We start from the raw sequence: 115,343 nt of genomic DNA, 5'->3' as shown, positions 1-115,343 counted from the left end.
CCTACTCCCTGGGTAGACTCAGCCTCGACGTATATGTCTTCATTGGATTTGGCATAGGCTTTTACGCGGAGTTTTCCGGTGCGGTTAAGTTTTACATCTACCTGGAAGTCGCCTGCTATATTAGATGTATTTTGGGTTTCATCTGTGGCATTGACTTGCTGCCCACCCAAACCTACATTTGATTGGACTGTTACCCGGTTATTGAGCAATTGGGTAGATACAGCCACCTCATATTCCTGTGACTCTACTTCATCGCCTGGTGTATAGTTGAATCCTATATCAACAGAACTTGATATTTGCGATAGCCAGTTGCTTACCTGGTTGGAGAGTAATTCGCTTGCATTGCTTTCCATACCGAAGTCGTCGGTTTTGGCAGCGGTTTGGGCTCCGGGTAGTGGCAAGAAACGGTTCATTACCAGCAGTGAAAGCACTTGTTTGTTGAGGTCTTCTTGTGGTAGGTTGTTGAGCTGTTCCTGTGTTTCTTTTGCTGAAGGCGGGAGGTCCAGGCTAAAACCTATCTGTGGAGATTCCAGGCCTCCGGTCATTAAAAGATGTGTTTCTACCGGCACTACCAGATCCTGATGGTCGGGGTTAAATGTAAGGTCGTATACCGAAGCACGGCGAACTCTGTAAATGGCATCAATGTCGACTATAGCATCTTCCGGATCGCCTGCCCATGTGAGACTACTGCCTTTGGCTATGGTCAGGTGTTTTTGGAATACATCCTGCAGCGTAAACAAATAGTCCCCTTTTTCGATGCTGTATTCACCATAAATGCTTAAGTCGCCTGATTTATTCATTGTAACATTCATGTCAGCAGAACCACGGCTTTTAATGATGTCGCCTATTTTACTGTCGAAAATTATTTGCACCTCTGCTGCAGGAGTGATGCTGAGATTCATGTTGATGCTTATGGCATCATTTGTAGTTTCTTCTTTTGGTTCTATGGAGCTTGCTTGCCCCAATGTGGTATCTTTGTAGGCGAATTTTATAAAATCGTACTCCGAAACTTCTTCACTGCTTTCAAGCGGGATGAAAAATTTGGTGTTTTCTTCTGTTTTCATTGAAATATCTATTTCGAGATCTTCCAGTGAACCGTCCAGATTTGACTCGCCTGAAGCGAAAACAGTTCCAAAAAACGTTTCGTTATCTTCACGCCGGGTATTTAAAAACATCAGGTTGCGTGAATTAAAACTGAGATCGACAGCTATATCTTTGAAATTATTGTGGGTGATTTTTCCATCCAGGTGGCCGTAATTATCATATTGATCTGTAATGCGGAGTTCGTTGAAATATATTGCATCAGGCGCTATATCGAACCAGTCTGTAATTTCGTACCGTGTTTGCGTATAGTCGAGCGTAAAGGCAGTGCGATCAAAAATCACCACACCTTGAATATCAGGTTTGTCTATTGTTCCTTTCAATATTATTTCAGCCGTTGTTAGTCCCTCCAGGTCATGCAGTAGACCCTCCAGATAAGGTTCCAGAATATTCAGGTTAAAGCGGTCTACAAACAGCCTGAAGTTCATTTTGGAAGTGGCCGGGTCAAAATCACCGATAACATTTAGCACCTCAGTTTGCATAATTGTAGATAGCCATTCAAGGTGAATCATTTCCAGGAATGGATCCCATTCTGTTGATATTTTCGTGTCTCCTATCAGCTGTTCATTTATGGTTAGTTTTTTTAAGTCGATTTTGGATCCGATAAATGGATTAGAATATATTTGCGAGACTTTTAAATCTGCATTGAGCACACCTTCGAGTTTCAGGTTCATGCTTTTGGTAAACATATTTAATGGTGATATATTAATGTTGTTGGCATTTACCTGCAGTGTGTCTGCATTTTTTTCAGATATGGTGCCCTGTAACTTCAGGTATTGGAAACCATTTTCAATGGTAAAGTTTTCAAAGCTGTACGATGTTGAGTCTACGTCAATCTGACTTTTACTGATGCTCCAAAGTGTATCGGCAATAATAATGTATGAGGGATCCAGGTTTATTGTGAAATCTTCAAATGCAATACTGTCACTGGACTCATAGTAAATACCTGTGTTGATATTGCCACTGTATATGGCCGAGTCTACTTGAGCATTGTTATCCCAGTTTACATTCAAATCAATAGAATCCGGTTTTAGAATCGTATTGAGTTTGAGATTGCTCAATGCATAATTGCCGGCATAATTAAACGCTTCAGTTGCAATGGTTGCATGAATTCTGTTCGGGGCATTGAATGATCTTACTTTAAATTTATTAAGTTTCATGCCTGCAACTTCCACACGTTCGCTTGCGCCCTCAACAAGTAAAAGATTTTCATTTTGATTAAACTTCCCTGTAAACCGGGTATTATTGCTGATGGATATATTAGGCACGAATAATTGTATCAACGGTTGTATGTTGATCATATCGACCTGTAAATTAAAGTTAGTGTTTGTGCTTATTACTTCTGTGGTATCCCAGGCAAAACGTGGTGCATATTCACTAACCAACTGACTGATTGCAGGAGAAAGTTCGGTTAAGTTATAGTGGCCGTCTAATCCAATATTTAAGAAATCGGACTTGATTTCAATGTTTTTCTCATAAGATTGTTGGTCGGCTTTAATAGCTAACTCGTTAAAATCTATGCTGTTGCGATTTCTTTCAAAATTTAACCCTAATATATTCACACTTCCGGATATGTTATTGGGGTCGTTGCCTGTAATATTGGCCATAACGTCACAGCTCAACCTTGAAACGCTGTCCTGATCGAGGTTCAGAGCTATGAAATCGATATTATGAATATTGAGCAGAAAACGGTGATTGGGCATTTGTGTGCTGTATTCAAAATGGCCTGTAAAATTCACATCCAGCGCTTTGTCGTCTACAGTTATGTCGCCATCAAAAGCCTTTTCGGTGAGCTGCCCGTTTATGTTTATATTATTTATTCGATATTGGTTAAAATCAAAGTATTCTATATTGCCATTAACTTCAGCATCGAAGCCACCCCCGGCATAAAAGGTTCCGTTTATGCGGGAAGTAAGAGAAGTTTTTCCCAGGGTACTGTAATCTCCGGTGAGTTGGTCTATGGCAACTTGTTTGGCCGAAAAGGTTCCTTTGATTTTGGTGGTTTTATCTTCCAGCTGTTTGTAGGCCAGGTTGGCATATATGTTTCCTACGCTGGTCGATATGGTGCCGTCTGTAATCAGGTCTGTTGCAAAACCACTGATATTGCCCTTGAATCCGAATTTTGATATTTGTTCCGGTACAGGTACTTCTCCTTTATCGTCCACCAGCATGGGTAGTAAACTCAGGTCGTTTCGATATCCTTTGAGTTCATGTATGTTGACATATAAAAATGTGTTTTCAATATCTGGCAGCCCGTTTATGGAAAAGCTTGTGCGTAAAAATGTGGAATCTGTTAGTGCAATCTGTAAATTTTTACCCTTGAGGCGACTTACCGGACCTGATAATTTACCTTTGAGTTTCAGCTGAATGCCCATATCCCTGAATTCGGGCACAAACCAACCAATATCGCGACTTCTGATGTACGATTCGGTGATATTACTCTCTATACTTACCTCGTTAAGGAAATCACTCATTTGTTCAAATTCCTTAAAGGCAAGCTTTTGATATTTTGCTTTAATAAAGGTACTGTCGATTCTGAGTAAATAGTTTTTAAATCTGATGCCCAAAGTATCCATCTCGTAACGACCCGAGAGTGTATCAATCTCCAGTCCGCTTTGCTCCCTGAACGACAAGTAATTAATGTCCATTGAAATATCGGCATTTACCAGCTTGAAGTTTTCTGCATTGAGCCGTATATCCTGAAAAAGCATATCCTCGTAATTTACGCCATAGGGTTGCTCTGTGGGTTGATAAGTTTTAAAACGGAATCGTGTTTTGTTCAGGTTTAAATGAGCAATGTTTAGCTGAAATGAGCTCGATGAGGTGTCTTTTTCTGTGGTATCTGCTATAAGACCGGCCAGGAAATAATTGAGATTTAGCTCGCCTGTGCTGTCCTGTTTAAAATATATTTTGGCGGAGTCAATGGTGACTTCATCCAGCCATATATTAAGGTTTTTTATATTTATCCAGCTAATATTTGTTTTTAGGCGATGCACATAAAACAGGGTATCTTCATTCTGGTCACCAACAAAAACCTGGTGGAGTTCCAGATTGGTAAAAGGTTTGTAATATACTTTTGCGACTTCAACCTTTGAGTTGGTCATTTCAGACAACTGGTTGGCAGCCAGTTTTGAGACATAGGTTTGCAGGTCGCTGCTCAAAAGGGCCATATAAAGCCAAAAAGGGAGCGTGAGTACGATTAATAAAACCCAAAGACCTATGTATCTTCTTTTTTTAATAATTTTGTCGATTTAATTGGCAAATTTATAAATGAAACAGCAATTTGAGCTATTCGTTGTCAATATAAATAAAAAGAGGTGTGAAAAGGTGATTTTTTGATGGAAAATTTTGGAAACGTAACGCATTATATGAGCAAAATCAGAATTTTGGGTATAGAATCGTCATGTGACGATACGAGTGCCGCAGTTATAGAAGATGGGGTAATAAAATCTAATATTGTATCCTCCCAGGCTGTACATGAGAAATACGGTGGAGTAGTGCCGGAGTTGGCCAGCCGGGCTCACCAGCAGCATATTGTTCCGGTGGTTGATGCTGCCATAAAAGATGCAGGGATGCAACCGGAAGATATCTCGGCCATTGCATTTACCCGTGGCCCCGGACTTTTAGGTTCTTTGCTGGTAGGAACCTCCTTTGCCAAAGGCTTTGCCTTATCACTGAATATACCAATGATTGAGGTCAATCACCTGCAGGCACATGTGCTGGCTCATTTTATTAAAGATGGTGCGGATGATAACAATCAACCGCAGTTTCCCTTTCTTTGTTTGCTGGTATCGGGCGGCCACAGTCAGCTCGTACTTGTGCATGATTACCTGAACATGGAAATTATCGGTACAACCATAGACGATGCTGCCGGAGAAGCTTTTGATAAATGTGCCAAGATTATGGATTTGGGCTATCCCGGCGGACCTGTTATCGACAAGTTGGCAAAGCAGGGAAATGCCAATGCTTTCAAATTTAATAAACCTAAAATCGATAATCTGGATTACAGTTTCAGTGGGCTCAAAACTTCCTTTCTTTATTTTCTGCGAGACCGTATGAAAGAGAACCCTGAATTTATTAATCAAAACAAGGCAGACCTTGCTGCTTCTATACAGTGCACTATAATTGAAATATTAATGGAAAAGTTCCATAAAGCTGTAAAGCAAACCGGAGTAAAAGAGATTGCCGTTGCCGGGGGGGTGAGCGCCAATAGTGGTTTGCGTAGCGCACTTGAAGATTATGCGCAAAAAGAGCAACTTGGTTTGTTTGTCCCAAAATTCAGTTATACTACCGATAACGCTGCCATGATCGCAATAACAGGCTATTACAAATACCATAAAAAGCTGTTTGCAGCACATGATATTACGCCACAAGCCAGAATGAGCTTTTAAGCACAATGTTATTTAAAAGTTAAAAAACGGGGATTACCCTTAAATCTTGTTTTTTGTAAAAAAGTAATTATTAACTTGACCCCTGAAAAATAAAAGTACTAGTTCAAAAATTTATTTTAGGTGGCTGAAAACTTTATAGTAAAATATTATTGAGTAATCAATTTTAGGAATACTGGAGTTAGCAGCCATTTATTTTTTATGGGAGGCATCAGAAAATCCGGAAACAGAGTATGAGGTGAAAGCCGAAAAACCTAAGAGTAGGCAGAAAAACAAACTAATTCATTATGAAAAAATTATCATTACTTTTTGCAATCGTGTTGGCCTTTACAATGGCTTCACAAGCACAAATCAAACTTGGCCTTAAAGCAGGTTTAAACGGGAATAATATAGGACAGAATTATTCCGGAGACATGGAAGAAACTGAAACAAAATTTAGAGCAGGTTTCCATGTTGGTGCAACAATAGATTATAGTTTAATGGAAACATTCAGTATTCAAACTGGCCTGATGTACACCAGTAAGGGATTTAGCATTGATATTGAGGAAGAATATGGTGGAGATGGTGTAGATGCAGAAGGGTATGACCGTTATTCATTTAATTATCTTGAAATACCTATCCATGCAGCTTATAAGTTTGGTGGATTCCAGGTTTATGCCGGACCTTATGTTGCTTTTGGTATTGCAGGTAAAAACAAATGGGATGTGACAGTATCAGCAGCGGGTGTTGAGGAAACATATAGTGATGAAACTAGCTATAAGCCTTTCTACGGCGAAGTTGGAGAAGGTGATTTAGGCGAAGATGAAGATGCATTCAGAGGTTTGGACTATGGTTTGAATTTTGGAGTTGGTTATGAGGTGGGTCCGATTTTAATTAATGCTGGTTATTCTCTTGGTTTAGGCAACCTTAATCCTGATTTTGAGGGTTCTGCAGTTGATGCGAGCGATTATAAATGGTCAAATAGGGTGTTATCATTATCAGCGAGCTATTACTTTATGCAGTAAGCGTAATTTGAGATAAATATTGAGGCTGTCCATACTTAACGGACAGCCTCATTTTTTATTTACAGGGTATATTTAATACCCAATGCTACTGTTGAGAGGTTGATGTTGAGCCCAAATTCATTGTATTTTTCTACGGTTTCGGGGTCTCCGTTGTTATTAACACTCGAGAACATATAGCCCAGGTAACCGGCCCGCAGTTCGAGTTTTAATTTTTCAGAAATTGCATAACGCAACCCGGGAGTTACTCCTAAGCTAAAATCAGTATAAGTGTTGCCATCATTTGTAGTGTTCCCCACAGTTACCTTGTCGGTTCCCCTGGCAAATCCAACTCCGCCTTCTCCAAAAAACTCAATGTTTTCGCTCAATGGGAAATACATACGTGCATATGGTGCTATGCGAAACATAAATAGTGATGTTTCAGTATCATTGGCGTCATCTTTTGTTTTGTTGAAACTGAAGCCTATTTGGCCTCCAATTGAAAAATTTTCTGCCAGCATGTATTCAACATCTGGCATCAAACTGATATTGGTATTCGAAGGGCCCTCGACGGTTGTCCCATCTGTAGTGGATTTTGAGTTGCTAGATGAAAACCCAACTGACCCACCTACATGGATTTGGGCGTTGGCACCGAAATAGAATACAATTGCGAAAATTAATAAGATACTTTTTTTCATAGTTTGAAATTTTAGTTTATTAATACCCTGCAATATTACGAAATATTTGGTTAACCATAACAATCACGAAGTTTTTGTTACAGTAGGTGTTTCTAAATCAGGGGCTACTGTTTATCGAAATAGATAGATTTATTAAATGCCTGGAGCGTAAATACAGTTTTTATAAAAATAACCTGCAGCTGCAACGTTTTATTTAATTCTTCGTCATAGGGTTGAATATTAATCTTTAAAACCAATAAAAATGAAACGTATTGCTTTTATTCTTGCATTTGCCGCCATAGCCATAACAGCAGTGGCAGGTATCAAATCAACCATTAAAGGAAACCAGAAGGTCACCACAGAAGAACGTACGGTAGATAATTTTGATGCTGTCTACGTATCGGATGGTATCGATCTTTATCTTACACAGGGTAATTCCAATAGCCTGAAACTCGAGGCCGATGAGAACCTGATGAAACATATCAAAACGGAAGTGGAAAATGGTACTTTGAAAATTTATTCAGAAGAAACCATTCGTGATGCCAAATCGCTCAAGGCGCATCTTACTTTTAAGGCACTGAAAAAAATACGCGGATCTGCCGGAGCTGATATTTACACAGAAAACACATTAAAAACTGATGAGATGCATGTAAACATGTCGTCGGGTAGTGATTTAAAAATGACATTGGAATCACCCGCGGCAAACTTCGATATGAGTTCAGGGTCTGATGCAATCGTAAAATTTGCCGGTAAAGAATTGACCATCAATGCCTCAAGTGGCAGCGATTTTGAAATTGAAGCCGACGAACTCGATGAGTTGGTAGTTGATATGTCAAGTGGTTCAGATGTTAAATTACACGGCTCAGCAGCATCGCTTAAGGTGAATGCTTCGAGCGGTAGCGATCTTGATGCATTCGACTTTGTTGCTGTAAATGCCTTGATTAATACCAGTAGTGCCTGCAATGCGAATATTACGATGGCCGGAGGTGATCTTACCGTTAATGCTTCGAGCGCAAGTAGCGTAAGATACAAAGGCAAAGTAAAAAACAGCCGCGTTAATGCTTCCAGCCTGGCAACCGTAAAGGCGTATTAAAAGAGATATGTGTGAAGCAAGGCTTCGGCCTTGCTCTTTATAAAAATAAATATTTTCCCTTGCGCTTAAAATTTTCTTAAATTTGATTGTACTAAAAAACAGAGATTATGAGAAACTTATTCGTACTTCTTATGACAGTGGCCCTGCTTACGCAAGGTTGTGAATTCATGCCCAATGGTATTAAAGGCAATGGGAAAGTAACCAGCAAAGAAATAAAAACAGGTGATTTTAACCGCATAGATGTGCGCAAAGGATTTGATCTTTACCTTACAAAAGGAGCGACTACCGGGGTTAAAATCGAGGCTGATGAAAACATTATGCCCCATATCCAGGTAAAGGTTGAAGGTGAAACACTGATTATTACAAGCCGGAAAAATATTTGGAGGTCGAGAGCACTTAAAGCTTACGTTACTTATACAGCCCTTCAGGCTATTGAGGCATCGGGTGGATCAGATGTGTACAGTAAAAATAAAGTAAAATCGAAATCCTTCGAATTGAACTTGTCCGGAGGAAGCGATGCTGAAATCGATATTGAAAGCGAACGTTTTAACGCAGACCTGAGCGGCGGCTCTGACCTTGAACTTGAATACGTGGGACAGAATTTCAACCTTAACTCTTCCGGGGGAAGCGATGCTGAATTGACGCTTAGAAAAGTAATTAACAGCGTGGTTAATTCATCAGGAGGTGCTGATGTGAGCGTTATAGGTGAATCAGATAATTTAACGCTGAGCGCTTCGGGCGGAAGCGATTTTAACGCCAGGGGTTTTACAGTATCTTTTGCAAATATTACAGCCAGTGGTGCGGCAGATGTACGAATAAATGTCACTCGCGAAATTAGTGTTTCGGCCAGTGGAGCTTCGTCTGTAAATTTCGATGGAGGTGCTACAATTATTAAGAAAAATGTCGGAACAGCATCAAGTTTACGGGGTAATTAGTCGAACACATAATTTGAATAAGTTTTAAATAAAAAGTCCGGGTAGGAGTGAATCCTATCCGGACTTTTCATTTTAATCAAATGTACACTTTGTGCTGGGGTTGCTTCACAACTTTACCATTGAAAGAATTCCAGTAAATGGCTGGAAATGAGAAATGAGGGTTTCGCTCAAAGCGAAGCCCTCATTATACACTTTCATCAAATGCTATTCTGTTTTATCATCCTCTTCATATTCATCGACTTTAAAGAATGAAATGGCTTCTTTCATCACCTGGGCCTGGCTGCTCAATTCCTCTGCACTTGTTGCGAGTTCCTCAGATGAGCTGGCGTTCTGCTGGGTTACATCGTTGAGTTGTTGTACTGCCTTGTTGATTTGTTCTGCTCCACCGCTCTGTTCGGTGCTTGCCGCATTTATTTCAGTTACCAGATTTGTTGTCCGCTCAAGATTGGGAAGCATTTTTTTCATTCGTTCGCCGGTAGTTACCGCCAGCTCTCTTGAGTTTTGGGTCAGACCTACAATTTCATCGGCTGCTATTTGACTGCGTTCTGCAAGTTTACGTACTTCTGCTGCTACCACGGCAAAACCTTTACCGTGCTCTCCTGCACGCGCTGCCTCCACGGCTGCGTTAAGCGCCAGGATGTTGGTCTGTCGTGCAATTTCATTGATAATGTCTATTTTCTCCGATATCTCTTTTGAAGCGTTTGCAGCCTCTTGAGACTTTTTACTCACTTCCTCAATGCCAGATGAAGCTTCGTTTGAGATTTGCTCAGTTTGTTTTGCATTGTCGTTATTTTGCTGAATATTGGCAGACATTTCCTCCATAGATGAGCTTACCTCCTCTACAGAGCTGGCTTGCTCTGAGGCGCCCTGGGCTATTTGCTGGGAGTTGTTGCTTACTTCATTGCTCGCACTTGCTATATTGTCGGCTTCATGAATGATGGTTTGGGTTATTTCCCTGAGTTTTGTAACCATTTTATTTAATGCATCTGAAAGCTGGCCCACTTCGTCTTTTTGATGGATGTCCAGTTTCACGTTCAAATCTCCATCGGCTATCTTATTGGCAAACTTTACACCTTGACTCATTGCGCCTGATATGGACCGACTAAGCATATAATTGATTAGTACAAATATGAGTACGCCAAAAATAATTGCCACAATCAGGGCATTACGCGTTTTTGTGATTATATCCATCAACTCTTCTTCGTATATACTCACCGAAACGTAGGCGTTAATTTTATCCAGGTATTTGAAATACTGAAATTTTTGACGACCTTCCCACATATATTTAGTCTTACCTTGATCTGAATTGCTGTTTTTCAGTTGTTTGAAAAATACCGCATTGGAATGGTTTTCCCCTTCGCTGGTGGGGTGAATGATAAATGTACCTTCATCGTCTACCATGAAAGGGTATCCTGATTCAAAATAGGTTTTGTTGCTAAATATTTGTTTAATTTGCTCCAGGTCTTTCTCTTTTACCCCCACGTAGAGTATGCCTTGAATGTTGCCGTCAACGCGGATGGGTTCGTAGGCGGTGAGGTACCAATCGTTCACCACAAAAGCTCTTCCCCTGAAGGTTTGTCCCCGCTCAATGGTTTCGATTACAGGGGAACCATTGGGTATAAAAGTTCCGGTTGCTCTTTTGCCGTTTTCTTTTCTAACGTTTGTAGCTATGCGTAAATACCCGCCATCAATCTTTTGAAACAAAGTGGCTGTATGATCTGTTAGCTCCTGAATTTTGTCAACTATTTGCGTATTGCCCTGCATCTTTTGACCATTGATTTCCCACAGGGGTACAGTAACTTTTTTTGAGCTTTTTGTGTTTTGATTGATGGCATTGTAAGTGGTAGTCTCTTCCTTAACATCAAGTTCCCCCAGGCTATAAAAATACTGGTGAGCTACCTTGAGGTCTGAATTGACCTGTTTCTGGTTAAGTTCAATCTGTACAGTAATGAATTTTGATAAATCTTGAACCTGCTCGGTCATTCGTATGTCGGTATCATGAATAATTTTTTCCCGCATGGTTTGGGTCATATATATTCCAAGAATGACCATAATTACAATAATGGTTGTGCTTAAAATAATATTAAGCCGGGTACCAATTTTTAAGTTGTTGATTTTTAACATATCGATCTGTTTTTACTTGGTTTATGTCTCGCTTGGTTGATTCCTTATTATGGATGCGTCGTTGACTTGAAATTACATAATTATGAAATATAATACAAACAAAAAAGGGTGTTTAAACCCTATTTTGTTTGACAATGAGGATGTATGGCTTTTTCTTTGGGTTTAACTGTAGATTGGGATGTCTTCAAAAAAACAGACTTGTTGCTAACCAGGGTTTTTCAGACCCGTATTTAATTTATTCCATACTTCTCTTTTTACCTGGTTGTGTAATTTTTTGTCATGAGTTATCATGAAATCCTCTACAGCTTTTTTATCTCTGCGAATCAATACGCGCAATGCCCACGATAAGGCTTTTATAATCATTGGACGATGATCATTTACAACTTTCCGGTACACCTCAATTGTGCGTTTCGAATCGCCTTTTCCACCTCTTGAGGCCTGATTCAGGGGGACTGTGCTTACAACAGCGCATCTTTTTAGCCATACATCGTCACTTTGAAGTAGGTTTTGGATATATTGATCATCAATAGTCCCAATTCTCCATAGCACACCAAGAATAAATGTACTGTAGGTGTCTGTTAGTACCCAGTTGTCAAGGCAAGCTGCAAGCTGTTCGGCTTCCTTTATGGTTAAAATGTTAATTACTTTTGGTTCTTTCTCCAAAAAATAGTAGGCCAGATGATGGCATTCATGGTAATGGGTTTGTGTGAGCGTGATGGCAAGTGCTGTTTTTTGCTGCAAAGTCCAACTATTTGTTAATTTTCGAACCTTATTAACTACTTTTTTAATATTCGGAGAGCTTACTCCAATTATTTCAAGTTTGCGCGGGAAATTACCCATTGCCGATGCTTTTCTTGCATTATCCTGCAAAGATTTTAGCTCATAAAGTATTTGATCTACCAACTTTGGAGTGTCCATTTTATTGCTGTTTGTCCGGTTTCGTACGATTTTTGTGTGTTTTTTTGAACACAATTTTAACTGTTTAAATTTATCAAAAAAATGATACGCGCAGCCCTTTTTTTACTATCCGTTACTCTATTGGGCGCCTGTAGCCCTCAAAATGAAAATGATTTTAATTTTCAGCTGCCCTTTGAGATTTCAGAGGGCAGTAAGACGGCTACTTACGAACAAACCCTTGAGTTTTGCGAATCTATAGCAAAAGCATCTCCACAGGTATTTTACACCTCTTATGGAGAGAGTGCTCAAGGGTACGAGCTGCCATTACTTATTGTAGATAAAGACGGGCTAAATGAGGCGGAATCTATCCGGGAGGCCGGCCGTACAATTCTATTTGTAGAGTCGAATATTCACCCCGGTGAACCAGATGGAAATGATGCTATGATGGTGTTACTTCGCGATATTGTTTTCGGAGAAAAACAGGCATTACTCGATAGTGTTTCCATCATGTTTGCTCCGGTGGTCAACCCCGATGGATTAAAGCGTTTTGGTGCCTATAACCGCATCAATCAGAATGGCCCCGAAAAAATGGGCTGGCGCACCAATGCACAAAATTTGAACCTCAACCGCGATTTTGTAAAAGCCGATGCACCGGCCATGCAAGCCTGGCTTAACATGTTCGATCATTGGCAGCCCGACTTTTTTATCGATTGCCATACCACTGATGGAGCCGATTATCAATACGTAATAACCTATATGCTCGAAGTGTTCGGAAATATGGACCAGGGGCTCACCCAATGGCAAAAAGAGGTGTATCTGCCATTTGTGGAGGAAGGTATGTTTAAGTCCGGGTATCCTATTTTCCCTTATGTGTCTTTTCGCAGTTGGCACGATCCGAGAAGTGGGTTGGTCACAAGGCCTGGCAGACCCATGCTTTCCCAAGGATACACAGCACTTAGGAATCGTCCCGGTCTGTTGATTGAAACGCACATGTTGAAGCCATACAAAGAGCGTGTGCTGGCTACAAAAAAAATGATAACATTGACATTGGAAAGGCTGAATGCACGTGGCGCTGAGCTTCGTAAACTCATAGCATCAGCAGATGAGGCTGTTCAGAAGCCTGCTTTTAGGGAAAAAACCTTTGCTGTAGCCTATCGCAATACACAAAAACACGATACTGTTGATTTTCTGGGTGTGGAGTACGATGTGGTAAAAAGTGACCTGACTGGTGGAGATTGGTTTCAATATCACAAGGGTGAGAATAAAACATTTCATTTGCCCTGGTACCGGTACCCCGAAGCCGCCAGGGAGGTTATGTTGCCCGGGGCTTATGCAATACCGGTCCAATGGCACACCATTATTGAGCGTTTGCGCCTACACGGAATAGAGATGAAACAAATTGAAAGTGAAAAAACACTGACCACGGAAACCTATTACTTTACGAATGTGGATTTTCGCAATCAACCCTATGAAGGGCGTATGCGCCTCAGTGATTTTTCTGTACATAAAAGAAAAGATAGTACTACATTTCCGGCCGGGACGGTTATTGTTCCTATGGATCAGCCTGCTGCACGCCTTATTGCCTGGATGTTGGAGCCCGAAAGCCCTGATTCTTTCCTGCAATGGGGCTTTTTCAATGCCATTTTTGAGCAGAAAGAATATGCCGAAACCTATGTGATGGAAGTAAGAGCCAGAAGAATGCTGGAAGATAACCCAGACTTACAGGCAAAATTTGAAAACTTTCTGGAGCAGAATCCTGATGTACGTAAAAGCTCCTGGGCCCAACTTAATTGGTTCTATAAGCGCACTAAATGGTGGGATGAAAAGAAGAACGTGTATCCGGTGAGAAGGGTAACGAAAGAAATTTCAGAAATTAAATAACAAATTTTAAAGAGGTGGTTGGTTGGTGGCGATTGGCTTTTTGGATGAAGACTGATGGCTTTTGGCTTGAATAGACTTAAAAACGACTTTTGTTTAAACTCCAATGAAAAATGATGTTTTTCAACGAAATTTATTAACTTTGCAGCCCTGAATGGCTCCGTAGTTCAGCTGAATAGAACGTCAGATTCCGGTTCTGAAGGTCGTGGGTTTGAATCCCGCCGGAGTCACCGAAAAGGCTTTTACCAAGTGGTAGAAGCCTTTAATTTTTTACGGAAATTTTTTTGCCTGTCAGCACGATAGGCGGGATCACGAGCGGGTAGTGGGTTTTGCTAGAGGGAGACGAGCTAATCCCGCCGGAGTCACAAAATTAGTTAAGAGGTTGAGTGTGAGTATTGAGTAAAATCGGTACTCACCTTTTTTATTTTAATGAGGCGGGATCACGAGCAGGTAGTGGGTTTTGCTTGAGGGTGTCGAGCTAATCCCGCCGGATTGACCGTAAAGGCTTTTACTAACTGGTAGAGGCTTTTAATTTTTATATGAATTTTCATTAAAGTTAGCCTGTTAGGCGTGATCACGAGCGGCATGTGGGATGGATTGCGGGAGACGAGCTTAATCCCGCCGGAGTCACAAAATTAGTTAAGAGTCCCGAAAAACTCAAATTTTTAATTTGAATCGTTTTTCGTGGATGCTCGAAAAAATGCAAAACAAGAGATTTTTTATTTTTCGGCATTTGAGTGTGAGTATTGAGTAAAATCGGCACTCACTTTTTTATTTTATGGAGACGGGATCACGAGCGGGTTTCAATATACAGCGAAAATTAGTTTTAATTCCGAAATCATTCCGAAATTTTTCAAATACTTGCCTCGTTTCTTCCTCTAAACTTTCACCTACCTTTTCACCTGATTTTTCGCTGCTGTAGGGTTGTTGCATTATGAATGTTGTATTTAATTGCATTATTCCACAGTTTATTCCACAGTTTATTCCACAGTTTATTCCACAGTTTTTACTTTCCAGCTACCTGTTTTTTTCGAGCCAATGCGGGCAATTTTCCCTTTCTTTTTTAAGTTATCAATGTTCCACTCAACACCACGTCTTGACAAGCCTGTTTCTTCAATAATCTGTTCTATGGTTATTTCTGGATTTTTTTTCATCAACTGAATAATTATCTGTGAACTTTTCTGTGAACTTTTCCCCGACGCTTTTTCATTTTCACCTACCTCTTCTTTTTCATCTTGTTTATACGAAAAATCAGCAGCTCTCTTTTCTTGCTCAAACACCAAAGCAAAACCGGCGCCTATTTTTTTATAAAATGGTTCGGGAAGTCCGGCTCGGGTGCAGTAGCTCATCATGTCTCTGATGCCACGCCCCCAGTTTTCGATGTATCCGGCACGAAAAAACACCCGTGCAATGTCGGGATTTGCCGGCACAGAGCTGTGTTTTTTCTTGAGTGTTTCCAGCGTCCAGCCTTCGGGCAGACGGCCACTGTTGTATATCATTAGCCAGCGGTCGTACACGCTTATTTGCACGGGCACGTTGCTGCTGTAGTCTTTGTGAATAATGGCATTCAGCACGGCTTCGCGCAGGGCTTTTTCCGGATAATCGTAAGTTTCTGTGCGGGTAATGCCTTCGTAGCCGATATTGGCTTTCATGTATTTGGTGGTGAGCAAATCTATGGTTTTTTCAACCTGCTCAATCAGGCTTCCCTCAATCACATCCTGATACATCAAATCGGCATGGGTGCGAAAGAAGCCAATTTTTACAAATGCACCGGTTATCAATTTTTCGGCATCTTTGCCAAAACATAAAACAGCCGCTCTCAGCAGTTGTTTTTTTTCGGTAAGTTTGAGTACTTCAAGAAGCTCTTCATTGCTGCCATTTATATCTTCATCGGGAATGCGTTTGCTCTTCTGTGCTTTTTTGCGAAAAATGGTAAAGGCATTTTCGGATAAATCGTCCATCGAAAAGTTCTCAGCATTTACACCGTCCCATTTTTTACCGCGTTTTGCCAATAGGAAATGCTCAAGAGCACCACCGCTAAGGTCTTGTATGGTACTACCCGAACGGTAATAAAAATGACCGTGAAAAGATACCGGTGTTTTAGAAGCTGACACAATGATTTCCAAATAACCTTTATTGCTTTCCTGTTTATGATTGATTTGTGGAATTAATCCCAGAATATCGCGTATTTTGTTGGGCAGGTCTTCCAGAAGTTTGGCATAATTATGAATACCCGTAACCTCTCCGTTGTCATTTACTCCAACATACAGCGTGCCTCCCTGAGCATTAGCAAAAGCACAAATTGATTTCAGAAAGGTATCTTTCCATATTTGCTTGAATTCGGTATGTTGATTTTCAACTTTTGGTTTACTGTCAGGTTTTTCCTTTCTCTTGATCATTTCCTGTTTTTTTCAGTGCGGTGGCTAAAATTATAAGCTTTTACAATTCTCATCAAATATAATACTACCTTGTGGATAAACAATGTTTAATTTTTTTTGCCATTTGTTTACAAATTGGCATGCATCAATATTGTATTTGCTTGTTTTAAAGTTTTTTATGTGTTTTATTTCGATGTTCCGCCGGAGCGACAAAGCAGTTTAGAGTCCCGAAAAACTCAAATTTTTAATTTGAATCGTTTTTCGTGGATGCTCGAAAAATTGCAAAACAAGAGATTTTTTATTTTTCGGCATTTGAGTGTAAGTATTGAGTAAAATCGGCACTCACTTTTTTATTTTATGGAGACGGGATCACGAGCGGCAGCGCTAATCCCGCCGCAAAATCAAAACTTTCTGTCCCAATATTGGGAAAATGGGAACTAACCATCTTTAAATACAATGTAAATCTAAAGGATTCCCACAACCAAACGCACAAGCCACTCAATGGTCTTCGGACGTGCAGAACCCGACATACATTCTAATATTCTGATATCCCGGTAGTTCTCTGAGCGGCTCTTTATGAAAAGTGTAGAGATTGTGTAAGTAATCTGTTTTTTTTTCGGGAATCTTGTCTAAATACCTATTTTTGCTTTTTAAAGTCATAGAGGCTAAGTGAATAAACCATAAGATGCACTATTTATGAGAAGTAGAAGTTGTGTGTCCGGGTTTGGGCGAAAATGGATTTTGGGAGCATATACTCATAAAAACAAAAAAGAAAAGAATGAGGGTTAAAACTGATTTTTTAATTATTGGTAGCGGGCTGGCCGGTTTAACGATGGCACTCAAAGCTGCAAAATTTGGGAAAGTAATACTTTTGTCCAAGGGTGCGATTGATGAAAACAATACAGTATATGCTCAGGGTGGAATAGCAGCCGTTGTTGCGCCCGAAGATAACTTTGAAAAACATGTTAAAGATACCATGATTGCCGGAGCTGGCATGTGCGATGAACACGTTGTGAGAAAAGTTGTAGCTGCTGCTCCGCCTTACATTAAAGAATTGGTAGAGTGGGGGACCAGCTTTGATAAAAAAAATACCGGAGATTATGATTTGGCGAAGGAAGGCGGCCATTCAGAAAATCGAATTCTTCATCATAAAGACAACACCGGGTATGAAATCCATCGGGCCCTGTTGGACCAGGTTAAAAATAATCCTTCCATAACCATATATGAAAAACATTTTGCCATTGACTTAATCACACAGCACCATCTGGGGCAATTGGTAAAACGCCATCACGCCGACACTAAATGTTATGGAGCCTATGTGTTAGATATTGAAAGTGGTGTAGTAAAAACCATGCTGGCCAAAACTACCATGCTGGCCAGTGGCGGTGCCGGTAACTTGTACATGAATACAACCAATCCGCTGTCGGCTACGGGAGATGGTGTTGCCATGACTTATCGAGCGAAAGGCATTGTAGACAATATGGAGTTTGTGCAGTTTCATCCCACATCATTATACAATCCGGGAGAAAGACCTGCCTTCCTGATATCTGAGGCTGTGCGAGGTTTTGGAGGTATTTTACGCACGCTCGATGGCAAAGAGTTTATGCACAAATACGATGAACGGGGATGCCTTGCTCCGCGAGATATTGTCGCAAGAGCCATCGACAATGAAATAAAAGCCAGTGGGGACGACCATGTGTGGCTCGATTGCTCACATTTAGATTCAGAAAGCCTAATGGAGCACTTCCCAAATATTCACCAAAAATGTTTAAGCCTGAATATCGATATAACCAAAGACCCAATACCCGTGACACCGGCTGCTCATTATATTTGTGGGGGTGTAAAAGTTGACCTGAATGGAAGAACTTCCATCAATAATTTGTATGCCGCAGGTGAAACTTCCAATACCGGGCTTCATGGAGCCAATCGACTGGCATCTAATAGTTTGCTGGAGGGCCTGGTCTATGCCAACTGGGCTGTTGACGATGCGGCCAAAAATATCAGTAATATTGAAATTAATGATGCCATTCCGGACTGGAACGATGAAGGGACCTCTCATCCCGAAGAAATGGTGCTTATTACGCAAAGCCTTAAAGAAGTACAGCAAATTATGAGTGTGTATGTGGGCATTGTACGTAGCGAAGTTAGACTTCAGCGCGCTTATGATCGATTATGGACTATTTACAATGAAACCGAGTCGCTTTATAAAGAAACCACAATTACGAAACCCTTGTGCGAATTACGTAATATAATTAATGTGGCCTATCTCGTTATTAAACATGCTTATTCGCGTAAAAATAGTGTGGGGCTGCATTACATTAACTAACAATCGTTAAAGTTTTCTTCATTTAAGTTTCGTGCCTAACAAATCGTTGATTTTAAGCTGTATAATCAGCGAATCTATGTTTTTCCTTACACCATCGCCAATGAATACTTCACTAATCCTCTTTTAACCCTCCACTCGCGGCGAAAATTTCATTTCTGAAATTTTATTTGCCAGAATGCCAGGCTTAACAGCCTTTTTGTATTATTATATGTGAACATTATTTTTTTTGATGTAACGCTCTTAATGTTTCAGAAAAAGTCAGGAGAATTTATTTTTAGTTATAGCCTTTCTCGAATAACATCAAAGTAGCTGCACAAACTAAAATATTCTTGTTAAATTAGTTACTTAATTGTTTAATAATAGATAAAATCTTGTGTTATATGAGACCCCGAACTCAGAACTTTTATGAGTCGTTTTCGTTAATATGGTATAGATATACAGGCTTTATACATTGGAGGTTATATGGGTTTACCGTTCTTTAATAAATTGAAAAGCGAGAACAAGGATTTAAAAATCAGAATTTATGAATTAGAGCGCAGTTTAGCGCAATACAAAGCACAAGATGGTCCAAATGAAAAGGAAGAACTTGAAGCTATAAAAAACTCTTTGCCCTTTAAAAGAACTACAAAACAAAATACCCCAACCTATGATGTCTTCACCGGTTTAAATAAAGAGGGCTTGATTATAAAAACAGTTGGCCCGGATCAGTTAAAAGATATTTGTGCTGATTTTATTGATCTACTTGAAACTTCTGCTGCAGTTTTTGAACTAAACGGAGATTATGCCTTACGCCTGATTTCTTCAGGATGGTATGGATTGATGAATGAGGCTTCCAGGAAACTACATAATGACGACAATAAACAGGAACCCAATGAAAATGCAGCATGGTTATGTCATGAATCATATTGGAAAGATGTAGCCCTTCAATGTATTAAAAAGCGGGAACCTGTAGATTTAAAATGCCCTGGAGGTATGGGTTTATATGCGGTTCCGGTAATTGTTAATGATGAAGTCCCCGGAGCCATTAGTTTCGCATATGGTAACCCTCCGAACAATGATGCAGAACTAAAAAAACTATCGGAAGAATTTCATATACCGCTCAAAAAGCTCAATAAACAGGCAACTGCATATCAACGCAGGCCCTCTTTCATAATAGAATTGGCTAAAGAGCGTGCCAAAGAATCAGCAGCAAAGATTGCCTATGTAATTGAAATAAATCAAATTAACGAACAACTGAAAGAGCGCATTAAAGAATTAAAATGCCTTTATACAATTGCAAATATATCCGAAACTTCTGGGATATCTATTGATGCGTTTTTACAAAAATCAGTGGCGTTTATTCCTAATGCCTGGCAATATCCTGAGGTTAGCCATGCCAGAATAAAATTGGGAAAAAAGGTGTATGTGTCTGCAAATTTTCGTGAAAGTAAATGGAAGCAGGAAGCAGATATTAACATAAACGACAACAAACATGGAAGCCTGGAAGTTTTTTACAGTGAGCAAAAACCCGCCGAAGCTGAAGGCCCTTTTTTACAGCAGGAACGCACACTGATAGATACACTTGCCAGAAATATAAGTCTTTACGTTACCCGTAAAAAGGCCGAAATAGAAAAGGATGAAAGCGAAGAGCATTTGCAAATAACACTTAATTCTATAGGAGACGCGGTGATATCTACTGATGTAGATGGGCATGTGAAGCAATTAAATCCAGTTGCCCAAAAACTTACAGGCTATAGCTGTGAAGCCGCTAAAGGAGAACACATCGATCGTATTTTTAATATATATAACACTCAAACTGGAGAAAAAGTAGAAAATCCAGTAAAAAAAGTCTTAGAGATCGGTGAGATGGTCGGATTGGCCAATCACACAAAATTGATTTCCAGCCAGGGCGAGGTCTATCAAATAGCTGATTCCGGTTCACCCATAAAAAATAGCGACGGTGAAATTGTTGGTGTAGTGCTTGTTTTTAGAGATGTTACTGAGGAATACTCAATGATTGAAAAGTTGAAGGAAAGCGAGCAGAAATACCGTACCATTTTCGAGAATACCGGAACAGCTACTTCTATTATCGAAAAAGATGGCACCATATCATTGGCTAATAGAATGTTCGCAAAATTGGCCGGATATTCTTTGAAGGAAATAGAGCACAAAAAAACATGGATGGATTTCGTTGTGCCCGAAGATTTAGCAAGAATGCGCGAGCAGCATGAGTTGAGGCGGAAAAACCAACAAGAAGCCCTTACGGAATATGAATTTCAATTTATAGATAAAAAAAATCGCAGAAGAAATCTTTTTTTAACCGTAGAAATGATTCCCGGCACTGATAAGAGTGTGGCTTCTTTATTGGACAACACGGAGCAAAAGGAGGCAGAGGCCAAGCTAGAAAAAAGCAGGGAGCAATACAGGTTAATAGTAGAAAACCAGACAGATTTGGTTATTAAAATTGATTCTGAGTGGCGTTTTTCATTCGTTAGTCCATCGTATTGTAAATTGTTTGGGAAAGATAGGGATGAGCTGTTGGGCAAGTATTTTATGTCGCCTGGTCATGAGGAAGACCGTGATTCGGTAATTCAGGCAATGGAAAAGATTTATACACCACCAAATAAAGTATACTTCGAAGAAAAAGCATTGACGCCGGGTGGAGAAGTGTGGATAGCCTGGAACTATTCTGCCATAAAAAATAAAAGTGACAACATAACAGAAGTTATAGGCATAGGCAGAGACATCACAGAGCAAAAAAAAGCAGAAGTGGCTATTCATGAAAATCGTCGCAGATTAAATACTTTGCTGGACAATTTGCCTGGTATGGCCTATCGGTGTAAAAACGATAAGTATTGGACCATGGAGTTTTTAAGCTCCGGTTGTAAAGATTTAACGGGTTATGATACTGATGAGATGCTCCACAATGCAAAAGTTGCCTATGCAGATCTCATTCACCCCAATGACAAAGAAATGGTTTATGAAAAAACTCAGGAAGCTGTAAACCTTGCACAGCCTTTTGTGATAGAATACCGAATAAAAGATAAAAACGGCCGGGAAAAATGGGTGTGGGAACAAGGCAGAGAAATTCATTATGATTCAGAAGCAGTAGGCTTTATAGAGGGAATTGTAATGGATGTTACCGAACGGAAAATAGCCCAGCAAGACCTGGAGCATTCTCATAACTTAATGCGGTATATTATTGAACATTCCAACAACAGTGTAGCCGTGCACGACAAAAATCTTAACTACATTTATGTGAGTCAACGCTATATTGAAGAATATAACCTGCAGGGAAAACCAGTTATTGGCCGCCAATTTTACGATGTGATACCCTATATACCGCAAAAATGGAAAGAAGTTCATCAAAGGGCCCTTGCCGGAGAGGTATTAAGTGCCAACCGTGATGTTTTTATTAAGCCGGATGATGAAACAGCGTATACACGATGGGAGTGCCGGCCCTGGTATAACAAAGCTGGGGCTGTTGGTGGTATTATTGTGTATACCGAAAATATTACAGATTTAGTTAAAAAAGAAATCGACCTTCAACAAAACTCAGAACGTCTGGAAAGGGCAGAAAACAGTGCTGAACTGGGGAGTTGGGAATACAATATAGAAAATAAAGAGAACTGGTGGTCGAAACAAATGTATCGGATGCTCGGATTCGACCAAACAGATAACGTACCATCTTATGAAGATATTTTAAAACATATTCATCCAGATGAGCAGCCGTCTATTAAGAAAGCCCTGGAACAAATCTTAAAGGGTGAAATGCCATCTGCTGTTGAGTTCCGGAGCAATCCACATTACGGACCCATAAGAATTTTTGCTGTTACAACCAACGCAGTTGAAGATGAGAATGGAAATATTATTAAAATTACAGGTACAATATTAAATATTACTGAGCGAAAAAAAGCTGAGGAAGAACTAAGATCATTAAAAGAAAACCTTGAAAATGAGGTGCAGGAAAAAACAAAAGAGATGAAGGAGCGCGTCAAGCAACTGGAACGCTTCCAGGAGGCTACTATTGAAAGAGAATTCCGGATTAAAGAATTGCGCAACGAGTTGGAACAGCTAAAAAGCAAATAAATAAGGCAATGCAATTTATAAATGCTAAATACATCATATTATTTTGGTTAACCCTTACCCACACTGGTTTATTTGGCCATATTACGCAAAACTCTCAGGCAAATGACACCATCGTCATTGCCTCTGAACCCGATTATCCCCCATATTGCATTGTTGATGAAAGCGGACAGGCAGATGGGTTTTCAGTAGACCTTTTCCGGGCAGCAGTAGATGCAGTTGGATTAAATGTTAAAATTAAAATAGGTATCTGGAATCAGATTAAAAACGATTTGGCGCGGGGCAGATTAGATGCATTACCTTTAGTTGGCAGAACCCCGGAGCGCGAAGAGTTTTTCGATTTCACTATGCCCTATCTTTCACTCCATGGGGCTGTTTTTGTAAGGGACAAAACCAAAGGTATCAATTCGCTGGATGACCTGTACGGAAAAAAAATTGTTGTTATGCAAGGCGATAATGCCGAAGAATTTGTTCGACGAGAAAAAATTTCTGATAAAATCTATACAACCAATACCTTCGAAGAAGCTTTTGTTGCATTATCTCAAGGAAAATATGATGCAGTTATTACACAACGTATTACAGGTTTACATTTGCTCCAGGAGCTTGGAATAGAAACCATACATCCACTTGACTTTACATTATCTGAATTTCGTCAGGATTTTTGTTTTGCGGTGCAAGAGGGTAATGAACAATTACTGAACAAACTCAACGAGGGGCTGTCAATAATTATAGCAAACGATACTTACGATAAAATTAAATTGCAATGGTTTGGGCCCGACAGACCCAAAGATATAAACCTGTGGCGAGTGTTGCTCATATTGCTTTATATTATCGTGCCTCTGGCCATTGCTACCGCTGTTTTTTTTATTTATTATCTCAGGCGAATAGTAAAAGAAAAAACAAAAAACCTAACCGATGAAATTACCGACCATAAAAAAACCATGCAAACGCTGCATAAACAGCAGGAGGTGTTAACAGAGATGGAACGTGTAACCAAGGTTGGTGGCTGGGAATACGATTCATTTACGGAACAAATAACCTGGACAAAAGGCGTGTACGATATTTATGGAGTTTCTCCGGATGAATTTGATATTTCAGACATAAAAAAGGCTATAAGCTACTATCATACAGAAGATCAAAAACTATTGGAGAAGGAATTTAATAAAGCTGTGAATCATGGTATACCCTACAGCCTCAATTTACGCTTAATTAGCGCCGATGGAAAAGAAAAGTGGGTCAGTACATCTGGCCATCCTGTTGTCGAAAACAAGAAAGTTGTAAGGGTATACGGCCATATAATGGATATTACGGCACAAAAAAGATCAGCTGATGAGTTAAAACAACGGGTTAGTGAGTTAACCGCTATTCATAATGCCAGCCATTTGTTACAAAAGATAAAAACACTCGATGAGCTGGCCTATCAACTGATTAAAGTGCTGGAGAGCATATTAAATTACGACAATAGTGCAATATTATTAATTGATGAGGAAACAGAAAAGCTGCATCCCTTTGCCATTTCTGACCTGGGCAAAGGGAGAAACTTTATTCCAATAGATAAAGCATATATTGAATCGAAAGCACCAACTGTAGGCAAAGGTATTACAGGCTGGGTGGCGAAAACTGGTGAAAGTCTCCGAATAGATGATGTAACTAAAGATGAAAGATATTTTGGACTTAGGGAAGATATAAAATCAGAGTTGTGTGTACCATTGAAATTGGGCGGGAGAACCATTGGAGTAATTAATGTTGAAACCACCAAACCGGGAGCCTATAATGAGTCTGATCAGAAAATGCTCGAAACCATTTCAGCCTCTATCGCTATAGCCATTGAAAACACCAAACTTTTAAGAAACCTGCAGCAAGAAATAGACCAGCATAAACAGACAGAAGAGGAACTGAGGGCATTAAAAAACAGGTTGGAGGTAGCTGTTGAAGAAAGAACAAAAGAACTGAATGATAAAGTTTACAAACTCGACAGAAGTCAAAAGGCCATGCTCTACATGGTAGAAGATTTGAATAAAATGACCAGCGAATTGAAAGAGCAAAGCCGTAAGCTGGAACTTTCAAACAGTGAACTGGAGGCTTTCACTTATTCCGTATCTCACGACCTAAGGGCGCCTTTGCGGGCCATCAACGGGTTTGCCAGATTTCTAATGGAAGATTACGAGGCCAAATTAGATGATGATGCAAAACGCTATATTCAAACCATTATGGATAGCGCTACCCGAATGGATAAATTAATAAGTGATTTGTTAAACCTTTCGCGGGTTACAAGAACCAGGTTGCAGGCAACTGAAGTTGATATGGAAGCAACAGCACTATCTATGTACAATGAAGTAGCAACCCACGAAGAAAAAAAATCTTTTGAGCTTCATGTCAATGAAACCCCGAAAATTATTTCCGACTCAGGTCTGATAAAACAAGTTTGGCAAAATTTATTGAGCAATGCATTGAAATACAGTGCAAAATCGAAAAATAAAAAAATAGAAATCGGCGGATACAAAAACAAAGACGAAGTTGTGTATTATGTAAAAGATCATGGTGCCGGGTTTAATGCCGCTTACGAAGAAAAATTATTTAGAGTTTTTCAGCGGTTGCACACTGAAGATGAGTTTAAAGGAACAGGCGTAGGGCTTGCCATAGTGCAGCGAATTATCCATAGGTTAGGCGGTCGCGTTTGGGCAGAAGGCAAAGTAAACCATGGCGCAACATTTTACTTCTCATTGCCCACGAAAGAAAATAATCAACAGGCATGAATATTTTTTTAACTTCGTAATGGATTAAAAGCCAATCAATATGGAAAAGTTTTTAGAGACTGAAATTCTCCTTGTCGAAGATAATAAGAATGATGCAGAGATGGCCATGAGAGCCTTTAAGAAAAACAACCTCACCAACAAAATTTATGTTGTTGAAGATGGTGAGCAAGCGCTGAATTTTTTATATGCTGAGGGAATTTTTGCAGACAGGAAAAACTCGCAGAACCCCAAAATTATTTTACTCGATTTACAATTACCCAAAATCAATGGTCTCCAGGTACTAGAAAAAATCAAATCAGATCCTGAAAAGCAGGTCATCCCGGTAATTGTTTTGACATCATCAAAAGAAGAAAAAGATATTACCGAAAGTTATAAATTAGGCGTAAATAGCTATATTGTAAAACCTGTTGAGTTTGATAAATTTGTAGATGCAGTTAGAGGTCTTGGCTTTTACTGGCTTTTATTAAACCAACCGCCTTTAATCGATTAGTTTTGAGCATTTTTTAAACAATTAACCATGAATATTTATCATTACCAAAAAATATAGAAGGGTAGAACAGGAGATTTGCAAGCAAAAGGAGCAGGAGTGTAACCAACTAAAATTATACTTTTCAGATGATAGAAAATAATCAAATAAAGATTCTGTTTGTCGAAGATCTGTTAACAGATTTTGAATTGGCTGTTCGTGTTATTAAAAAAGAAAACATCGACTTCGCATACAGATTGGTAGATGAAGAAAAAGAGTTTAGAGAAGCGCTCACCGAATTTGAACCCGACATAGTGGTGTCAGATTATATAATGCCCACTTTTGATGGGATGAAAGCCTTACAAATTACACGCACTTTGAATGAATTTATTCCGTTTATTATACTCACAGGCTCCATGAACGAAGAAACTGCAGTGACGTGCATGAAAGCCGGTGCCAACGATTATGTATTAAAGGAAAAAATAAAGCGATTGCCTTTTGCAATTCTGGAAGCTTTGGCGCAAAGTAAAATACGAAACGAAAAAACACAAATAGAAGGTCAACTCAGTCTAAGCGAACAAAAATACAGGTCGTTGATAGAAAAATCGGTAGATGCTGTATACTTATTGTACAATCGCAAGTTTGAAATAATTAATCCAGCATTCGAAGCAATGTTCGGTTATGCATTAGAAGAAGTGAATCAACCGGATTTCGATTTCATCAATCTCGTAGCTCCGGAAAGTAAAAATTATATTGAGGCAAGGCTGAAGAAAATCAGGGCGGGCATTCCAATGGATTTGCATTATGAGTTTACTGCTGTTACAAAATCTGGCGACAAAAAAGATGTAGAAGCTTCAGTTGCCTACATCGACTACCAGGGCGGTAAAGCCGTTCAGGGAATCATCAGGGATATTACAGAAAGAAAAGCAACAGAAAAAAGACTTAAACTTTTAAGCAGGGCAATTGAACAAAATCCTGTGGCCATAGAAATTACAGATAATAAAGGTATAATTGAATATATAAATCCCGCATTTGAGCAAATTACCGGCTATGCTCCTGATGAGATTTTGGGAAAAAGCTCCAGATTGCTTAAATCCGGTTATCATCAAAAGGAATTTTATGAAAAGCTCTGGAAAACAATTCTTTCCGGTAAAGACTGGGTAGGTGAACTTAGAAATAAGAAAAAAACAGGTGAGCTATATTGGGAAAATGCATCCATTTCGCCAATTGTTAATGATAAAGGGGATATCACACATTTTGTAGCGGTTAAAGAAGATATTACCGAGAAAAAGAAAATGATAGCGGATTTGATAGCCGCCAAAGAAAGAGCAGAAGAAAGCGACAGTTTGAAATCTTCATTTCTAACCAACCTGAGTCACGAAGTACGCACACCTCTTAATGGGATATTAGGTTTTACGGCCCTGTTGCGCAAGCCGAATTTAACTACTAAAGAAACCGATAAATATGTGAATATCATTGAGCAAAGTGGTGATGCTTTACTCAATACAATCCATAATATTTTGGAGCTTTCGCAGCTCCATTCGAATCAGATAACGGTAAAACCTGCTGTTTTCTCATTAAATGAAATGCTTGGTCATGCCCTGGAAAAGCATAACAATATTTTTAATAAGACTGATATCACATGGGAGTTGAACAATAAAATTAACGACCAAAATATTTACATCGACACAGACCAAAGTTTACTGTTGACCACCCTCGGCCACATTATAAAAAATGCTGCAAAATATACACAAAGTGGAAGTGTACAACTTATAGCAGACCGGTCTGAAAAAGGGCTGGAGCTAAAAGTGAAAGATACAGGAGTGGGCATACCTGAATCGTCGAAAGATAAAATATTTGCCAGCTTTGTGCAGGCCGATATGAGTACAAAACGTATCCACGAAGGACCCGGTATCGGGCTTACAATTAGCAAAGGCTACATTGAATTACTTGGCGGGCAGATTGAGGTGTGGTCGGAAGAGCAAAAAGGAAGCGAATTTACATTAGTGTTACCTGATGAAATTATTGTTGAATCAGAAACGAAAAAACCGGCAGATGAAAGTACGCATCAAGCGGCAAACGACAAGGTTGCTTTGGTTGTAGAAGACGATAAAATAAGTTTTAAGTACCTCGAAATACTATTGCTCGAACTTGGATTTAACACATTGCAGGCAAAAGATGGTTTTGATGCCATAAGGGTTTATGAGCAAAATTCGGATATAGATTTAATTGTGATGGATATTAATTTACCGGGGCAGGATGGACTCACTACCACAAAACTAATCAGGAGATTAAATAAACAGGTACCCATCATTGCTCAAACTGCTTATACAGACGAATTTAATAAGGAAGAAGCTCAAAAAGCGGGCTGCAGCGATTTTCTTAACAAACCAGTCGATAAGAGCGACCTGGAAAGCAGCATACGAAAATTTTTATCGTTATAGCAATGAGCGAGAACCTTTAGCTCATGACCGAAGGGAATAATCGCTCAATTTGGGTTAAAGGTAGCTTTATTCCTTTTGTTTCTCGTTCTGTTCTTCTATATGCGTTTCTATTTGCTCCTTTAATTTTTCAATACGGGTAATAGCTGCTTTTATTACCTCTTTTTGCTTGTCCTCTTTTTCTTCTTTTAACTTCTTTTGTAAATCTTGTTTGCGCTCATCCAGTTTTTTCAGGTTATTTTTCTTTTTCTCTATTTCAGCCGCCTCCAACGCCTCATTAAAGATAAGCTCTTCAGGTGTTTTTTCTTCTTTCTCAGGTTTTGCATTAGTTGTTTCTTCCGGAATAAAGTTAACCTCGTCAGCGCGCCTTTGATTCATGAAAGTAGGCGAGACAATTTCAATTTTTTTCTTGTGTAACACATCCATTACTTTTCCATTGAGTAAAGACGAAGTACTGAAAAACAGGTTGCTATCTTTCAGAAAACCGTGAATTTTATACACAACCGAAAAATCTCCAAGTTCCATTATGTATACATACGGATCTTTAAGGCCGGTTTCCAGCGCAGCCTCTTTGAGCGCTTCTTCAATTTTTGTGCGAGGAACATCATATCCAAGTGAAACGGTAGTGGAAATAACAGTATTAGCTTTACGGGTAAGCTTAACAGGATTAGAAGCAATGTGCAAATTGGGTATGGTCACAAAGTTACTGTCCTCCAATTGCAGTTCAGTATGAAAAACGCTGCGTTTAACCACACGACCCTGCAAATCTCCAACCTTTATCAAATCTCCATTGCCAAAACGCTTCATGGAGTTGTTCATAATGCCTGCAATCAGGTTGCCCAATACAGTCGTGGAACTCAGTGCAATGCCGGCACTGACAATGATGCCCAGGAAGCTCAGTATTTGCCCTTTAGATTCCTGTCTAATTGGTAGTGTTAATATGATAGCCAGGGCACCTGTTAGAAAAAGAAAAGCAGTGATTGAGTTTCTTGTAACATGATAAGATTTTGTTGGACTCTTGAGCCGTTTAAAAAACCAGCTGTTTAAAAGCATGGCCGTGATGAGCAGTGCCAGAATAATTCCGGGTTCGGCAAATGAAAATATTTTATCAATAAGTTTTTCCATAACGCAGTGATTTACAGAAAATTATTTAGTTGATTTGGTGGTGTTTTTTTATGCAATTATTTACTAAAGTTTCACACTCCTTAATGAGCTGCATAATAACGAGTTATGCAAATAGATACTGTTTACTCCCTTACATTTTCGCCGATAATTCCTTTAATACTATTATTTTACGGTACATTGCGGCGATATTCCATTTTCAAAGATTTTATCTACCATAATATCAGGCCTACGGCCTTATTATCTTCTTAAAAGTGCCATTTGGCGCGGTATTATGGTAGTAGATTAATATTACAACGGAACGGTAAGCACCGTAAGTGCGATATTATCTTCAGTTATTTATAGTGTCTGGCGTGTATAAAATTAGTCATTTAAAACTTCAAACAAAAGGTATGATTATATTTTCTAAAAATCAGGATTTATCCTCAGGTTTTTCGCTTATGAATTTTTTTAGGTCAAAATCAGATTCAGTTACAAACTCACTTTGGCGGCCCGGACAATCTTTTTGTCTGCAGTTTTTGCAATAAATTTTGAAGCATTCATCTATGTGTAGATGGAAAATTATTTCTTCTGGAAAATTCTCAACAACTAACGCTTTAAGTTTTTCTCCTTCGTCATGGGCTTCATCAAGATTTAAAAAATAGGGTAAAACCAAATCGCAATTAATGTGATAGGCATTCCCGTATTTTACAAGCTTAAAGTTATGTATGTCAATCCATTTGTTGCTTTTATTTTCTTTTATCAGGTTCCTGAATTGTTCAATAAGCTTAAAGTCTGCTTCATCCATTAGGTGTGAAGTGGTTTCTTTAAGTATTCTTATGCCCGTCACTATAATGATGGCACCAAAAATAAGGGCTATGAGGCTGTCTAACCAGACTTCGCCCGTAAAATATAGAATCAGCAATCCGGCAACCAGTCCAATAGAGGAATAAGTATCGGATTGCAAATGCTTACCTCCTGAAATGAGTGCAATAGATTTGTGTTTTTTACCTGTGCGAATACTATACCAGCCCAATAAATAGTTTAAAAGCCCTGCTATTGCAACAATTACAATACCTACGTCTAATTGTAAGATTTCGGCCGGAAGAAACAGTCTTTTTATGGCTTCATAAATAATAACAATGCCGGCCACAATAATTAAAAAGCCTTCAACAGAGGCGGATAAGAATTCTGCTTTTCCATGGCCGTAGGGGTGGTTATCATCCTGTGGTTTGGTGGCGATGTAAACGCTGTAGAGTGTGATAATGCCGGTAGCTACATTTACAGTGCTTTCCAGTGCATCTGTAAGAATACCCACTGAATTGGTTAAAAAGTAAGCTACTAATTTACCTGCAAAGATGATGAAAGAGGATAACGCAATTACCTTCTGGACTTTGAATTTTATTTCTGGCTTAGCCTGCTGCCCTTGTGATTGCATATCCATGAATTATCCGGGTTAAGAACGCTGAAAATTACGAAAAAAATTAAAAACGCCAATATTATTCTTTTTAGTTCCCCTCCACCAAATATTCTCTCAATTGCGGGCTTTTCGGATTTTTGAATAGTTGTTCCGGGGTTCCTTGTTCAATGATTCTTCCGTAGTGCATAAAAACAACATTGTCGGCCAATCGTTGAGCCTGTCGCAAGATGTGGGTGACTAAAATTATGGTGTAATGCTTTTTTAGTTCACGAAACAGGTTTTCAATAATTTTGCTCGATACCGGGTCGAGCGCCGATGTAGGCTCGTCGGCCAGAATGATGCGCGGTTTTACGGCCAGTCCGCGAGCAAGGCAAAGGCGCTGTTGCTGCCCAATGGAGAGGCTGTCAGCTGATTTGTGCAAGCGGTCTTTTACTTCGTCCCACAGTCCTACTTCGCGGAGTTTTTTTTCTACATTGTAGTCGATAAGGTCTTTGTTTTTAACGCCTTTTAAATGAATACCATAGGCTACATTTTTATAAATGGAAACCGGCAGCGGAAAAGGTTTTTGCGACAACAATCCCATTTTTTGCCTGATAAGTGCCACATTTTTTTGCGTATTCAATATATCGTCTCCCTCAATAAAAATTTGGCCCGATACTCTCAGTTCTCTGTAAAGATCGGTGAGTTTGTTCAGCGATTTTAGCAATGTGGTTTTGCCGCAACCCGACGGGCCCAGTAGCACCGTAACTTTATTTTTGGGAATATTCAAATTGATATTTTTCAGTATGTGCTGCTTTTCTGCATACACATTCAGGTTTTTAATTTCCAATATAGATGGTTGCTTTGTAACCTGAAAAGACTGTAAGTATTGAGTTTGCGTATCCATTGGTTGTGTGTTTTGTGCGTTCATTATTTTACTATTTTAGGTTCGATTTGGAGTAATTCTTAGATAATAGCCTTGCTGAAAGACTAATAATTAGAATGATAATGGTTAATATGGCAGCTGCGGCATAAGCCCGGTCGCGAACTTCGGGAATGGGCGATGAAAGTTGAAAAAAGATGGCCAAAGGCAATGTTGCCGCGGGTTCATCTAAGTATTTCGGAATCAGGTCGGTATAGCCTGCAGTAAAAAGTACCGAAGCCGCATCGCCAATTCCCCGGCCAAATGCCAGAAGTACAGCCGTAATAAATCCCGAAAATCCTTGCCGGAACAAAACTTTAAATGCAGTTTCGGTTTTGGTTGAGCCCATGGCCAGTGATGCTTCATGCAATCCTTTTGGAATGGTGCTCAACACTTCGTCGAACGTACGGATAACAATGGGCGTAATGAGCAAAGCTACAGTAATGATTCCTGCCAATAGCGAGGCATTCATACCCAAATAGAGCATGAGTGCAAAACCAAATGCGCCATAAACAATGGATGGAATGCCCCAAAGCGCATCCAATAAGTACCGTATGGTATTTTGTGTGCGTTTGTAGCGAATTAAATGAACATTGATAAAAAGTGCAGCCGGCACACCAACTACTATCGCAATAAACGTAGCTCCCAGTGCAATGTACAGCGATCCCACTATAGCGTTCAACACGCCACCTTCGCCACCGTAATAATATCCGCCCGAAGGTGTTTTGGTAATCATATCGAACGACAGGGAACTAAAGCCGTTGATAAAGATAATGGCAATAATGTATCCGAGGATAGCAATGAGGGAGTAGGTTGCCAAACCTGTCAAAAGCCTGAATATTCTTTCTTCTATAATTTTTCTTTTGTTCATGCCTTTTGGGTTTTGTAGATAAAGTATCGGAAAATGAGGTTGATAGCCAAAATTACAACCAGTAAAATAAGTGCGGCAAACATCAGTGCCGAGTCGTAGAGTGGTATCGACATCATTTCTCCATAATTATTCGCAATAAGCGCAGGAAGCGGATAGCCGGCTTTAAACGGGTTGCCGGTAATTTGCACCATATTTCCCACCACCATCATCACGGCCAGTGTTTCGCCGAAAGCTTTGGCCAGCCCCAGTCCGAAGGATGAAATAATGCCCGGAAAGCTCTTACGTACAATCACATGCTTTACCGTTTCCCAACGGGTAGCGCCCAACGAAAGCGCTGCTTCTTTCAATCCTGTAGGTACAGCATGAAACGATTCCAGCAGCATGTTCAGCATGTAGGGAATGCACATTACGGCCAGCACAATACCGCCCGCAAGAATGGAATAACCCGATGTTTTTACGCCAAACATTGGTGCCAGAACTTCGCCCACAAAAGGTACAATAACCAAAATGCCCCACATGCCATAAATAACCGAGGGAATACCGGCCAAAATATCAATTACCGGGTGCATCAATTGCACCAGTCGGCGCGAAGCAAATTGGGTAAGATAAATGGCTGCAAACAAACAAAGGGGTGCAGCAAAAATAAATGACAATACCGTTACATAAATGGAGCTGAAAATAAACGGCCAAAAGCCAAATTTTCCATCGTTGGGCGACCAGTTGGACGAGCCAAGTAAGGACGGCAGCGATTGCGCATCGAAAATGGGAATTGACTTTGCGTACAAAGCAATGCCCATTATAAGCGGCAAAAGCAGGATGATGGCCAGTGTGGCCACCATCCAGGTATTGTTTACACGGTCGGTTATGCGTCGTTTGAAATGCATTATTGTTTTAACTTTTTCAGGTAACTGTCAATTTTATCTTGTGTGATGGGTACGTACCCTGCTTCTTTCACAAATTTTTGGCCTTCGGTAAGCGTCCATTTGATGTAATCGAGCGTGGCCTTTTTTGTGGGTTTGCCTTTGGAAACAAAGTAAAGCTCACGTGCCGGTGGCGATGGATAATCGCCTTTGGCAATGGCAGCCAGTACATTGTTGAAGGTGTTGTAGAAACTCTCCTCCGGATCGATTTTACCATTTCCATTTTGGTCAAGCGGAATAATTTCCATTCCCGGGCGTTTTTCGTTGGTTTTTACATCATAAATGTAAATGGTGTTGTTGAACCCCAGGCCAAATTGGTCTTTGGAAACCGCTTGCGCCAACGCCGGATCGCCGTGTATGCCCACTCCTACGAGGTCTTCTTGTGTTCCGCCAAGGTACTTTGCCCAGGTGCCGGCAGCTCCACAAGCATCGGAACGTGTGTACACGGTAATGGCTTCGTTTCCGGCAGTTGGTAATATTTCATTCCAGCTTTTTATGCTGCCTTCAATAAAAATTTTGCGGAACTCATCCTGCGTTATGCCTCGTTTTTTCAAGTCATCTAAATAGGGATTGTCTTTACTGATGGTGGGGATAACGGCATCTTTGCACAAACCAACCCACCAAACGCCTTTATCTTTTTCGGCCTGGGCAATTTCGCGTGAGAACATGCCCAAATCAACCGTGCCGGCCAGTGCATCGGCCATACCTTTACCGGCTCCACCGCCTGAAATATTGAACCGCACGTCCTCATGTGTCTTTTTATATTCTTCTGCCCACTTAATGTTGAGCGGATACAGCGCAAAAGCACCGGAAAAGTTCAGTGTGTTTTCTTTCTGTTTTTTCGATACACAACCCGACAATGCGAGCAATGCAATTACGAGTATGATAAATGGTTTACGTGTCATAATGGTTCAGTTTATTGTTTGTTTGAAAATAGTGTTGGTTTGATTGTGAGTTCGACGAATAGAAATTGCTGATAATCGTTGGCATCTGCAACTCCCTGTAATTGGCGCATATTATCGGTGGGCAAAAAGAACAGGTAACCGGTTTTCAGGCTTCCCCAATCATTGAATTTATACTGACAGGCCAACTCGTTTTCGTAACCCAGGTCTTTCTTCTCGGGAGTAGCACTATTGGTCTCGGCTAACCAGAAGTAATGTCCGGTATTCGTTATTTTTACTCTATCATTTACTTTAAAGTTGATGTAGGCGTAGCCATCGACCAAACCGCCGTTTTTGGCGTGACTGGCATGATTTCGGAAATAATCCATGTGCCCGCCAAAACGGTGACGCGCGCCATACAACACATCGAACAGATTGTCCTGATTGTTGCTAAGATTTCCATCACCCGAAAGGTAGCTCAACCCGATTCCCGGACTTATTGCACCGGCCTTGAACGCCACATCCACATCGAACAACCACGCATTGATGTTCTGGTTTTGGTTGTTTTTGCCATATTGATAATAAAAGTTTGATCGGCCCTGAATCCAGTCATTCGCAAACTTGCCGTATAGTCCGGATGTTTGCCTAAAGTTGATACGATTGGTAGAATCGGTTTGGTTTTTACCGCTTGCGATGTGCAATAGCGACAGGCTGAAAGCTTCAGAAAATTGATGCTGTAGCCATGCAAAATTCAATGTTTTAATACGGTCGGGCACATAATAATTGTCCGAAGTAAGGGCTGTGGTGTTGTTCCACGAGGCACCGGCATGCACTTTCCAGCCGCTCCATTCTTTTTTATAAACCACGGCATCGTAAGCCAACCCGTTTTGGTTCCAGTTGCGGGCTGCTAAAAGCCGTTGATGGTCGTAAACCAACTGTTGGCGACCTACAGAGAGCCATCCGGCATTGCCCATTTTAATGGCTGCATAGCCTTCGAAAAGCGTCAGTGAGGCATCGTCGCCATACACGCCGGTGGAGCTGCTGAGGTTTTCGTCGCCCCACACCCGAACGTCTTGCGGCGAAAATACCAGTTTCAGGTTGTCTGTTTTGTAGGTTAATGACAATCGTGTACGCTGCGACATTACCGCCGATGGCGTACTTTCCGGGTTGGCCAGTTTTCGGTAGCCGTCGCGTAACTCGAAACGTGGCCGGTATTGTGCGTCAATCTGTAGCTGCGCATGGGATAGTTGAGAAGAAAAAATGCTAATTCCTGCAACAATCGCAAAAGTTTTTATCAAATTCATTGTACATCAGTTTTTCAAGGTTCTGATGCAAATGTAGGTGAGTGCAATAATCTGTGAAACAGCTTTAAAGCGTAAATTGATAATACGTATTAATACACTACGTACGTATAAAGTCGTATTTGATTCCTATGCAGTGAATGACTGATTCAAAAACAAGAATAACGAAGTTATTATGGCTCTGAAGCGAGGGCTTCGCTTGGAGCGAAACCCTCGCTAGTTCTCATTAAAAAAAGCCGCTCATTTTTTGAACGGCTACTCAAATGCAAGGGGCTAAAGCCCCGAATTTTTGAGGCTCACTTGCCCGGCCATGAATGACCGGGCAAATAGGCGGAAGACAACCATTTGGTTAGCGACAATTTTGGCCAAGAAATTCCTAGAAAAAGTGTAATTATTCACCAAAAACTCCTTGAAAAAAGTGTAATTTTTTGAAAAATAACCTTTGAAAAAATGTACTTTTCGAAAAAGCCTAAATAAAAAATTGCTAATACGACAGGATTAGAATTAGTTGTACATTTTGAGCTTTGAGGGATATGCGCTATAAATAACAGTACCAAATCATAAAAAACGTAACAATACCGGCCAGTATATTCATCATTAAACCGATTCTGAGAAAGTCGGAAAATTTGTAGCCTTCCACATTGTAAAACAAAGTTGTTTTATATAAATCATTGTAGCCCACGCTGCTATCGAGTGCGAATCTTTAGTTATTGAAAAAAACAATTTACCGTTGTTCTACACCTCTACAATCCCATTTTTAACGGCATACATCACAATGCCGGCCGTGTTTTTCGATTGGGTTTTACTTAAAATATTTTCGCGATGCTTATCGACTGTGCGTTTGCTGAGATACAGTTTGTCGGCTATTTCCTGGTTTGAGAGTCCTTTGCAGATTAGAAAAACAATTTCCTCTTCGCGAGATGATAATTCCGGGTTTGTACTCTTTTGCTGTTTTCTGCCCAGCCCGTGAATCAAACGTTGAAAAATTTCGTGCGAAAAATAATTATTGCCCGACATTACGTTTTGTATGGCATTTTCCACATCCTGAATGCCTGAATTTTTGAGTATAAACCCTTTGGCACCGGCACTGATCATCTGTGTATAATAATTCTCATTGCCGTACATCGACAATGCAACTACATTTAATTGTTGATTGATCTCAAGTGCTTTGCGTGTGGCCGTAATGCCGTCCATTTCCGGCATTTCAATATCCATAAATACAATATCGGGTTTGCCGGCTTCGAGCAGTTGAAGAAATTCGTGGCCATTTGATGCTTCTTGTATTTGGTCGACATACTCAAAATTCTCCATCAGGCTTTTTAGGCCTTCGCGAAACAGTTTATGGTCATCAACCAATACAATTGACAATTTATCCATAATTATTTTGTGTTGATTACGATATTTAAATTAAAACCCTGCTCCGGCGCAGAATATAGCTGTATGCTCCCATTGACCGATTTAATTCGTGATTGAATATTGGTTAGCCCCATTCCAAAGACTTCAGGCGGTTCTTCTGTAATCTCAAAACCCTTTCCATCGTCCATGTACTTGATATTGAGCGCGGGTTCATCATAAAATATGTCTAAATAAATATTTTGCGCTTCAGCGTGTTGCAGTGTATTGTAAAATAGTTCGCAAATTACGCGATACGCTACTGTTTCAATATTATAAGGGAATCGTTGGTCTTGTATATTGTGATTGAAAGAAATTTTTGGTTTATCTACATATCTTAAATTCCCGATAAACGACTTCACGGCTTTCTGAAGCCCGAAATTATTTAATACGTGTGGGCTCAGGTTGTTGGATATCTCTTTTATGGTACGTATAGACTCGTCGATTTGGCGTTCTGTATTTTTGAGTATTTGCGGGTTAAAGTCACCGCTGCCACCACGGTTCAGGGCCGAAATAGACATTTTAACCGACGCCAGCAAGGGGCCAAGTCCATCGTGCAGTTCTTTGGAAAATTGTTGTTTCTGTTTTTCTTCGGTCTTTACAATGGCTGAAAAAACTCTGGCTTCATTGGCTTTTTTAAGTTCGTCGAACCGTTTCTGAATATTGAAAATTCTGCGTATAAAACTTAAGCTCAACAGCATAAATATCGAAATACCTACTCCAATCCAGCTATTGGTAAGGTCGTTAATAAAAAAGTTTTCATTATCGTAAACCTGGTAAAGTTCAAAAAGCCTCCGAAAAGCCATTAACAAAAACCCAAAAGAAATAAGCCACCAGGCAATATTGGTTCGGGTACGTTTTACCAGGCTTAAGGCTACAATTGCCGTGGCAAATTGTAAAACCACAGATAAGATCAGCGCTAACTTGATTACCATAGTTATATCAAATTTATGGTAAAATTACATTTTTATAATTACTGCTTTTAATTTTGATATAATAAATTGATTGTGAGTTTAAAAATACGCTTTTCTACGTAGGAGTATCTGCCTTTGAAATTTCTGCGGAGGTTTTTTTGAATGTGGCAATTGTAATTTTAAAAGGATATGATGAAATCGGTAAGATTGGTGTCGTGGGAGAGTTGCAGCTTTTTGCGGAGTCTGTAACGGCTAATTTCTACACCGCGTGTACTGATATTCATAAGCGCAGCTATTTCTTTGCTTGAAATGTTAAGCCTCAGATACGCACATAGTTTCATTTCTCTCGGCGTCAGGTCCGGGTAGGCAGCTTTTAGTCGTTTAAGAAACTCTTCGTGTACATTTTCAAAGTGTTTTTCGAATACTTCCCATTGTTGCTCAGTATCTAACTCCCGGTCAACCTTGCGAACAATACGATTTATGTGGTTGTTGATCAGGTCATCGTTAAACTCTGCAGAGAGCCGGTTCAGGTCTTTTTTTATTTTTGTTAAGAGCTTTCCTTTATGGATCATTTCCATGGTGCTATTGGCCAGCTCTTTATCTTTTTGTTTCATTTCTGTTCTGAGCTTTTCGTTCCGTATTCGGATAACTTCCTTTTCAGCCCTGAGTGCGTTGTTTTGTAGTTCCTTTTCCCGTTCTTTGAAACGGCGTTTTTGTTGTTCTTCCTCTTCACGTTTGGTTTTTTCGGTACGGTACCTTACATATTTTACCATAGAAAATACAAATATACCAACGATAGCGGCGTATAACATGTATCCCCACCAGCTCAGGTACCAGGGCGCGTAGATTTCGAAACCCATTGAAGCTGTTTTGCTGATGGTTCCAAAGATGTTTTTAGCTCTGACTTTGAAGGTATATTCTCCGTGTGCTAAATTCGTAAATTCGCGAACCGGATTACTCTGCCATGGAGACCAGTCTTCATCAAAATCTTCTAATTTGGTGCTGAATAACGTTTTTTTGGGATTTTCGAAGTCGTTGGCGGCTAATTCAAACTTAAGCTGGTTGAACCGATGCGGGATGCCCACAAAAAAATCAGTGTCTTTTGCTTGTCCCATGTAAAGCACTGAATCTGTTTTGGTTAGTGTTGCCTTGCGAATGTAGGCATTAAACTCGTATTGGTAATTTTTAGGATATTGTGGTGTGTAATAGGCAAATCCATCCTGAAGCCCAAAAATAACGTGATTTTCATTGATGGGATAAACAAACTGAAACCACTTTATAAAACGTCTGTTGAGTTCCTCAAAAGGGAGTGCTACATCTACATAACTTCCATCTTCTTGTAACCGGTAAACGCCGGCATCATCTATTGTGAAGTACCAGACGTTTCCGGCATCATCGCTCTGCACTAATCTGATATCTCTTTTTGGAAATTTTTTATTAAGCGTTTTATCAGGTACGAAACTGTCCGTGGCAGAATCGTATTTGTAAAAACCCTGCCCGGTAGTGAATGCAGGTTCATTGAATAGTTCGCACACATTGAGGTTTTTATCTACCGGAAAACCATCATCGCTATTGTAAAGTTTATGATGCAGTACACTATCATAATTTTGATTTGTTTTGATATTGTAAATTCCTTTATAGCCATGTGCCATCCAAAAACTATTGTTGGTTCCCTTTACCAGATATCTTGTTGATTCTTTAAACCCAGCAAGTTTGCCTTTGGCAACCCACTGGCCGTTTTCTTTTTTGAATTTTGAAATGCCTGTATATGTACCGCAGAGCACGATGTCCTTTTTGTCATTGGGCTGAAGGAATGTCCAGCCGCCCTGAATGTCGGAAATAAGGTTCGCTTCTGTTCCATCGATGGTGAAAACACCTGAATTATGACCGCAAAAAAGTGTGCCGTCGAAAACACTGAAGTTCCACACCTGTCCCTGGGTGCCGGGTACGAGCTCAAATGCCTGGCTGCTTCCGCCATTGATTAATTTTTGCCAGTCGTGATAAAACACACCCCGGTTGGTGCCTAAATAAAGGTTATTGTTGTGCAGGATGGCTGCATATCCGGTGCTTAAGCCATTAAATTCTGAGAAATAGGTGAGGGGAGAATTTATTTCTACATAATCGATACCATTATCAAGTCCGAGCCAAAGGTTTTTATACTGATCCAGCTTTAGACTTAAAACCGTGTTGTTTTGAAGCCCCCTGTCCATATTGATGTGCTGGAGGAGGTTTCCCGCAGTGTCGCATATCATTAAGCCATCCTGAATGGTTCCAAAAGCATATGTTTCGGCATCGATGCTGAGACCTGTGTATACCTGGTTTTTTTTAAGGAATTTTGCAGCCGGATTTTGCCATTCGGTGAGTGTTAGTCCGTCGAATTCAAATATTCCGTCATCATCTGTGGCAATCAGAATTTTGTCTCCTTTGGGTAGCATGGCCCAGATGAGCTCGCCTGCCAGGCTACTAACACCCGGCACTTTCACCAGTTGGTCGTTGGCTAACCGATACAGCCCCTGCGACTGGTCGTTAATGTATAATTCTCCCTTAATCAGAAAGGAGAAGTGAAAAAGATCCGGTGCATCAATAATTGTAAAACTTCCATTGTTGTAAATCATTATCTGTTCGTACGATTGGAACACAATTCCAACGGGTAAATTATAAATGCGCCAAACTTCACCGAAGTCTCTGGCATTTTCCGGGAGTTTCTGAATGAGGGAATGATACTTTAGCTTGCCTTTTTTATTGGGTGTAAGGTAGCCTATCTCGTTGAATCCTCCTGCATATAAATGGTCGTCTGTTGCTTTTATGCAGCGCACTATGATACCTCCCGGAAGGGGGTAATTGCGCCAGTTAATTCCATCAAACTCAAGCACGCCATTATTATTGGCAAAATAGGCCATCCCGTTCGATCCAATGTCAATCATCCAGGTTTGGGCTCCTGCATGTATCTTTGTTGTATTGTAGTTTTTTACATGCGGTATACCAATAATTTTTGGGCTACTGTGGCTGAAAATCGTGCACTGTAATATTATGAGTAGTAAAGCATATTTGAGGACTTTCTCCAGCATGCTAGCGTATTTTTTACTTCAATAAGGTAAAAATAAGCAATTCCATTTAAAACACAGGTGTAAAATGAGATCAAATCATGGATTACAACTACCTGAAAGAAAGATTTTGGATGCTTTTTGGTTCTATTAACTCTTTTGTTGTAAAACCATTGGCCACGGAAGGTCGATCAAAAACTTAATACTTTATTGTAATTGTGGCCAATGGTCTAACAAACACACCTAGAAGTTTTGGTTGACTTCTATTTTTTTAATTTGATTGGTCCTTTTAAACAGCACGTCAGATATTTTGGCGTTTAAACTTTTGCCATCAAAGGTTTCCTTCTTATTGTTTTGATAAGTCACTGTAATATTTTCTGATTGTGCTTTGCTGTAAATAATGGGTACCTGGCAAAATGTGAAGCACAATTCATTTTGCTTAATCAATAATTCTTGGGGCTCACCATCTAAATCGAAATATTTAAAATCTGCCGGAGTCTGGAAAAATTCAGCCGGATTCAGAAATTCTGCATCAAACGTTAGGCAGCCTTCGCTAACTTTTAAACCCAGTTCTGCCCATCGATTAATGATATCTTCTTTTACCTGTCCGGTCATGCCGGGTTGCTGAGCGCCTTTGTGTCCGGGCGTATGCGAATAGGGATCGGTCGGGAAGGCTCCGTATAGATCCGGTGACTTGTTGATGCCTATTCCGGCTCTTATTTCGTAGTAATGGTCGATAAACTTACCTACAATGGATTCCTCTGTTTTTGCTTCTTTGGCCCAAACAATGTTTTCCTGCACGGCGAGTAATAGTTTAGAGACCATGTGCCAATAAATGCTGCCCAGGCCTTCGTAACCAAAAAAGGTTCCTGAGCGACCCGTAAATGCTTTGTGGTTGAATATTTGTTCGAAAATGTCGAGATAATCGTTGTATTCCTTTTTAGCCATTTCGGCAAATGCTGTACCTGTCAAACCTTCAAAAGCCTTTTTCAGGTCATCGGCATTGTGGAAGTTGCCGTTAAAATGGAAATTTCCGTTGATGTCTTTTTTTATTACAGAATGATCTCCGGCTTTCAGCATTGCTTTGGCCAGCCTGGATTTTCCGATAAATTTTGCGGGAATCAGATTTTTTGACAAGAAGCGCGGTAAGTCCCTGTCCGGGTATAAAATGTAGCTGTACTGATCGGGGCGGTACATCTTGCTGTTTTTTAAGGCATCCAATACAGATAAGGCTTCTTCTGGCTTGAGCATGCCCGATGATAACACAGCAACCTGTCCTTCGAGCATTTCATACAGGGGCCTGGTGCTTACTGTCTGTTGTCCAAATTCTATCAAATTATAGGCATGATATAGTCCATCTTTTCGTTTATTTGCATTGATGGAATGGTCAATATACTTCAATGCCTTTTCGAGAAATTTATGAATTTGCGCTTCAGACAAAGATTTTGTGCCTCTATTGAATCCTAAATATGCTTCCTCCCGGTATTTCTCACCCACATAGCCCAGTTCATCTGTGATGTTTCTGCGGTTTTTGTCATTGATATTTGAGCTAAGTTTGGGTTCATGCTTCTCAAGTACAGTCATTATACTTTCCATAAAAGCAATAACCGGTTTGTTAACATCAAAGCTGTTTTTACTGTCGCGGCTGAAAATATTCATGCAAAATGTTACATAGCGGCGCATGTAGTAAAGTGTTACCATTGATACACCATTACCTACCAGTGCATTATTGGCATCGTTCCATTCGGGGCGTTGTGTGTTTAGCCAAATGCCGGCTTCAGGAATAAAGTTTGATAATTTGTTGAGGAATGGAACCAGTATTTTTTCTGTAAGGTTGGCTTTGGTTAAATGGTCTTGCTGATTAAATACCAGTTTTCCATCTGCGCCAATTTGTTCATGTCTGTTTAGTATTTGTTGTTCTTTATCTTGCTCAAATTCGATGGTGCTTTGCGGGTTTGCTACTATATCTTTATATTTTTTTATACGGTAGGGTACATTGGCGTATACGAACCATTGAGCAGATAGGAAGTGCCGGAAATCATTTTTTTGGAACTTATTGGCCAGTTCCATCAACTTCAAAAGATAAATAATCTGATGGTCGCCCCAATATCCTATAAACGACCACGGGTCTTCCGGGTTTATTACTTCCCAGTCTATGCCATTTCGTGTAATGCGATAAGGATTGTAACCATCTATAGTTGAGGCGTTAACAAATTTTGTGATCATGGAAAGAATATAGCCGGGAAATGAATAACCAAGGGCTTCCCAATTTTGGAAAATGTCGCGCCAATTGCCTTCATAACTCTTAATGTAAGAGCCGTCATCGTTTTTACCCGGAATTGAAAATTTGTTCCATGGCCGGCTCGGATCGCCATGCCTGCGGCTAAAGGTTAATGGGAGATATTCATAGCTTAGGCGAATAAGGTCGCTGTTGCCTGTCTTTATTGTTTTATCAATTAATTCAAAAAAGGTGAAGGTATCACTCAATTGATTAAAGAAATCGTTGTATTTGTCTGCTATATTTCGATTAAATGTTTCGACAAAGTTTATCAGATCTTGTTTTTCAATGTTGTATTGATCCTCGAACACTCCGCCGCGCATGATATTGAAGAGTACATTTGAAAAGTGCCTGCCTACACTTAATTCATCGGCTGTTTGTTGTAGTCCATCCGCAGTGCCCACTAATTTTTGCAGCATAGTAGTGCCCTCTTCTATGTCTTCGATTAACAGCGATTCCAGTTTTTTTGTATCAAGCTTTAGTTGCTCTATAAGGGCATATATTTTAGAATGATCCTGTTCCACATCGGCTACAATGTGCCATTGCTGATAATCCTGGCTGTTAAGGGTTATTCGGCTGTTTAGAAAATAGGCGCCCGGTTCTGCTCTCAAATCTGTTTCTTTCTTAAGCTTACGACCTTTTCTGAAGTCATCGAGCTGGAGCGATGAAAGGAGGATGTTGTTTGCTTTAAGTCCTGTACTCCAAACGCTTGTGGCTTTAAGTGCTTCGCTGGGTTCTGCTTTGTCAATAATCATTGCGCTGAGCGAATAAATGCCCAATTTTACCATGTTGACCAATTCATTTCGTTTATATGCATTGGCCAGGTTACTGGTGTTGTTTTGTAAATTTGCTCCAATACCATATGGCAAAACATTCTGTATGCCATCAAGTATTTCTATTGTTACTTGTTTGGGATTAAGGTTCTGTATTTCAGAGGTTTTTATGAATCCAAATTTGTCTGAAACCTGCCAGGTATATAAAAATGTAAGTGATAAGGCTTCATTGGTTTCTTCAAATATAATTTTATTGCCTGTAAAGTTTTTATATATGTTGCGGGTAACCGGATAAATGCCCTCGTATCGACTGGAGAATGGTTCCCAAAGCAATATTTCATTGTCTTTATGAATTCTTATAATGGTTTTACTGCCAGTGGTTTCGGCGTTGTTTGTTATCTTGTCGTCTGTGTAATAAGGAAAAAGCGCAAGATCTGCGCTTTTTCTACCGGCAGATAACCCCCCGTTTGATGAAATGAAAAACCAATGATCGGTATGGCTCACCATACTGATAAAAAATGGTTGGATTTGATCGTAGTTACTTATTTTATAGAATTTTTCATCATTCAGCATTATATACTGCCCTTGCGGCGCAGTAGTCTCATCATTTATTGGTGTGTGGTTTAAATATGTATGGTTTTTCATGTTTATTGTCTTGGTTTTCAGATTATTATTCGCTTACCGAAAATCAGGGTACGATAAACCAAAGCCTATCTCATGGAGCGGATTGGCATTTTTATTCCAAAAGTTGGGGCCATATTTACCGTTAAAATCATCTACCGACACGGGCCAGGAGTGCGGTAGCTTACCGGTAAAGTTGTAGGCTCCAAAAAGCACTTCGGCCACGCCTGCGCCTTCTGAGCCGGGTAACCACGCAGCCACAAATGCATCTGATTCTGCAATTTCGTTGGTAACGACCAGTGGTCGGCCGGAGATTAGAATAATTACCGTATTTATTGACTTCCCACTATAAGCATTGATATATTTTTTGTGTTTTTCTGTAAGGGTCAGCGAACATGTTCCCCTTTCGTCACCTATATCGCCAAAAAATTCGGCATAGGGTTTTTCACCAACCACAACAACTGCCCATTTGGCGTCTGTGTGTTGGCCTGTACCTGTGGAGTCGTATACAACCGCTCCATTGGCCATCTCTTTAATACCTTCAAGGATAGTGGTAGCGCCATCGTAGTTTCTGCTCACACCTTGCCAGCGAATGGTCCAGCCACCTGATTGTAAGCCTGTGTTATTGGCATGCTCACCTACAACCACAATTTTTCCGACATCTTTCGGGATGGGGAGTGTTTTATCATCGTTTTTGAGCAGTACCATGGACTCGCGAACGGCCTGGCGCGCTTTATCTCTGTGTTCTGTAATTCCAATTTTGCTGGTTAAGGTCGTGTCGGGAAAAGGGTGTTCAAAGAGTCCCAGCCGGAATTTCTGCCTGAGAATTCTTCTCACAGCATCGTCAATACGCGCCATGGATACTTCGCCCTTTTCTACGCCTGCTTTTAATCCTTCCTGAAATGGTTTCATGTCGCCGTCGACAGCCATTACCATATCCACACCGGCATTGATGACATCATTTTTACCAAAGCGTGAATAACCTTTCCAGTCGGTTACTACAATGCCGTCGAATCCCATTCTTTTTTTCAGTGTGTCGGTAATCAGGGGTTTGTGAGCATGCATAGAAATGCCGGAGAGGTCGTTGAAGCCCACCATAATTGCGCCAATGCCTGCGTTTACTGCTTCACGATAGGGTGGGAGCAGGCGTTTGCTCACTTCCTGAATGCTAAGTGAGGTGTTTCCGCCTTCTTTGCCGTATTCAGTGGAGCCATCTCCTACGTAGTGTTTGGCTGTGGCCATTACCGTGGTTTTATCTGCCAGGTTACCCTGGTGCCCTTCTACAGAAGCTTTGGTGTATTTACGCGTAAGCGATGTGCTTTCGGAAAATGCTTCGTATACGCGTCCCCATTTCTCGTTGTATGGTATGGATATACAGGGCGAAAAAGTCCAGTTAAAGCCTGTGGCTTGCATCTCAATGGCAGTAATGGCAGCTGCTTCTTTTACAAGTTCCGGGTTCTGTGTCGCCCCCATGCCTATGTTGTGCGGAAAAATGGTGGCGCCTTCAAAAGTGTTTTGTCCGTGAATTGCATCCACCCCAAAAAGTAATGGTATTCCAAGTCTGGAATCCATAGCTTGTTTTTGCAATTCAATGAAGCGCGCCTGCCATTCTTCTGCAGTATTCCCCGGTGTGGGGCCATCAGTATGTATTATGGATCCTACCGATCCGGAAATAATGTCTTGTGCTGTAAATTCATCAAAGTGCCTTATCTGGGTCATTTGCCCTATTTTCTCATCAAGGGTCATTTTGGCCAGTAAAGTCTCAACCTTTTGCTCAATAATGACTTCTTTTGATTCCGTAGCGCATGAATGGGCGAATAGTAATCCCATACTAACGGTTAGCATCATAAGGAGCCGGGTGCTCAATCTGATTTGTTTATTTTCTTTCATAAACCCTGACATAATCAATGATCATTTTTTGTGAAGTTATGCTTTCGTCCATACCCTGGGCGCCTCCCCAGCCTCCACCCATTGCAAGGTTGAGGATTATGTTGTGCGGTTTGTCAAATGGCCACGATAATTCGGTACTGTTATCATCGTAGGTGAAATAATGTTGGTCATCTACAAATGCTTTGATGTATTCGGGTGTCCATTCTACCGCATAGGTATGAAACTTATTGTTCATGTTTTTTACCGGCAAGGTGGCTGTTGGCTGGTTGCCTAGTTTGAAATAATAAGCTCCGCTGTGCGCAGAGGCGTGTGCTATTCCATTGCCGGTTTCATTATCCATTTCAAAGCCTACGCTTTCCAGTATGTCTATTTCACCGCAATATGGCCATGAAAGTTCATCTTTATAATCGTCGCCCAACGTCCAGCCTGCAGCCCAATTTCCTTTGTGTGCAGGTACTTTAGCGCGGAACTCAATTTTTCCGTACTGGAAGCTCACTTTTTCGCGCGTGGTTAGGCGGGCAGAGGTCCATTTTTTGCCCATATCATTTTTGCGGGCTTCAATTATGAGATATCCATCTTTGATGCGGGCATTTTCTTCTCTGTTGTCGGTATAGTACTGTAGCTCATAGTTTCCCCAACCCCAGTCACCAATGTCAAAGGTCCATTTTGTAGTATCTACTGCATCACCATCAAATTCATCGGCCCAGGCAATTGTCCATTCATCGCCTGTGGTTGCCTGTACCATTTTTTTGGGTGTCTCGCGATATTTTTTTACGAGCGTAAGTTTAATCCAGTCAATTTTAAGGGGCTCGTTGGTATGCAGTTTGATTTTATGGGTTCCTTTATCAAGCGGTGTACCCACTCTGCTCACAGTAATACATTGCTCTTTTGTGTTTTTCAGGGTAATGTTGCCTGTAATGTTGTACGTACGATTGTCTTTGTTGTCGTAGTAGTCTTCGATCCAGATTGTGGGCTCACCGGAATTGGTGCTGGTGGCATGAATTTCTACTTTGTAACGTCCGGCGAGCTGAATATCGGCATCGAGTGCCAACCAGCCCGCTTCTTTGAGCACAACAATTTTTCCATCACCGGAAGTGTTTTCCAGCGTTTCCACTGTTCCTTCTGCTTCGTGATAGTTTTCAGCTTTCAGTAAAACGGTTTTATTAATATCGTTTTTTTGCGGGTTTGTGTCATTGCTTTTTGTCCCTCCGTTACAGGCGCTAAGGCCTAATAAAATCAGCATGAGGGCAACAGGAATTAGATTAATGCGCGACATAGGTGTATATTTTAATTTTTATTTTTCCTTACTGGTTACGAGTATGGCTTCGAGTTCTTCCAATGATTTGTTTTTGGTTTCAGGCAATACAATGAGCACGAAAATTAGTCCCAGGGCCGCAAATAAGCCATAAAGGAAGAATGTCCAGGCATTGCCAATTGTGGCCAGCTCCCATGGAAATACAAACTGCACGAGGAAACTCACCGAGGAATTAATAAAGCCGGTAAATGATATGGCAACTCCCCTGATGGTGTTGGGAAATAGTTCTGAGAACAATACCCACATAACCGGACCAATTGAGATGGCAAATGAAGCCACAAAACCTATGATACTGAGTAAAATGAGCCATGCATTCATGTTAATACTTGCCGTTATCAGGTTGGCTTCTACTTTTTTCGATTCTATTTCGCCAAAATTTTCCTGTACAGCATCTTTAAATTCAACATCGCTGTAATAGGTTACCCCAACCATGCCAGCTGTTTTGGCTTTATCTACATGTCCGGGAAGTGTTTCTACTGCCTGCGGGGTGAGCTGATATGTGGCGTTGCTGAAACCATATGATAGTAGGAACATGCTAATGGCAATTCCTGAGAACCCGAATATTAACAGTGCTTTCCGTCCAAAACGGTCAATGAACATTATGGCCAGAACGGTAAAGGCCAGGTTTGTAAGTCCAACCAGGATGGCTTGCGAAAATGCAGCATCGGTACCAATTCCGGTTTGTTCGAAAATCATGGGTGCGTAAAAAAATACGGAATTGATTCCTGTAATTTGTTGTAATATAGCAACTACAATACCAATAAAAAGGACAAGGCGCAGCGATGGTTTAAACAGTTCTGATAATTTGGCGCGTTTTTTTTCTGTTCTGTTTTTTATGGATTCTTTTACAGCAGCCAAATCTTTCAGTGCCTGTGCTTCGCTCGATACTCTTTTCAGTATCTGAAGTGCCAGTGTGGAACGCGATTTCATGATGAGCCAGCGCGGACTTTCCGGTACACCAAAGAGGAGCCCGAAATACAGGATGGCGGGTATACCTTCAAGGCCCAGCATCCAGCGCCACTGGTGTATATCTATACCAAGTGTTTGTATCCATGCGCTATCTGATTGGCTCAGTTGCAGTATGAGGTAGTTTGTGAAAAAGGCGACTGAAATACCTGTAACGATATTGAGCTGATTAAAAGATACCATGCGGCCTCTCATTCCCGGAGGGCAGATTTCGGCAATATACATGGGTGCAATAATGAGTGATGCGCCAACGCCAAACCCACCTATCATCCGGGCTATTACCAAAGTGATGAAATCGGGTGCAAGTGCAGAACCCAGTGCAGATATGGCATAGAGGCTGGCTGCGATTTTTAATACCGGTTTACGACCAAATTTTGTACTCAATGGGCCAGCAACCATCATTGCAAGAGTAGAAGTAAGGGTGAGTGAGCTAACGGCCCAACCCAGTTCAAGTTTTGAAAGTGCAAATTCCGGTTCAATAAATTTTATAACCCCTGAAATTACAGACGCATCAAATCCCATTAGAAAGCCGCCCAGGGCTACAATGAGTGAAATCTTTATGGTGTATCTTTGTTCTTGTGTCATTTTTCCTGTGATTCTTTAAAATATTGGTGCCTGAAATACTTTTACATGATCGATTTCCATGGTTTGTGGAAATATGGAATTGTCAACTCCTTTTAATCCGCCCCAGGTACCTCCAACAGCTACATTGAGTATAAGGAACGCCGGTTGATTAAGCGGCCAGTTTTCAATGTTTTTGGGACTGGGAGCATAGGTGTGCACAACGTTTTCCAGGGAGTCCACGTAGAATATCAGCTTCGAGGGAGTCCACAGCATGCCGTAGGTGTGGAAATCTTCTTCGCAACTTTCCAGTTCAATTTTGCTTCCATCGCCATTTCCTGCATAACCCGCAGGTACATGCACTGTGGAATGAACTGTATTGGGCTCAAAGCCTACGTATTCCATAATGTCCATTTCTCCACAGGCAGGCCATCCAACCGAATCAATGTTGCTACCCAACATCCAAATTGCTGCCCAAATGCCTTTGCCGGCCGGCAACTTGGCTTTTGCTTCGATGCGGCCGTATTGAAATTGCTTTTTACCGTTTGTATGAATGCGCGATGAGGTATAAGACCCGGGTTGTTTTTTATTGTCGACTTTACGTATGTCGATTACCAGTTTCCCGTTTCTGAGTGTAGCATTATCGCCATTTGTGTAGTTTTGCAATTCCTGATTGCCCCATCCATGATCGCCTGTATCAAAACTCCATGCGCTCGTGTCAAGTTGCGAACCATTGAAGTTTTCTTCCCAAACAGGCTCAAGTTGGGTTACATATTCCGGGTCGTCTTGTGTTATGTTGATGTGTCTAATTAGTGTATCTTTATCTGAATTGTTTATTACAATGAGCCTGATTTTATGCTGCCCTGCAAAAGGAAAGTAGGCTTTAAACGTTGCCTTGTTTGTTATTTTCTGTCCTCTTACCTGCCAAATGGCACTGTCGATGGATCCCTGTGAGGTGTTTTTGATTACAACATAATTGGGTTTCTCCGAATCGACGTTCGTGCTAAAATCAGCATTTAATGCGTTATTGCAGCCTCCAAACGTAAACGTTAAGAATATGCCTGTAAGCAAGGTTATGAAACCTTTTTTTACTGACAGGTCTTTTACGAGATGCTTATACATTTTGACCTTTTTTAACATGGTAATTATGCTAGCCACTGGTAATTGTTTTAAAAGTTTTTCTGCAACGCTGTTTTATTGCTTAATAAATCGTAGCGCTTTGTTTTCATTTCCGTTTGATAGCCGCAAGAAATATGTTCCCTTGTTCAGTTCGTTAATGTCAATGCCACTGTTTGGCACCATATGACCTTGCTGCACGGTTTTACCTAATATGTTGTAGATGGAATAATCTACCGGTTCTTTCAGGTTGTGTAGGTATATGTGATTGTTGGCCGGGTTCGGATATAGTTTAACTTGCGGTATGGTTGCCTGCTGTTCGCTTATGCCATTGGTGGCAATACCGTATATCAATCGGCTGATATTAAAATCGCCAATAATGAAGTTTAGTCTCATGATGGAATCGGTTTCGTAAAGCTGCACATCATTCAAATAGATTGAAGTGAAGGATGTCCAACCACCTGTGGCAGGTATGTCAATTGGTCCGGTTCTGTCTGCTCCGTTAAAATGTATTTCGATCTGTCCGCCACCGGGTTGCGACGAAACTCTGAGTTCCACATCATATAAACCGGTACTGTCCACATTCACGGAGTATTCTACCCATTCACCGGGGTGAATCCAGCCGATATTTGCTCCGCCATCGTTATATTCTGTATCCACAGCCTCATCTTGTCTGGGACCGGGCCCTTCGTTAACGTCATCTGTGTCGTGATAAGCGACACCTTCACCACCATAGTCATAATCAGTGGCCTCTATTGTGCCGGGTATCGGATGTTTTGTAATGGAATCGGGGTAGGGTAGTTGGTTAACTATATCGACCAAAATGGAATCTTGTTCTGTACCGCATGTGTTTTGGGCAGTTACTTTTACAAAACCTCCCTGATCGGTCCAGTTAAGACTGACCGCGTTGGTATCGGCAACTCCTGTAAAGGTAACTCCTTCCGGCACTTCCCATGTGTAGGTAGTCGATTTTAATGGGTTTATTGCATAAGTGGTATTTGTAGCATAAGCCTCTACGGTAGCAGGGCCGTTTAGCTCAATATCTTTTGTTTCTACACCCAACTTGCGGGTATAGCTGTCGCAGTAACCAGAAACTTCGCAGGTTACTGTGTCGGCAGTGCAACCCCAGTCTACTGAAATTTGATGTGTTCCCTGCCCATCTGTAATTGTTGCATCATCGGGAACGGTCCAGTTGTAAGTGAAATCTTCTGATTCAGCAGTCTGGAATTTGATGTTTTTTTGTGCTTTATTTACTATGGTGTCACCAGAGATTTCTGGTTCAGTTGCCATTTTGTAAACACGTACATAATCTACTTGCATTTGCTGCGGGAAAACGGTTGATGAATTTGGACTACCGGGCCAGTCGCCGCCAACTGCAATATTTAGTAAAAGAAAGAAATTGTCGTGTAATTCGGTAAGGTAGCTTGGTGTAATGCTGGCTTCATGATATTGAATGCCGTCGACAAACCATTTTAAGTACGTATCTGTCCATTCAATGGCGAAAGTATGAAAGGAGTCGGCAAAAATGCCTTCTGCCAATTGGTATTCTCCACCATAGTACGCATGTCCGTTGTCATCATAGTGCATTGTGCCGTGCACTACATCGTCTTTTCCTTCTCCGCCGCCAACCATTTCCATGATGTCTATTTCGCCACATGCAGGCCACGGGGTGCCTTCAAAAATACCATCGCCAAGCATCCAGAATGCCGGCCATATACCCTGACCGTAGGGTAGTTTTATTCTTGCTTCAATTTTACCATATTGCCATGAATGATTGGTCGGGTAGGTGATGAGTCTGGCAGATGTATAGTTTCGTCCACCGTAGTTTTCTTCTCTGGCTTCGATTGTAAGGTGGCCATTTTCAACACGCGCATTTTCAGGGCGGTTTGAAGTATAATACTGTAATTCGTTATTTCCCCATCCGGTGCCACCTTCTTCAAATGTCCAGACAGTAGAGTCTGGCAATCCAGTGTAATTAAATTCATCGTTCCAAACCAATTCGTAGCAACCCTGAGCTTTAACCTGAGTTGTCAAAGATAAAGAAAGCAGTGCTGCGAAAAGCAAAATGATTTTGTTGGTATGCATTGTATTTGTTTTATGCTTGAAGTCAAAAAAAAGTAAAGAAAATAAGAGGCTGCTCATGGCAGCCTCTTAATCAAGAGTGAATTACTGTACTGTGATTTTTTTAGAACTCACATTTCCATTGTTATCCACAATCTTCACTATGTAAATTGCATTGCTGCCTAAGTCGCCAACATTCAGTGTTACTGATTTGCTGTTTAGGTTGTTGATATTATTGGTCTGACGACCTACAACATCATAAATAACAACTTCTTTTATTGGGTTACCAGCCTGAATGTAAAGTTGATCTGCAACCGGGTTTGGATAAAGTGACAAACCAGGAACAGGTGCTACATCAGAAATGGCTGTTTCATTAGTCATGTCTGAAAGTGTAATTGTTCCATAAGCTGCAGTATTGTAGTAGTTTTGATCTAATGTAGTATTCCATGAAACCATATAATCACGACCACCAACACCGTCTTTATCGTCAGCGGCAATTACATCGAAATTAAATGGGTTACCTGCTAATGGAATGAAATTGCCTAGTTGTGTCCATGGAATGGCCCATTCTACGATATAACCTTCGTTGTTGGCCATTTCGGTTTGTGCTCTTGAAACTTCTGCACCCCAGGTTGCATCTACGCCATCTGATCCACTCCAGGTGTCTAATCCACGTACGCAGCGAATTTGCCAGTCATTACCGTCAAATGGTTCAGAAGCTGATTGGTCCATGTCGAAGAATAGCTCAACATTGTCGTTATCCCATGCATTAGCACCACCATTTTGCGGTGTAGCATCTTCTACGTAGTTCAGGATGTATACATTCGAGATATCCCACATTACTTTGTAGTAAGAATACAATGGTGTAGGAGTTCCCCACCAGTCACGTTGCTGTAGTGCGTGCATTTTGGCATTGTCCCAAGGTGCGTCAATTATACCGTCAATTACCGGAGGATTTCCATCTACGTCAATGGCAAATGCAGTACCGTCTTCTTCTTCTTCTACGATTATAATTTTCATTACTTCCTGGGTACCTGTAGAGTTACCAACAATTAGTTGAGAAGTATCTCTCACCTCTGAACCAAATGCCATGTGTGAATAAACTACTTCATAAATACCCTGAGCCTGACCGGCTGTAATATTGTAAGAAGCTAAGCTTTCTGTCGCACTGTATACATTGTCTGTTTGTGTAAGTGCAGTTTCAGTTCCGTCAATGAATAATGTTACATTCTCTGCGGTGTTGAACTTGTCTGTAATATTAAATGTAACATCTGTGTTACCGTAGGCAGTATACCCGGGAGCAACAATATTGTCATAATAATATACATCGCCATCGGTTGAATAATCCCAACCAAAGAAAATTACCATTTGGTTGTATGATCCAGAAATAGAGTCAGGAATGGCAAATTCAAGCGTTTTCCATGATCCAACACTTGGATCGTTAGCATCACTGTAATATGCATCTACTTCTACAGTTTCAGCACCACCGTAGCGGTTGAATAATTGAAACTTAAACAAAATAGAGTCATTTACACCCGGATCTTCTGTATAGAAGTCAATTGTAAAAACATCACCAGCGGCAGAAAGGTCGATATCACCACCAAAATAGATGTTTATACCACCCCAAAATGCATCACCATCTTTTACAGCTTCGCCAACGAAACCTGTTCCGGATGGGTTGGCAACTGCGTTGTTGTATGCAGTAAGGTTAAAAGGCTCAACGAGTGGATCGCTTACTGTTTCGAAATCAACTAACGTTGTTTGTCCTATGGCACCTGTGACAAGTGCAAAGACGAATAAAAAGGAAAGCATAAAGTTCTTCATAATAAAATAGTTTTGGTTAATACTTAAGTGAATTTTAATAATTAGCGTTTTGCGTTAATGCGTATTCTGACAGAATTATTTCTTGTTGTGGGATAGGGAACACCTCGTGTTTACCCTGAACGAATCCTCTCTCGCCAAGTTCTGTGGCAGCATCTCCCCAGCGTACGAGATCAAAGAACCTGAATCCCTCCATGGCCAGTTCCAGTCTTCTTTCTTTCTTAATGTCTTCCATAGTTACACCACCAATGGGAACCAAATCTACACGTTCCCTAACCTGGTTAAAGTAGTAGTCGGCACTTTGTGGTGCTGTTGCTCCTCCAACAATGGCTTCGGCCATCATGAGTAAAACATCGGCGTAGCGAATAACACGCTCATTGGTTTCAAAATTCCATTCAGCTTGACTATCCCAGGTGAGATGTGCCCATGGGGCTCGTTTTTTGCTAAACCAACCGGTATAGCCTTCGTTTTGGTCCCAACCTGAAGCTCCAATAGAGTTGAGGAATGCCTCGCCATAAGCGGTTCCATTTTTTCTTTCAGTATCACCTTCGGCATCGTATGCTGAAATAAGGTCCTGGGTTACCATATCGAAGCCCCAGCCAGCCAATAGTGTGTCAGTAGAAATCTGACGGGGGCCGCACATTTGCACATCAATGTTGCCTCCATTTACACGTCCATTGCCCCAATCGCCACCACGTGCGATGTTGGCATATTCAATTTCAAATATGGACTCCTGGCCGTGTTCGTGTTCATAGCTCCATATGTCATCGTAATTCGGTTCCAGTTCATACTGGCCTAATTTAATTACCGAATCGAACTGGTTTGCAGCCAATTGGTAATATTCTGTTCGTGAGAGCTCAAAGTTATAGGTGTTATAATAGTAAGGTGAGGCCATATAAAGATAAGCCTTGCCCAAAAGTGCCTGAGCAGCACCTTTTGTAGCTCTGTAACTTTCCGATGGCGCCACTGCCAGGTCAGGGATTGCAGCTTGCAAGTCAGCAACAATTTGTTGATAAACCTGTCTTGCGGGCTTTCTTTCCTGGTTATATTCATCTGGTGTGAGCTGCGCCGTAATTAGCGGCACATCACCAAAAAACCGTACGAGCTCAAAGTAGAAATATGCTCTTAAAAACTTTGCTTCTGCAATATACTCCCTTGATGTTTGAGAGGCACTAGGGTCGGCATTTTGAATAACCAAATTGGCGCGATAAACCCCATAATAGCCTCTACGCCAAAGCTGCAACACAGCAGCGTTTGTTGGTAGCATTGAAAAATCTCCAACGGCCGTGTATTCGGGCCTGTCGCCTGGTCCGCCACCAACTACTTCAGAATCATCTGAAGGGAAATTGGCTAAAAAGTAGTAAGAAGACCATCCTGAAAAGTACTTGGGCTGTAGCATTGAATATGCTGCAATGAGCCCCTGATAGATGTCGCCCTCGGTTTGATAAAAATTACTTTCTAACTTTTGTCCAACCGGTTCAAGTTCGAGCCAATCATCAGCACAACCTGATGAAAGCAGTACAAGCGTAATAAATATATATTTAATTGATTTCATAATACTGATTATATTTTATTAGATTGAAAGGTTTACACCAAATGAAATAACTCTTGGTCTTGGATAAAGACCACGGTCAATACCAACACTGGTTTTAAAATAGGACCCGTCGGAGTTTCCAACCTCAGGATCAGTTCCGGGGTATTTGGTCAATACAAATAAGTTTTGCCCTGAAACATAAAGTCTAAGCTTGCTGATGTTTAATTTGTCAAGTATTGCTGCTTTGAATGAATAACCTAACTCGAGGTTTTGCAGGCGCAGGTAACTTCCGTCGAAAACAAACAAACTGTTATGTGAGAAGTTGTTGTTGTTATCACTAATGGTATACCTGGGGACCTCATCTGTATGGTTTTCAGGTGTCCATGCATTCTCATATAAGAATGTTGGTTTGTTATTGTTCATCAGGTCTGTTCTATAAGCACCATAATAAATATCATGTCCGAGGGCACTCTGGAAAAATACTTTCAAATCAAAACCTCTGTAATCTAGATTCATATTGAATCCTAAAGTCCAGTCAGGGTGGGGGTTACCAATCATTGTTTTATCGTCTTCATTTATTACACCGTCACCGTTGAGGTCTGTGAATTTTACGTCGCCCGGGATTGCTTTAGGTTGTATCAAATTTCCTGCGCCATCGGTATATGCTTCTATCTCTTCGAAAGAGTCGAAAACACCTTCTGCTTCATATCCGTAGATGTACCAAATTGGAAAGCCTTGCTCAGACTGCGTAATATGTCCGGTTGTTCCCAGATTGGACCCGATTAGAGTACCTTCAAGTTTGGTTACCTCATTATGGTTATAGGCTGCTATTGCTGAGATATCATAATTTATACCCCAAACATTGCCTTTATAACCTAATTCCAGTTCTACACCTCTGTTTAAAATGTCTCCTTCGTTGGCGTTAGGAATGTTGTTTCCTACATATTCAGGAATTGATGCTTTTGTAATTAAATCAATTGTTTTTTTCCAATAGAGGTCTGTCGTAAGCGATAAAGCATCATTAAAGAATCTTGCATCAAGGCCAATATTGGTTTGCTGCACTGTTTCCCATATTAAATCGGGGTTACTCAACTGTACGGGTTCAGCACCTACTAAAGTCCCCTGGCCTGTGTAATAGCTTGCAGGGGCTGATGTTTGAATCACAGAGGCATACTCAAATGTCCCCAGCGAGCCGATATTTCCATTTCTTCCCCATCCAAAACGGAATTTTAAGAAGTTTACAGCATTTACATTCCAAAAATTTTCATTTGTCACTGTCCAGCCAACAGAAGCTGAAGGGAAATATTGGGTGCGGTTTTCGCTACTTAGTTTTGAAGAGGCATCAGAACGCAAGATTAATGTGGCCATATACTTGTCTTCGAAGTTGTAATTCAAACGACCAAAATATGACAGCAGACGATCCCCGGGGTGCCTGTATCCACTGGTGGCTGCTTCCACCGAATCACTAAGTGTTTCTCCAATGCCTGCAAAATCCCATGATTCTTCTTGCAAACCTTCGCCTCTTCCACCTATCATGTAAAAGTTATAATCTCTCATGGAATGCCCCAGCATGGCTGTAAAATCGTGTCCGCCAAATTTTTTATGATAATTAATTACATTCTCCCATTGCCATGCAAAGGTACGCTGAATCTCCTGGTATGCATTGCTTAAATAATTGTAATTGATTGAGTGGTAGTAATATTGAGGTGTCCAGGTATGATAGTTCCCATATGATAAGTCAATGTCGTAAGAAGAATTGAATGTCAAACCGTCTATGGGTTCAATTGTCATGTTTGCTTTAGCCAATACTTTGTCTGTATACCAATCGTTGTGTGTATTGGCTATTTGTGCTACAGGGTTTACAACCTCATTTGTCACGCGTTTGGACATTCCGTAGTAACCATTTTCTCCTGCACTCAGAGAGGAACTTTCCACATTATCAATATTAGCAGTAATTTGGTCCCAGTAGCCAGTTGGAATGTCAGTAGTGTCGTCGAAATATACCGGTGTTAGTGGATCGATGTTCATGGCATTGGAAATAACACCTCCAAATTCGTTATTCTCACCAATTGATTTTCGCTCGAAGTGTGTATAAGAAACATTCGTTCCAAATTTCAACCATTCTTTAACCTGATGGTCAGCATTTAAACGTGCGGTAATACGATCGAATTGTGATTTTGAACCACCCACAATACCACCTTGAGATAAAAACGAGGTAGAAAAGAAGTAGGAGGTCTTGTCGCTGCCACCTGAAATTGAAACATTGTGTTCCTGGATTTGAGCTGGACTGAATATTTCATTTATCCAATCGGTACCTTCACCTAAGGTATCGGGGTTGAATGGATATGATCCATCGAGCATCATTTGCATGAGTTCGTCCGGAATTTCCTGTCCGAAATATTGCATCTCAAGTTCGTGTTTCAGGCCTTCCCTGTAATAAGTTGCATATTCTTTGGCGTTTAATACATCGTTAAGTTGACGGGCAGCCTGTACACCGAAGTTACCGTTGTATGAAACTACTGATTTTCCTTTGTTTCCTGATTTGGTTGTAATAAGAACAACACCATTACCGGCGGCTGCACCATAAATGGCAGCCGATGCCGCATCTTTCAATATTTCAACAGACTCAATGTCATTGGGATTAAGGTACTCAATACTACCGGTGCGCATACCATCTACAATAAACAGGGGGTTGGAATCTTTATTGGAACCTGTTCCCCGAATACGTACGGTAATATTTCCACCTGGCGATCCGGATTCCTGCATAATGTTTACACCGGCTGTTTTGCCTTGCAGGGCTTGCTCTACGCGTACCTGGTTAGTTTCAAGATCCCGGGCATCGACCTTTGAAATGGCACCTGTCACCAGGCTTTTCTTTTGAACACCATAACCAACAACCACTACCTCGCTGAGAGCCTCTAAGCTTGGTATCATGGTAACATTGATTTGGCTTTGGCCACCCACTTTTATTTCCTCTGTGGTATAACTAATAAAGGAAAAAACCAAAACCGCATCGTCGTTTGGGACTTCTATGCTATATTGGCCTTCAGCATTAGTTATAGTTCCTTGGGTGGTACCCTTAATTACAACATTTACTCCTGGTAAAGTGTTACCTTCGGTGTCTTCCACAACACCGGAGACCGTTCTTTGGGCCCATAAAGAAAAGGTCGTTAAAAATAATGTGAGCGTCAGAAGCGTAATTTTTTTCATCAGTTTGTATTTTTAGTTTAATGTTCAGGAAGAACTTACTGCCTGGTTTAGAATCCTTGCAATCGTTTGCATCAATATTGACAGTACATTCATCGAGAATTAATTTTTAAATAATGTACATGAAAAAATAATTTTGTTTTCTTTGTACTAAGTTCCGTACAAAACCACCCTCAAGCAAAAAAAGCACGACGTCAAAAACTCAACAAGGGTATTTTAGCACTACATCAAAAATACATCAAAGAAATTTTAAAAAACTGAAAATGTGTAGATTGAGTTGTAATTTTTGTAAATTATGATTTTCTCCACCGCACTCAACAAAAAAAGATTGTTTTTGCTAATCATTAATTTGGATTGTTACCCTTGTCTGGTTGCTGGTTTTTTTAGATAAGCTATTCTGTGGCTTTAAGTAGGGTCTACTGAAAAGCCTGAGGCGCAACTTATTCAGGGCTAAAAGACGACAACGTTTTGATTCGATTTAGTAATTAGAAGGATATCTCAAAGCCAAATATTATTTTGTGAAAATCTTTTCGGATGGGGACGAGTGGGTGGTAGTCGTAAATGAACTGATAAATGACCGAAAGCCCAAAATGTGCACTGATATTCCATGTGGCACCGGAGCTCGCAGCGAGCCTGGGTTTATGAAAAATATTGTCGAATGCAGCCTGGTGGTATGCACTTAAATCAATTGAGAGTGCCTGGAAGGGGTTGTATTTTATGCTCAGATAACTGCCAAGTTTTAGCTTTTCTGATTTCACGGGCGTAACGTCTTGTGGAATGTCATGTTCTGTTGCTATACCATCGTAATTCCATCGCTCATACTCGTAAAACGGTCCAGCTCCGGCGTAAATGCCAATTATATCTTTTGTAATGGCACGCCACCGCAGATTTATACCTCCGGTATATTTGAACTCCAGTCCGCGTGCTTCTGCCCAGTGAACCTGGTTATATGGTTCGAGTGCAAATTTTTTGTCCAGAATGCTCCGGTATTCGGCATATAGGTAGCCTCCACTGAGCAGTGTTTCTTTACCGAAGGTTGAGAGCTCAACTTTGTTGGCTATGGTAAAAGCATGGTGCTCGCCAATACGGAAAGAGAGGTCAGCATAATTTTCAATTTCGAGCAAATCTTTTTTCTGGGTCTGAAATTCCAGGTTTGGCAATATGGAACCTTGTAATTTTTTTGTGCTGTCTAAAATTACATTAAAACCCTCGGTGTGCAGTACTTGGCCATTGATATTTGAATGAGCGAGGAGCATGATTGACAAAATAAAGAGTAATAACTTTGTGGAATGCTTCCACTCAATTTTTTTAAACCTCATTTTATTTATGTTAAAAAAACCGTTTGGATACGTTTCATATCCAAACGGTTATCAAACAAGATTTTACTTGAAGATTTCGCCTAATTCGGAAAAGCCTTTTTTAAAGTAATCTGTGCTTTCGGAAAATTTGTTTTTGGCGCTTTCCCATTTTTCTTCTGATGCATTAACAAGCTCATCATATTTCAATTTTAAATCATTCTTTTTTGCTTTGAGCTCTTCAATTTTTTCAGTGTACTTTTGTTTAGCTCCTTCCTGGGCCTGATCTTTTTTGGTTTCAAGTTCATCGATTTTAGCAAAAATATCATCAATGCTTTTCTTGGCTTTAGCTTTGTATGTTTCTTTATCCATAGTGTGTTTTTTTATTTGGTTTATTTCTTTTCCAGTTCTTCTTCAAATGTTTTTACACTTTTACTGAGCGCGTCTTTTAGGTTTTTGATATCCTTTTTGAGCTCCTCCTTTTTATCTCCGGCTGCATCTTCGTATTCCTGCATTTTTTCTTTAAGCTGTTTCTGTTGATTTTCAATCTTTACGAGTTGCTCCTGATATTTCATTTGTGCGTCTTCCCCCAGTTCTTCTGTTTTTGACTTCAAATTTTCAATTTTTTCATTGGTTTTGTCCTGGAACTCCTTAATACTGGCTTTCAGGTCGTTGACTTGCGATTCGGCATAATCTTTTGATGCATCAACGGCTTCCTGCATTTCTTCTTTCAGTTTTTCTTTTTCTGTTTTGTCTTTGCTGTTGCAAGCAGCAAAGAGGGCAAAAACAAGTAAAAGGGCCAATGTGCTTTTTAAGTTTTTCATAGAATTGCTTTTTAAGTTGAACGTTATGTTATTTAAAAGATTTTAACGCTTTTTGGGCGTCTTTGTATCCCTGTTTCATTAAATCATTTACCTGGGCCATGTCTGAACGGTTAAATCCTGACAAATCGGGTTCTATTAACAGGTCAGCATCTTCGGTTTGCAGTTTGGCGGCAGCCATTAAGGTAAAATGAAAGCTGTTTAGGGCTACATCCAGAATGTTTTGCGGCTTGTCATAGTTGTGATTTGCATTCAGATCTACGCCTATTACATAATCGGCGCCCATTTTTTTAAGGGTATTTATCGGGACATTTTCTACAATTCCGCCATCTACCAGCATTTTATCGTTTATGATAGTGGGGTTAAAAATGCCGGGGATACAACTACTGGCCATGGCTCCTTTGGCTACGGAACCCTTGTCGATGACTACTTTTTTGCCATTGCTTACATCGGTAGCAATCATGCTGAGCGGGATTTTGGCATCTTCGAGTGATTGCTCACCTATGTGTTTTTTGATGAGTTTGCCCATTTTCTCATTTGAAAGGAGCCCGTACCGGGAGAGCGATAATTCTGTGATATCAACCCATTTGAGCTCGGAGGCAATTTTGTTAATATCCTGCCAGCTTTTCCCAAAAGCATAAAAAGCACCTACAAAGGCTCCGATGCTGGTGCCTGCTATAAAACTTATTTCAATATCGTGCTCTTCAAGCGCGCGGAGCACACCAACGTGTGCTGCTCCCAAAACGGCCCCTCCGCCAAGAGCCAATCCAATTTTCTTTTTTTTCTTTTTAAAAATCATGTTTTGAGTGAATGTTTGTAAATGACCTACTCAATTTAATAAAATTAACACTAATTTTAATATTTTATGATTAATTATTTAAAACCATAACGTTTTTTTTTATGTTCATTGTTTATTAGGTTTTTTTATGTAAGGCTTTTTGTACAACTTAATATTTTTGTCTAATAATTCAACTTAAACCAATGCTTTATCGTTTTTTAATTTTACTGTTTTTTCTGGCAACTACAGGGTGCCAAAATTCCAAATCAGGTAGTCAGGCTGATGAGTCTACCCGGGAGGTCACTATTTTTTTTGTACATGATGTACACGGTCAGCTCGACAATTTTGCTAAAATTAAACACATTGTTGATGAGGCACGGCAAGGTTCTGATGTAATTCTGGCTTGCAGTGGTGATGTGTTTTCAGGTAATCCTGTTGTAGATCAATATGCAGAACGGGGGTACCCAATCATTGACCTGATGAATAAAGTAGGTTTTGAAGTCATGACATTGGGTAACCATGAGTTTGACTACGGAACAACTACCTTGAAAAACCGAATGGAACAATCGAATTTTGAGTGGGTTTGTGCCAATGTGGACATGCGCACTTCAGGAGTTCCTGAACCCCGGGAATATTTTACCATTACGGCCGGGAATATTGATATAGCTTTTCTTGGGCTAATTGAAACCCGCGGAAAAAAAGGAGCCGTTATACCCAGTACGCATCCCTGGCGCGTAAAAACATTCAATTTCCAAAAAGCCGAAGTAATTTTAGAACAGTATCGTGACATTAAACTACGCGATGATATTGATGTTTTAGTTGCCTTGTCGCACATGGGAATTAGCGGTGACCATGAAGCTATTGGCGATTTTCAACTTGCCGAACGGTTCCCGTTTTTTGATTTAATTATCGGCGGGCACAGTCATCAAAGAATTGATACCGTTATCAATGATATTCCGGTTTTTCAGGCCGGTAGTTACCTCCACTATCTCGGTAAAATTGAATTGGCTTTTAGTAATGAGAAATTGACAGATATTACCTATGAGGAAATTGATTTGTCGACCGTTGACACGTATGACAAGGAGATACAAATGCTGGTTAACGATTACGAACTGGAAATGAAACCTTATTTGAATGAAGTGATTGGTTATTCGGCTCAATATCAGTCAAAAACATCGGTGGGTGCGTTTATGACAGAAGCTATGAGGACTACTACCGGAGCAGATTTGGCTTTTCAGAATACAGGGGGTGTACGCTCATGGCTCGATGAGGGAGATATAACAAGGCGGGAGGTTTTTGAGATCGATCCGTTTTTCAATGGAATGGTGCTATATGAGCGAACTGTTGGGCGTATCGAAGATTTTTTAGCGCAATCTCAGTCAGGTTTTTACTACAGCGGATTAATTATTGATCAGTCCGGAGCAACTGTAGAATTATACAATACTGATCATGAGCTGCTAAATGATCAGGAACTATTGACGGTAGCTGTTAATGATTATGTGGCAGCGGTTCACGATAATTTTTTTGGCGATGATGGTGATTTTCTGAATTATACCAGTTCAGACGCGATAATGAATTATCTTAAGAATATCAGTAGCGAAATCGATTATACGAACAATAAGAAATATTTTCGTTTTAGTGCGCCCTGATATTATTTACCTGTTAGAGCGCTGCACAAAAAAGGACCAGCTAATTGCTTTGGGTAGGTTGTATTTATAGATTTTATTAAAAAAATGCTAAAAGCCAGCTCATTAATACTGACCATTAGCATTTACTTATGGATAACTGCAATGAATTTTATTGCTTAATAAATTTTGTTTGCTCAGAATGTTGGTTTTTATAAATAACCTTAATAAAATATGATCCGGCAGTAAGGTTTTCTGTATAAATGGTCTCAACCCTGCTGGAAAACTCCTTCACTAATTTCCCCTGTACATCCAGAATTTGTATGTGTTTTATTTGTTGGTTATCATAACTGAGATTAATTCTGTTTGAGGCAGGGTTTGGGTAAACCTTAAATGATGCCGTTTCTGCATTATTAATTGCGAGAGCGCCATCATCTGTCAAATAGTTAGCCGATTCTCCTACCAACGATCCCTCTGAATAATTTCTAAAATAGGTCATAACCGGGAAGTTAATGTCTCCGGCATACCAGTAATAAATGGTGTCTACGGTGCTACCTGCAGGTGTTCCGTTTTGGTAATCGGTAGTGTTTCTTACAATTTGAATGCGCAGCGCATTGCTGTAGGTGGCATCCGGCGTTATCAATGTGCCATAACCATCTGCTTCAACATTAATTGTACCCTCGCGATCGTAAGTGAGTCCAAAACTTTCATAGCTTCCTGAGAAAGTATCTGTGTAGCTGTCGCTATAAGTGAGTGGGTATCGGACCTGATCTTCTCCATCGGAATAGGCAATAACCGCCTGATCTGTAAAAATACCCCAATAAACAAATGCATTTTCTGTAGTACCGAAATAAGAGTAGGTGCTTACCTGGCTGTAAAAAATGTCGGCATTAGGGAAATCCGGATTGCTGGCTTCCTGTATACTGACCCCTCGTGTGGTGGATGCTGTGAGGTTTGAAAAATCCCAGGTTACATTTGCTCCCGAAGGTCCTTCATTGAACCCTGATGCGGGATCGCTGTTGATGTTTTGCTCAAAAGAGTCGCCCACATTAGGGTTGTGTACATCAGCCGTGAGTGTTAGCTGGGCATTGCTAAATGTAACTGCTGATAAAAATAAGGTAATAAAGATTAGTCGTGTCATAATAACTTTTTTTGTGTCTTACAAATAAGATAATCAAATGTTTAAATCTTTTATTATTGGCGGAGGTTCTCTGTAACTCTGACAACAGGCGCTGCGTTAACAACTAAATTGGATGGATAAAAAATTTATTTACGCTAATTAAAAAGATGCCAGAAATAACCTATATAAAAAATGAGGCGCATTACGGCAAGGTGTTGCAATCGGCATTGCAGGCAAGGCGTATGCTATGGATCGGTACTGCTGATTTGAAAGATTTGTATGTGAAATACAACAATGTTACAATGCCCTTTCTGCGGGCTGTGGCAGGTTTACTACATAACAGGGTAGAGGTACGGTTAATACATGCCAAAGAGCCCGGAGCGCGATTTAGAGCGGATTTTGACAAGCACGATGAATTGATTCACCAGCTCGAAAGGATGTTGTGCCCACGGGTGCATTTCAAATTAATAATTATAGACAGCCAGTGGGCTTACATTGGTTCGGCCAACCTTACCGGGGCGGCTATGGGTATGAAAAGTCTGAATCGCAGGAATTTTGAATCCGGTATCTGGACAAATGATGCTTCATTGGTCGAATCTGCCATGGGTCAGTTTGATGACGTGTGGATTGGTAAGCATTGCCCTAAGTGTGGGCGTAAAGAATTTTGTAGTGACCGGGTACTGGGCAGCTAAAAAAACAACCCCGAATACACATAAAAGCATATCCGGGGTTTATTTATAATTGCTATTTGGCTGAAATTTAGGTAGTCATGCCGCCATCAACTGCATGAACCGCTCCGGTAATAAAACTACTATCTTCGCTGCCGAGAAAATACATTAAATTGGCAACTTCGTCGTTTGTAGCGTATCGTTTCAGGGGAATGGCCTGTTCAAAACCTTCTTTTGCAGCTTCGGCCTGTCCCGGTGCAAAGCCATCTTCCAGGGAACGCATCATACGGTTATCAACGGGTGAAGGGTTAACTGTATTGACGCGAATTTTATGATCGGCTCCCTCAAGTGCAGCAGATTTCATCATGCCCACCACAGCGTGTTTACTGGTTACGTAAGGCAGCACATTGGCTGTACCTCTCATTCCTGCTACCGATGAAGTGATGACTATGTTGCCACCATTGCTGTTTTTCTTCATTACGGGGAATACATGCCGCAAGCCGTAAAAAACACCTTTCACATTCACATCAATTAGCTTGTGAAACAGCTCCATTGGGTACTCTTCCAATGGTAAAACTTTACCTTCTATACCGGCATTGTTGTAGAAAATATCAATGCCTCCCATTTTTTCAACAGCAAAGTCAACATAGCGTTTTACCGCCTGTTCGTCAGAAACATCTGCCTTAAAGTAGAACAAATGTTCACTTTTGAGTTGATCTGCAGCTTTTTTAAGATCATCTTCATTCAAATCTACTAACAATACTTTTGCTCCTTTATCTAAAAGTTTTTGGGCCAGGGCCAATCCAATGCCTCCAGTGCCGCCAGTAATAACTACATTTTTATTTTTCATATTTTCTCCTATTTTATTTGGGAGATAAGACAAATGTAGTTGCTGAATAGTTTTGTTTTTTATTATGTTTTAAGACATGCAGGTATTTTATTTATGTTTAAATATACATCGCAACAATGAATTTGGAGTAGCCATAAAAACGCCAAACCCGGTTTTATGTAGCAAGAACCATTAATTATTGAATTAACGGTATATAGGTCAAAAAGCAAAAACTTTTCACATTAGAATTTTTGAATATTCGTTGTTGGACTATTAAGATTACTTACGCACCAACAACATTTATTTCGTTTCTTAAATGAAACTCCAGACGATAATCTTTAGTTGATAATTATTTAACATTACCTAAACATTCAAAAAAAACTTTTTGGAATAAATTTGTTTAAAGAAGGGGAGTATTTAATAATACCAACCTCAAAATTCATGCGTTTTTGCCGATTAATGACGATGTAGTCACATCCTTTATCAAACATTACAAATACTTGAAATTCTGTTCATCCTTTTATGCTGGCCCAAAATATTGGTTATATTTACCAAAAACAACCCGGAAGAATAATTTTTGAAGGCATGGTTACTATAATTATTAAAAATTCATTTGCAGCCGAATCCGGTTCAGGTCAAAGAAGCAGTAAAACTGAATGCTGAACACGGAAGTAGTTATCGGTTGCTGGTTACCAGTGCATCGGGCCGGCTATTAGCTCAAAAAGAAGATCAAATTTCATCTGGGGAGGTGATTACTTATTCGCCCCGGCAATTAGGTGTTCAAATTGTAACACTTTGGATTGATGGCACAAAGTATACTTCCACCCTTGTAGTTCAATAACCAAAAAGATATAAAAATGACAAAACTTGTTTTAGTAATCAGTACATTAGGATTGTTTTTTGCCTTCGACGCCTGTCGCATGAATGCTAATGTACAGGAAGAAGGAAAATCCTCACTGCTGTGGAAAGTCTATGGTAATGACTTAAAAGATACCTCTTATCTGTATGGGACTATTCACATACAGGATAAACGCGTCTTTGAATACGGTGAAACCGTTGACAGAGCATTTCAAAAATCAGATAAAGTTGCCGTAGAAGTGCTGATGGACCGCATTGATCCCTCGACTATGATGGATGTAATGTTTATGGAGGACACTACACTCGATATGCTGCTCAGTGAGGAAGCCTACGCACGTTTAAAGGAAGCGTATAAGAATATTACAGGAGCTGGACTTGAAACGGCCAATAGTCTGAAGCCATTTTTTATTTCAGCCAACATGATTCAATCTTTGATGCCACGCGATATGGCTATGCCGCTTGATATGCACTTTATACAGCAGGCTCGCAAAGCTGATAAAACCGTAGTGGGCTTAGAGACCCTGGAAGAGCAAATTGCCATTATTGATGATTTATCTTATGCCAGGCAAATGGATATGCTCATGGAAAGTATCGAAGATGTGGATAAAATGAAAGGGCAATTCAAGGAGCTGGTAGATGCCTACCTTGATATGGATAAGGAGCGGGTCATGAAGTTGATGGAGGATCCTTCCATACCGGAAGATTTTATGGATAATCTGCTGGATAAGCGTAATAAGTTAATGGTGTCGCGCATGCAGCCGTTATTTAAGGTTTCAGGCACTTTTGTAGCTGTTGGCGCAGCCCACCTCTTTGGTGAAGAAGGCTTGATAAGTATGTTACGTGAGAAAGGCTACCAGGTGGAACCTGTAAAATTTGCTTTTGAAGTGGAGGATTAGCCACCTGGTATGAAAAATTATTACAAGGGTTGATGTGTTTGTATCAGCCCTTTCTTCTGATAATCATTCCTCAGGAATTTGTGTTATGTGTTTTGTTGCAGTTTGAATAGAATTAATTATTTTTACCCTGAAAATTGTTATTCAAGTATTATGAGAATTATTGCAATAGTTGGCCTGTTTCTATGGTCATTGAACTTATGTGGTCAAGATTACCAGCCCGTTGAAGTCCCCCGTAAAATATCTATTGATACTTTCCACAACAAATACATTATTGAAGACCCGTATCAATGGCTTGAAAAAACGGATGCACCACAAACGATAGAATGGCTTGAGGCACAGAAGAAACTCACAAAAAGATATTTGAGACGTGTAGCCAGCAGAGATTTTGTAGATATTGACAAATATGCTTATACAAGATACAAACTTCCGAGAAAAGAGGGGCAATTTTACTTTTTATATGCGTATAATGATAACATTAGTTCACCATCGCTTTTTTATAAAAAAAGACTAAATGATTATTGGGAAGTACTGGTAAATCCCAATTATATATCCGTAAAAGATAAGACCTCACTTAAATCCTGGGAAATATCCGGTGATTCGAAATATTTAGCATTTCAATTTGACAGAAATGGGTCAGATTGGGGAGAGGTGAAAGTAATTAACACAAGAACTGAGAGTTATCTGTCTGATCATCTTACCGGGCTAAAATTCAGTAATATTGCCTGGAGAGGAAAAGGCTTTTATTATTCGACCATGGAGCAAGTCGGGAAATTTGGAGTAACCCAGGGTCAAAAAGTTTACTACCATAACCTTGGTGCAAACCAGGAAGATGACCAGCTTATTTTTCTCAACAAAAGGAATCCGCAGGCAGAATTTACTTATGGGACTACTTCCAATGAGCGATTTTTTTACATTAAGCAGGAGAATCCGGAAAATGGAAGAATTAATTTATACTACATCGATTTTGAATCTGGTATAAATCAATTAAGACCATTACTGACTAATATTAACTTCGAATTTAGTGTGTTGGATAGTCATAATGGCAAGTTCATAATGTCTACACATCGCAATAAATCCAACGGCATGATTGTGAAGGTCGATCCGGTGAACCCAATGAAATGGGAAGCCATTGCGCCATCTTACGATGAAGCATTGCTTACCGGATCCCTAACTTTTGCCAATCAAATTATCGCATTTTATCAAACTAAATTTGCTCCACTCATCACTATATATGATTATGATGGAAAAGTTTTACATACTAAACAACTACCAGCAGCCACATCAATAGATGGCTTTTCTGCGGAATATGAGGCTAAAGAGCTTTATTACTCCTGGCAATCTTACACAATACCTGATATCGTATATAATCTTGATCTTGAAACCTATAAAGAAGAGTTGAACAAGAAAACATCAGTATCCTTCGATTTTGAAAACATAAAGTATGAAACAATAGAGTATGAGGCCGATGATGGGGTAAAAGTCCCAATGGTGCTGGTTTATAAAAAAGACCTTGAGAAAAATGGTGATAATCCAGTGGTATTAAAAACATATGGTGGTTATGGAAATATCCCATCTCCCTCTTTTAATCCGGGTATTGTACATCTTATTTCAGAAGGTGGAATATTTGCTTATGCACATGTAAGGGGCGGCGGAATGAAAGGAGTTGAATGGAGCCTTGCAGGGAAGAGAAGGAAAAAGCAAAGAACTATATCAGACCTAATCAACGCGGCTGAGTTTCTTGTTGATCATAATTACACCAGTTCCGATAGAATCGGAATTTTAGGTAGTTCTCACGGAGGGCTTATTGTGGTAGCAGCAGCATTACAGAGACCTGATCTTTTTGATGCAGTTGTATCTATTGCGGGACCACATGACATGATAAGAAAAGAAAAATTTACAGTTGGCGTTATAAATAACGAGGAGTATGGAACTGTTCAAGACAGTTTGGATTTTTTGAGTATTCTTGCTTATTCACCATATCACAATATTAAGAAAAATACCAATTACCCTGCTATGTTAATTAAAACCGGCGACAATGACGATAGGGTACCACCGCTACATTCCTATAAATTTGTAGCAAGGCTACAAAACAGGAAAGCCCAAAAAAATCCGGTATTGTTAAAAATAGAAGAACAAGCAGGCCATTATGGTTCTAGAACCTTACGAGGCAATATTAGAGAACTTGCAGAAACTTATGGGTTCTTTTTAAAAGAGTTAAAAGATTAGCTGAGAAATATATAATGCATCAACCCTTTCTTCTTATCAGCCAGATAAATATTAAAATAATAAGAATTGCACCAATGGTGATAGCTACCCCTGCATTGCTTTGCTCTGAGACCACTTCCATCTCGAAGGGAGCGCCTACAATAAACGGCGACATCTTCCAATAGGCGGTGTTTTGCTTTATGCTGTCTGCATTAGAGCTAATAATTTTGCCCGGCAACTGAACACTGTAAAAAAGTTCATCTGTGTAAAGACCTATGTAAATTTCCATCCGCTGTTCAAGATGTTTTTGAACGCGCATGCGTATGGTATCCTTCAGGGTGGTGTTTGAGTATTTTTCTATTGTTCCAATCAACAAGTTAAAATCTGAAAAGTCTAATTCTTTTTGCTCATTTTTGAGTTCAGGCAAATTAAAAGGATTGTTTTTGTCAAGCGGACTGTTACTGTCAGACATTTTTATACGTTGATGCATAATATTCTTCCAATCGACCAGGTCAATTTCATTTTTGGAATAATTTTGAACGGTATTTGCTATTTCGTCAGTGATATGATAAGCCACCCACCTTTCATATTTTTGTTTAAGTTCTTCTGTGTTATGCATTTCTCCGGCTTTAATAGTGCTCATTTCTTTTGCTGAAAAAAACTCTTCCGGACTGCTTCCGCTAAAAATTTGTTGCATGCTTTCTTTATAGTGGTTAATGGTTTTTAACCATCTGAAATTACGTTTAATTTCTATATCTGGGTTCAGCGGTTTTAAACCATAATCTTTTGATTGGTAATAATGATTAAGCTCTTCGATATTTTCAAATAACCTGGTGTAGGTGCTCACTTTTTTGTTTTCGGATGTGTCAAGAAACGTTTTTACATTCCAACTGGTATCAACCGGGTAATATAGATTGGGCAACTGACCGTCTTGTGCATCATTCGATGGCGTTTGCTTTATGCCATTTTCAGGTATATCGTGCTTGAGGGTGTATGAACGCATAATTTGGCCATTATTTTTCACTACTGTCTTTACATGAATTTCTCTGCAGGCATGAGAGAGTAGCAGCAGGGCTGATAAAATGATCAGTTTGGTACGCATAGTCTTAAATTTTGATAAGACAAGTTACAAATAAATTATAAAAAGCAATAAAATGGTGTCAATGTAAAAAAGGCAGCAGAAATAATCAGAACGTTTTATGCTGACTGCCTTTTGAAATAAAAAAAGACAAGAGGATACACCTCCCCTTGTCTTTCCAAATATTCAATTTGCTTAACTATTATGCACTTATCATCGTTTTCATATCTTCTTCTACCGTGCTGATACCACTTATGCCAAACTTTTCAATCAATACGTTGGCCACATTTGGTGAAAGGAAAGCAGGTAATGTGGGTCCTAAGTGGATATCTTTCACACCCAGGCTTAGTAGCGCCAGCAATACAATTACTGCTTTTTGCTCGTACCAGGCAATATTGTATACAATTGGCAGGTCGTTGATATCTTCCAATTCAAATACCTCTTTCAGCTTAAGGGCTATCATGGCAAGCGAATAAGAGTCGTTGCACTGGCCGGCATCTAACAAGCGTGGTATGCCACCAATATCGCCCAGCTCAAGTTTGTTGTAGCGGTATTTTGCGCAACCTGCTGTGAGAATTACATTATCTTCCGGCAGTTGGTCGGCAAAATCTGTGTAGTATTCGCGCGGTTTCATGCGTCCATCGCATCCTGCCATCACAACAAATTTATTGATAGCGCCAGATTTTACTGCATCTACAACTTTATCGGCCAATTGCAATACCTGGTGATGGGCAAATCCACCAACAATTTCGCCTGTTTCTATCTCTACGGGTGACTCACATTTTTTGGCATGCTCAATGATGGCCGAGAAATCTTTGTGTTCAGTATCCTGAATGTGTTTTACGCCGTCAAATCCTGCTGCGCCTGTAGTATACACACGGTCTTTGTAAGATTCTTTGGGTGGAGTAATACAGTTGGTGGTCATCAGGATTGGGCCATTGAAGCTGGCAAATTCCTTATCTTGTTTCCACCATGAGTTTCCGTAGTTACCCACAAAGTGATCGTATTTTTTGAATTCAGGATAGTAGTTGGCCGGTAACATTTCGCTGTGTGTATAAACGTCCACACCTGTTCCTTCGGTTTGTTTCAGCAACTGCTCCATATCTTTGAGGTCGTGCCCACTGATAAGGATACCCGGGTTGTTGCGCACACCAATATTCACTTTTGTCATTTCCGGATTACCATATGCTGATGTATTGGCTTTATCGAGCAAGGCCATGGTTTTTACGCCATTGGAGCCAGTTTCCAGCACAAGTCCTGTAAGTTCATCGGCTGGAAGATCTTTGGTTGTAGCAGCCATTGCTTTGTGCATAAACTGACTAATTTCCGGATCTTTGTGACCCAAAACCCAGGCATGTTGTGCATAAGCAGCTATACCTTTAACTCCATAGGTTGTCAATTCGCGCAATGATCGAATATCTTCGTTTTCTGTGCTCAGTACACCCACATTCGCGGCTTTAGCAAGAAATTTAGATTCATCATCGGGTTGCCATGTGGCACAATCGGGCAATTCTGTAGGCATAACATTATGCTTTTCAGCTAGTTTGGCAGCCATTTCGCGTTTTTCAGCAGCTTCTTTAATCAGTCTGTTGAATACTTTTCTATCGAAATTGGCATTGGTGATGGTTGTGAAAATTCCATAAATCATAAAATAGTCAACCTTTTCACGGCCACTGGCATCAGCAGGCACATTTTCCATGTACACGCCAATACCTTTTATCATGTGCATGAGCAGATCCTGCAATTTCGCTATTTCATCGTCTTTTCCACATACGCCGCGTACGGTACATCCGGTACCTTTTGCAGCTTCCTGACATTGAAAACAAAACATTTTTTCCATAATTGTAAGTTTTTATAGGTTCTTTAGTTTATTTTTAAATTGTTGCTTTTATATTTTGATTGACCGGTGGAGCCCACTCTTCCGATATAACTTCGCCCCGGATGCTTACCATCAACACTTTAACCGGCACATATCTTTTGGACTGTGCAAGGGCTGCTTGTATAATGCTGAGCAAGCCACCGCAGCAAGGTACTTCCATCATCATTACTGTAATGGTATTGATTTTTGCTTCATCGATCATCATGCGCAGTTTTTCAATATAGGTTTCTTTGCCATGATCGAGTTTGGGGCATGCAATAGCTAATGATTTACCTTCAAGGTGTTTATGAAAATCACCCATGCTAAATGCAGTACAGTCTGCTGCTACAAGCAGGTCGGCATTTTGCATATATTCGGCCATTGGATTGAGCAAATGCAGCTGAACGGGCCACTGCTGAAGTGCGCTGGCTCCATATTGTTTTTCTGCAGTAGGTTGCTGTGTTGAAGCCATGCGCATATCGGATTTAAAACTCATGGATTGAGAACCGGGGCAGCCACCTTGATGAGGTGTTTTTATTTTTTGTGGCTCTACGGCCTGGCCATGATTATGCACTTCTTCGATGAGGCCTTGCAGGTCAAAGTCAATTTTATTTTGATTTTCTTTCAACCATTTGATGCCCTGTTTCATATATCCAAATTCTTTGTGTTCTTTCATGTGAATCAGGTGGGCTTTAATGGTATTATAACCTTTAGGGGCCATTTGCTCCATAACGGCAATTTCGTCGTATGGCGCTGCTTCTCTTTCTTCAAGCTCAATGGCTCCTAGGGGGCAATGCCCTATACAGGCACCCAGTCCGTCGCACATCAAATCACTTATGAGCCTTGCTTTACCATCTATTATTTGTAAAGCTCCTTCGTGGCAGTTGGGAACACATGCACCACATCCGTTGCATTTGTCCTCATCTATATGTATCATTGTTCGCTTCATTCTTCTATTTTATTAGTTGGTTGGTATTCCTAATGTTTTCTGATACAAAAATAGGAGGTCTTTGTCTGAAATGCTGTCACATTTGTTACATCCCGCATATTTTTTAGTAAATTCGGGCAAAAAAATGGAAGAAATTATTTCCATACTTCAAAAAACCCCTGTTTTTAAGGGTATTGAGTCTGATTTGTTGGCGGAGCTATTGAATAGTTCAATATATCAGGTGCGAAGTTTCGAAAAAGGCTGTTTAATATTTCAGTCAGGCGATCCGGTAGATAAGCTTATCGTGCTGATGGCAGGGAAAATTGCTGCAGAAATGCTTGACCCTTCGGGCAAAGCTTTAAAAATTGAGGATGCCATTGCCCCGCAGACACTTGCCTCTGCGTTTATGTATGGGGAGAAACAACAAATTCCGGTAAATGTCACAGCAGTAACAGATTGTAAGCTTTTATATATCCCGAAGTCTGGTTTTCAGCATATGCTGATGCAATCAGAGACATTATTGGGCAATTACATTAATATAATCTCCACGCGTGCGCAGTTTCTTTCTGATAAAGTAAAGTTTATGTCATTCAATACCATCAGGCAAAAACTTGCACATTTTTTATTGGACAGGATGGAGGCGCAAGGGGAGCCTTTTCATGCGAAAATGTCGCAGACTGCAATGGCTGAACTTTTTGGGGTAGCCCGACCATCGCTTGCACGCTGCATCTCCGAAATGGAAGATGAAGGAATTATTTTTTGCGAAAGGGGATATTATACCGTTTTTGACGAGCATGTGCTGCAGGCAGAATTACTGGATTAAACAGTTAATATGGGTCTGCTGTTTTTATATCTTTGACATCAAATTTTGACCATGGAATTTTTAGATTACATATTGATAGCAGGTGTTGGCCTTATGGCAGGCTTCATTAATGTGCTTGCAGCGAGCGGGAGTATGTTGGTTTTACCCATGCTTATTTTCCTGGGTTTGCCGGCAAGCGTGGCCAATGCTACTAACCGGGTAGCCATTATCTTGCAGAATATAGTGGCCGTTAGGAACTTTAGGCAGCAGCGCATGCTTTCGTTTAAAGATACCTGGCCCATTGCCATTGCGGCTCTGGTCGGCGCTGTTATTGGTGCCTTTATCGCTGTGGAAATTAATGAGAAATACCTGGAATATACCATAGCATCGCTACTGGTGCTTATGTTTTTTTTACTCATATTTAAACCTTCTGCATGGATTAAAGGAAAAGCTCCCGAAGCAAAAGGATTACATATAGGATGGCAACTGCTGATTTTCTTTTTTATTGGATTGTATGGCGGTTTTATTCAGGCAGGTGTCGGGCTGTTTTTATTGGCAGGTCTTGTGATGGGAGTAGGGCATGAGTTGGTAAAAGCCAATGCCGCAAAAGTTTTTATCGTTTTAGTTTATACGCCACTGGCCCTTGCAATATTTATATGGAACGACCTGGTAAACTGGGAGGCTGGCCTGGTGTTGGCGGCAGGAAATATGACCGGGGCTTTTTTTGCTTCGCGCTATGCAAGGCGCATAGGAGCAGCCTTTATACGTTACCTGCTCATGGTTGTACTTATTGCGAGTGCCCTTAAGATGTACGGTGTGCTCGACTGGTTTATCGCGCTTTGGTAATTGCTGCGCTCGGGCACTTTCTACTTTTTTATTTTAACTACACTCTTCAGTATTGTTGATAAGAGCATGGAAAAGAATACATATGTAACAAATATGAAGAAACCTGCCTGAAGTCCGGTATTATTTGTGGTGAGGGCCTTAACAGCTTCTGTTTCCCTGTTTATGTGTCTGAGTTGACTTTCCATAATGCCATCAAAAGCTACATAACTCATAAAAATGGCTACCACCATTACATCGGCCATAGACCATTTACCTGACCAAAATGTAAGCCAGTTGACCGCTTTGAGTTTCCTGATTTTTTTACTGAATAGATACAGAATCAATGAAATGATTTTTGAAACAGGTAGCAAAACGCTGAAAGTTAGAATGAGTAATCCTACTACAATTGAATCCAGCGGCTTGCTTTGCAAAAGAAGTGTTACAACATCTAAAATGCTTTTACTCTGGTAAAAAATCATTTGCTCCTCAAAAGAAATATGCTCTCCGAGTAATGTAAAGTCTATATTTGTTATGCGGGCATCTATCTCGAGCATAGGTGTATTGACGCCCGTAAACAATATAATTAGAGCTAACAGCGCCGCCATGCTAAGGTATGTGCGGTGCAGGTATGTTTTTTTGCAGACAAAGAACCAGAGCATCAAAAAAATTACAACCACAAGCACCATTATCCGTCCATGGGCGTAGGCCTCTTTATGTAATTTGGTTGATTCCCGTTGTATTTTGCGATTAAAAGCTTTTTTTGTGGTAACGCCATGAGCCAGATAAACTGCATTCAACTCATTTTCAAGTCTATTGTCATAGGTCTCACCGGACATTTCGCTGAGTTTTGCATTAGCCATAGACTTTAGTCTGGCTATGTTTTCCGGTCTGGTGAGGATATTTAATATTGCGTCTGTAAATTCCGGGACTTTTTCGCGCAACTGGTCCATGTCTACAAAGGTATTGACCGCCAGTTTGCGCAGTTTGCCCCGCCAGCCTTTGTCTTCGGTTTGTACCATTTTTTCAGCTTTGCTGATAATGGACTCTATTACCTTGTTAATCTCTTCCCGAAAAACCTCGAGCTGTTCATCTGTCAGCTCAAAAGCTGAAATTTGTTTCTGTACAATTTTTTTTATCTGTTTTTCCCAGGCTTCTACCGAAAGTAAACCATAATATATGTCGTTCACATAACTATATTCCGTTTTGAGTTGTGTGTGCTCTGCTGTTATTCGATAGACATTGTGCCCGGACCAGGCTGCGTATGATATCATGAGCAAGCCGATAAAAACCATCAGAATATTGTAAATGTATTTATTACTTGTTCTCATACGTGATCTTTTACAAATATAACCCATAAATTTTAAAAAAAAGATTTGGTTTTGTTTACTAATTGTTATCTTTATTTCAAAAAAAATGAAACAACTTATTATTACAATTGCCCTGTTTTGTATAGGAAACGGGCTAATTGCGCAATCAGGAGATGATCTCTTTTTCTCAGAGTATTTAGAAGGTACATCGCAAAATAAAGCCCTGGAAATATTTAATCCAACACCAGATACCATCAACCTGGATAATTATGAAATTTGGCGTTTTGGCAATGGAGCAACGAACCCCAGCGATCAATTACCCATTCAATTAATTGATGGCCCTAATATTATACCTCCTTATTCCACAATCATTATAACCAATGGTCAAATTGAGCCTAATGTGTATGGTCATGTCGATACAACCTTGTACGAAATGGCGGATATGACCGGTCCGGGCGTATATCCTTCACCTATGTACTTCAATGGTGACGATGCCATTGTACTTGTAAAAGATGGTTCAACACCGGTTGATTTAATTGGTGTAATTGGTCAGGATCCGGGCGAAGGTTGGTGCGATGAAGATTCATTAAACTATCAGGCTGGAGATTACTATTGGTTGTCATGGACTTCGCAAAACAGATTGGTAAGAAAGCCTTCTGTAACTCAGGGCATAACAGTAAACCCCGATTCTTTTGATCCTTCAGTGCAATGGGATTCAATAGGATGGGATACGACTAATATAGATAATAACTGGAGTCATTTGGGTTCACATAATTATGATTTTTATCCTGGCAAAGTTGTATTTAATGTAATTCATGCTGGAACACCTGTATATGGTGCGAAGATTAGTATTTATAACCAGGAACTGGTCACAGATAGTTTAGGTATGGACTCTTTATCAATTAATGAAGGAGCTTACCCATTCCAGATTACCAAATTAGGATATGAGGCCTACATTGATACGCTAAATATGACTTCAAATGATACCACAATCAATATAGTTTTAAATGAAGCACCTCTATACAATGTAACATTTACAGTACAAAATACTATGGGCCAGCCAGTTTTTGGGGCCCAGGTTTCATTAGAAGGAGAAATGGCTATAACGGATTCTAGCGGACTTGCTACCATTGAGGCATCAGATGGGTCGTGGAATTTTGAGGTTTTTGCGGATGAGTATCAAAAATATAGTGGCGAAATAATAGTAGATGGCGCACCTTTAGATTCTACTGTGATATTACAACCAGTAATGTATGAATTGGTTGCTCATATTAGTTATGGAGCCCAGAATGTAGAAAATGCTTATTTGACCATAGGTGGTGAAACAACGAATACCGATGCTGATGGAGTTGCAAACGTAATGCTTCCAAATGGGGAATACTTATTGGAAATCGGAAAAGATGACCATCAAACATTTTACGATTCAATTACAATACAGGGAGAGAATGAATTTATTGAATTGGAACTTTTACAATATCATGATCTTGCTTTTTCGGTTATTTTTAATGAAAACCCAATATCGGAGGCTTCTGTTGTACTTGACTCCCTTGAGTTAAATACAGATAGTAGCGGAATGGCTGTTTTTGAAGTTATAAATGGCAATTATAATTATACAATTACATCAGAGAGCCTTGATCCGAGTGAGGGTTCGGTAACCATTAGTTATAATGATACTGTTGTGGTAGTATCCATGACAGATATTAAGGATCCTGGATTGAATGGGTTTCAAGTGCATCCTAATCCCACACGTTCAGATATAATTATAAATTCTGATTATAAAGGAATTGTACAGTTTTATAACATGACAGGTAAACTTATAGATACAAAACAGATATACGGATCACTTCAATATAGTTTTGAATACCCTGGTGTGTATATTGTAAGAATGAAAACAGATGCTATAAATGTGGTAAGACGAATTATTGTGAAATAAATCCATATTGTTTCTATTGACAATACCTGTAATTCATAAAAAATATATTCAGCAATAGTCAGTTAAAGGCTATTGCTGTTTTTTTATAGCCAGAATTCCATTATGATTATTTTTGCACGAAATAATTCTAGTTGTTCCTGGCTCAGCTCGAAATTGCTTATTTGACGTTGCACGATTTTTTCACCTGTTTTTCCCAGGCTTCTACCGAAAGTAGACCGTAGTAAATGTCATTTATTTGGCTATAGGTGGTTTTTAACTCAGTTCTGGTAGCTGTAATAGTATGAACCCTGTATCCAGACCAGGCAGAATAGCCTATCAATACCATGCTTAGTAGGATCAGCAGAGTGCGATATATGTAATTGTTTTTTATTTTCATAGCCATGGCTCAAAGGCAAATATAGGAATACCATTAAAATGAAAGTGGTTATACAGCGATTTTCTATTTTGTATTAAAAAATATGGATAATTAATTCACATTGTTAATAATCTCGTTTGTAAAAATTGATAAAAATCATGAAATTTTCTTATAAACTGTAATTTGATGAATACATTCTAAAAATTATGTTTTGCGGATCGTAAATTGCTTTAAATTTATGGTTACATTCAAATAAGGATTGATATGAAGTTGGGTTGGTTTTTGCATCAATTTTCAAACGGTTTTAATTACTATTTAAGCTCCAGACACAAAAAAGGTTATGGCATCCACTCACCTTTTGTTTATGGCCTCATAAGAGAGGTTTTTATGCAATCTAAGGGGCGGGTAAATCAATACAGGTGGATTGGAGAAATGCGAAAGGAGCTTGAGCGCAAAACTTTACTGCTATCTGAAGGAAATAAAGGCGAAGGTTCAAAAATTAAAGATGCCCAATACATTAGGGCAGGAAGACTTGCACGCAGAAGTGGCTTACCGGAAAAATATATCCGCTTGCTTGTGAAACTGACCCATTATTTGAGTTTAGAAAGTGTATTGGAGCTTGGAACATGTTGCGGACTTACAAGCGCCTGCCTGGCAAGAGGTAAGGAGCAAGTGATGGTGCATACTGTAGAAGGAAATTACGATCGTTATCAGTTTGCACTTAGTATGTTTTCGAAGTGGGGTATTTCAAATATTGCCATTGAAAATGAGCGCTTTATCGATATTCTTGGTAGATTTTCCAAATATGACTCCCGTTTTGATATGGTTTTTATGGATGGCGATCATGCATATAAACCCACAATACAATATTTTGAAATGCTTATTCCTTTGCTGAATAAAAATGGGGTGATTGTAGTAGACGACATTTATTGGTCTCCAGGCATGACCAAAGCCTGGAAGGCGATACAAAATCATCCTTCTGTGACCGTTACCATCGATTTATACCGTTTGGGACTGGTATTTTTGTACGGGTCGCAGGCTAAAGAACATTTTACTGTCAGGTTTTAGGTTGCGCACCCTATCGAAAAAATTAGAAAAAGTTGCAGTTATGTTCTGTTGTTTCGAACATTTAGTTTATCTATGTGTACGTAATTTCAAAGAAAAATTGAATAGATGCGATAAAAGAGAAATCAGGCTATTTATTTAAGAAAAATTGAAACTAAATATAAGCTTCAATCGAAGAAGAATTAAAAAGAATAACAATCGCATCGGAAAAATTATAAAGCAATGAAGGTATATACCAAAACCGGCGATGACGGCACAACTGCACTCATAGGTGGAAAAAGGGTGCCTAAGTACCATTTAAGAATTGAGGCTTACGGGACAATTGATGAATTAATTGCCCATATAGGCATGATTCGTGATTTTAAAAAAATTGATAAACACACACAGGAATCATTAATTGAGATACAAGACAGGTTAATGACATGTGCGGCAATTATGGCTACTGACTGCGACAATTGCGATGTGAAGATGCCGGAGATGTACAGCACGGATATCGTTTTTCTGGAAAAAGAAATGGATAAGATGGATGAAAAATTGCCAGAGCTGACTTCTTTTGTTTTACCCGGGGGACACCCTACCGTATCTGAAACACATGTAGCAAGATGTGTATGCAGGAGAGCAGAGCGCCTGGCTTTACAGGTGCAGGAAGAATTTGCCGGTGCACGTATGGTTATCAAGTATTTGAATCGTTTATCAGATTACTTGTTTGTGTTGAGCCGGAAATTATCAAAAGATTATAAAGCAAAAGAAATTCCCTGGTCTCCAAGGTATTGAAAATAAGCTAATTGTAAGGTTATTTTCAAATTATTAGAATAAAAACGTATAGAATCGTGTTTTTTGGTGTTGTGATATCGATTATTTTTTATATTTGCACGCCTTTAGAGAAACTTTAAAAATTGTTATGCTATGTATTGGACCCTTGAGTTAGCATCGAAACTTGAAGACGCTCCCTGGCCCGCAGCCAAGGATGAGTTGATTGATTATGCTATGCGGTCGGGTGCCCCGATGGAGGTTATTGAGAATTTGCAGGAATTGGAAGATGAAGGAGAGGTTTATGAAAGTATTGATGATATTTGGCCCGATTATCCAAGCAAAGACGATTTCTTTTTTAATGAAGATGAGTATTAATTTCCCGTTTACCTTTTAGGTACATACGGTTTCCAATGATAAATATCCTCAAGTTTTTTTGGTCTTAAGTAGTCGAGCCATTCAAATTCATTGAAGAACATATTTCCTTCATTTAAATCACTTAAGGGCAAAACTTTGCCGTTTGGCTCGCTAATCCACACTACCCGGTTAACCTGACCGTTATTAAAATAAACTTCCATTTGTCGGCTGCGTGTTTTATTCATGCTATTTATTTCTTCATCTTCTTCAAGGTAGTAGATGGTTTCGCTGCGGCGATTTACAACTGCATGTTTTAATTCGTGAGCCTCCAGATTCCCGGTTATCTCAAATCCCTTAATTTGATTATAATACAGGGTATCTTTTTCTGAAATTATTATGGCATTTTCTTTTAAGAATATTTTTTCTAACTCATTATCCACAATCTGAAAATGCATGAGGTTGGCCTTGAGCTGGCTGCTGTCTGACCAAATAACAGGATTTCCAAATAATCTTACAATGCTGTCTTTAAAAGAAAATGCTATAGAATCGCAACGGAGTTGTATGTTATCGCTATACATTTGTACTTTGTAATAGGCAAAAATATTTCTCACACTGCCATCTGCACTATCTACATAGGAGTGAAGCGTGTCTGCATGCAAATAAGTCGTGTCTGATGCTGATATCTGGATTAGCGTGGCACTATCTGTGGCTATTGAGGATTCGTCTTTTTCATTGTAAAAGGCATAATTCGATGTGAGATGTATGCTGTCTTTCAGGCTTTTAATAATTACGTTTGAAAATGCTTCCCCATAGCCTTCATTTCTGTTGTAGAATAAGGTATCGCAGTCGAGGGTTTGGTTTTTGTTCTTATACTGTGCATTTTGATTGATGCGCCCTATATCGCGTTCTGTATCGTACCATCCTCTTTCAGCATAAAGCATATTGCTGTCGCTCACAATAGTGGTTGGCCCTTTAAAGATGGCCATATTTGTTTGGGTATGATACTTAAGTGTGTCGGTATGCATGGTATACTTTTCCGTGGTAACAACTACCGAGTCTTTAAAGAAAAACGTTTCAAGGTTTGTGTAATAGTGCCCCTGCATGCTTTCAAGAGTTGAAGCAGAGTCTATAATTTTCCCGCCATTGAAATAGTATGCTGTATTTCGTAGCATATCATAATCGAGCGAGTCTGTATACAGCTTTACATTTTTATCGAGCATGGTGACATTGCCCCGAAACTTTGATTTTTTCTCATTACCTAAGTAGTAAAGTGTATCGCTGAATACTTCAATGGAATCGCCTTTTATAAGATGTACATTGCCAAATGCGCTAAAATTGTTTAGTTTGGCATAAAGATAGGCACTGTCGCAAAACATGACAATATCGTCCTGTCTAAGCTCCACATTACCGATAATCCTTTTGGCATTTTGAGCAATAAACTTACTGATATCAATGTAATCTGCATCTTCCAGCAAAACACGCGATGCTTTGGCAGTATCTTTTTGTGCAAAACTCTGGATGCTGCTAAATAATGTAAAAGCGATTAACAGAAGAGCTGCTTTGTTCATTTTTTATTTTTAATTAGCTCATCAATGATGTCATCGAGGTTTATTTGCTCAGCTTCTGCTTTGAAGTTTTTTACCAGGCGGTGACGGAAAACCGGTTTAGCTACAGCATTGACATCTTCTATATCTGGTGAATATTTTCCGTGAAGGGCAGCATGGGCTTTAGCTCCCAAGATGAGATATTGCGAAGCTCGTGGTCCGGCACCCCAGGTGATATATTCATCTGTTATTTTGTGTGCATCGGGCGTGCCTGGTCGCGACTGTGTAGTGAGCCAAACGGCGTGTTTTACCACATTATCATTTACAGGTACACGTCTGATAAGTTTCTGGAAGAAGATAATGCTTTCACGGTCGATTATTTTCTCAATATTGTTGTTGATTTCGCCGGTTGTGGCCTTTACAATTTCTACTTCATCATCGTAACTCGGATAATCCAGGTTTATATTGAACATAAAACGGTCGAGCTGAGCTTCGGGCAATGGGTATGTTCCTTCCTGTTCTATGGGATTTTGGGTGGCTAATACGTAAAATGGTTCCTCGAGTTGGTAACTGGTACCTGCTGCCGTAACAGCTTTTTCCTGCATTGCTTCCAGAAGTGCCGATTGTGTTTTGGGTGGCGTACGGTTAATTTCATCAGCCAAAATAATATTACTAAAAACGGGTCCTTTAAGGAAACGAAAAGCCCGGTTTTCATCCAGTATTTCTGTCCCGATAATATCGGAAGGCATCAGGTCGGGTGTAAACTGTATACGCTTAAAGTTTAACCCCAGTGCCTGAGCAATAGTATTCACCAATAGTGTTTTTGCCAGACCTGGTACTCCTACCAAAAGGGTATGCCCTCCGCTAAAAATGCTGAGTAATATATCTTCAACTACTTTTTTCTGACCCAGAATAACCTTATGAATCTCCTGGTCGAGTTTTTCGTTATATTGTCCCAGGGCATCAACAGCTTCTTTGTCTGATTTATATTGCATCTTCACTTATTTTAACCATTTGTATTTGAAGGAGCAGTCTTTGTATTTGTCTGATATTCGTATGTAAGTGTTTTCGTGTATTTTTTCAATCCATTCTGTAACGAATTCTTCTTTTTTGTTACGCAGAGCCATCTCCTGTATAGCCTGATAGTCATCTTGCATATTGGCTGTATGGGCTTTTACGCGTGCTTTTATGCGTACAATTTTAAACAGTGTTTTTCCTTTGTCGTTTTCTGCTTCAAATGGTTTTGAAATATCCCCGGGCTCAAGGTCTTTAATGGCAAAGGCGATGGAGGGTTCTATTTGGTCTTTTTTAAACTGGCTTGAACCATCCTGATAATTAATTAACAGTCCTGCATTGGCACGTGTGTCTTCATCTTGTGAGTACATTCTAACTGCTTCTTCCCATTTCAGGGTGTCGTTGATGATTTCATTGCGTACACTATCGAGGAATTCCTGTGCTGCTATTTTCTTTTTTGGTTTAACTGTGGGTTTCAATAAAATGTGCCTGCAGTTTATTTTTTCACCTTTTCTGTCAATTAGTTTAATAATGTGATATCCGTACTCAGTTTTCACAATATGACTAATTTGGCCTTTTTCCAGTTTAAATGCTACAGCTGCAAATTCGGGCACAAGGTCGCCACGCCCAACATAGCCAAGTTTACCTCCTTTAGCTGCTGTGCCTTCATCTTCGGAATAGAGTGCTGCAAGTGTGGCGAACCGTTCTCCGCTTTCGATACGTTCTTTAAATTTTTGTAACCGTTCTTTAACGGCAAGTATTTCTACTTCACTAATTTCAGGGTATTTGACTATTTGCTGAATTTGAAATTTAGTGTTGATGAGCGGTAGGCTGTCTTTGGGTATCTGATTGTAGAAATTACGAACTTCCGTTGGTGTAATATCTACATCTTTGGTAAGTTCTGTTTGCATCCGTTGACTTTTAATCTGGTCTGCAATTAGCGGTCTGAACTCTTCTTTTATTTCTACAACGCTTTTACCATAAAACTCCTCCAGCTTTTGTTCTGAACCCAGCTGCGAAATAAAATACTGTATGCGTTGCTGCATGGCAGATTCTACCTCCGATTCACTGACCTCGATGCTGTCTATTTCTGCCTGATTGAGCAGCAATTTTTGGTATAACTGTTCCTCAATAATTTCACATTTTATATTTCCTCCGCTGTAATATCCCTGTTGGCGATATTGAATAGCCTGTTTTTCGATGTCAGAATCTAAAATAATGCGGTCTCCTACTATTGCTACTACTTCGTCCAATACTTTATCTTGAGCCAATACAAACGACTGGCTAACTATAAAAGCAATTAATAATGCTGTTCCTCTTTTCCACATAAGTTAAATATTGATTTTTATTTTTTTATTGTTCTGTGCTTCTCTTTTCAGGTTGTTTTCCAGTTTCTTTATAAAGTCTATTTTTCTTTTACTCAATATAATTTGTCGGATATCAGGAATGATATATTCCATTGGTGCTATATCTCCTTTAAGCAAATATTCATTGATGCGAAGAAAATACCAGTATAGGTTGTCTCGTTTCTGGTAAGTGCGATAACGTTCCAGAAAGTTTTTTTCATTTTCAACTTTTTCGGGTAAAAATTTATTGAGAGATTCGAAGTTTATCCATTGGTTATCGAAATCGTAATACCGGGCATTTTGATATGAGAATTCCTTGAGTTCTATGAGCTTGTCCTCATCTTCACTGTTTTGCATCCATTGTCTTACTTTGTAGGCATTGGGTATAGATTTGGGTAATTTCACAAAATAAACCCTTGCAATATTTTCTCTCAGCCGGAACTCGTCACTATGCTTATCGTAGTAATTCTGAATTTGCTCGATTGTAACGGTGGTGTCTATTTTTTCGCTTACCAGTTGAGATTTATATTGATGGATGATTAGGTTTTGTTTGTACTGCTCTACTTTATATGCTATGTCGTCTTCATCGTGAAGTTGATGGCCCATAGCCCTTTCGTACAGCAGTTGGCGTGAGAGCCAGTTGTCTACAATTTGCTTCAGCAGCCTCATGCTGTCTTCTTTGGCCATATTTTCAGGAAACGATTGTTCAATGTCTGACAAATACAGTGCTTCGCTTTTGTATAAAGCCAAAGCATTTTCATCGCCATTGCGATATTGGCACGAAGCCAATATAAATGTGAGTAAGATAATTGCCCCAAAAATGCGCATTTCAATTAATTTAATAGTTTATTGAGTAGTTCCTTATGCACTTGCACATTATATTTTTCGCGTAAGGACTCTATCCACTTTTTTTCCAGATAGTTCTGGTAATCTGCTGTTACTAATCCCCTGATTTCCGCAAATGCTTTGGGTTGTGGCTCGAGCATTTTTTCATTGTATACAAATACCTGTTTGTTGTCCAGCTCCCTCGCTAAATGCAGGCCGGTTTTCCAGTTGGTGTCATCAACATATTTGTTTGTGCCTTTTTCATAGAGGCCTGAATCGAAGATAACCGTAATAGTGGTATCTTCAAATGCATTTTGCAAGCTTTGCTCTATTGCACTTTTTTCATCTTTTCTGTAATGTTTACGAATGATTCTTTTAGTTTTTCTGAGTTTATGCGAAGGGCTTACTTCAATTATTTCGGACTGCATACGTTTTTCCCATTGGTAATCGGCTTTATGGTTTGCGTAATATTTTTTGAGTCCTGCAGTATCTTTTACCGCCTTTTTCCAAACTACACTATCTGTAATATTAAACAGTAATATCCCGTCGTGATATTCTTTCATCAGCCATGCAAAGTCGGGATATTTTTCTTCCAAATGGGCTTTTTCATATTGAATAATGCTGTTGTCGACAAACTGCTTTTTTGTACGGAGTAAAAATTCTTGTGCGTCTTTTTTAGGTTGCTTCACGTGTTTTTTTATGTATTGCACCAAATCATTCACTTTAAGTTTTTCCTTGGCAAAGGAGCAGAGCGGAGCTTCCATATCTATTTTGGCGTTCAGGTGCCATATTTTTTGCATCAGACTGTCGTGGTTAATACTGCTGAATAGTTTGGCCATTGCGTCATCATTGCATTGCAGGTCGTACTCTTTTTTGAGTCGCTGAACTACCTTTTTTCGGCTAAGATTGGCACGTGCTGTTTTTGAAAGTTTTCTTTTGATATTTGCACGTTCTTTCTCCAATGAGTTTATTGGTTCTTTCGAAATCAGTTTCACTATATGCCAGCCCACCTTTGTTCTGAATGGTTCTGAATATTGACCTTCTTCCTGGCTGAAGATTTTTTCTTCAAAATTGGGTAGCATGCGTCCGGGACTGAATTTTGGTAATTGCCCTCCCTTTTTAGCTGTTTGGGGGTCTTCGCTGTATTGACTGGCCAATTCTGAAAAATCACCTCCGGCTTCGAGCTTGCTGTATATTTGGTCTATTTTGGACCTGGCCTCTTTGGTTGCATCTGGTGTGGCAGTTTGCGGTAATCTAATCATAATATGCGCTGCCTCCACTGTGCCGGGCGCCTCTTTGCGATCGGTGACTTTTATAATGTGGTATCCAAAGTTAGTGCGTACAAGGTCGCTGATTTCTCCTTCCGCTAAATTGAATGCAGCGTTTTCGAACGGGTAGACCATCTTAAAGGCTGAAAAATACCCCAGGTCTCCATTATTGTATCGCACAGATGGGTCCATGGAATGTTTTTTTGCCATGGTCCCGAAATCGGCCCCGTTTTTAAGTTGCGCCAGAACTTCTTTAGCCTGGTTGTATAGTTTTAAAGTATCTTGCGGTGCGGCTTTTTGTGGTATTTTGAATAAAATATGCTTAGCACGTACAATGTGCTTCATCCTATTATAAGCTTCACGTATTAGTTGTTCGTCGGTTGCACTGTCTGTTAAGTATGGTTTAACCAGTTGCTGACGGTAAGAATCCAGTTCCTTTATAAATTTATCTTGTTGGTCCAATCCCAGTTTTGTTGCTTCGTGCACCTTTAGCTTAAAATTGGTAAACAATTCTAAATACTCTTCGAGCGATTCTTGTGTAAGAGCAGAATCTTTATTGTTTTTGAAATAAATACGCTTGAATTCTTCCAGTGTGATTTGCTCATCATCAATTTGCAAAATAATATCTTTTTGCCCTTGAGATTGGGTGAGCGCAAAAATCAATAATATGGGAATTAGCATTAATCTTTTCATTGTAAACCTATTTATTATTTTATTTCGAATGTCAAACCTACATAAATTTTTCGCAAAATTATCTCAAAACAGACTGAATATTGTGGTTTTAATCTAATTGCGTTTTGCTTTGCATGAAAACAATAAAGTGAAACACAACCAAAGATATCGGCTAATTTTTTGTAGCCCTTTAGATGGTGAGTTTCACTATGCATGTTTTAACACAAATAAACAAGGTCTTTATCAGCATTATAACTCAAAAACTGCATTTTTATTATTCTCTGGGCTTAATAATTAGCGACTGTAATTTGGTGCTTCCCGGGTTATACTGATGTCGTGTGGATGGCTTTCAGTTACTCCTGCAGAGGTAATGCGTACAAACGATGCATTTTTGAGTGTCTCAATGTTTTTGGCTCCACAGTAGCCCATGCCTGCTCTGAGTCCTCCCACTAACTGATACATAACTTCACCAATGGTACCTTTATAGGGTACGCGGCCTGAAATACCTTCCGGTACAAGTTTCTTTATGTCGTCTTCTTGTGCCTGGAAATAACGGTCTTTAGAGCCTTCGTTCATTGCTTCTACTGAACCCATTCCACGGTAGGCTTTAAATTTTCGCCCGTTATAAATGATGGTTTCGCCCGGAGCTTCTTCAGTTCCGGCAAATAGTGACCCTGCCATTACACTGTCGGCACCACCAGCCAGTGCTTTCACCACATCGCCTGAATAGCGCAAACCACCGTCGGCAATTACCGGAACGCCACTACCCTTGAGCGCTTTGGCTGCTTCATACACAGCAGAGAGTTGAGGCACACCTATTCCGGCAACAACACGTGTGGTGCAGATGGAACCTGGTCCAATACCTACTTTTACGGCGTCGGCTCCTGCTTTCATCAGGTCAACAGCTGCTTCAGGAGTGCCAATATTACCAACTACCCAGTCTATATCTTTAAATTCAGCTTTTGCTTTTTTAAGCAAATCGATTACACTTTTGGTGTGCCCGTGTGCTGTATCGATGATTATGGCATCTACGCCTGCATTTACGAGTGCTACGGCCCGCTCCATGCTGTCGTCGGTAACACCAATTGCTGCTGCCACACGCAGGCTCCCATAAGCGTCTTTGCATGCATTGGGGCGGTCTTTAGCCTTGAAAATATCTTTGTATGTAATGAGACCTACCAGTTTGTTGGATTCATCTACAACCGGTAGTTTCTCTATTTTATGTTTTTTGAGGATATCGGCAGCTTTTTCCAGGTCAATATTTTGTTTGGTCATGATAAGGTTTTCAGAAGTCATCACCTTATCAATTTTGCGACCCAGTATGGTTTCAAATCTTAAATCGCGGTTTGTTACAATCCCGATAAGTGTTTTATTGTTGTCTACAACGGGAATACCACCAATTTTGTATTCTTTCATCAGGTTGAGCGCATCACCAACAGTGCCATCTTTACTAATGGTTATAGGGTCGATAATCATTCCGTTTTCAGCCCTTTTAACCATCTTAACCTGTTTGGCTTGCTGGGCGATGGTCATGTTTTTGTGAATTACGCCAATACCACCTTCGCGTGCTATGGCAATGGCCATTGGGGCTTCTGTAACGGTATCCATGGCTGCTGAAACGATCGGACTTCTCAGCAAAATATTTTTTGAGAAGCGCGTGGTTAAGTCCACCTCTCTGGGGTTAATTTCTGAGTAGGCCGGGGCCAAAGTTACATCATCATAAGTTAGCCCTTCAAAACGGATTTTATCTTCAATAAATGACATGGTTACCTGATTTAAGTTAAAAATTGTGCAAAAATAAGATTTTTCATCCTTAATACCATGAATTGATACTTATTCTTTTTAATTAGAAATTCAGGCTTCCAGTCTGTTTGAAATAAATATAGCCACTACGGCTTACATTATTGGATTGATTATATCATAAACGAGCGAAAAGCAGTATTTTGGCGTTTTCTTACATAGACTCATTAGTTATTTTCGCATTGTTTAGCTTTTTCTCAAGCTCGACCACGACAAAGTAAACCAAAAATGCAGCGCTAATGCCAAATATGTTTGGGTCTAATCCTAAAGGCAGGTCAAATTTGCCAATAATTAGGGTCAGGGTAGTACCGCCACCGGCAACCATTGAACTTATTGCGGCTCCTGGCGACTTTGTTTTCCAGAAAAATATGGCCAGCACAGGCACAATAAGGCCGCTTACCATAAATGCATAAGAGTATAGCATTAATTCAAGCACGTTTTGCATTTGAAGTGCCAGCAGTAAGGCCAGGGCACCGATAGTCAATGTAATAGCCTGACCGATGCGCATGTATCTTTTTGAGTTTTGGGCCGGCAACTTCAGGATGTCTGTAATAATGTTACCTGAAGAGGCCATAAGACAACTATCTGCGGTTGACATAATAGCAGAAAAATAGGCTGCCATCATCAGGCCCATCAAACCGGGCGGTAAAATGGTACGTAGAAAAAGAGGTAATCCCATTTCTTCGTCAATGGTGCCTGTTGCCGGAAAACCTAATGCTTCGAAATCGTTGTTCATAAAAGCAATGCGGGCGAACAAACCAATGATAACGCCCATAAATGCCATAAACGGATATTCGAATACACCGGCAATGTACCAGGCGCGTTTGGCCTCTTTGGCCGATTTTGATGCATAAATTCGCTGGTAAAGCGTCATGCCTACAAACCATATTGGAATGATTGTAACCAGCCATTTCACAATTTGTTGCCAGGTTACATTATCAAATGCAAAAAATTCATTCGGCAGGGCGTCTTTTATGGCTGTCCACCCTCCGAGGTAAAAGTATCCGAGCGGAATTCCAATTCCAATTAGCCCCGCAAGCAAAATAATCCATTGTATAGTATCGGTATAGATGACTGCTTTTAATCCGCCCATAAATGTGTAAACCACTGCAATTACACCCATAATAATGAGGGCTTCATTAATACCGAGATTAACGAAAGAAGCAGAGGCAAGTTTAGCCCCGGCAAGAATCTGAGAGCTTGTAAATCCCAAATAGCCGATAGCTGAAATTAGGCCTGCAATAAAGGCTGCAGGGGCACCAAAACTGTGTTTGAGCAATTGCGGAAAAGTGAGAAAATTTTCTGTTTTGGCCAATGGGTAAACTTTGGGAATTAAAAAAGTACCGGCAAGCCAGGCGCCTATAAGTCCTGTAAATAACATCCAACTCCCGGAAAGGCCCAACACAAAACCTAAACCACCAAGACCTATACTGAAGCCACCACCAACATCTGTGGCAACTACCGAAAGCCCAATGTGCCATTTGCTCATGGTGCGTCCACCCACATAATAGTCATCGGCCGATTTATTTCTTCTTAAGAAATAGACACCAACGCCAAGCATTAGAATCATGTACACAATAAAAATGGTAAGATCAATCCAATTCATGTATAGTTATTTTTAATTCGATGCATTAGAAAAGCTGTGTAAATATTTGCATAATTGAATACATATAAAATTTTTTTTACACAAAATATTGTTTATTTTTTTCACTAATTGCATTCAGAAACGTTAAAAAACGTTAAATTTTTATTGTTTTTCGATAAATAATGTATATTTGTCGTTAAAATTTTTTTATATAAAATATCAGGGTTAGTTTTGGTGAGCTTTAAAAATTACCTGTACCAAATGAAAAATAACAAAAATTACCGGCGTTTAGTTGGCAGTATTTATTTTCTGCTATCAGCATTCATGATTATTTCCATATTGGGTATTGTATTTTACTCAATACTTATGGTAGTAAGCACCAGCAAAGATGTTACGGCAGTGCCCATTGATTTGCCTTTGACTGCTGAACAAAGCATGAAATTTATTACTACCGGTGGGGATGAAATAGTTGGTAAAACTTCTGATCTTAATGCATCTGTAATCATAACACAGGCTCCCAATTGGTTTTTGATATATGCCCAGGTGCATTTTGTAGGTTTGTTGCTTATAGGGATTTATGCCATAAGTCAATTGTGGTTCATATTCAGATCAATGTACAGGCATCTGAAAAATGATTACCCGTTCAATCTACATTACGTGATGCGGATACGTCAAATTGCCCTGGCATTTTTTATATGGTCTTTTTGGCAGCTGATGTTCTTTTTTATCACTAAATATGGGTTTATAGATCAGATTTATTTAGAAAGCACTGATGTAAACCTGCGTTTTGATACGGAGATTATCGTATCATTACTTTGGGGATTAATAATTTTGGTTTTGGCCGAGATTTTCCGCTTCGGGGTAGAATTAAAGAAAGAAAATGAATTAACAGTGTAAACAGATTTTAATGGCTATAGTTACAAATTTAGATGTGATGTTGGCAAAACGCAAAATGAAACTCTCCGAGTTGTCGGAAAGGGTCAATATCAGTATGGCCAATTTGAGCATTCTTAAAAGTGGCAAAGCCAAAGCAATCAGGTTTTCTACTTTAAATGCCATTTGCCGTGAGCTTGAATGTAAGCCAGGCGATATTCTCGATTATGAAAATAAAGAAAATGATTAACCATAAATACTATTATTTGAAAATTAAAAATTAGAATTATGCGACAAAAACTGTTAGGATTATTAACCTTATTGTTTGTGCCCGGACTTATTGCCCTTGCCGGTTCAGACGAAATCGAGTTCGAAGAGTATGATCTCGATAACGGGCTGCATGTGATACTTCACCAGGATCATACTGCACCCATTGTATCCATCAGCGTGATGTATCACGTAGGATCGAAAAATGAGAAACCTACTCGCACCGGATTTGCCCACTTTTTTGAACACCTCATGTTTGAAGGTACAAAAAACATTGACCGTGGTGAATATTCAGAAATCGTTGAAAAAGCTGGTGGTACCCTGAATGCCAGTACCAGCAACGATCGGACCTATTACTACGAAATAATGCCGTCGAATCAATTGGAGCTTGGGCTGTGGCTCGAGGCAGAACGCATGCTTCATGCAAAAGTTGATTCCGTTGGGATTGCTACCCAGAAGAAAGTTGTAATTGAAGAAAAGAAACAACGTTATGATAATCGTCCGTATGGAGATGTTATGATTCAAACCATGAAACGGGCATTTAAGAAGCATCCTTATCAATGGACAACCATTGGTGATGAAGACCATATCAGAGCTGCTGAAGACCATGAATTTCAAGCGTTTTATGATATGTTTTATGTTCCCAACAATGCCGTATTGGTTGTAGCCGGGGATTTTGAAAAAGATGAGGCGAAAGAATACATTGAAAAATATTATGGTTCTATCCCAAAAGGAACCAAAGAAATTCGCCGTCCTGAGCCCAATGAACCACCACTTGGTGGCGAAGTACGCGATACTGTTTATGACCAAATTCAATTGCCAGCCATAATACAGGCATACCGTACACCGGCAATGGGTAGCGAAGATTATTATGCTGTAGACTTACTTGCCAAAATGCTGTCTGGCGGGCAGAGTTCTCGCTTAAACAAAAAGCTTGTGGATGAAAAAGAATTGGCAATGGTTGTAAACCTTTTTCCAATGCCTTTCGAGCATCCTTCAGTAGCATTAACGTTTGCATTGCCTAACATGGGCGTTGATCCACAAAAACTTGAAGAGGCGATGAATGCAGAGATTGAAGCGGTAAAAAACGGAAAGATTGATGACAGAGAATTTCAAAAGCTCAAAAATCAGATTGAAAGTGAATTTGTAAACGGCTCTGCAAGATTATACTCGCGTGCGAATGCACTTGCGAGAAACTATACCTACTTCAAAAACACCGATTTGGTTAATACAGAAATAGAAAAATACAGAGCCGTAACCAAAGAAGATATTAAAGCAGCTGCCAAAGAATATCTGACCAAAGATAACCGCGTTGTGCTCTATTATTTACCAGAATCTCAAAAACAAAAAAATCAATAAGACATGAAGTTTTTAGCAAGTATATTTTCCGTAATAATTTTATTTAGCGGGCTCAATTTATCAGCCCAGCTGGATAGGAGTGTCAGACCAGAAGCTGGTCCTGCACCTGAAATCAAGATTGGTAAGTCAAAAACTTTTGAGCTGGATAACGGCCTGAAGGTTCTTTTAGTCGAAAATCATAAAGTACCTAGAGTATCTTTTCAGTTATATCTGAATAATGATCCTGTATTGGAAAAAGAAACTGTTGGATACCTCAGCGCAACCGGAGATCTTATGCGTACAGGTACTGAAAACAGAAACAAAGAGGAAATTGACGAAGCCATTGATTATTTGGGTGCCCGTCTTTCAACCAACAGCAATGGATTTTATGGGTCGACCATGTCAAGGTTCACAGAGGATTTTCTGAAGTTAGCTGCTGATGTTGCTTTAAATCCAACATTCCCTGAAGAAGAGCTGGAGAAATATAAGAAACAAACAAAATCAGGCTTGTCTACTCAGAAATCCGACCCCAGTGCAATGGCAAACAATGTGGCCAAAGTATTACGATATGGAAAAGACCATCCTTATGGAGAAATAACTACTGAGGAGAGCGTCGACCAAATAACACGTCAGATGTGTGTTGATTACTACAACACTTATTTTAAGCCCAATAATGCTTATATGGTTGTGGTTGGCGATATAAAAAAGCGCCAGACCAAAAAGCTGGTGAAAAAATATTTTGGAGCATGGGAAAGAGGTAATGTGCCAACACATGAATACAATCAGCCAAAGGCTCCCGAAGGAAATCAGGTAGCTATAGCTAATAAAGACGGAGCAGTTCAATCTGTAATTAAAATTACCTACCCGATTGAGTTGATGCCTGGCGACGAAGACGCAATACCGGCAACAGTGATGAACGAAGCCCTCGGTGGTGGCGTGTTCTCAGGCCGGTTGATGCAGAATTTGCGTGAAGATAAAGGTTACACATACGGCGCGCGCAGCCAGCTGTCGAAAGATGACCTGGTAGGCTATTTTAATGCAGGTGCTGAAGTGGGAACTGAGGTAACAGACAGTGCTGTACAGGAATTTCTGCATGAAATGAAGGGAATGACTGCTGATCCTGTAACAAAAGAGCATTTGGATATGATAAAAAGCGTCCGAACAGGTGCTTTTGCCCGTGCCATGGAATCTCCACGTACTATAGCACAGTTTGCTCTCAATACCGAACTGTATAATCTGCCTGAAGATTACTACAACACTTACCTCAAAAAACTCAATGCTGTTACAGTTGACCAGGTAACGGCTATGGCTGAAAAATACATTAAACCTGAGAATAGCCATATTGTAATAGCCGGCGATAAATCTGTTTTGAAAGAAAAACTTAAGAGATTTGACAGCGATGGTGAAGTAAAAATTTATAATACCTGGGGAAATGAGGTAGAAGATAATAAAACATTGCCCAAAGACCTTACAGCCGAAAAAGTGATTACCAAATATGTTGATGCCCGTGGTGGAGCAACAAAAATTAATGCAATTAAATCGGTTAAGCAAGTGGCAGAAATGCAAATGCAGGGTAGAACCATTCAAACCATTATGATCCAGGAAGCACCCGATAAGATGATTAATGAAACCAAAATGAATGGTATGCTTGTCAGTAAGCAGGTTTATGACGGTGAAAAAGGTTTCATGACCGGTATGCAAGGTGAAAAAGATTTTGAAGGTGAGGATCTTGAGTCATTAAAACTTGAAAGCCAAATGCATAAGTTCCTAAAATATGACGAGCTGGGTTATGAATTAGAACTTGTAGCACTCGAAGACATAGATGGAAAAGAGGTTTATAAAGTGAAAGTAACCACCCCGGCCGGTGACACGCAATTCGATTACTATGATGTAAATTCAGGTCTTAAAGTCATGACAAAAAAGACCATTGAAACGCAACGTGGCGAAATGGAACAGGTGCAGAAACTGAAAGATTACAAACCTGTAGGTGGTGTAATGTATCCACATACCATTGTATCAACAGGAATGATGCCACAGCCCATGGAAATTGAGATCAAAAGCATCGATGTTAACGTGGATATTGACGACGAAAAGTATACGAAATAGTTCCAGTTAAATTGTTCTTAGAAAACACTGCAGGATATTTTCTGCGGTGTTTTTTTTGTTTCGTCAAAGGAATTAGTGGATTCATCAAAGGCTGCGCAAAATCGCAAACTAATTCACGCTCCGGGCGTATCCAATATTGAATTAAAGCTATAAAAAGATGAAACCAATTATTACATTTTTACTATTAATCTCATTTTTGGGTCTTATGGGCCAGGATCTAACCTTAAGTAATAATGAGACTGTTACCATTAGTTCCGATGCAACGTATGATGATATAGTTCTCGGAAATAAATCTGTCCTGAATATTGATGATGGCGTTACTGTAACAGCCACAAATCTTTATGTGTCAAACAATGCCACCATAAACCTGGATGGTATATTAAACATCACAAACAATATCGAGGTTGGTAATAATGGTAACCTTACAGTTAACTCTACTGGCACAATGGATGTAGGAGGAGATGTAACTGCTAATAAAAATTCTAATTTGTCACTTGACGGAAATGTGCAGATCGATGGTGATTTTAATGCCTCAGGTGCCAATATTACAGTGGATGGTATAGTTAATGTTGACGGAGCCTTCGAGGGAACTGTAAGTAGTGGAACAGGAACCCTTACTTCAGGTAACGATAACAATTATACACTACCAGTAGAATTATTGGGTACTAATATAGCTTCAGCGGGTTCAGAAGTGACCATCAACTGGACTACAGCCACCGAAACCAACAACGATTATTTTACCTTGTTTATCAGCTCCGATATGCAAGCCTGGGAAGAGTTGGCAAGAGTTTCAGGAAATGGTACAAAAAGTACTTTGACTAATTACGAATATAGTTTTGATTCAGAAACAAACGGAGCACTTTACATAAAGCTTATCCAGACTGATTATGACGGTACTACTGAAACATTAAGAATTCTTTCTACTGAAGTGAATGCAAAAACCTATACAATTTATCCCCAACCACTGCGTTCAGGTGCATCATGGAAAATAAGAGGCTTAGGAGCCGAAGATACATTTAAGGTTTATTCCTCTGGTATGCAGCAGGTAAATGATTACCAGAATCTTACAAGAGGGTTCTATTATGTGGTAATTAATAAAAAAACCGTTAAAAAGCTTATTGTTCAATAAACCAATCTAAATTATAGCAAAATTGAAACCACGCTGTTTACAGGGTGGTTTTTTTATGCAATTAACGTTATAGTAACACAAGATATAATATTCAGATTATATTTGTTGGTTATTTTTGCATTTTGTATTTTTCCATTTCATAAACTCAAACAGACCCATGCAGAAAGTTAAGAAGGAGAGCAGATTCATAAATCGTGAAATAAGTTGGTTATCGTTCAATGAACGGGTTTTGCAGGAGGCCGATGATGAGCGCAACCCTTTACTCCAGCGCGTGCGTTTTTTGGGTATTTTTTCTAATAACCTCGATGAGTTTTTCCGTGTGCGTGTAGCTACTATGCGGCGCCTGGTAGATATTGGTAAGCAGTCAAAGATTGTACTGGGCGATATGACGCCCCAGGAAGTACTTGATAGAATACAGAAAACCGTGATGTCTTTGCAGGAACGGTTTCAAACTATTTATGAGCGGTTGCTCAGAGAGCTCGATGCTGTTGGAGTTCATGTTATAGATGAGTTGCAGTTAGACCGGGTTCAGGGGGAGTTTGCGAACGATTTTTTTACCAGAGAGCTGAGTCCGCTCATTGTCCCAATAATGCTCAGTAAGGATAAACCTTTCCCTTATTTGCGCGATAAAGCCATTTATCTGGCCATTAAAATGACTGTGGAAGACAACCCCCGCAAAACACGATATGCGCTCCTGGAGGTGCCCGTGGGCAGTAATCCCAGATTTGTAGTGCTGCCTAAGCGTAAAGGTTTGGAAGAAGATACCTACATCATCATTGTCGATGATATTATACGGTATTGCCTCGATGATATCTTCTTCATGTTCGAATACGATAAAATTGAAGCATATACCATCAAAATAACACGGGATGCCGAGCTCGATATTGACGACGATATTTCTATGAGTTTTATGGAAAAAATGGCCAAGTCTTTAAAAGAAAGGCGTAAAGGTCAGCCGGTACGGTTGGTTTACGATGAACGGATGCCTGATGATTTATTCCGATTTATCACCAATCATATGAAAGTAGACGATGATGATAATCTCATACCGGGCGGAATTTACCACAATTTCAAAGATTTTATTAAGTTCCCATCGGTCGATGATAACCTGGAAATAAAAAACCCGCCACCACTTGTGCATCGCTATGTGGATGTGCATAGGAGCATTATGCAGGTAATTCGTGAGCGCGATATTTTATTGCACTATCCTTACCAAACCTTTAACCATTTTATAGATTTGTTGCGGGAGGCCGCAGTAGACCCGCAGGTAACATCCATATCAGTAACGCTCTACCGGGTTGCAGATCGGTCGAAAGTCATTAATGCACTGATCAATGCGGCAAAAAACGGGAAATATGTGACCGTTTTAATTGAGTTACTCGCCAGATTCGATGAAAAAGCCAACCTGCGCTGGTCAGAAAAATTACAGGAAGCAGGTGTGCGTGTAATTCATGGTGTGCAAGGATTAAAGGTACACTCTAAAATTGCGCTGGTGCACCGAAAAGAACAGGGGCGTATAAAAAGTTTTACATACATTGGAACAGGGAACTTCCACGAAGGTACAGCAAACCTCTATTGCGATGAAGGATTGTTTACCACCAACCGGCAAATAGCGGCAGAAGTCACCAAGATATTTGAGTTCCTCAAACACAATTACAAGCGATTTAATTACCGGCATCTTGTGGTATCGCCTTATAGCATGCGAAAACAATTTATGCAGCAGATTTCTACAGAAATAAAAAACGCAAAATTGGGTAAGCCTGCTTACATCTTGCTAAAACTCAATAATCTTGTTGATCAGGGTATGATCAATCACCTTTATTCGGCCAGCAAAGCAGGCGTTAAAATCAAACTTATCATTCGTGGTATCTGTTCCCTTAAAGCCGGAGTAAAAGGAATGAGTGATAATATTGAAGGCATCAGTATTGTAGATAAGTATTTGGAGCATAGTCGTTTTGTTATTTTTGCCAATGGCGGGGAAGAGCAATACTTTATTACATCTGCCGACTGGATGTCCCGCAATCTCGATCATCGCGTTGAGGTCGCCTGTCCGGTTTATGACAAAGAGATTCAGAAAGAACTGCGAGCCATGTTCGATATTCAGTGGCGCGATAATACCAAAGCTCGCGTGTTGGATGCTGAGCAGCAAAATAAATACAGAAAAACAAAGGCCAAGAGAAAACATCGCGCACAAATTGAATATTATAATTATTTAAAAAGATTGAAATAAGCCGCCTGTAAACGAATAAAAAGCAGGTTCAATGTTTAGTTATCAATGAAATTTCTACCCTTTGGCGCCATAGATATAGGATCAAATGCTATTCGATTGCTCATTATGAACGCAATTGAGTATCCTGACGAAACCAAATTTAAGAAAGTATCACTTATTCGTATACCTCTGAGATTGGGCGCAGATGTGTTCAGCGGACAACGTATCAGCAATATGAAAGCCGAACAACTATTGCATGCAATGAAGGGCTATCGGCACATTATGAACGCCTACAATATCCTTGATTACCGGGCTGTGGCAACTTCTGCTATGCGGGAAGCTGTAAATGGAAAGGACCTGATTAATGCCATACAGTACGAAATAGGTATTGAACTCGAAATTATTAATGGCAAACAAGAAGCCGAGATTATTTTTCACACAGGCATATCGCAATTGCTTGATCCCGGTAAAGATTATATTTATGTGGATGTTGGAGGCGGAAGTACCGAAGTAACAGTGGTTTCGAAGAATAAGAAATTAGAACAGGAATCTTTTAATATGGGTACCGTACGCATGCTTAGCCAAAAGGAGGATGAGGACGAGGTAGATCGATTTAAGTCGTTTATGCGCAAGCAGGCCACAAAACTTAAGGATATTTCATTAATAGGCTCCGGTGGTAATGTTAATAAGCTTTTTAAACTCATGGGTAAAAAATACGGGGAATCTATCAATGCCGATGAGCTTAAACATATGTATGATTACCTGCAAAGGTTTACTTTCGATGAACGCATTGCCGTATTGCGGCTAAATCCGCACCGGGCAGATGTAATTGTACCGGCTACAAAAATATTTTTACGCGCTTTTAAATATGCCAACGGCCAGCGAATTTTTGTCCCCCGCATGGGGCTCTCCGATGGAATTGTTCAACAGTTATATCAAAAATATAAAGAAGATGTAGTTTAATGGAGATTATAGCAGGCTCAAAAAATATTTTTGACCTGGAGTAAACAACATTTTATCTTTCCAGGAGCTTCTCTATCTTTGTGCGCTTAATTTTGCTTCAGTAGATAAATTATAGTTTATCTATGAACACAAAATAATAGAATAGAGTTAATCGCTGAAATTTTTGTAAATTACAATACGTAAATTTAAACTCAGCAACTTTTGCGGTTATCATTTACTTGAAATTAAAAAACTAACATATGAAGAAGTTGACCAAAATTGTAGCTACAATATCTGATTTGAATTGCGAACCTGAATTTTTAAAGCAGTTATTCGATGCAGGTATGAATGTAGTGCGCTTAAATACAGCGCATCAAACCCACGAAGATACCCTGAAAGTAATAAATAATGTGCGAGAAGTTTCGAATAAAATTGCACTTCTGCTCGACACTAAAGGTCCGGAAATCAGAACGACTAAAACCAGCGAGGAAATTTTTGTCAAGGGTGGCGATAAAATTTGTATGAAAGGAGATCCGGAAGGTCTTTCAACTTCTGATATGATATATGTCTCCTATCCGGATTTTGTAAAAGATGTACTCAATGGAAGCAGCATATTGATTGATGATGGAGATATAGAATTGGAAGTGCTCGAGCATAAGGAAGATGCCTTGCTATGCGAAGTGAAAAATCAGGGGCAAATTAAAGGCCGCAAAAGTGTTAATATCCCTTCGGCCCATTTAAGTTTGCCCGCATTGAGCGAAAAAGATAAAGGATATATTCATTTTGCTGCCGAACATGATCTTGATTTCATAGCACACTCTTTTGTGCGAAATAAACAGGATGTGCTGGCCGTGCAGAGTATACTGGACCAGCATAACAGCAATATTAAAATTATTGCCAAAATTGAGAACCAGCATGGTATAGACAATATCGATGAAATTCTCGATGTGGCACATGGAGTGATGATTGCACGGGGCGACCTGGCCATTGAAGTTCCAAGGGAGCGAATTCCCATTATTCAGAAAGATATCATACGTAAAAGTATGGCGCGCAGAAAAATATCCATCACCGCTACCCAGATGCTCCACAGTATGATTGAAAACCCAAGGCCCACACGAGCAGAGGTCAGCGATATTGCTACAGCCATATACGACGGAACCGATGCAGTAATGCTGAGCGGAGAAACCGCTTATGGCAAATATCCGCTGGAGTCGTTGCGTGTAATGAGTAGCGTTGCCATGCAGGTGGAACAGAATAAAGGGTTGTTTAATGCAGATGTGCCTATTGCAGTGCTCGCGTCAGAAGTATCGGGCTGGCTTTGCCAATCGGCTGTTAGAGCTGCCACAGAACTCAAAGCACAGGCTATTGTGGCCGATACCACTTCTGGTCGCACAATTCGTAACCTGGCCGGGTACCGGGGCAACCGACCCATTTTTGCTATGGCCTACAGTAAGCGAACCATGCGCGAGCTCGCACTTTCTTATGGTGTGCATGTGAATTATATTGAGCAACGCAACTCTCCTGATGAGTTTATACGTTACGGCATTTCGAGGCTGATAAAAAAGAACTACCTGCAAGATGATGACCTTATCGTAATCATTGCCGGGAGTTTTGGTCGTGGTGTAGGTGCATCTTTCATTGAAATAGGTAACGTTAAGGAACTGCTTACGCGAATCACTGAAGGTCAATAAGTTCAATCCATATTAAGCGGAAAGGGTAACTTTGATGTGTGCTTAAAAATTTCATCGGGGTACACCACGCCGGTAAGAAACAGACCTTGCGGGTCGGCAGACATGCCGGCTTTTTTTCTATCCCTGGCATCAAAAATAAGTTGTAATTCGTCGGGTGAGCGTTTGCCCAGTCCGATTTCGAGCATGGTGCCTACCAGCCCCCTGACCATGTTGCGCAAAAACCGGTCGGCTTTAATGCGGTAAATAAGAAAATCGTCCGTCTCTATCCATTGGCTCTCGCTAATCTGACAAATGTTGGTTTTGTTGCCGGCATGTGCCTTGCAAAAGCTTGCAAAATCGGTGTTTTGCTGAATGATTTTTGCTGCTTCGTGTAGCTTCGGCATGTCAGGTAGTTTTACCAATTGTTTGGCAAACGGATAGAGGTAGGGATGCGGATCTTTGCTCAGGAAATAATGGTATTCACGCGCTGTGGCACTAAACCGGGCATGCAAGTCACCTACAACCGGTTGGGTTTCATACACTACAATGTCTTTCGGTAAAACAGCATTCAGATGATAGGTGAATTTTTCAGGCGCATTAATTTCATTGTCCAGATCCACGTGCATTACAAAATAGCTGGCATGCACGCCCGTATCCGTTCGTCCACAACCAATTACATTGACTTTTTCGCGTGTAATCTTCTCTATGGCCTCATTCATAAGCTGCTGCACCGAAACCGCATTGGGCTGAATTTGCCAACCGTGATATTGAGACCCGTCGTATGCCAGATTAATAAAATATCGCATGCTGCAAGATTAGGGAATGTTTTTGATTTGGGCAAAACCATTGTATAAAAAATACCCCCAGCCTAAATTGAGACTGAGGGTATTGGGTCAAATCTATAAACTATATGCTATTTTATAGAAAATGTAATCACTTCTTTTTTTTTAACAGGGAATTGGTGCGTTCGAATTCAAAGGAGCCTGTTTTGGTGTTGGAAAGTTTGTAATCAGTTTGCGATAGATGTAAACTACTGCATAATCATAATTGAATATGTAAAAAATCAACATTAAAAGAGAATTGTCTCATTTTTGCAGCAGCGGGTTAAAGTTTCGTTAAAATTGCTGTGGCAAAGGTGCAATATCCCAATTGATTGCGTTATTTTTGTGCTTCAGAAACATAAAGCTAAAATAAAATCTGAATTTATGGATACTACAACCAACATCAGAGAGCTCAATGAGCGTATTAAAGAGGAAAGTTCTTTCGTTGAGATGATCACCATGGAGATGAACAAGGTCATTGTAGGGCAAAAGCACCTGGTTGAGAGTTTGCTTATAGGGCTGCTTTCCGATGGGCATATTTTGCTCGAAGGTGTGCCGGGTTTGGCCAAAACGCTTGCCATCAGTACCCTGGCTAAAACTACCGATGCGGGCTTTAGTCGCATTCAGTTTACACCCGACCTGCTGCCTGCCGACCTTATCGGAACCATGATTTACAGCCAGAAAAAGGAGCAATTTGAGGTGAAAAAGGGCCCAATTTTTAATAATTTTATTTTGGCTGACGAGATTAACCGTGCCCCGGCTAAAGTTCAGAGTGCTCTGCTCGAGGCTATGCAGGAAAAGCAGGTAACAATTGGCGAAAATACCTTTACTCTTGAAAAGCCTTTCCTTGTGTTGGCTACACAAAACCCAATAGAGCAGGAGGGGACTTATCCACTGCCTGAAGCTCAAATGGACCGTTTCATGCTTAAGGCAGTAGTTCATTATCCGAAGTTGGATGAGGAGAAACGCATTATGCGCGAAAACCTGCTAAAGGATTTTCCCGAAGCAAGCCAGGTTATTACGCGCGATGCCATTCTTAAGGCTCGTGATGTGGTAAAGGATGTATACATCGATGAGAAAATTGAACAGTATATTCTGGACATTGTATTTGCCACACGCACACCTGAAGATTACAACCTTGAATCGCTCAAAGAGATGATCAGTTACGGTGGATCGCCCCGTGCCAGCATTAACCTTGCAAAAGCAGCCAAAGCTTATGCATTTATCAAGCGCCGCGGTTATGTAGTGCCCGAAGATGTGCGTGCTGTATGCCACGATGTGTTGCGTCACCGCATCGGACTCACTTACCAGGCCGAGGCTGAGGAGCTTACAACCGAAGATATCATCAATAAGGTACTGAACACGGTTGAGGTACCATAGTTTGTCGAATAATAATTCGCAAAAGATGTACTTCTGACTAACGGTCAGAAGCTGAGCAAAAAGCTAAGATGATTAGGTAATTTAAAATGGTGTTGTTTTGGAAACACAAGATATATTAAAAAAGGTTCGTCACATCGAAATTAAAACCCGCGGGTTGTCCCGACAGGTTTTTGCAGGGCAGTATCATTCTGCCTTCAAGGGCAAGGGTATGACCTTTAGCGAAGTGCGCGAATATCAGTATGGCGATGCCATTCGTGATGTGGACTGGAATGTAACCGCACGTTTCAATCACCCGTATGTGAAGGTTTTTGAAGAGGAGCGGGAACTCACGGTGATGTTGCTCATCGATATCAGCGGCTCGAAAGATTTCGGAACAGATTCCGTATTCAAACGGGAATTTATCGCTGAACTGGCTGCAGTTTTATCATTCTCCGCCATACAAAATAACGATAAAATCGGTGTAATTCTTTTCAGCAGTAAGGTGGAGAAATTTATCCCGCCTCAGAAAGGCCGTAAGCACATTTTGCGCATTATTTCAGAGCTATTAAGATTTGAACCCACTGAAAAAGGAACAAACATCAGCAATGCCCTGGAATATTTCACGGGTATGATAAAAAAACGCAGTACCGCTTTTTTGATTTCCGATTTTATCGATCGCAGTTTCGATCACGCCCTGATGATAGCCAACAAAAAACACGATGTGGCTGCACTTCGGGTTTTCGACCCCGGCGAACGTCTGATGCCGTCCATGGGATTGGTGGAACTTGCCGATCCGGAGACGGGTGAAACAAGAACTATTGATACATCGAGTCGGAAAAACCGGATGTTGTACGAAAGTTGGTGGAAAGAGTTGGAGCAATATCAGCAAACCACCTTCCGCAAATCAGGGGTAGATGCTGTCAATTTGTCAACCGATGAGGATTATGTACAACCTTTGGTAAAGTTTTTCAAGAAAAGATCCATGTAAATGTTCAGATGTAATGATACGTAAACTATTAACCATACTGCTGCTTTTAATTATTCAGTTGGGCATTGTCAGAGGACAGGGAGCGCAGGTGAAAGCCTCACTCGATACGTCCATGATGCTCATTGGCGATCATGTGGAGTTTGCATTGTCAGCCAATGTGCCCGATGACGCAAAGGTTAGCTTTCCGCCCTTGATGGATACCCTTGTGGATAAAATTGAGATTATACGCGATTTGCCGTTTGATACAGTGCTGAAAGAAGGGCGCAAAACCATTCGCAAGCCTTACCTCATTAGCAGTTTCGATTCAGGTTCTTATGAAATTAAACCATACCGTATTGTGGTAAGTTATGCGAATAACAGTACCGATACTTTGCAAACCAACCCGGTTTACCTCGGTGTAACCACATTCAATATCGATTCTACTGCCAATGCCATTGCCGACATTAAGAAGCCCATTGAAACGCCTTTAACATTTAAAGAGTTTTTGCGTGAATATGCCATTTATGCCGGACTCATTATTTTTGTGCTGGCGCTGATATTCACCCTGTGGTGGTATTTCAAAAAGCAGCAAAAGCAAAAAGAAGAACTGCCCCAAAAAGCGAAGCCCAAGGAGCCGCCACATGTCATCGCATTGCGTGAACTGGACGAATTGCAGGGGCAAAAACTCTGGCAAAAAGATAAGATAAAGCGGCATTACAGCATTTTATCAGATATTGTGCGAAAATATCTGGAATACCGGTTCTTTGTACCTGCCATGGAAAATACAACAGGTTTTATTGAAGCCTACATCAGCGAAAATAAGATTCTTGATACAGAAAACAGCAAAAAGGTGAGCGATATTCTTGAAATGGCCGATTTGGCCAAGTTTGCAAAGTTTACGCCATTACCCGACGACAACGCCAGAACCATGGATTATGCGTATCAGCTGGTGATTAGTACCAAAGAGCAAGTTATTGAACCAGAAGATCAAAAAGAAAACCAAGCGCAATGAGTTTAAACGGATATACATTTGCCAACCCTGAGTACCTGTACCTACTGCTATTGCTCATTCCAATGGCAGCCTGGTATGTGTTCAGGCGTAAAAAGCAAAGTGCCACCCTGCGTGTAAGTTCACTGGGCGCTTTTAATCAGCCTTACAACAGAGTGAAAGAGTGGGCAAGGCACAGTTTGCCAGCATTGAGAATGATCACTGTTGCAGCCGTAATTATAATTATAGCCCGGCCGCAGTCTACAGACAATTGGGAGAAACAAACCACCGAAGGTATTGATATCATCATGGCGCTTGATGTATCGAGCAGTATGCTGGCCCGCGACCTGCGGCCCGACCGGTTAGATGCCGCCAAAGATGTGGCCATGCAATTTATCAACGGGCGGCCCAACGACCGCATCGGACTGACCATTTTCAGCGGCGAAGCATTTACACAATGTCCGCTGACCACCGATCATGCCACCTTGCTGAACCTGTTTAAAGATGTGAAAAGCGGCATGATAGAAGATGGTACTGCCATAGGTCTTGGCCTCGCTACCAGCATTAACCGCTTACGCGAAAGCAACGCTGAAAGTAAGGTCATTATTTTGCTCACCGATGGGGTAAATAACCGGGGCGAAATTGACCCTGTAACCGCTGCTGAACTGGCCAATACATTTGGAATAAGGGTGTATACCATTGGTGTGGGTTCAAGGGGTACAGCGCCTTATCCCGTGCAAACACCATTTGGCACACAATATAAGCAAATGGAAGTGGAGATTGATGAAGCTGTTTTGCAGGAAATGGCACAATTGACCGACGGAAAATATTTTCGGGCCACCAGCAACAGTGCACTGAAAGAAATTTATGAACGAATCGATCAGATGGAAAAAACACGCATCGAAACCAAATCATTTGCCAAAAAACAGGAAGAATACATTTGGTTTGCCATCATCGCAGCCATAGCATTATTGCTTGAGGTTGTATTGCGTGCAACCATTTTCAGAACAATGCCATAAAACGAACCATTATGTTTGAGTTTGGATATATACAATATTTACATTTACTCTGGATTATTCCGGTATTAATCCTTCTTTTCTGGGTAATGCGCTCACAAGGCAGGAAGCAGCTCCGGCAATTTGCCAGTCAGGAGATGATAAACCGCATGGCACCCATGCGTTCACGTTCAAAGCCGTGGTGGAAATATATCTTGCTGATGCTCGCTTTGGCAGCCATCATTTTAGCTATTGCAAGACCCAGGTTTGGTACGCGCATGAAAGAAGTACAGCGCGAAGGTAAAGAATTGGTGGTGGCATTAGATGTGTCGCGCAGCATGCTGGCTACCGACATTCAGCCAAGTCGGCTGGAAAGAGCCAAAAGAGCCATTGTAAAATTACTCGACCGCCTGGAGCACGACCGTATTTCACTGATTGTTTTTGCCGGTGAAGCCTATACCCAGTTGCCCCTTACCACCGATTACCCGGCAGCCAAAATGTTTATTTCATCGGTAGAGACAGAGATGATTCCGCAACAGGGTACCGCCATAGGCGCAGCCATTGGTCACGGTATTAATTCATTTTCTCCAGGAGAAGAAAAAAATAAAGCCCTGATAATTATCACCGATGGTGAAAACCACGAAGGAAATGCTATTGAAATGGCCAAAGAGGCAGCTGAAAAAGATATAAAAGTGTACACCATTGGCATGGGATTGCCAGAGGGTGGCCCCATCCCGGAGCGTGGTAAATCCAACGAATTTCATAAAGACCGGAATGGCAATGTGGTTATTACCAAATTGAACGAAGGCATGCTGCAGCAAATCGCCGCAGCCGGCGAAGGCTCTTACATCAGAGCAAACAATATTCGCTCAGGGCTGAACAGCTTGTTTGATGACATTAACCAGCTCGAAAAAGCCAAAATGAAATCGAAAGTATATGCCGAATATGATGAACAGTTCCGGTTTGCAGCATGGATAGCCTTGTTCTTCCTTGTGCTGGAATTTTTTATTCTGGAGCGGAAAAATAAATATTTGGCCAACATAAAAATATTTAAAAAATGATGACGAAGTACCTTAATATATTGCTTGTGTTGATGCTGGTTTTTGTGAGCCAGAGCTTTGGGCAGAAAGAGCGCAAGTACATTCGCAGTGGAAATGAATTGTACTACGAAGCACTTGACGATTCGCTGCAAGTTGACAGTGCCCTTATGCAAAAAGCCGAAGTTGAGTACCGGAAAGCCATTGAGAAAAAGCCTTCAACGTATGAGGGCCGAAATAATCTGGCCAACAGTTTGTACCGTCAGGAAAAGTATGAGGAGGCGCTCAAAGAGTGGGAGTCGCTCACCAGCCTGAATATCGATGAACGGAAAAAAAGTAAGCTGTACCACAATATTGGCAATGCACACCTGATGAACAGCAAACTGAAGGAGAGCATTGAAGCTTATAAAAACGCATTGCGCAATTATCCGAATGATACTGCTACAAAATATAACCTGGCCTTTGCGCAGAGTAAGTTGCAAGAACAGCAACAGCAGCAGAAAAAAAATCAGCAAAACAAAAAAAATCAGAATAAAGATCAGCATAAGAAAAAGCAGAACCAGCAGCAAAAACAACAACAAAAGAAGAATCAAAAGCAACAGTCCGAAAAGGATAAGCGTAAACAGCAGCAACAAAAAGCTCAACAAAAACCAGGAGAGCAAAAGCAGGGTAAGAAAGGAGAAAAAGGGAAGAAAATTTCCAAAAAAGATGCTTTACGCATATTAAAAGCACTCCAGATGGACGAGAAAGAGTTGCAACAGAAGCTGAAAAGAAGAACAAAGAAAAGTTCGAATAGTGAAAAAACCGAGAAAGACTGGTAACTTTACAGGGTTTTTACCTGAAAAATAATATACCATGATAAGATTTTGGATATTAGCCATACAAATCATCATCCTGCCTTTTGTCGCTACAGGGCAAAAGGTCAATATCACCGGTGAAGCGCCCAATGTGGTGAAAGTGGGGGAGCGTTTCCGTTTGGTCTATAAAGTCGATGCCAAAACCGATGCACCGCATATTAAGCTGCCCGATGCCTTCACGGTGTTGTCGGGCCCTGGCGTATCGCAAAGTACAAGCATTCAGATTGTAAACGGCCGGCAAAACACCTCTTTAAACCTTACTTTTACCTATGTACTGGTGGCTGATGAACCCGGCGATTATAACATACCGCCTGCAGAAGTAGAGAAAGATGGCGCAACAGCCAAATCCGGATCCATAAACATAGAAGTTTTAAAAGGTGATCCTTCACAAAAACAGGCTCAAAGTCAGCAAAATAATACTGCTCAGCAACAGCAGGTAAAGAAGGGCGGCACTGATTTTTTTGTACGTGTACAGATCAGCAGGAATAATATTTACCAGGGCGAACACCTTGTGGCCACGTTGAAACTTTACACACGCCTGAGCCTGGCAGGTTTCGAAGATATCAGGTTTCCATCGTTCAGTGGTTTCTTTAACCAGGAGATCGAAACACCACAGCAAATTTCGCTTCAGCGCGAAAATGTAAACGGTCAGATATACCAAACCGGGGTGATTAAAAAATACGTGTTATTTCCACAGCGCGACGGAAAACTCACCATCGATCCTTTTGAGGTGGAGGCCGTGGTGCGTGAACGCGTAAGAAGTAACGACCCGTTCGACGATTTCTTTGGCGGACGCTATCGCCGTTATACCATCAAAGACGAAAGCCCTAAAACTACCGTAACGGTTAAATCGCTGCCGGCAGGCGCACCTGCATCGTTCAACGGGGCTGTGGGTAATTTTAGTCTCGAAACATCAGTAGACAAAACAAAACTCAAAGCCAACGAGTCGCTCACCCTGAAAGTGAAACTTACCGGCGAAGGAAATCTAAAACTCGTAGATCTGCCCAAACCCGGGTTTCCCGGTGATTTTGAGGTGTACGACCCGAAAGTTAAACCCATGATTCGGGTAACACCAAGCGGGGCACGTGGTTCCATTACCTATGAGTACCTGCTCATTCCGCGGCACGAAGGCACCTTTGAGTTGGACCCGGTAACATTCAGTTATTTTAATCCGGCTACAAGGCAGTATAAAACTCTTAAAGGCCAATCTTTTAATATAGAAGTAGGAAAAGGCGACGGCTCTCAAAGTGCTATGGTGGTTTCTAATTACAGCAAACAAGATGTATCCAATATTGGTACCGATATCCGGTTTATACAGTCGGGTAATTTGGGACTTAAACCCATGAACACCATCTTTTTTGGCACTTCACTCTTCTGGCTCATCTACATTTTGGGTCTTGGGCTTACCATCATTGTGTTGCTCATTCGCCGAAAAAAAATTAAAGAAAATGCCGACCAGTTGCGCATGCGTACAAAAAAGGCCAGCAAAGTGAGCAAAAAACGATTAAAGACAGCGGCCAAAGAGCTTAAAGCCGGGAACGACGGCGCTATGTACGAAGCCATTCTGAAAGCCATCTGGGGTTACCTGGCCGATAAACTCACCATTGATGCTGCTTCGCTTACACGCGATAATGTGGGCGACATGCTAAAAGAGCAAGGTGTGCCGGCAGAAATCATTGAAAAACTAATTAAGTTAATTGACGACTGTGAATTTGCCCGCTACGCGCCTTCGGCAGCCCAAAGCGACAGCAAAACAGTATACAACGATGCCGCCGATATCATTGGTAAACTTGAAAAACAGATCAAATGATGACAAAAAAGTTAATCACATATATCGTTACAGGTTGGTTTGCCATAGCTAGTGCTATGGGTGCCCTGCCACAAGACAATGAAGCAGCGCAGTATAAAACCTGGATCGACACGGCAGAAACAGCCTATACCAATCAGAATTATGCCAAAGCAGCCAAATTTTACCAGCAGGTGCTTGATCACGGCATGACGTCAGCCGACTTACATTACAACCTCGGTAATGCCTGGTACAAGCAGGGATCATTGCCCCACGCCATTTTGTATTACGAAAAAGCCCTCAAATACAATCCCGCACACGAAGATGCCCGGTTTAATCTCGAAATGGCCAACAGCCTCATTACCGACCGAATAGTGCCCGATCAGGTGCCGTTCTACAAAAGGTGGTACAAAGAGTTATGGCAATCTATGCCGCTTAATTCGTGGGCCATATTGAGCATAGTAACCTTCCTGATACTTATTGCTGCATTGCTGCTATTTGTCTTCACCCGTTCCATTGTACTCAAAAAGACTGTGTTCCCTGTAGGATTGTTGGCGCTGTTGTTTATGGTGCTGAGTTTGGTGCTCGGAGCCGAAGCCCGCAATTATTTGGAAGATACGCACAAAGCCGTTGTTTTTGAGCCTACATTAAACGTAAAAAGCTCACCCGACAACAGCGGCACCGACCTTTTTACCATTCACGAAGGACTAAAAGTTGAAGTACGCCAGGAGCTTGGCGAATGGTCAGAAATAGAAATTGCCGACGGCCGCGTGGGTTGGGTGCCCACCGAAAGCTTCAAAAAAGTATAACCACAACATTGTTTTTCCAATAAACCGGATAAAAAGTGAGGGTTTCGCTCAAAGCGAAGCCCTCACTGGTTTTTACGATTCCGATGAGATCGGGAGAAGTGATCTGTCGCAAATTTTCGTGTCCCGGCTGCCCCACAATTGCACCTAAAACCCGAAAGTCACCGGGTGAATTGTACATTACCAATTCTACAGCGCAATCTGTTCCGAGAGTCATTAAGTATTCACCTGGTGACTAATAAACTTTGTGCCTCATAGGAGTTTGGATTACATCGTTTGGGGTGCCCGGACAAGGTTTTTTGCTGCCAAAAAATAGGAATCCCCAACAACCTTTGTTAAATTTGAATGGTTACGTTAAGCGTTTTAATAAACGTTTACCAAAATCAGATAACCGAACATCAAACGTTCGCTTATCGCCAGAAATTAGAACGATATGCGCAATAAAAAAAGTGGTTATAAGTATTCTTTATTAGTTGTGTTTCATGCAAAGACAGAGAACCGTAATAACATAAAATGAAAAGCCAACCCACAAATAGCACATTCGCAAGCCCCAACCCGCAAGCCGATGCTTCAGCTTGCAAAAGAGCTATTTTTTATCCGACCCACGACTAGCCGATATGAAAGAAATTGCACAAGAAATAGAGGGTTTAATTACTACGTATTTTTCTCAATTGAGAAACGATGCTGATAATGGCTGGACTAATGCATATAAAAAAGCTGAGGATTTCTACTGCCGATTTCTAAATAAAGTTTACGGATGGAATTTATACAATAGAAATTATCAAAAAAGAAATGAATCTGATATTGATTTAGCAAACTACGATAAAAGCATAACTGTTCAAGTAACCGCCCAAAAAGACAACAAGAAAGGTAAAATTGAAAGGACAATAAAAGGTTTTAAGAATCGAAAAGTGAAACAAGGTTATAAATCTTTATTTATTGCATTTTTTGAGGATTTAAATGAAGCCGAAAAAAAGAATGATTTTAGTGACCCTGATATTAATTTCAGTAACGAGAAGAATATTTTAACACCGAGTTCATTAAAAGCACATATCCAATCAAATTTCACCTACCAAGAACAACTTGAGGTATATAATTTTCTAAAACAAGAGCTATTTCCAGAAGAAGAAGGGGTTCAAAGTATTGCATGTATTAGACCGATTGAAAAGGCTTTTGATAAAGAGGATGAATTTTATTCAAACTCAAAGTTTCTAAAAAACAATTGGATTGTTTTATCAAAACCTGAATTTCAATTATTTAAGAATATTCGAAAAAATTCTAGGTCAAACCTTTATGAGGGAGCACAAAACTATCTATTAGTTGGTAGCAGTTGTTCTGGAAAGACAACTTTTTCATATTTTGTCGCGAGTATGTTGGCAAAACAGACTTTAATAAAAAGTTTCTATTTAAAGGTTACAGAAGCAAACAAATTATCCGATGTTAAAAAGGAACTTGGTATTCTCAATAATCAGTTTAGTTTTTTAATAGTTGATGACATACAGAATAACCTCAATTTCAGTGATGAACTATTTGTCGAATTAAAGAATTATAATCAAATACAGGCAATTTTTCTTAGCCGAAATACTAGCTTAATTGATGACGAATTTAACGGTCAAATTTATCATCGGGAATTTATTTGGAAGAAGCGATACAATAATGAGATTTTTTGTGATGCGAATAGAATAAAAGAACTAATTCAAAACAGACTAAAATTTTACAAGCAAAAGTTTCCAGACAAGGAATACGAAATTGGTGATTTCAATATAGTTCTCGAACTTATTAATTTTAACCTATTAAAACTTTCAATTTTACTTCACTTCTGGGGCAAAGTTGGAGGTTCGTTATCTGATTTTGACAACGAACTACTGAACAAAAAATTCTATGACAATTACGGTTTTAAAAACAGGGATGAAATAGAATTAACTTTAAGATACGCATCTATCTATAGTTTCAATATTCCGTTTCAGAAACAATTGCCTTTTAATGATGTAAATAGTCAAACCGTTTTTGAGCGATTAAAGGACAAAGGATTATTTTATGAAGAAGATTCATTTTTTGTTTTCCACCATACTTCATTTGCAGACTTAATTGCTCAATCAATAGTTTTACAAAATCCTGACCTTAAAAAGAAAGGAATAGATAAAGTAAAAACGGAACAAATAATAAAGTATTTATCTGGAATTGATTCACTTCCTGAAAATTTCGGAACTTTAGTTCAAAACCTCACTGAAAATGGGGGGTCTAAAATAGTTACGGAAATATTAAATACGCCGAATATTAAAAGTTCAATATTTGAATATTATTTAGAGCTAAATCCTTTACCATTTAACTTTTCATTTACCTTAAACACTCTTGCTAGCATAGATGAAAATTCACTATTAAAAGACTTGTTAAGTAAAAATGAATTTATCGAACGAGTAATTAAATACTACTCAATAAAATCATACACTTCACAAGCTGAAATTATTAAACTTGTACGCGAGCATAAACATTTAGAACACAACATAAAAAGAGTTTTTCTTGAAAAGTTTGAATTAATAATACCATTTCAGAAAATCAGAATATTTGAGCAGGGCGGTTATTATTTAAAAAATGAAATACTTGCTTTAAAGGAAGCACTTGGTGAAGAAGAAACACAGGTTGGTCAATCAGTTAATAATATCCAGATTAATTCTTTTGTTAAAGAAACGCCTATAAACGAACTAACTTTAACTATTTATCAAGACAGAAAAAATCATAAATTAACTACTCAAAGACTTTTTGTATTAGACTTTTCGTTTTGGATGGAAAAATTTTATTCAACACCTTTTAGTTTGTTAGGGAATTGTTTAGCTGAACTTAAAAAAACAGATATTGCACGACAGTTAGCTTTTGATATTTATAAAAATTTAGATTCTGAATTACTTTTAAAATCTGCAATAGAAGATAAAAACCACCCTGTGAAGATTTCAAAAAGCCTAAATGAGTTAATAAATTTTAGAGCTTATGATAATAACCAAAAATTGGATGAACTTTTAAATAAATTGGTTGCAGATAAAGGCTTTTTTAGCAGAATTATCCAATTATCGTTAACTGATTTTTCACGTTTTTTAAGTGATATTTACGACATAAATAAAGATGTTGCAAAAAAAATATTTTCAAGCAGAACATCCAATGATATAGCAGAACAATTAATAAAGAATAATGAAAGTTTATATTCAGTAACTCAAATTATCAATAACCTGAATAAGATTTCTTCTAAATCATCGAAGGAAATATTATTAAAGTTATATGGGGTATCCGATCAACACCCGTGATTTTCGTTAATAATTTTATCATATGTTAAAGGCTCTGCAATAACAGCCTGTTCAAGTAACCGCATAAACAATAAACCTCTACTATTTGATGTTCTCC

At 40.1% G+C, this 115,343-nt stretch carries 80 protein-coding genes, 1 tRNA gene and 1 pseudogene (1 of these 82 running past the window's edge); 39 read left to right on the top strand and 43 right to left on the bottom strand.

Translation table 11 applies throughout. The features are described from left to right. Positions 1-4,301, bottom strand: partial view of a translocation/assembly module TamB domain-containing protein gene (locus ACTB0Y_RS15680; RefSeq protein WP_463207790.1) — the 5' portion only. It extends 100 nt beyond the left edge of the window; 4,301 of the gene's 4,401 nt are visible here — the first part of the coding sequence; its start codon is at positions 4,299-4,301; its stop codon lies beyond the left edge, outside the window. A gap of 168 nt (positions 4,302-4,469) precedes the next feature. Here ACTB0Y_RS15680 and tsaD point away from each other — a divergent pair, with 168 nt between their 5' ends. Continuing rightward, positions 4,470-5,492, top strand: a complete 1,023-nt coding sequence (gene tsaD, locus ACTB0Y_RS15675; protein WP_463207789.1) for a tRNA (adenosine(37)-N6)-threonylcarbamoyltransferase complex transferase subunit TsaD — start codon at positions 4,470-4,472, stop codon at positions 5,490-5,492. A 284-nt stretch (positions 5,493-5,776) separates the two neighbouring features. Next, positions 5,777-6,493 carry a porin family protein gene (locus ACTB0Y_RS15670; protein WP_463207777.1) on the top strand — a complete coding sequence of 239 codons (717 nt, stop codon included), beginning with the start codon at positions 5,777-5,779 and terminating at the stop codon, positions 6,491-6,493. A 59-nt stretch (positions 6,494-6,552) separates the two neighbouring features. On the opposite strand, the gene ACTB0Y_RS15665 is transcribed toward ACTB0Y_RS15670, so the two are convergent. Further along, positions 6,553-7,167: an outer membrane protein gene (locus ACTB0Y_RS15665; RefSeq protein WP_463207776.1), complete on the bottom strand. Its 615-nt coding sequence runs from the start codon at positions 7,165-7,167 to the stop codon at positions 6,553-6,555. 241 nt (positions 7,168-7,408) lie between these two features. Here ACTB0Y_RS15665 and ACTB0Y_RS15660 point away from each other — a divergent pair, with 241 nt between their 5' ends. Both ACTB0Y_RS15660 and ACTB0Y_RS15655 read left to right on the top strand, forming a co-directional pair. Then, on the top strand, positions 7,409-8,239 hold the full coding sequence (locus ACTB0Y_RS15660; RefSeq protein WP_463207775.1) for a head GIN domain-containing protein: 831 nt from the start codon (positions 7,409-7,411) through the stop codon (positions 8,237-8,239). Between the two features lie 107 nt (positions 8,240-8,346). After that, a complete protein-coding gene (locus tag ACTB0Y_RS15655) occupies positions 8,347-9,174 on the top strand; it encodes a head GIN domain-containing protein (protein WP_463207774.1) in 828 nt (275 codons plus the stop codon). A 204-nt stretch (positions 9,175-9,378) separates the two neighbouring features. Here the strand turns inward: ACTB0Y_RS15655 and ACTB0Y_RS15650 are convergent, their stop codons facing one another. Together ACTB0Y_RS15650 and ACTB0Y_RS15645 are read right to left on the bottom strand one after the other, a co-directional pair. Then, positions 9,379-11,298: a methyl-accepting chemotaxis protein gene (locus ACTB0Y_RS15650; protein ID WP_463207773.1), complete on the bottom strand. Its 1,920-nt coding sequence runs from the start codon at positions 11,296-11,298 to the stop codon at positions 9,379-9,381. A gap of 204 nt (positions 11,299-11,502) precedes the next feature. Next, the gene (locus ACTB0Y_RS15645) at positions 11,503-12,216 is read right to left on the bottom strand and encodes a DNA alkylation repair protein (RefSeq protein WP_463207772.1); all 714 of its coding nucleotides are present in this window, start codon (positions 12,214-12,216) and stop codon (positions 11,503-11,505) included. Between the two features lie 81 nt (positions 12,217-12,297). On the opposite strand from ACTB0Y_RS15645, the gene ACTB0Y_RS15640 reads away from it, so the two are divergent. Further along, a complete protein-coding gene (locus ACTB0Y_RS15640; RefSeq protein ID WP_463207771.1) occupies positions 12,298-14,076 on the top strand; it encodes a M14 family metallopeptidase in 1,779 nt (592 codons plus the stop codon). Positions 14,077-14,229: 153 nt separating this feature from the next. Continuing rightward, positions 14,230-14,303 (top strand) — tRNA-Arg (locus ACTB0Y_RS15635). 762 nt (positions 14,304-15,065) lie between these two features. Here the strand turns inward: ACTB0Y_RS15635 and ACTB0Y_RS15630 are convergent. Beyond that, a complete protein-coding gene (locus ACTB0Y_RS15630) occupies positions 15,066-16,472 on the bottom strand; it encodes an RNA-binding domain-containing protein (protein ID WP_463207770.1) in 1,407 nt (468 codons plus the stop codon). A gap of 757 nt (positions 16,473-17,229) precedes the next feature. On the opposite strand from ACTB0Y_RS15630, the gene nadB reads away from it, so the two are divergent. The 5 genes from nadB to ACTB0Y_RS15605 all read left to right on the top strand — a co-directional run bounded on the left by nadB (position 17,230) and on the right by ACTB0Y_RS15605 (position 28,508). Beyond that, the gene (nadB, locus tag ACTB0Y_RS15625; RefSeq protein WP_463207769.1) at positions 17,230-18,777 is read left to right on the top strand and encodes an L-aspartate oxidase; all 1,548 of its coding nucleotides are present in this window, start codon (positions 17,230-17,232) and stop codon (positions 18,775-18,777) included. A 462-nt stretch (positions 18,778-19,239) separates the two neighbouring features. After that, positions 19,240-22,845: a PAS domain S-box protein gene (locus ACTB0Y_RS15620; protein WP_463207768.1), complete on the top strand. Its 3,606-nt coding sequence runs from the start codon at positions 19,240-19,242 to the stop codon at positions 22,843-22,845. Positions 22,846-22,853: 8 nt separating this feature from the next. Next, entirely contained in the window at positions 22,854-25,598 is a 2,745-nt protein-coding gene (locus tag ACTB0Y_RS15615) for a transporter substrate-binding domain-containing protein (RefSeq protein WP_463207767.1), read from the top strand. Between the two features lie 40 nt (positions 25,599-25,638). Next, the gene (locus ACTB0Y_RS15610) at positions 25,639-26,088 is read left to right on the top strand and encodes a response regulator (RefSeq protein ID WP_463207766.1); all 450 of its coding nucleotides are present in this window, start codon (positions 25,639-25,641) and stop codon (positions 26,086-26,088) included. A gap of 125 nt (positions 26,089-26,213) precedes the next feature. After that, entirely contained in the window at positions 26,214-28,508 is a 2,295-nt protein-coding gene (locus ACTB0Y_RS15605) for a hybrid sensor histidine kinase/response regulator (protein WP_463207765.1), read from the top strand. Positions 28,509-28,574: 66 nt separating this feature from the next. Here ACTB0Y_RS15605 and ACTB0Y_RS15600 read toward each other — a convergent pair whose 3' ends face one another. The 23 genes from ACTB0Y_RS15600 to ACTB0Y_RS15490 form a co-directional block, all read right to left on the bottom strand. Beyond that, on the bottom strand, positions 28,575-29,630 hold the full coding sequence (locus tag ACTB0Y_RS15600; RefSeq protein WP_463207764.1) for a mechanosensitive ion channel family protein: 1,056 nt from the start codon (positions 29,628-29,630) through the stop codon (positions 28,575-28,577). 409 nt (positions 29,631-30,039) lie between these two features. Beyond that, positions 30,040-31,050, bottom strand: coding sequence for a cation diffusion facilitator family transporter (locus ACTB0Y_RS15595; RefSeq protein WP_463207763.1), 1,011 nt, complete (start codon positions 31,048-31,050; stop codon positions 30,040-30,042). A gap of 64 nt (positions 31,051-31,114) precedes the next feature. Further along, on the bottom strand, positions 31,115-31,912 hold the full coding sequence (locus ACTB0Y_RS15590; RefSeq protein ID WP_463207762.1) for a phosphate ABC transporter ATP-binding protein: 798 nt from the start codon (positions 31,910-31,912) through the stop codon (positions 31,115-31,117). A gap of 31 nt (positions 31,913-31,943) precedes the next feature. Beyond that, entirely contained in the window at positions 31,944-32,798 is an 855-nt protein-coding gene (pstA, locus tag ACTB0Y_RS15585; RefSeq protein ID WP_463207761.1) for a phosphate ABC transporter permease PstA, read from the bottom strand. Then, on the bottom strand, positions 32,795-33,682 hold the full coding sequence (gene pstC / locus ACTB0Y_RS15580; protein WP_463207760.1) for a phosphate ABC transporter permease subunit PstC: 888 nt from the start codon (positions 33,680-33,682) through the stop codon (positions 32,795-32,797). The genes pstA and pstC overlap by 4 nt, the downstream gene beginning before the upstream one ends. Beyond that, entirely contained in the window at positions 33,682-34,623 is a 942-nt protein-coding gene (locus tag ACTB0Y_RS15575) for a PstS family phosphate ABC transporter substrate-binding protein (protein ID WP_463207759.1), read from the bottom strand. The genes pstC and ACTB0Y_RS15575 overlap by 1 nt, the downstream gene beginning before the upstream one ends. A gap of 11 nt (positions 34,624-34,634) precedes the next feature. Beyond that, positions 34,635-35,903: an alginate export family protein gene (locus ACTB0Y_RS15570; protein WP_463207758.1), complete on the bottom strand. Its 1,269-nt coding sequence runs from the start codon at positions 35,901-35,903 to the stop codon at positions 34,635-34,637. 732 nt (positions 35,904-36,635) lie between these two features. Further along, positions 36,636-37,277 (bottom strand): response regulator transcription factor, encoded by a 642-nt coding sequence (locus ACTB0Y_RS15565; RefSeq protein ID WP_463207757.1) that lies wholly within the window; start codon positions 37,275-37,277, stop codon positions 36,636-36,638. 2 nt (positions 37,278-37,279) lie between these two features. After that, entirely contained in the window at positions 37,280-38,227 is a 948-nt protein-coding gene (locus ACTB0Y_RS15560) for a sensor histidine kinase (RefSeq protein WP_463207756.1), read from the bottom strand. Between the two features lie 158 nt (positions 38,228-38,385). Beyond that, positions 38,386-41,274 carry a helix-turn-helix and ligand-binding sensor domain-containing protein gene (locus tag ACTB0Y_RS15555; RefSeq protein WP_463207755.1) on the bottom strand — a complete coding sequence of 963 codons (2,889 nt, stop codon included), beginning with the start codon at positions 41,272-41,274 and terminating at the stop codon, positions 38,386-38,388. A gap of 219 nt (positions 41,275-41,493) precedes the next feature. After that, positions 41,494-44,946, bottom strand: coding sequence for a hypothetical protein (locus tag ACTB0Y_RS15550; RefSeq protein ID WP_463207754.1), 3,453 nt, complete (start codon positions 44,944-44,946; stop codon positions 41,494-41,496). A gap of 33 nt (positions 44,947-44,979) precedes the next feature. Further along, entirely contained in the window at positions 44,980-46,824 is a 1,845-nt protein-coding gene (locus tag ACTB0Y_RS15545; RefSeq protein ID WP_463207753.1) for a glycoside hydrolase family 3 protein, read from the bottom strand. Then, on the bottom strand, positions 46,799-48,088 hold the full coding sequence (locus ACTB0Y_RS15540; RefSeq protein WP_463207752.1) for a family 16 glycosylhydrolase: 1,290 nt from the start codon (positions 48,086-48,088) through the stop codon (positions 46,799-46,801). Before ACTB0Y_RS15540 ends, ACTB0Y_RS15545 begins: the two co-directional genes overlap by 26 nt. An 18-nt stretch (positions 48,089-48,106) precedes the next feature. Then, positions 48,107-49,678, bottom strand: coding sequence for a sugar porter family MFS transporter (locus ACTB0Y_RS15535; RefSeq protein ID WP_463207751.1), 1,572 nt, complete (start codon positions 49,676-49,678; stop codon positions 48,107-48,109). 15 nt (positions 49,679-49,693) lie between these two features. Next, positions 49,694-50,776, bottom strand: coding sequence for a glycoside hydrolase family 16 protein (locus ACTB0Y_RS15530; protein ID WP_463207750.1), 1,083 nt, complete (start codon positions 50,774-50,776; stop codon positions 49,694-49,696). A 72-nt stretch (positions 50,777-50,848) separates the two neighbouring features. After that, positions 50,849-52,855, bottom strand: a complete 2,007-nt coding sequence (locus ACTB0Y_RS15525; protein ID WP_463207749.1) for a family 16 glycosylhydrolase — start codon at positions 52,853-52,855, stop codon at positions 50,849-50,851. A gap of 81 nt (positions 52,856-52,936) precedes the next feature. Then, positions 52,937-54,655 (bottom strand): T9SS type A sorting domain-containing protein, encoded by a 1,719-nt coding sequence (locus ACTB0Y_RS15520; protein ID WP_463207748.1) that lies wholly within the window; start codon positions 54,653-54,655, stop codon positions 52,937-52,939. Positions 54,656-54,689: 34 nt separating this feature from the next. Further along, entirely contained in the window at positions 54,690-56,207 is a 1,518-nt protein-coding gene (locus tag ACTB0Y_RS15515; protein WP_463207747.1) for a RagB/SusD family nutrient uptake outer membrane protein, read from the bottom strand. 18 nt (positions 56,208-56,225) lie between these two features. Then, positions 56,226-59,396 carry a SusC/RagA family TonB-linked outer membrane protein gene (locus tag ACTB0Y_RS15510; RefSeq protein ID WP_463207746.1) on the bottom strand — a complete coding sequence of 1,057 codons (3,171 nt, stop codon included), beginning with the start codon at positions 59,394-59,396 and terminating at the stop codon, positions 56,226-56,228. 482 nt (positions 59,397-59,878) lie between these two features. Then, a complete protein-coding gene (locus tag ACTB0Y_RS15505; RefSeq protein WP_463207745.1) occupies positions 59,879-60,712 on the bottom strand; it encodes a hypothetical protein in 834 nt (277 codons plus the stop codon). A gap of 63 nt (positions 60,713-60,775) precedes the next feature. After that, positions 60,776-61,060 (bottom strand): sll1863 family stress response protein, encoded by a 285-nt coding sequence (locus ACTB0Y_RS15500; protein WP_463207744.1) that lies wholly within the window; start codon positions 61,058-61,060, stop codon positions 60,776-60,778. Positions 61,061-61,080: 20 nt separating this feature from the next. After that, positions 61,081-61,512, bottom strand: coding sequence for a sll1863 family stress response protein (locus tag ACTB0Y_RS15495; protein WP_463207743.1), 432 nt, complete (start codon positions 61,510-61,512; stop codon positions 61,081-61,083). Positions 61,513-61,540: 28 nt separating this feature from the next. Next, a complete protein-coding gene (locus ACTB0Y_RS15490; protein WP_463207742.1) occupies positions 61,541-62,308 on the bottom strand; it encodes a patatin-like phospholipase family protein in 768 nt (255 codons plus the stop codon). A 182-nt stretch (positions 62,309-62,490) separates the two neighbouring features. Between ACTB0Y_RS15490 and ACTB0Y_RS15485 the strand changes: the two genes are divergently transcribed. After that, complete coding sequence (locus tag ACTB0Y_RS15485; RefSeq protein ID WP_463207741.1) at positions 62,491-63,936, top strand: bifunctional metallophosphatase/5'-nucleotidase; 1,446 nt, start codon at positions 62,491-62,493, stop codon at positions 63,934-63,936. Between the two features lie 148 nt (positions 63,937-64,084). On the opposite strand, the gene ACTB0Y_RS15480 is transcribed toward ACTB0Y_RS15485, so the two are convergent. After that, the gene (locus ACTB0Y_RS15480) at positions 64,085-65,053 is read right to left on the bottom strand and encodes a T9SS type A sorting domain-containing protein (RefSeq protein WP_463207740.1); all 969 of its coding nucleotides are present in this window, start codon (positions 65,051-65,053) and stop codon (positions 64,085-64,087) included. Between the two features lie 146 nt (positions 65,054-65,199). Between ACTB0Y_RS15480 and ACTB0Y_RS15475 the strand changes: the two genes are divergently transcribed. Beyond that, entirely contained in the window at positions 65,200-65,724 is a 525-nt protein-coding gene (locus ACTB0Y_RS15475) for a phospholipase D-like domain-containing protein (RefSeq protein ID WP_463207739.1), read from the top strand. A 67-nt stretch (positions 65,725-65,791) separates the two neighbouring features. On the opposite strand, the gene ACTB0Y_RS15470 is transcribed toward ACTB0Y_RS15475, so the two are convergent. Next, a complete protein-coding gene (locus ACTB0Y_RS15470) occupies positions 65,792-66,550 on the bottom strand; it encodes an SDR family NAD(P)-dependent oxidoreductase (RefSeq protein WP_463207738.1) in 759 nt (252 codons plus the stop codon). Positions 66,551-67,142: 592 nt separating this feature from the next. On the opposite strand from ACTB0Y_RS15470, the gene ACTB0Y_RS15465 reads away from it, so the two are divergent. From ACTB0Y_RS15465 to ACTB0Y_RS15455, 3 genes are all read left to right on the top strand, one after another. Beyond that, positions 67,143-67,370, top strand: a complete 228-nt coding sequence (locus ACTB0Y_RS15465; RefSeq protein ID WP_463207737.1) for a hypothetical protein — start codon at positions 67,143-67,145, stop codon at positions 67,368-67,370. Positions 67,371-67,386: 16 nt separating this feature from the next. Next, the gene (locus tag ACTB0Y_RS15460) at positions 67,387-68,283 is read left to right on the top strand and encodes a TraB/GumN family protein (RefSeq protein WP_463207736.1); all 897 of its coding nucleotides are present in this window, start codon (positions 67,387-67,389) and stop codon (positions 68,281-68,283) included. 150 nt (positions 68,284-68,433) lie between these two features. Then, the gene (locus tag ACTB0Y_RS15455) at positions 68,434-70,509 is read left to right on the top strand and encodes a prolyl oligopeptidase family serine peptidase (RefSeq protein ID WP_463207735.1); all 2,076 of its coding nucleotides are present in this window, start codon (positions 68,434-68,436) and stop codon (positions 70,507-70,509) included. A 19-nt stretch (positions 70,510-70,528) separates the two neighbouring features. Here the strand turns inward: ACTB0Y_RS15455 and ACTB0Y_RS15450 are convergent, their stop codons facing one another. The 3 genes from ACTB0Y_RS15450 to ACTB0Y_RS15440 all read right to left on the bottom strand — a co-directional run bounded on the left by ACTB0Y_RS15450 (position 70,529) and on the right by ACTB0Y_RS15440 (position 74,373). Beyond that, positions 70,529-71,590 (bottom strand): hypothetical protein, encoded by a 1,062-nt coding sequence (locus ACTB0Y_RS15450; protein ID WP_463207734.1) that lies wholly within the window; start codon positions 71,588-71,590, stop codon positions 70,529-70,531. 178 nt (positions 71,591-71,768) lie between these two features. Beyond that, positions 71,769-73,406 (bottom strand): hydroxylamine reductase, encoded by a 1,638-nt coding sequence (gene hcp, locus ACTB0Y_RS15445; protein WP_463207733.1) that lies wholly within the window; start codon positions 73,404-73,406, stop codon positions 71,769-71,771. Positions 73,407-73,440: 34 nt separating this feature from the next. Further along, a complete protein-coding gene (locus tag ACTB0Y_RS15440) occupies positions 73,441-74,373 on the bottom strand; it encodes an ATP-binding protein (protein WP_463207732.1) in 933 nt (310 codons plus the stop codon). A gap of 124 nt (positions 74,374-74,497) precedes the next feature. Here ACTB0Y_RS15440 and ACTB0Y_RS15435 point away from each other — a divergent pair, with 124 nt between their 5' ends. Then, positions 74,498-75,175 carry a Crp/Fnr family transcriptional regulator gene (locus tag ACTB0Y_RS15435; RefSeq protein WP_463207731.1) on the top strand — a complete coding sequence of 226 codons (678 nt, stop codon included), beginning with the start codon at positions 74,498-74,500 and terminating at the stop codon, positions 75,173-75,175. A gap of 51 nt (positions 75,176-75,226) precedes the next feature. Further along, positions 75,227-76,000 carry a sulfite exporter TauE/SafE family protein gene (locus ACTB0Y_RS15430; protein ID WP_463207730.1) on the top strand — a complete coding sequence of 258 codons (774 nt, stop codon included), beginning with the start codon at positions 75,227-75,229 and terminating at the stop codon, positions 75,998-76,000. Between the two features lie 20 nt (positions 76,001-76,020). Here the strand turns inward: ACTB0Y_RS15430 and ACTB0Y_RS15425 are convergent, their stop codons facing one another. Next, entirely contained in the window at positions 76,021-77,307 is a 1,287-nt protein-coding gene (locus ACTB0Y_RS15425; RefSeq protein WP_463207729.1) for a paraquat-inducible protein A, read from the bottom strand. 85 nt (positions 77,308-77,392) lie between these two features. Here ACTB0Y_RS15425 and ACTB0Y_RS15420 point away from each other — a divergent pair, with 85 nt between their 5' ends. From ACTB0Y_RS15420 to ACTB0Y_RS15405, 4 genes are all read left to right on the top strand, one after another. Beyond that, complete coding sequence (locus ACTB0Y_RS15420) at positions 77,393-79,219, top strand: lamin tail domain-containing protein (RefSeq protein ID WP_463207728.1); 1,827 nt, start codon at positions 77,393-77,395, stop codon at positions 79,217-79,219. A 619-nt stretch (positions 79,220-79,838) separates the two neighbouring features. Beyond that, the gene (locus ACTB0Y_RS15415; protein ID WP_463207727.1) at positions 79,839-80,642 is read left to right on the top strand and encodes an O-methyltransferase; all 804 of its coding nucleotides are present in this window, start codon (positions 79,839-79,841) and stop codon (positions 80,640-80,642) included. A gap of 219 nt (positions 80,643-80,861) precedes the next feature. Continuing rightward, a complete protein-coding gene (locus ACTB0Y_RS15410; RefSeq protein ID WP_463207726.1) occupies positions 80,862-81,413 on the top strand; it encodes a cob(I)yrinic acid a,c-diamide adenosyltransferase in 552 nt (183 codons plus the stop codon). 132 nt (positions 81,414-81,545) lie between these two features. Beyond that, positions 81,546-81,767 (top strand): DUF2795 domain-containing protein, encoded by a 222-nt coding sequence (locus ACTB0Y_RS15405; RefSeq protein ID WP_463207725.1) that lies wholly within the window; start codon positions 81,546-81,548, stop codon positions 81,765-81,767. An 8-nt stretch (positions 81,768-81,775) separates the two neighbouring features. Here the strand turns inward: ACTB0Y_RS15405 and ACTB0Y_RS15400 are convergent, their stop codons facing one another. The 7 genes from ACTB0Y_RS15400 to ACTB0Y_RS15370 form a co-directional block, all read right to left on the bottom strand. Continuing rightward, positions 81,776-83,314, bottom strand: a complete 1,539-nt coding sequence (locus tag ACTB0Y_RS15400; RefSeq protein ID WP_463207724.1) for an OstA-like protein — start codon at positions 83,312-83,314, stop codon at positions 81,776-81,778. Next, positions 83,311-84,285, bottom strand: a complete 975-nt coding sequence (locus ACTB0Y_RS15395; protein ID WP_463207723.1) for an AAA family ATPase — start codon at positions 84,283-84,285, stop codon at positions 83,311-83,313. The genes ACTB0Y_RS15400 and ACTB0Y_RS15395 overlap by 4 nt, the downstream gene beginning before the upstream one ends. Positions 84,286-84,291: 6 nt before the next feature. Next, the gene (locus ACTB0Y_RS15390) at positions 84,292-85,632 is read right to left on the bottom strand and encodes a peptidylprolyl isomerase (protein ID WP_463207722.1); all 1,341 of its coding nucleotides are present in this window, start codon (positions 85,630-85,632) and stop codon (positions 84,292-84,294) included. 3 nt (positions 85,633-85,635) lie between these two features. After that, positions 85,636-86,478, bottom strand: a complete 843-nt coding sequence (locus tag ACTB0Y_RS15385; protein WP_463207721.1) for a hypothetical protein — start codon at positions 86,476-86,478, stop codon at positions 85,636-85,638. Positions 86,479-86,483: 5 nt separating this feature from the next. Beyond that, the gene (locus ACTB0Y_RS15380; RefSeq protein WP_463207720.1) at positions 86,484-88,436 is read right to left on the bottom strand and encodes a peptidylprolyl isomerase; all 1,953 of its coding nucleotides are present in this window, start codon (positions 88,434-88,436) and stop codon (positions 86,484-86,486) included. A 273-nt stretch (positions 88,437-88,709) separates the two neighbouring features. Continuing rightward, positions 88,710-90,179 (bottom strand): IMP dehydrogenase, encoded by a 1,470-nt coding sequence (gene guaB, locus ACTB0Y_RS15375; protein ID WP_463207719.1) that lies wholly within the window; start codon positions 90,177-90,179, stop codon positions 88,710-88,712. A 190-nt stretch (positions 90,180-90,369) separates the two neighbouring features. After that, entirely contained in the window at positions 90,370-91,821 is a 1,452-nt protein-coding gene (locus tag ACTB0Y_RS15370; protein WP_463207718.1) for a sodium:solute symporter family protein, read from the bottom strand. 240 nt (positions 91,822-92,061) lie between these two features. On the opposite strand from ACTB0Y_RS15370, the gene ACTB0Y_RS15365 reads away from it, so the two are divergent. The 8 genes from ACTB0Y_RS15365 to pyk all read left to right on the top strand — a co-directional run bounded on the left by ACTB0Y_RS15365 (position 92,062) and on the right by pyk (position 102,355). Further along, positions 92,062-92,697, top strand: a complete 636-nt coding sequence (locus ACTB0Y_RS15365; RefSeq protein ID WP_463207717.1) for a DUF2975 domain-containing protein — start codon at positions 92,062-92,064, stop codon at positions 92,695-92,697. A gap of 10 nt (positions 92,698-92,707) precedes the next feature. Continuing rightward, positions 92,708-92,923 carry a helix-turn-helix domain-containing protein gene (locus ACTB0Y_RS15360; protein WP_463207716.1) on the top strand — a complete coding sequence of 72 codons (216 nt, stop codon included), beginning with the start codon at positions 92,708-92,710 and terminating at the stop codon, positions 92,921-92,923. 38 nt (positions 92,924-92,961) lie between these two features. After that, entirely contained in the window at positions 92,962-94,299 is a 1,338-nt protein-coding gene (locus ACTB0Y_RS15355; RefSeq protein ID WP_463207715.1) for a M16 family metallopeptidase, read from the top strand. A gap of 3 nt (positions 94,300-94,302) precedes the next feature. Continuing rightward, on the top strand, positions 94,303-96,384 hold the full coding sequence (locus tag ACTB0Y_RS15350) for an insulinase family protein (RefSeq protein WP_463207714.1): 2,082 nt from the start codon (positions 94,303-94,305) through the stop codon (positions 96,382-96,384). Between the two features lie 157 nt (positions 96,385-96,541). Further along, positions 96,542-97,513 carry a hypothetical protein gene (locus ACTB0Y_RS15345; RefSeq protein WP_463207713.1) on the top strand — a complete coding sequence of 324 codons (972 nt, stop codon included), beginning with the start codon at positions 96,542-96,544 and terminating at the stop codon, positions 97,511-97,513. A 157-nt stretch (positions 97,514-97,670) separates the two neighbouring features. After that, entirely contained in the window at positions 97,671-99,743 is a 2,073-nt protein-coding gene (gene ppk1, locus ACTB0Y_RS15340) for a polyphosphate kinase 1 (RefSeq protein WP_463207712.1), read from the top strand. A gap of 45 nt (positions 99,744-99,788) precedes the next feature. Further along, on the top strand, positions 99,789-100,685 hold the full coding sequence (locus tag ACTB0Y_RS15335) for a Ppx/GppA phosphatase family protein (RefSeq protein ID WP_463207711.1): 897 nt from the start codon (positions 99,789-99,791) through the stop codon (positions 100,683-100,685). Positions 100,686-100,924: 239 nt separating this feature from the next. Continuing rightward, on the top strand, positions 100,925-102,355 hold the full coding sequence (gene pyk, locus ACTB0Y_RS15330) for a pyruvate kinase (protein WP_463207710.1): 1,431 nt from the start codon (positions 100,925-100,927) through the stop codon (positions 102,353-102,355). 2 nt (positions 102,356-102,357) lie between these two features. Here pyk and truA read toward each other — a convergent pair whose 3' ends face one another. Then, the gene (gene truA / locus ACTB0Y_RS15325) at positions 102,358-103,140 is read right to left on the bottom strand and encodes a tRNA pseudouridine(38-40) synthase TruA (protein WP_463207709.1); all 783 of its coding nucleotides are present in this window, start codon (positions 103,138-103,140) and stop codon (positions 102,358-102,360) included. A 399-nt stretch (positions 103,141-103,539) separates the two neighbouring features. On the opposite strand from truA, the gene ACTB0Y_RS15320 reads away from it, so the two are divergent. The 9 genes from ACTB0Y_RS15320 to ACTB0Y_RS15280 all read left to right on the top strand — a co-directional run bounded on the left by ACTB0Y_RS15320 (position 103,540) and on the right by ACTB0Y_RS15280 (position 115,246). Continuing rightward, complete coding sequence (locus ACTB0Y_RS15320) at positions 103,540-104,535, top strand: AAA family ATPase (protein ID WP_057954907.1); 996 nt, start codon at positions 103,540-103,542, stop codon at positions 104,533-104,535. Between the two features lie 97 nt (positions 104,536-104,632). Then, the gene (locus ACTB0Y_RS15315; RefSeq protein WP_463207708.1) at positions 104,633-105,502 is read left to right on the top strand and encodes a DUF58 domain-containing protein; all 870 of its coding nucleotides are present in this window, start codon (positions 104,633-104,635) and stop codon (positions 105,500-105,502) included. A gap of 13 nt (positions 105,503-105,515) precedes the next feature. Then, a complete protein-coding gene (locus tag ACTB0Y_RS15310) occupies positions 105,516-106,493 on the top strand; it encodes a hypothetical protein (protein WP_463207707.1) in 978 nt (325 codons plus the stop codon). Then, the gene (locus ACTB0Y_RS15305) at positions 106,490-107,488 is read left to right on the top strand and encodes a vWA domain-containing protein (RefSeq protein ID WP_463207706.1); all 999 of its coding nucleotides are present in this window, start codon (positions 106,490-106,492) and stop codon (positions 107,486-107,488) included. The genes ACTB0Y_RS15310 and ACTB0Y_RS15305 overlap by 4 nt, the downstream gene beginning before the upstream one ends. Positions 107,489-107,499: 11 nt before the next feature. After that, positions 107,500-108,525 (top strand): VWA domain-containing protein, encoded by a 1,026-nt coding sequence (locus ACTB0Y_RS15300; RefSeq protein WP_463207705.1) that lies wholly within the window; start codon positions 107,500-107,502, stop codon positions 108,523-108,525. Further along, positions 108,522-109,322 carry a tetratricopeptide repeat protein gene (locus tag ACTB0Y_RS15295; protein ID WP_463207704.1) on the top strand — a complete coding sequence of 267 codons (801 nt, stop codon included), beginning with the start codon at positions 108,522-108,524 and terminating at the stop codon, positions 109,320-109,322. Before ACTB0Y_RS15300 ends, ACTB0Y_RS15295 begins: the two co-directional genes overlap by 4 nt. Before the next feature lie 34 nt (positions 109,323-109,356). Further along, positions 109,357-111,168, top strand: coding sequence for a BatD family protein (locus ACTB0Y_RS15290; protein WP_463207703.1), 1,812 nt, complete (start codon positions 109,357-109,359; stop codon positions 111,166-111,168). Beyond that, positions 111,165-111,953: a tetratricopeptide repeat protein gene (locus tag ACTB0Y_RS15285; protein WP_463207702.1), complete on the top strand. Its 789-nt coding sequence runs from the start codon at positions 111,165-111,167 to the stop codon at positions 111,951-111,953. Before ACTB0Y_RS15290 ends, ACTB0Y_RS15285 begins: the two co-directional genes overlap by 4 nt. Positions 111,954-112,567: 614 nt before the next feature. After that, entirely contained in the window at positions 112,568-115,246 is a 2,679-nt protein-coding gene (locus ACTB0Y_RS15280; RefSeq protein WP_463207701.1) for an SMEK domain-containing protein, read from the top strand. Here ACTB0Y_RS15280 and ACTB0Y_RS15275 read toward each other — a convergent pair. Beyond that, a pseudogene (locus ACTB0Y_RS15275) lies at positions 115,234-115,343 on the bottom strand (IS1595 family transposase); the annotation flags it as partial. The gene ACTB0Y_RS15280 and the pseudogene ACTB0Y_RS15275 overlap by 13 nt on opposite strands.

This window comes from Salinivirga sp., from assembly GCF_055145285.1.
Note: the sequence above shows the minus strand (reverse complement) of the source record. Positions and strands in the feature narration are given on the sequence as shown.

What these genes read in the sequence shown, in the direction of transcription:
- tsaD (WP_463207789.1), top strand. Translation starts at nt 4,470, where the DNA reads ATGAGCAAAATCAGAATTTTGGGTATAGAATCGTCATGTGACGATACG.
- ACTB0Y_RS15670 (WP_463207777.1), top strand. Translation starts at nt 5,777, where the DNA reads ATGAAAAAATTATCATTACTTTTTGCAATCGTGTTGGCCTTTACAATG.
- ACTB0Y_RS15665 (WP_463207776.1), bottom strand. Translation starts at nt 7,167, where the DNA reads ATGAAAAAAAGTATCTTATTAATTTTCGCAATTGTATTCTATTTCGGT.
- ACTB0Y_RS15660 (WP_463207775.1), top strand. Translation starts at nt 7,409, where the DNA reads ATGAAACGTATTGCTTTTATTCTTGCATTTGCCGCCATAGCCATAACA.
- ACTB0Y_RS15655 (WP_463207774.1), top strand. Translation starts at nt 8,347, where the DNA reads ATGAGAAACTTATTCGTACTTCTTATGACAGTGGCCCTGCTTACGCAA.
- ACTB0Y_RS15650 (WP_463207773.1), bottom strand. Translation starts at nt 11,298, where the DNA reads ATGTTAAAAATCAACAACTTAAAAATTGGTACCCGGCTTAATATTATT.
- ACTB0Y_RS15645 (WP_463207772.1), bottom strand. Translation starts at nt 12,216, where the DNA reads ATGGACACTCCAAAGTTGGTAGATCAAATACTTTATGAGCTAAAATCT.
- ACTB0Y_RS15640 (WP_463207771.1), top strand. Translation starts at nt 12,298, where the DNA reads ATGATACGCGCAGCCCTTTTTTTACTATCCGTTACTCTATTGGGCGCC.
- ACTB0Y_RS15630 (WP_463207770.1), bottom strand. Translation starts at nt 16,472, where the DNA reads ATGATCAAGAGAAAGGAAAAACCTGACAGTAAACCAAAAGTTGAAAAT.
- nadB (WP_463207769.1), top strand. Translation starts at nt 17,230, where the DNA reads ATGAGGGTTAAAACTGATTTTTTAATTATTGGTAGCGGGCTGGCCGGT.
- ACTB0Y_RS15620 (WP_463207768.1), top strand. Translation starts at nt 19,240, where the DNA reads ATGGGTTTACCGTTCTTTAATAAATTGAAAAGCGAGAACAAGGATTTA.
- ACTB0Y_RS15615 (WP_463207767.1), top strand. Translation starts at nt 22,854, where the DNA reads ATGCAATTTATAAATGCTAAATACATCATATTATTTTGGTTAACCCTT.
- ACTB0Y_RS15610 (WP_463207766.1), top strand. Translation starts at nt 25,639, where the DNA reads ATGGAAAAGTTTTTAGAGACTGAAATTCTCCTTGTCGAAGATAATAAG.
- ACTB0Y_RS15605 (WP_463207765.1), top strand. Translation starts at nt 26,214, where the DNA reads ATGATAGAAAATAATCAAATAAAGATTCTGTTTGTCGAAGATCTGTTA.
- ACTB0Y_RS15600 (WP_463207764.1), bottom strand. Translation starts at nt 29,630, where the DNA reads ATGGAAAAACTTATTGATAAAATATTTTCATTTGCCGAACCCGGAATT.
- ACTB0Y_RS15595 (WP_463207763.1), bottom strand. Translation starts at nt 31,050, where the DNA reads ATGGATATGCAATCACAAGGGCAGCAGGCTAAGCCAGAAATAAAATTC.
- ACTB0Y_RS15590 (WP_463207762.1), bottom strand. Translation starts at nt 31,912, where the DNA reads ATGGATACGCAAACTCAATACTTACAGTCTTTTCAGGTTACAAAGCAA.
- pstA (WP_463207761.1), bottom strand. Translation starts at nt 32,798, where the DNA reads ATGAACAAAAGAAAAATTATAGAAGAAAGAATATTCAGGCTTTTGACA.
- pstC (WP_463207760.1), bottom strand. Translation starts at nt 33,682, where the DNA reads ATGCATTTCAAACGACGCATAACCGACCGTGTAAACAATACCTGGATG.
- ACTB0Y_RS15575 (WP_463207759.1), bottom strand. Translation starts at nt 34,623, where the DNA reads ATGACACGTAAACCATTTATCATACTCGTAATTGCATTGCTCGCATTG.
- ACTB0Y_RS15570 (WP_463207758.1), bottom strand. Translation starts at nt 35,903, where the DNA reads ATGAATTTGATAAAAACTTTTGCGATTGTTGCAGGAATTAGCATTTTT.
- ACTB0Y_RS15565 (WP_463207757.1), bottom strand. Translation starts at nt 37,277, where the DNA reads ATGGATAAATTGTCAATTGTATTGGTTGATGACCATAAACTGTTTCGC.
- ACTB0Y_RS15560 (WP_463207756.1), bottom strand. Translation starts at nt 38,227, where the DNA reads ATGGTAATCAAGTTAGCGCTGATCTTATCTGTGGTTTTACAATTTGCC.
- ACTB0Y_RS15555 (WP_463207755.1), bottom strand. Translation starts at nt 41,274, where the DNA reads ATGCTGGAGAAAGTCCTCAAATATGCTTTACTACTCATAATATTACAG.
- ACTB0Y_RS15550 (WP_463207754.1), bottom strand. Translation starts at nt 44,946, where the DNA reads ATGAAAAACCATACATATTTAAACCACACACCAATAAATGATGAGACT.
- ACTB0Y_RS15545 (WP_463207753.1), bottom strand. Translation starts at nt 46,824, where the DNA reads ATGTCAGGGTTTATGAAAGAAAATAAACAAATCAGATTGAGCACCCGG.
- ACTB0Y_RS15540 (WP_463207752.1), bottom strand. Translation starts at nt 48,088, where the DNA reads ATGTCGCGCATTAATCTAATTCCTGTTGCCCTCATGCTGATTTTATTA.
- ACTB0Y_RS15535 (WP_463207751.1), bottom strand. Translation starts at nt 49,678, where the DNA reads ATGACACAAGAACAAAGATACACCATAAAGATTTCACTCATTGTAGCC.
- ACTB0Y_RS15530 (WP_463207750.1), bottom strand. Translation starts at nt 50,776, where the DNA reads ATGTATAAGCATCTCGTAAAAGACCTGTCAGTAAAAAAAGGTTTCATA.
- ACTB0Y_RS15525 (WP_463207749.1), bottom strand. Translation starts at nt 52,855, where the DNA reads ATGCATACCAACAAAATCATTTTGCTTTTCGCAGCACTGCTTTCTTTA.
- ACTB0Y_RS15520 (WP_463207748.1), bottom strand. Translation starts at nt 54,655, where the DNA reads ATGAAGAACTTTATGCTTTCCTTTTTATTCGTCTTTGCACTTGTCACA.
- ACTB0Y_RS15515 (WP_463207747.1), bottom strand. Translation starts at nt 56,207, where the DNA reads ATGAAATCAATTAAATATATATTTATTACGCTTGTACTGCTTTCATCA.
- ACTB0Y_RS15510 (WP_463207746.1), bottom strand. Translation starts at nt 59,396, where the DNA reads ATGAAAAAAATTACGCTTCTGACGCTCACATTATTTTTAACGACCTTT.
- ACTB0Y_RS15505 (WP_463207745.1), bottom strand. Translation starts at nt 60,712, where the DNA reads ATGAGGTTTAAAAAAATTGAGTGGAAGCATTCCACAAAGTTATTACTC.
- ACTB0Y_RS15500 (WP_463207744.1), bottom strand. Translation starts at nt 61,060, where the DNA reads ATGGATAAAGAAACATACAAAGCTAAAGCCAAGAAAAGCATTGATGAT.
- ACTB0Y_RS15495 (WP_463207743.1), bottom strand. Translation starts at nt 61,512, where the DNA reads ATGAAAAACTTAAAAAGCACATTGGCCCTTTTACTTGTTTTTGCCCTC.
- ACTB0Y_RS15490 (WP_463207742.1), bottom strand. Translation starts at nt 62,308, where the DNA reads ATGATTTTTAAAAAGAAAAAAAAGAAAATTGGATTGGCTCTTGGCGGA.
- ACTB0Y_RS15485 (WP_463207741.1), top strand. Translation starts at nt 62,491, where the DNA reads ATGCTTTATCGTTTTTTAATTTTACTGTTTTTTCTGGCAACTACAGGG.
- ACTB0Y_RS15480 (WP_463207740.1), bottom strand. Translation starts at nt 65,053, where the DNA reads ATGACACGACTAATCTTTATTACCTTATTTTTATCAGCAGTTACATTT.
- ACTB0Y_RS15475 (WP_463207739.1), top strand. Translation starts at nt 65,200, where the DNA reads ATGCCAGAAATAACCTATATAAAAAATGAGGCGCATTACGGCAAGGTG.
- ACTB0Y_RS15470 (WP_463207738.1), bottom strand. Translation starts at nt 66,550, where the DNA reads ATGAAAAATAAAAATGTAGTTATTACTGGCGGCACTGGAGGCATTGGA.
- ACTB0Y_RS15460 (WP_463207736.1), top strand. Translation starts at nt 67,387, where the DNA reads ATGACAAAACTTGTTTTAGTAATCAGTACATTAGGATTGTTTTTTGCC.
- ACTB0Y_RS15455 (WP_463207735.1), top strand. Translation starts at nt 68,434, where the DNA reads ATGAGAATTATTGCAATAGTTGGCCTGTTTCTATGGTCATTGAACTTA.
- ACTB0Y_RS15450 (WP_463207734.1), bottom strand. Translation starts at nt 71,590, where the DNA reads ATGCGTACCAAACTGATCATTTTATCAGCCCTGCTGCTACTCTCTCAT.
- hcp (WP_463207733.1), bottom strand. Translation starts at nt 73,406, where the DNA reads ATGGAAAAAATGTTTTGTTTTCAATGTCAGGAAGCTGCAAAAGGTACC.
- ACTB0Y_RS15440 (WP_463207732.1), bottom strand. Translation starts at nt 74,373, where the DNA reads ATGAAGCGAACAATGATACATATAGATGAGGACAAATGCAACGGATGT.
- ACTB0Y_RS15435 (WP_463207731.1), top strand. Translation starts at nt 74,498, where the DNA reads ATGGAAGAAATTATTTCCATACTTCAAAAAACCCCTGTTTTTAAGGGT.
- ACTB0Y_RS15430 (WP_463207730.1), top strand. Translation starts at nt 75,227, where the DNA reads ATGGAATTTTTAGATTACATATTGATAGCAGGTGTTGGCCTTATGGCA.
- ACTB0Y_RS15425 (WP_463207729.1), bottom strand. Translation starts at nt 77,307, where the DNA reads ATGAGAACAAGTAATAAATACATTTACAATATTCTGATGGTTTTTATC.
- ACTB0Y_RS15420 (WP_463207728.1), top strand. Translation starts at nt 77,393, where the DNA reads ATGAAACAACTTATTATTACAATTGCCCTGTTTTGTATAGGAAACGGG.
- ACTB0Y_RS15415 (WP_463207727.1), top strand. Translation starts at nt 79,839, where the DNA reads ATGAAGTTGGGTTGGTTTTTGCATCAATTTTCAAACGGTTTTAATTAC.
- ACTB0Y_RS15410 (WP_463207726.1), top strand. Translation starts at nt 80,862, where the DNA reads ATGAAGGTATATACCAAAACCGGCGATGACGGCACAACTGCACTCATA.
- ACTB0Y_RS15405 (WP_463207725.1), top strand. Translation starts at nt 81,546, where the DNA reads ATGTATTGGACCCTTGAGTTAGCATCGAAACTTGAAGACGCTCCCTGG.
- ACTB0Y_RS15400 (WP_463207724.1), bottom strand. Translation starts at nt 83,314, where the DNA reads ATGAACAAAGCAGCTCTTCTGTTAATCGCTTTTACATTATTTAGCAGC.
- ACTB0Y_RS15395 (WP_463207723.1), bottom strand. Translation starts at nt 84,285, where the DNA reads ATGCAATATAAATCAGACAAAGAAGCTGTTGATGCCCTGGGACAATAT.
- ACTB0Y_RS15390 (WP_463207722.1), bottom strand. Translation starts at nt 85,632, where the DNA reads ATGTGGAAAAGAGGAACAGCATTATTAATTGCTTTTATAGTTAGCCAG.
- ACTB0Y_RS15385 (WP_463207721.1), bottom strand. Translation starts at nt 86,478, where the DNA reads ATGCGCATTTTTGGGGCAATTATCTTACTCACATTTATATTGGCTTCG.
- ACTB0Y_RS15380 (WP_463207720.1), bottom strand. Translation starts at nt 88,436, where the DNA reads ATGAAAAGATTAATGCTAATTCCCATATTATTGATTTTTGCGCTCACC.
- guaB (WP_463207719.1), bottom strand. Translation starts at nt 90,179, where the DNA reads ATGTCATTTATTGAAGATAAAATCCGTTTTGAAGGGCTAACTTATGAT.
- ACTB0Y_RS15370 (WP_463207718.1), bottom strand. Translation starts at nt 91,821, where the DNA reads ATGAATTGGATTGATCTTACCATTTTTATTGTGTACATGATTCTAATG.
- ACTB0Y_RS15365 (WP_463207717.1), top strand. Translation starts at nt 92,062, where the DNA reads ATGAAAAATAACAAAAATTACCGGCGTTTAGTTGGCAGTATTTATTTT.
- ACTB0Y_RS15360 (WP_463207716.1), top strand. Translation starts at nt 92,708, where the DNA reads ATGGCTATAGTTACAAATTTAGATGTGATGTTGGCAAAACGCAAAATG.
- ACTB0Y_RS15355 (WP_463207715.1), top strand. Translation starts at nt 92,962, where the DNA reads ATGCGACAAAAACTGTTAGGATTATTAACCTTATTGTTTGTGCCCGGA.
- ACTB0Y_RS15350 (WP_463207714.1), top strand. Translation starts at nt 94,303, where the DNA reads ATGAAGTTTTTAGCAAGTATATTTTCCGTAATAATTTTATTTAGCGGG.
- ACTB0Y_RS15345 (WP_463207713.1), top strand. Translation starts at nt 96,542, where the DNA reads ATGAAACCAATTATTACATTTTTACTATTAATCTCATTTTTGGGTCTT.
- ppk1 (WP_463207712.1), top strand. Translation starts at nt 97,671, where the DNA reads ATGCAGAAAGTTAAGAAGGAGAGCAGATTCATAAATCGTGAAATAAGT.
- ACTB0Y_RS15335 (WP_463207711.1), top strand. Translation starts at nt 99,789, where the DNA reads ATGAAATTTCTACCCTTTGGCGCCATAGATATAGGATCAAATGCTATT.
- pyk (WP_463207710.1), top strand. Translation starts at nt 100,925, where the DNA reads ATGAAGAAGTTGACCAAAATTGTAGCTACAATATCTGATTTGAATTGC.
- truA (WP_463207709.1), bottom strand. Translation starts at nt 103,140, where the DNA reads ATGCGATATTTTATTAATCTGGCATACGACGGGTCTCAATATCACGGT.
- ACTB0Y_RS15320 (WP_057954907.1), top strand. Translation starts at nt 103,540, where the DNA reads ATGGATACTACAACCAACATCAGAGAGCTCAATGAGCGTATTAAAGAG.
- ACTB0Y_RS15310 (WP_463207707.1), top strand. Translation starts at nt 105,516, where the DNA reads ATGATACGTAAACTATTAACCATACTGCTGCTTTTAATTATTCAGTTG.
- ACTB0Y_RS15305 (WP_463207706.1), top strand. Translation starts at nt 106,490, where the DNA reads ATGAGTTTAAACGGATATACATTTGCCAACCCTGAGTACCTGTACCTA.
- ACTB0Y_RS15300 (WP_463207705.1), top strand. Translation starts at nt 107,500, where the DNA reads ATGTTTGAGTTTGGATATATACAATATTTACATTTACTCTGGATTATT.
- ACTB0Y_RS15295 (WP_463207704.1), top strand. Translation starts at nt 108,522, where the DNA reads ATGATGACGAAGTACCTTAATATATTGCTTGTGTTGATGCTGGTTTTT.
- ACTB0Y_RS15290 (WP_463207703.1), top strand. Translation starts at nt 109,357, where the DNA reads ATGATAAGATTTTGGATATTAGCCATACAAATCATCATCCTGCCTTTT.
- ACTB0Y_RS15285 (WP_463207702.1), top strand. Translation starts at nt 111,165, where the DNA reads ATGATGACAAAAAAGTTAATCACATATATCGTTACAGGTTGGTTTGCC.
- ACTB0Y_RS15280 (WP_463207701.1), top strand. Translation starts at nt 112,568, where the DNA reads ATGAAAGAAATTGCACAAGAAATAGAGGGTTTAATTACTACGTATTTT.